Source organism: Kitasatospora sp. NPDC094015, assembly GCF_040304075.1.
Classification (GTDB): Bacteria; Actinomycetota; Actinomycetes; order Streptomycetales; family Streptomycetaceae; genus Kitasatospora.
This window is the reverse complement of the sequence record NZ_JBEOUL010000002.1, coordinates 287340-398581: the sequence shown is the minus strand read 5'-3', so window position 1 is coordinate 398581 and position 111242 is coordinate 287340. Positions and strand designations below refer to the sequence as shown.

Sequence of the window (111242 nt, the reverse complement as noted above, 5' to 3'; positions counted from 1 at the left end):
CTCCAGCACTGCCCGGACGTTCTCCAGGGTGCGCAGGGTCTGCGCCTTCACGTCCCCCGGGTACAGGTACGCGCCGGTGGCCGGATCCTGCGGGCCCTGCCCGGAGACCTGGAGCAGCGGCCCCTTGCGTACCCCCTGGGAGAACACCCAGGCGGGGGCGGGCGCGCCGTCGGTACGGACCTCGGTCTTCATCTGCACTCCTGTCGATCGGTCAGCCGGCCGCGGTGTGCCCGCAGTCGGCGGAGATGGCGGCGGCGGTCCCCAGCAGCTGCGGCAGCAGCGCCAGCACCCCCTCGTACGGCAGCACGACGTCCGGCACCGACACCGAGGTGGCGGCCACCACCCGGCCGGTGGCGTCCCGGACCGGTGCGGCCACGCAGTTGATGAACGGCTCGTGCTCGGCGTGGTCCTGCGCCCACCCCTGGGCGGCCACCCGCTCCAGCTCGGCGAGGAGCGCCGCGGGGGTGGTCAGCGTGCGGGCGGTGAACGGCGTGAAGTCGATCCCCGCCACCACCCGGCGGCGCTCGGCCGGCGGCAGGTCGGCCAGCAGCACCTTGGCGACGGCCGCGCTGTGCAGCGCGGCGCGCAGCCCGATCCGCGAGTACATCCGCACCGGGTGCCGGGAGTCGTACTTGTCGATGTAGACCACCTCGCCGCCCTCGTACGCGGCCAGGTGGACGGTCTGGCCGGTGGCCGCGTTCAGCTCGCGCAGGTGCGGCGCCGCCACCGTCCGCACCCCGCGCTGCTCCAGTGCCTGGCCGGCCAGCGCGAACAGCTGCGGGCCGAGCCGGTAGCGGTGCGCGGCGTCGCGCTGCACCACCCGGGCCTCCTCCATCGGCCGCAGCAGCCGCAGCGCGGTGCTCTTGTGCGCCTCCAGCACCGCCGCGAGCTGCTCCAGGGTCCGTTCCCCGCGGCCGAGTTCGGCCAGCAGCAGCATGGCCCGGGCGACCGTCGAGCTGCTCACCGGGCGGCGCCGGGCCGGACACCGTCGGGGTGGGGACCACCGGGGTGGAAGCCGTCCCGGTCGACCCGGACGGCGGCCCAGCCGGCCTCGTCCGCGGCCAGCAGCCGCTCCAGGACCGCGGCGGGCGGCAGCACGGCCAGGTCGCCGCGCGAGGTCAGCGCCGCGGCGGCCGACAGGTGGCCGAGCCGCAGCCGGCCGCGTTCGGGCAGGTCGCGCAGCACGCCGGCGAGGTAGCCGGCCGCGAAGGCGTCGCCGGCGCCGGTCGGTTCGACGACCTCGACCCGCAGCGCGGGCTCGGCCAGGGTGGAGCCGTCCCGGGCGATCGCGGTGGAGCGGTGCCCGTCGTCCTTGAGCACCAGCACCTCGGGGCGGGGCAGCAGCCGGCGCAGGCTCTCGGGGTCGTCGGTGCCGAGCACCTCGCGGGCCTCGTCCGCGCCGAGCAGCACCAGGTGCGAGCCGTTCATCAGGAACCGCAGCGCCTGCCGGTCCCGCCCGGCCCACAGCGCGGGGCGCCAGTTCAGGTCGAAGCTGATCCGCCGGCCGGGGACGGCGAGCAGGGTGCGCACCAGCCGGTGGCAGCCGTCCGACAGAGCCGGCGTTATCCCGGTCAGGTGGATCAGCTCGGCGGCCTCCAGCAGCGGTGCGGCGGCGGGGTCGGCGAGGATCTCGGGGCCCATCGCGGAGGCGGCCGAGCCGCGCCGGTAGTAGTGCAGCCGGCTGCGGCCGGCGCCGAGGTCGTACGGGTGCTCCCGGCCGGACCCCGTCTCCTTCAGGTACAGCCCGGTGGGGCGCTCCGGGTCGACCGCGACCGCGGAGGTGTCCACACCGTGCGCGGCGATCTGCGCGACCAGGCTGCGGCCGAGGCCGTCGGCGCCGACCCGGCTGATCCAGGCCGCGGGCACGCCCAGCGCCGCCAGCGTGCAGGCGACGTTGGACTCCGCGCCGCCGAAGCCGCGCCGGAAGGTCTCCGCCTCCTCCAGCGGCCCGGTCCGCTCCGGCATCAGCACGGCCATCGACTCGCCGATGCAGACGGCGGCAGGGGTGGTCACCGGATGGCTCCTGGCGGGTGCGGCGGGGGGCGGGTCGTTGACCGGTGGTCTGGACCTGAGGTTAGATCACCACCACAGCTGATGCAACGACCGTTGCGAATATCGCAACAGGAGGGTGGTCCCGGTGCCGCTCATCGACCGCGCCAGGGTGGCGGAACTCGCCGAGGAGCGGCTGGACTGGCGGTTCAAGGCCGCCCCGGCCGCCGCCTGGGGCGCCACCGCCGCCGAGTACCTGGCCACCGGCCCCACCCTGGACGACCTCGGCACCCCGCTGCTGACCCTGGACGCGGGCGCCCTGGACCACAACCTGCGCACCATGGCGGCCTGGTGCGAGCGGGCCGGGGTGGCGCTCGCCCCGCACGGCAAGACCTCGATGGCGCCCGCCCTGTGGCAGCGCCACCTGGACGCCGGAGCCGTCGCCATCACGCTGGCCAATCTGCCGCAGCTGCGGGTCGGACGGGCCTTCGGCCTGGGCCGGATCCACCTCGCCGGGGCGCTGCTCGACCCGGCCGGCCTGCGCTGGCTGTCCGGCGAGCTGGCCGCGGACCCGGACTTCCGGTTCGCCTCCTGGGTGGACTCCACCGCCTCCGTCGCCCTGATGGAACAGGCCCTGCGCGACGCCCCGGCCCCGGTCGACGTCTGCGTCGAACTCGGCGCCCCGGGCGGCCGCACCGGTGCCCGCACGGTCGCCGAGGCCGTCGAGGTGGCCCGCGCGGTGCGGGCCGCCCCGCACCTGCGGCTGGCCGGGATCAGCGGCTACGAGGGCCCGCTCGGCCCCGACGGCTCGGCCGGTTCGGTCGCCGCCGTCGCCGGCTACCTGGCCCGGGTGGTCGAACTGCACGGCTTGCTCGCGGAGTTGTACGAGACCGAGCAGGTCTGGCTGACGGCCGGCGGCAGCGCCTTCTTCGACACCGTCGCCGACCACCTGGCCCCGCTCGCCGACGCCCGGACCCGGGTGGTGGTCCGCTCCGGCGCCTACGCCGCCCACGACGACGGCTTCTACCGGGGCATCTCGCCGCTCGGCCGGACGGCGGGCGCGACCCCGTTCCGGGCGGCCCTGCACGGCTGGGCCCGGGTGGTCTCGCAGCCCGAGCCGGGCCTCGCGCTGCTGGACGGCGGCCGCCGCGACCTGCCGTACGACCTGGGCCTGCCGGTGCCCCAACTGGTGCGCGGCCGCGGCCCGGTGGCCGGCACCGTGAGCGCGCTCAACGACCAGCACGCCTTCCTGCGCGACGCGGACGTCCGGCTCGGGGAGGTCGTCCGGCTGGGCATCTCGCACCCCTGCACCGCCTTCGACAAATGGACCCTGATCCCGGTGCTGGACTCCGCGGACGCCGAACTCCCGCGCGTGGTCGACCTGGTGAGGACCTTCTTCTGATGCCCGACCTGTTGATCCGGGGCGCCCGGATCATCGACGGCACGGGCGCCGAACGCCGCCGGGCCGACCTGGCCGTCACCGCGGGCGTGATCACCGAACCGGACGGCGCCCCGGCCGCCCGGACCATCGACGCCGACGGCCTGGTGCTGGCCCCCGGCTTCGTGGACCTGCACGCCCACTCCGACCTCGCCGTGCTCACCGAACCGGCGCACCTCGCCAAGGTGAGCCAGGGGGTGACCTGCGAGGTGCTCGGGCAGGACGGCCTGTCCTACGCGCCGGTGGACGGACCCACCCTCGACCGGCTGCGCCGCCAACTCGCGGGCTGGAACGGCAATCCGGACGGCTTCGCCTGGGACTGGCGCACGGTCGGCGAGTACCTGGACCGGCTGGAGCGCTCGGGCACGGCGGTCAACGCCTGCTACCTGGTGCCGCACGGCACCCTGCGCGCCCTGGTGGTCGGCTGGCAGGACCGCCCGGCCACCGCCGCCGAACTCGACCGGATGCGCGGGCTGCTCGCCCAGGGCCTGCGGGAGGGCGCCGTCGGCCTGTCCAGCGGGCTCACCTACACCCCCGGCGGGTACGCCTCCACGGCCGAACTCACCGAACTGTGCCGGGTGGTGGCCGAACACGGCGGCTACCACTGCCCGCACACCCGCTCCTACGGGGCCGGCGCGCTGGCGGCCTACGCCGAGATGATCGAGGTCTCCCGGCGCAGCGGCGCCCCGCTCCACCTGACCCACGCCACCATGAACTTCGGCGTCAACCGCGGCCGCGCCGGCGAGTTCCTCGCCCTGGTGGACGCCGCGCTGGCCGACGGCCTCGACCTCACCCTGGACAGCTACCCCTACCTGCCCGGCTCCACCACGCTGGCCGCCCTGCTGCCCTCCTGGGCCACCGAGGGCGGCCCCGACCGCACCCTGGAACGGCTCGCCGAGCCGGCCGCCCGGGAGCGGATCAGGATCGCCATGGAGGAGCGGGGCAGCGACGGGTGCCACGGCGTGGTCGCCGACTGGGCCACCGTGCAGATCTCCGGGGTCCGCGACCCGGCGCTGGCCGACCGGGTCGGCCGGACCGTGGCCGAACTCGCCGGCGGGCGCGGCGCCACCGCCGCCTTCCTGGACCTGCTGCTGGCCGACCGGCTCGGCACCACGATCCTCCAGCACGTCGGCCACGAGGAGAACGTCCGGGCCATCATGCGCCACCCGGTGCACACCGCCGGCAGCGACGGGCTGCTCACCGGGGCCCGCCCGCACCCGCGGGCCTGGGGCACCTTCCCGCGCTACCTCGGCCACTACGCCCGGGAGCTGGGCGTGCTCACCCTGGAGGAGGCGGTGGCCCGGATGACCGGCCGCCCGGCCCGCCGGCTGGGTCTGCACCGGCGCGGACTGATCCGCCCCGGGTACGCCGCCGACCTGGTCCTGTTCGACCCGCTGACCGTCCGCGACACGGCCACCTTCGAGCACCCGAAGCAGGCCGCCACCGGTATCCCGTACGTCTTCGTCAACGGCGTCGCCGTGATCGACGACGGCCGACCCACCGGCGCCCGCGCGGGCCGCACCCTGCGCCGGCGCCCGACCGGAGAGACCCGATGACCCTGCTTGGACAGCTCGCCGCCGACCGCGTGATCGCGGTGGTCCGCGCCCCCGCGATACCCGACGCCGCCGCCCTGTGCGAGGCGCTCGCCGAGGGCGGGGTGCGGTGGGTGGAGTTCACCTTCACCACCCCCGACGTGGCCGCCCACCTGCGCCGGGCGACCGCCGCCGGCACCGGCTGCCGGATCGGCGTCGGCACCGTGCTGACGGCCGACCAGGCCGAGCAGGCGGTCGCGGCGGGCGCCGAGTACCTGGTCACCCCCGGGCTGCGGCCCGCCGTGGCGGCCGCCCCGGTGCCGGTGATCCTCGGCGCGCTCACCCCGACCGAGGTGGCCGGCGCGGTCGACCTGGGCGCCGCCGCCGTGAAGGTCTTCCCGGCCCGCGCGTTCGGCCCCGGCTACCTGCGCGACCTGCGCGGCCCCTACCCGGACACCCCGCTGATCGCCTCCGGCGGGGTGAACGCCGCCAACGCCGCCGACTTCCTGGCCGCCGGCGCGCTCGCGGTCTGCGCCGGCAGCGAGGTGGTGGCGCCCGCCCTGGTCGCCGCCGGCGACTGGCCCGAGATCACCCGCAGGGCCCGCGCCTTCACCGCCGACCTGGGCTGATCCCACCACCGAGCGCCCCCCGGCCGGTGCCGGGGGGCGCTTGTCGATCCCCACCATACCCGGTATACATACTCGGTATGCGCGCCGGTCGGGTCCTCCCGGCCGCGTGGCCGGCACCGAGGGGGCGGCCACGAGCGGCGCCGGTTCGAGGGAGCGGAAAACAGTGACCACACAGCACAGGGAGCCCGGGGGCGCGGTCCTGCACATGCAGGCGGTGTCCCGGGTGCACGGCCGGGGAGCGGCGGAGGTCCACGCCCTGCGCGGGGTCGACCTCGCGGTCGCGGCGGGCGAGTTCGTCGCCGTGATGGGCCCGAGCGGCTCCGGCAAGTCCACGCTGCTCACCCTCGCCGGCGGGCTCGACCGGGCGACCTCCGGCGAGGTGGTGATCGAGGGCCGGCCGCTCGGCGGCCTCGGGCGCAACGAGATCGCGGCCGTCCGCCGGCGCGCGATCGGCTACGTCTTCCAGGACTTCAACCTGATACCGGCGCTCACCGCCGCCGAGAACGTCGGCATCCCGCGCGAGCTGGACGGCGTCTCCGCCCGGGCCGCCCGCCGCGAGGCGCTCGCCGCGCTGGAGGAGCTGAGCATCGGCGAGCTGGCCGACCGCTTCCCCGACGAGATGTCCGGCGGGCAGCAGCAGCGGGTGGCGATCGCCCGCTCGCTGATCGGCGACCGCCGCCTGGTGCTGGCCGACGAGCCCACCGGCGCCCTCGACTCGACCACCGGCGAAGCGGTGCTCGGCCTGCTGCGGGCCCGCTGCGACGCGGGGGCCGCCGCCGTGATGGTCACCCACGAGGCCCGGCACGCCGCCTGGGTGGACCGGGTGGTCCACCTGCGCGACGGCGTGCTGGTGGAGGAGACGCGCGGCGGGGGTGCGGGCCGGTGAAGCTCTCCGCCTGGCGGGCCGCGCTGCGCATCGCCCGCCGTGACGCCCTGCGCGCCAAGGGCCGCAGCGCCCTGGTCGTCGCCATGATCGCGCTGCCGGTGCTCGGGGTGACGGCCGCCGACGTGACCGCGCGCAGCGGGCAGACCACCGCCCAGGAGCGCGCCACCCGGCTGATGGGCGCCTCGGACGCGTACCTGTCCGCGGAGCACCCCGGCTGGCGGGTCGAGCAGTCCCCGGACCTCACCTCCGGCTACACCGTGCTCTCCCAGAAGGGCGCCACGCCCGTCCCGACCGCGCAGGAGGCGGCCCGGGCCGCCGAGCCGCTGGCGCAGCTCGTCCGCGAGGCGCTGCCCGCCGGCGCCCGGCTGGTGCCGATCGAGCCCCCGTCGGACACCGTCGGCACCAGCACCGCCAGCGGCCTGCTGCCGGTGCAGACCAGCGGCGTCGACCTCACCGACCCGGCCACGGCCGGCCTGGTGACGCTCCGCGACGGCAGCTGGCCGCGCGCCCCGTACGAGGTCGCCGCCACCACCGCCTTCCTCACCGAATCCGGCCTCCGGGTCGGCCGCACCACCACGCTCGCCGGCACCGACCGCCCGCTGCGGATCACCGCCGCCGTCGAGTACCCGGGCGAGCTGGACGCCCGCCGGCTGATCGGCCGCCCCGGCGAGCTGGCCGCCCTGCAGGCCGGGACCACCGGGGCCGAGCAGACCGGTCCGACCGCCTCCCCCGGCTGGCTGGTCTCCCTGCCGGGAGGGGCCGGCTTCGACTGGAACGCCGTCCAGCGGGCCAACGAGTACGGCTTCACGGTGGCCTCCCGCGCGGTGCTCGCCGATCCGCCGCCGGACGGCGCCGTCCCGCTCTACCGGGACGAACCCGACCTGCTGAACCGGGACGAGGCCGCCGGCCTGGACCAGGCCACCATGCTGGGCACCGTGGTCGGCATGGCACTGCTGGAGATCGTCCTGCTGGCCGGCCCGGCCTTCGCGGTCGGCGCCCGCCGTTCCCGGCGCCAGCTCGGACTGATCGCCGCCGGCGGCGGCGACCGGTCCCACATCCGCTCGGTGGTGCTGGCCGGCGGCGTGGTGCTGGGCGGCGCCGGGGCGCTCGCCGGGATGGCGCTCGGCGCGGTCGCCGTCGCGGCCGGCCGGCCCTGGCTGGAGGCCCGGTCGGGCGCCCGGTTCGGGCACCTGGCGCTCGAACCGGTCGACCTGCTGGCGATCCTCGGGATCGGCGTGCTGACCGGGCTGCTCGCCGCGGTGGTCCCGGCCGTCCAGGCCTCCCGGCAGCCCGTGGTGGCCGCCCTCACCGGCCGCGGCACCGTCCGCCCGCCGGCCCGCTGGTTCACCCTGCTCGGCGCGGCCACCGTGCTCGCCGGCACCGCCCTCGCGCTGCTCGGCGCCACCAGCGGCGCGCGGACCCGGGTGGTGACGCTCGGCTCGATGCTCGCCGAACTCGGCCTGGTCGCCTGCGTCCCGTTCCTGGTGACGCAGTTCGGCCGGCTCGCCCGCTTCCTCCCGCTCGGGCCCCGGCTCGCCCTGCGCGACGCCGCCCGCCACCGCGGCCGGACCGCACCCGCGGTCGCGGCGGTGATGGCCGCGGTGGCCGGCGCGGTGGCGGTGCTGACCTTCCAGCAGAGCAGCGGCGTCCACGACCGCTCCGCGTACGTGCCGTCCGCGCCCACCGGCGCCGTCAGCCTGCAGGTCAACACCCTGGACAAGGCCGACCTGCGGGGCACCGTGGAGCGCGCGCTGCCCGGCCTCGGCCGGCGCGCCGACCTCAACCAGGTCGCCTACGGCACCTGCGACAACAAGCCCGGCAGCTTCTGCGGCCAGGTCACGGCCCGTACCTCCGCCGCCAACGCCTGCCCGGCGCTCACCGGGCACCCGGACGACGCCTGGGCCGTCCGGATCTCGCCCGCCGAGGCGCAGCGCCTGCTGGCGACCGACCCGCGCTGCCGCGAGGGCAAGGCGCCCTCGTACCCCTTCGGGGAGCTGATCGTCGGCGACGCGACCGTCCTGCACAACCTGCTGGACACCGATGCGCCCGAGGCGGCCAAGGCGCTCGCCGAGGGCAAGGCCGTGGTGTTCGACCCCGGGCTGGTCACCGACGGCACCCTCACGCTCGGCCTGCTGCGTTACGGCGCGACCGGACCGGAGGGGAACACCAGCACCACCGCGACCCTGCCGGCCGTGCTGGTCAAGGCCGGTACGCCGGTGGCCAGGGCGGTCCTGCCGCCGGCCGCGGTGACCCGGGCCGGCCTGGTCCTCGGCAGCGCCGGCTCGGTGTGGCGGCCGGAGCAGGCGCCGACCTCGGAGCAGATGCAGCGGGCCACCGCCGCGCTGGCCGGCGCCGGCACGCACAGCAGCCTGTCCGTCGAACGCGGCTTCCAGGCCGGGAACGACGACGTGATGGTCCTCGGGATGGCCGTCGCGGCCTCGGTGGTGGCGGTCGCCGCCGCCGCGATCGCCACCGGCCTGGCGGCCGCGGACTCGCAGCGCGACCTCTCCACCCTGGCCGCGGTCGGGGCCGGGCCGGGGATCCGGCGCCGGCTGTCCGGGTTCCAGTGCGCCGTGATCGCGGCGATCGGCGTCGTCCTGGGGGCGCTGGCCGGCATCGTGCCGGCCGCCGCGATCCAGCGGGTGCAGAACCTCGCCAGCGTGCCGTCGGTCGACCCGTCCGGCGTGATCGACCTCGGCACCCACGCGCTGGCGGTGCCGTGGACCTCCCTGGCGGCGCTGGTGATGGGCCTGCCGCTGCTCTCCTGGGCGCTCGCCGCCGGGTTCACCCGATCGCGGGTCGTGCTGGCCCGCCGGACGGACTGACCCGGGGCGGGGCCGCCGGGGGAGGACCGGGGGGAAGGGGGCGCCGGGGGAGGACCGGGGGCGGGTCGGTGTGGGCCGATCCGCCCCCGGTCGGCGTCGTTCGGCCCCCCGTCCGCGCCACCGGGCGCCGCAGTGTTAGCCCGGATGGCGTCCCCGGGTCGAGCCCGCGGGAGCACTGGGCTGGGATTGAGCTCGAACGCGGCGTCAGCCGCGCCACCGACCCCAGGGGCGTCACCATGACCAGTCTGAACCGCAAGGACCTCGGCCTGCTGGCCCTGCGCACCGCCGTCGGCGGGGTGCTGATCGCGCACGGAACGCAGAAGCTGTTCGGCTGGTTCGGCGGCGGCGGCCTCGAAGGCACCACCGCCGCGATGGAGCACATGGGGTTCGAACCCGGGCGCGAGAGCGCCATCGCCTCCGGCGTCGGCGAGGCGGGCGGCGGCGCTCTGCTGGTGCTCGGCCTGGCCACCCCGGTCGCCGGATCGGTCGTCGCGGGCACCATGGCCGGCGCGATCGCGGTGCACGCCCCCGCCGGCTTCTTCGCCGCCGGCGGCGGCTACGAGTACCCGGCCCTGCTGGGCGCCTGCGGCCTGTCGCTCGGCGTCGCCGGGGCCGGCCGCTACTCCCTGGACCACGCTTTCGGCCACATCGTGGACCGCCCGTGGCACGGACTGCTCGCTTTCACCGCGGCCGCACTCGGCGCGGTCGCCGTGGTGACGCGCCGCCAGGACGTGGTCCGGCGCCGCGCGGCCCGCGCCGCCGACGAGGCCGCCGACCAGGCGGGCGCCGGCCTGTCCTGAGCTTCCGGATTGGCCGCGGCCGCACTGGGCATGATCGCTCCAGCACGGCCGCAGGGCCTTGCGCGACGAGCGTGACGAGGAGAGCGACATGGCGAGGATCCAGGGCCAGGTCAAGTGGTTCAACGAGGCCAAGGGCTTCGGTTTCATCAGCCCCGCCGATGGCAGCAAGGACGTCTTCGTCCACTTCTCGGCGATCCAGGGCAACGGCTTCAAGACCCTCGCCGAAGGCCAGAACGTCGAGTTCGAGATCCAGGACGGCCAGAAGGGCCCCAGCGCGGCCAACGTCCAGGCCATCTGACCCCCCCCGACCCGCCGGGGGTGCGTCCCCCGGTCAGGCCAGGGCGGTCATCCGGTCGGCGTGGCGGTCGGCGACGTCGTGGGCGGCCCGGACGAACGCGGCGACGGCCGCGGATCGTGAGGTCTCCGGCCAGGCGACCATGACCGCGCTGGGGCTGAGGCCGGTGACCGGCCGGTAGACGATGTCCGGGCGCCGGTGGAGCTCGGTGGTGGAGAGCGACAGGAACGCCACCGCCTGGCCCAGCGCGACCACCTCCAGGAGTTGCTCGACGCTGGCCACCAGCGGCCCCTCAGGAGCGACGGCCGGCGCCGATCCTGAGGGGCCGTCGCCCGCGTCCGCTCCGTCGACCCCGGTGTAGTAGGCGGTGCTGGCGGGGGCGGCGCCCTTCCAGCGCGGGATCGGTTCGCCTTCGAGGTCGGCCGGCCGCAGCCGCCGGCGTCCGGCCAGGCGGTGCGCGGCGGGAAGCACGGCGAGCCGCGGCTCGACCACGAGCGTCTCGGCATCCAGCCCTCGACCGTCGAACGGGCTGCGCAGCAGCGCCACATCGGCCCGGCCGTCCCGCAGCATGGCGATCGGCTCACCGCTGCCGCCGACGACGACCTCGGGCGGCGGCAGCTGCGCACCCGCTTCCCGGTAGGCGGCGAGGATCTCCCGGAGCAGTCCGGCATCGCCTCCCGGCTTGACCGCCACGACGAGCTGGGGTGTCGGCCGACCGGCCCGGCGGGCCCGCCGGGCCGCGGCGTGCACCGCGTCGACCGCGATCCGGGCCTGATCGAGCAGCACCTGACCGGCGTCGGTCAGCCTCACCTGCCGGGTGGTGCGCTCCAGCAGGCGCACCCCGAGCCGGGACTCCACTTGAGCGATCGCCTTCGACAGCGGGGGCTGCGCCATCCCCAGGCGCTGCGCGGCCCGGCTGAAGTTCAACTCCTCGGCGACCGCGATGAAGTACCTCAGCTCCCGCACCTCCAGCTCATTCATACCTGTGGACTATAGATCCAGAGTCATCCGGTCTTTCCCCGATGCCCGTGGGTGCCGGGAGGCTGGGGGCCATGACGATTTCGCAGAAGACCGCTCTGATCACCGGCGCGAACAAGGGCATCGGCAAGGAAACGGCGCGCGGGCTCGCGGCCCTCGGCATCACCGTGCTGATCGGTGCCCGCGACGCCGAGCGCGGCGAGGCGGCGGCCGAGGAGCTCCGCACGGGCGGAGCCGACGTGCGGTTCGTTCCGCTGGACGTCACCGACGAGAGCTCGGTCCAGGCCGCCGCCCAGCACATCGACGCCACCTTCGGCCGCCTCGACATCCTCGTCAACAACGCCGCGATCGCGGCCGGCCCGCAGAAACCGAGCGAGACCCCGACCGCCGCCGTCCGGCAGGTCTACGAGACCAACGTGTTCGGCGTCGTCGCGGTGACCCACGCCATGCTCCCGCTGCTCCGGCGCTCCGCCGCCGCACGCATCGTCAACATGTCCAGCGAACTCGGCTCCCTCGCCCACCTGGCCGACCCGGGCAGCCCGTGGTCCGCCTACTCCTCGATCCTGCTCCCGTACTGCACCTCGAAGAGCGCGCTGAACGCGATCACCGTGCTCTACGCCGACGAGCTGCGCGCCGAAGGGATCCTGGTCAACGCGGTGAGCCCCGGCTACTGCGCGACCGACCTCAACCGCCGCACCGGGATGCGTACGGCGCAGGAGGGCGCGGCGGTCGCGGTCGACCTGGCCACCGTGGGAGCGGACGGCCCGACGGGCGCCTTCCTGACCGAGGACGGGCCGATTCCCTGGTGAGACCGGGGACCTGTGCTCCCCGCCCGGCGTCAGTAGCGGACGGCGCCGGCGTACGGCATCACGTCGACGCCGACGATCTCGACCGTCTTGCCGGTGCGCGGGGCGTGCAGGAGCCGGCCGTCGCCCAGGTAGATGCCGACGTGGTGCAGGTCGGAGTAGTAGAACACCAGGTCGCCGGGCTGGAGTTGGCTCCTGGCGATCTTCTGGCCGGCCGCGTACTGGGCCTGCGAGGTGCGCGGCAGCGCGACCCCGCCCGCCGCGAAGGCCTTCAGCGTCAGCCCCGAGCAGTCGTACGAGCCGGGGCCGGTCGCCCCGTAGACGTACGGCTTGCCGAGCTGGGCGTGCGCGAAGTCCAGGATGTCCTTGGTGCGGCCGGTGGCCGGTCCGGTGTACGGGGTGCGGGCCGCGCCGCGGGAGGCGGCCGGTTGGTCGCCCGCGAGCACCCGGGCCCGGTCGGCGGCCTTCAGGCCGTTCAGGATGCGCTGCACCTCGGCCAGTTTGGCCTGCACCTCGGCCTTCCGGTCGGCGGCGGCCCGGCGGGCGCCGTCGAGTTCGGCGAGCCGGCCGGCGGTCTCGGCGCGGAGCTGGTCGAGCCGCCGCTGCCGGCCCTGGAGCTGCTGGAGCGCGTCGACCTGGGTGGCGGCCGCGGTGTCCTGGAGAGCGGCGCCGGCGAGGTACCCGGCGGCGTCCGAGGTCAGCATCAGCCGGACCGTCGGATCGATCCCGCCGCTGCGGTACTCGGCGGCGGCGACCGCGCCCAGGGTCTCTCGCGCGGTGTTGAACTCCGCCTGCTGGGAGGCGAGTTCCTGCTGCAGGGAGCCGGTGCGGCGCTCCAGCTGCTGCTGGCGCTCCTGGAGCCCGTTGTACTGCTCGGTGGTGGCCTCGGCCTCCTCGTAGAGCCCGTCGACCTGCCGCTGGACCTGGTCGAGCGAGCGTCCCGGTTCGGCCTGGGCGGCGCCCGGCAGCAGCAGGGCGCCGCCCGCGCCGAGCGCCAGGGCGGTGAGCCGATAGCGGCCGGCGGGGGAGGGGAGGCGGTGCTGGCCCATGCTGGTGCGGCTCCTCGCGTCCGGGGGACGGCAGACGTGCACTACTAATGTCCTAAGGAACTTAGTAGAACAGGCTCGCGGTGGGCAAGTGGGGCCCTGCGCCCGGCCGGTGCCGGGGCGCCGTCAGAGCGGGAGGAGCAGGTGCGGGGCGCAGGCCAGCACCGGCGGGGCGATGGCCAGGGCGCCGGCGGCGGCGGCTCCCAGGGCACGCAGGACGCGCGGCGGGCGGGACCGGTGGGCGGCCAGCCGGGAGACCCGGGCGGCGGCGTGGTGGCCGGCCCCCAGAGCGGGGGAGGGCAGACGGGCGCCGGCCACCACGCCCATCGCCCCGGCCAGCGCCCGCGCCGGGTGGGTGCGCAGGGCGCGGTCGTCGGCCGCCATCTCCAGCAGCAGGCGGGTCTCCTCCCGGACCAGCCGGCCCAGCGGCAGCGCGCCGAACGCCCGGGCGCTCGCCTCGGCCGCACAGACCGCCAGGTGGTGACGCCCGCTCAGGTGGCCCTGCTCGTGGGCCAGCGCGGCGGCCAGCTGTTCCGGCGTCAGCGCGTCCAGGGCGCCGCGGCTGACCACCACCCGCCGGCCGCGCCCCGGCAGGCAGTAGACGGCCGGCGCCGGGTGTTCCAGCACCAGCACGCCGGGGAGCACGCCGCGGCGGGCGGCCAGGTCGAGCACGGACCGGTGCCGCCGGCGCCCGCGGGCGGCCGCCGCGAGCCGGGCGGCGAACAGCCCGGCCGGCACCAGCGCCACCCCCACGGCCGCCGCGAGCGCGAGCCGGGAGACGGTCGCGGTCGGGGCCGAGAGCCCGCACAGGTGCAGCAGCCGGTCGTGGTGGTGCGGGCTCGGGTCCAGCAGCTGGCGGACGGCGAGGGCGGCCGCGGCGACCGCCGAGACGCCGAGCGCCTGCCAGGCCAGCACGCCGACCGCGGGCGCCCGCCTGGTCCAGGCGGCGCCGGCCAGCAGCCGGGGCAGCGGGCCGGTCACCGCGGCCGCCCACAGCGCGAGCAGCAGCGCGGCGATCATGCCCGGCCGCCCGGGCCGCCACGCCGCCCGCCGTCCGCCCCACCGGCCCCGTCCGCCTCCAGCGCGCCGAGCGCGTGGCGCAGCGCGGCCAGCTCCTCGGGGGAGATCTGTTCGACGAAGCGGGCCAGCGCCGCCGGGGTGTCCGGGGTGCCGCCGAGGGCCTCCCGCATCAGCTCTGCGGTGTACGACTCGCGGCTGCGGGTCGGCGCGTACACCCAGGCGCGACCGGACTTCTCCCGGCCGAGCAGGCCCTTGGTGTGCAGGATGTCGGCCACGGTGAGCACGGTGGTGTAGGCGACCGGGCGGTGCCGGTTGAGGTCGTCGACCACCTCGCGGACGGTCGCCGGGCGGTCCCAGTCCCAGAGCCGGTCCATGATCTCCGCCTCCAGCTCGCCGAGCTTGCGCACCACCGCCGTACCCCTCCCGCCCAGCCGTCCGATCCGTCCGCGCCATGGTATGCGCCCCGGTCGGTGCCGCCGCTGCGCCCGGGGCGGTCCGGGGCGGTCCGGGCGCCCGGGGGTCGGGGGTCGGGGGTTGGCGGGCGGGGGTCCGGGGCGGTCACCCGATCCGCCCTGCCGGGTGGCCCCGGCCGCCCGGCGGCCCAACGGTGGTGGGTGGGGGCAGCCGAGCGAGGAGTGGTCATGCAGCGTCGGATCGTGCCGGGTGGTCGGATCGGTTCGCGGCCGGGTGCCGGCCCCGCGCGGCGGCGCGGCCCGGGCCCGCGGCTCGCGGCGGTGGCGCTGGTGGCGGCCGTGCTGGGCGGGGTGGCCCTGTCGGGCTGCTCCTCGGACAGTTCGCCGTCTCCGGCGGTCTCCTCGGCGCTGCAGTCCGGCCTGTCGGCCGCGGCCTCGGCGGCGCAGAGCCTGGCCTCCGGTGCCACCTCGGGCGCGGCCTCGGTGGCCGCCTCGGTGGCGGCCTCGGCCGTCTCCTCCGCGCAGGCGGCCGCCTCCTCGGCGCTGTCCAGCGTGAAGGGCGGGCTGGACGCGAAGAGCGACATCTCGCTCGGCGGGGTGACCCCGGCCTCCGACGGGCGCCTCCAGGTGCCGCTCACGGTGAAGAACGGCGGGTCCCAGGCGTACCAGTACACCGTCCAGGTCAACTTCAAGGACCAGAGCGGGAATCTGCTGGACGTGGTGGTGCTGACCGTCCCCGAGGTGGCCGCGGGCGGCACCGCGCAGTCCACCGCGACCAGCAACCGGACCCTGTCGGGCAACGTGACGGCGGAGGTCGCCTCGGCGCTCCGGTACTGACGGGGCGTCGCAGGTCGGGGCGGGTGGAACCTTAAGGGCGGCTCAAGGGGCAAGGCGGGCTCTTGACGGGGGAGTTGGTCTAGTCCATTTTTATGCCCAGGTGCAGGGAGCCCCTGGGCCGGCGCCGGAGGTCTGGGACCTCCGGCGCCGGTTCGGCTTATCCGGGCACCGGCTGGACCGGTGGACGCACGTCCACCGGAACCGTCGACGCAGTACCGAAGGCCCCGCTCGATTCCACTGTCATGCCCCTGACCATCCGGCCCCACCCCGGGTGCACCCCCCAGGGGCACGGCGGGATCCCCCACGACCAGGAGTCACGCAGCCATGCTTCGTTCCGTCCCCGCGCCCCGCACGGCGCACCGGCGGCGGCCCAAGAGCCTGACGGCTCTGGTGGCCGGCACCGCCGCCTCCGCACTGCTCGGCACGGCCCTCGCCCTGACCTCGGGCGCCACCGCCCAGGCCGCGCCCACCAACTCCACCGGCGCCCCCGCGACCAGCGGCGGCATCAAGGTCGCCTACTTCGACCAGTGGTCGATCTACGGCAACGCGTACTACCCGAAGACCATCCAGGACACCGGCGTGGCCGGGAAGCTGGACTACCTGATCTACGACTTCGCCAACATCAACCCCACCACGCTCTCCTGTTTCGAGGCCACCAAGGCCGCCTCGCAGGACGAGAGCAACCCGAACGCGGGTGACGGTGCGGCCGACGCCTTCGCCGACTACCAGAAGAGCTTCGGCGCGGACATCTCGGTGGACGGCGTCGCGGACGCCTGGGGCCAGCCGATCGCGGGCAACTTCAACCAGCTGAAGAAGCTGAAGGCGAAGAACCCCAACCTCAAGGTGCTGCTGTCGATCGGCGGTTGGACCTACTCGAAGTACTTCTCCGACGCGTCGGCCACCGACGCCTCGCGCAAGAAGCTGGTCTCCTCCTGCCTCGACATGTTCATCAAGGGCAACCTGCCGGTGGACGCGGGCTACGGCGGCGCCGGTTCGGCCGCGGGGGTCTTCGACGGCATCGACATCGACTGGGAGTACCCGGGCGGCGGCGGCCACACCGGCAACCACGAGAGCGCGAGCGACAAGCAGAACTTCACCAAGCTGCTCGCCGAGTTCCGCACCCAGCTGGACGCCCAGGGCGCCGCCGACCACAAGACCTACGCGCTCGCCGCGGCGGTCGGCGCCGGCCAGGACAAGATCAAGAACGTCGAGACCGACAAGGTGGGCCAGTACCTGACCTTCCTGGACGTCATGACCTACGACATGCACGGCGGTTGGGAGGCGCAGGGCCCGACCAACCACCAGGCCCCGCTCTACTCCGGCCCGAACGACCCGATGACCCCGATCCCCGGCGGCACCGGCAAGTACTCGATCGACGCGGCCATCAAGGCGTGGACGGTCGGCGACCCGCAGTACGGCATCCCGGGCGGCTTCCCCGCCAACAAGATCAACATGGGGGTGCCGTTCTACTACCGCGGCTGGACCGGCGTGCCGAACAACGGCAAGAACGGCCTGTTCCAGTCCGCCTCCGGCCCGGCCGCCGGTGCGCCGATGTCCGGCAGCGTGCCCGGCATCCAGATGTACAAGGAGCTCGCGGGCTTCGTCGACAACGCGTCCAAGACCTACTGGGACGACCAGGCGAAGGCCACCTACTTCTACGACGGCACCACCTTCTGGAGCGGTGAGGACGCCCGGTCGATCCAGGCCAAGGCGGACTACGTGCACTGCAACGGCCTCGGCGGCTCCTTCGCCTTCTCGCTGTACGACCTGGGCACCAAGACCGCGCTGTTCGACAAGATGGTGAGCGCGACCAACGGTTCCGCGGCCGACTGCCCGGCGGCTCCGTCCCCGTCGCCGTCGCCCTCCTCGGCCTCGCCGTCGCCGTCCTCCTCGCCCTCCTCCTCGGCCTCGCCCAGCACCTCGGCCTCGCCGTCCTCCTCGCCGTCCTCCTCGGCCTCGCCGAGCACGCCCGGCTGCACCGTGCCGAGCTGGAACGCCGCCACCGTGTACGCCACGGCCGGCACCAAGGTCAGCTGGAAGGGCCACACCTACACCAACAAGTGGTGGACCACCAACGAGGACCCGAGCCTCAGCGGCCAGTGGGGCGTCTGGACCGACAACGGCGCCTGCTGACCCCGCCCGACACCCGTGACGGCCGCACCACCGGCCGCCGCGCGCACCACACGCACCACATGCACCACCGAGGGCCCCGGACATCGCGTCCGGGGCCCTCGGCCGTGTCCGCGGCTGCGCGGTCGGGCGGCAGGGTCAGTCCAGGTCCTCGGTGCGGCCGAGCGCGTCCGGCTGGCTGACCTCGATCCGGCGGAGCATCCGGCCGAGCATGGCGGACAGCGCCGGGCGCTCCTCGGCGGTGATGTCCTGGAGCAGGTCGGCCTCGAAGACGGCGGCCATCCGCATCAGCTCCAGCCACTTGTCGCGGCCGGTCTCGGTGAGCTCGACGATCACCCGCACCCGGTTGGCCTCGTCCCGGTCGCGGGTGACCAGGCCGTCGCCGACCATCCGGTCGATCCGGTGGGTCATCGCGGCCGGCGTGAGCCCGAGCCGCTTGGCCAGCTCGCCCGGGCCGAGCCGGTAGGGGCTGCCGGAGATCACCAGTGCCTTGAGCACCTCCCACTCGGCGGACGTGATTCCCAGCACAGCGAGCTGCCTGCTGTAGGCCACGTTCATCCGGCGGGCGAGCCGGGACAGGGTGGACACGATGGTCTCCACCTGGGGGTCCACGGTGGGGAATTCCCGCTGGTAGACGGCCACCTGCTCGGCGATGCCCAGCTCGCCGTCGTCCGGCGGCGCGGGTCTGCGTGCGCTCATGCGGACCATTGTCCCACGCGAGCCTGCAGTCGTTAAGCCTTTGACGTCTCAAGCTTCGGGTGCTTAAAGTACAGACCTAAAGTTTAGCTCTTAAATCTTCCGACCTAAACATGACAGGCCTGAAGTCTCAAGCAAAGGGGTGTGCACGGTGACCGGCACGGTGAAGCAGCAGAGGCAGCAGCGTTTCGGGGCGGGCGGCCCGCTGCGCCGCGTCCAGATCGGCAACGCGCTCAGCGCGTTCGGCAGCGGTTTCACGATGCCGTACATGTTCGTCTACGTGGACCAGGTGCGGGGCCTGGGCTCGGTGGCCGCCGGGATGGTGTTCACCGTCTTCGCGCTGGCCGCGCTCGCCGTCCTGCCGTTCACCGGCCGCGGGATCGACCGGTACGGGCCGCGCCCGGTGCTGCTGGCCGGCGCCGCGCTGGCCGCCGTCGGTGCCTTCTCGTTCGGGCAGGTCACCGACACCCCGGCGCTGCTGGTCGCGTCGTTCCTGTTCGGCGCCGGCGTCACCACCTGCCAGCCCGCGCTGGCCACGATGATCGTCCGCAGCTCGCCCCGGGCCACCCGGCACCGCGCCTTCGCGCTCCAGTTCACCCTGATCAACCTGGGGATGGGCATCGGCGCGCTGGTCGGCGGGCAGATCGTGGACGTCGCCGACCCGGCCAGCCTGACCCGGCTGTTCACCATCGAGGCGCTCACCTTCCTCGGCCTGGCCGCCGTCACCGGCACCGCCCGGATCCCGGCCGCCACCGTCGAGGAGAGCGAGCCGGTCCGCCGGGACGCCCCCGTCGGGCTGCGCGCGCTGGTCGCCGACAAGGCGATGCTGCGGCTCTGCCTGCTCGCCGGGCTGATCTTCTTCACCTGCTACGGCCAGTTCGAGTCCGGGGTCGCGGCCTTCGCCACCGACACCGTGGGCACCGCGCCGTCCACCCTGGGCCTGGCCATCGGCGCCAACGCGCTGACCATCGTGGTGCTGCAGATGTTCGTGGTGCGGATCACCGAGCGTCGCCGGCGCACCACCGCGATGGCCGCCGCCGGCGTGGTCTGGCTGGCCGCCTGGTCGATGGCCCTGGTCGCCGGGCTGATCCGGACCGAGACGATGGCCGCCACGGTCGCGATCGTCGCCATCTACGCGCTGTTCGGCGTCGGGGAGTCGCTGCTGGCGCCCACCCTGGGCCCGATCGTCGCGGACCTGGCCCCGGCCCGGCTGCTCGGCACCTACAACGCCGGGTACGCGCTGGTGAAGCAGATCGCGATCGCGGTCGGCCCCGCCGTCGGCGTGCTGCTGGTCGGCTCCGGCACCTGGCCGCTGTACCTGGCCGCGATGGCCGCCTGCACCCTGATGATCATCGCGCTCTCGGTGCGCCTGCGCGGGCACCTCACCCCCGCCCAGGACAACGTCCACCACTTGACCGTCGTTCAGCACCCGGTCCGCGAGCTGGAGACCGCTGCCTGAGCCGCGCCCGTCCCGCGCCCGGCCCCGGCCCGAGCCCCGATCCCGGGCTCGGGCCGGGGCCGGACCGTTCCGGATGCGGGCGCCCTCCGCCCCGGACTACGCTCGGTGACGTCGGAGCGGTTTCGTCCCGGAGAGGGGCGCATCAGTATGACTTCCGACCTGCTCGATTCCGGAATGCTGGCGGGCCTGCGGTCCGGCCTGGTGGGAGAGGCGATCGGGCCCGGCGACGCCGGCTACGACGGGGCGCGCGCCGTCTTCAACGGGATGGTCGACCGAAGGCCACGGGTGATGGCCCAGTGCGTGACCCCCCGGGACGTGGCCACCGCGGTCTCGTTCGCCCGCAGCCACGGTCTGGAGCTGTCGGTCCGGGGCGGCGGCCACGGGGTGACCGGGGCCGCGGTCGTCGACGACGGCCTGGTGGTCGACCTGCGCCGGATGAACGCCGTCGACGTGGACCCGCAGGCGAAGATCGCCCGGGTCGGCGGCGGCGCCACCATGGCCGACCTGGACCGCGCCACCCAGCCGCACGCCCTGGCCACCACCGGCGGACGGGCCTCCACCACCGGGGTCGGCGGCCTCACCCTGGGCGGCGGCTCCGGCTGGCTGGAGCGCCGGTACGGCCTGATGTGCGACAACCTGCTGGCCGCCGAGCTGGTCACCGCGGACGGTCGCCGGGTGCGCGCCTCCGAGCAGGAGCACCCCGAGCTGTTCTGGGCGCTGCACGGCGGCGGCGGCAACTTCGGGGTGGTCACCGAGTTCACCTTGGGCCTGCACCCGCTGCCCGCCTTCTCGATCGCGCTGCTGCTCTGGCCGACCGAGGCCGGCCCGGAGGTGATCCGCCGCTACCGGGACTACATGGACGAGGCGCCGGACGAGGTCGGCGGCGCGGTGCTCTACCTGACCGCGCCGCCCGAGCCGTTCGTCCCGCCCGAGCTGGTCGGCCGGCAGGCCGTCGGGATGCTGCTCACCTACACCGGCGTGCTGGGCCAGGCCCGGCCGGTGTTCGAACCGATGCTGGGGCTCGGCCACGCGGGCGAGGTGGTCGCCGAACTGCCGTACGCGGACGTCCAGCGCATGCTCGACGACCCGCCGGGGTACCGGAACTACTGGTCGGCGGAGTACCTGGCAGGCTTCCCCGACCAGGCGGCCGACCTGTTCTGCGCGCGAGCGCGGGACATGGTCACGCCGTCGCCCTCGCAGCACGTGCTGTTCCCGCTCGGCGGGGCGGTGGCCGCCGGCCGGGACGACTACCCGCTGCCCTGGCGCACGGCGTCCTGGGCCGTCCACCCGTTCGGGCTCTGGGAGGACCGCGCCGACGACGAGCGCGGCCGGGCCTGGGCGCGCGCCGTCCGCGCCGACCTGGAGCCCTGGTCGGTCGGGGCGGTCTACCTCAACTTCATCGGGGACGAGGGCGCCGACCGCACCCGGGCCGGCCTGGGTGAGCGAAACACCCACCGGCTCGCGGCCGTCAAGGCCGCGTACGACCCCGACGACGTCTTCCGCGCGAGCCACCCCATCGCCCGGGCGTAGCCGCCACGCCCGGGCCCCCGTCGCGTCCAGGCTCCCGCCGTGCCCGGGCCCCCGCCGCGCCCGGGACGGCTACAGCGCCGTCGGCATCAGCAGCGAGAAGGTCTCCGCCCGCTCCGGGAAGCGGATCGCCAGCGGCGCGATCGGGCCGCCGAACTCCAGCACCAGCTGGCCGGAGCCGCCGGCCGCCACCGCCTCCAGCAGGAAGCCCCGGTTGACCTGCACCTGGAGCCCGCCCGGCACGGTCTCCCCGGAGGCGGTCAGCGCGCCCGCCGGGTCGACGGTGAGCACCGAGACCTCGTAGTCCACCCCGTCCTGGCCGCGCCGGGCCGCGCGGACCGGGCCGGTGGCGAGCGCCGCCCGCAGCGCGTCCGTGCCGAGCACGACCCGGTGGGTGGGGTCGAGCCGGATCAGCGGGCGGTAGTCCGGGTAGTCCGCGTCGACCCGGTGCCCGGTGACCGCGCGGCCGTCCACGGTCAGCGTCAGCCGGTCGCCCTCGACCAGCAGCTCCACGCCCGCGGCGCCGTCGAGCAGCGCCCGGACCTCGTCCAGCAGGGCGGTCGGCACCACCACGCTCACCTCCGGGCCGGCCGACCCGGTCAGCGGGGCCTGCGAGAGCGCCAGCCGGTACCGGTCGGTGGCGACCAGCCGCAGCACCCCGCCGGCGGCCTCGAACAGCACCCCGGCCACCGCCGGGTGCTCCGCGCCGGGGGCGGCGGCGAACCGTACGGCGTCCAGGGCGGCGGCCAGCTCGGCGGCGGCCAGGGTCAGTCGGGTCGACTCCATCGTGCTCTCCCTCAGGTCGATCAGCGTGCGGACCGTGGCGAGCTCGCGGCGGGCGTCGGCAAGACCGTCCTCCAGACGGCGCAGATGGGCGTCGACCGAGCGGCGGGCGGTGCCCGCGTCCCCGGCCAGCACCAGCCGGAGGTCGGCCAGCGGCATCCCGACCCGGCGCAGCCGGGCCAGCAGCCGGGCGGCGGCGACCTGCTCCGGCGCGTACCGGCGGTACCCGGTCCGCGGGTCGACCTCGGCCGGGCCGAACACCCCGGCCCCGTCGTAGAACCGCAGGGCGCTGACGCTCAGCCCGCTGTCCCTGGCGATCTCGCCGATGCTGCGCATGCTGCTCTCCACACCGAGGACTCTGGGGCCTCGACCAGGTCGAGGGTCAACCACCGGGCGTCCGTGGCCGCCGCGGCGCGGGAGGGACCTGGAACGGCGGAAGGCCCGGCGCACACTGTGCGCCGGGCCTTCGCTGCTACTGAGTAGCGGGGACAGGATTTGAACCTGCGACCTCTGGGTTATGAGCCCAGCGAGCTACCGAGCTGCTCCACCCCGCGTCGGTGAACCCGACCTTACGGCACGCGGCCGCCAATGCGAAATCGGTTCTGCCCGGGGCCGCCGTGCGGGAGCCGGTTCACCCGGCCGCCGGGGGCCGGCGGGCTAGGATTCCGGCAGAGGGCGACACAGTGTCAGGTCCGGCCGGCGACCCCGCCGGCGATCCACCGATCGAACCGGCGAGGTCATGGCGTACGCGGCAGTCACCGAGACCCCCGAGACCCCCGGGACGCCGGGGACCCCCGCGACGCCCGGGGCCGAGGCCCGGGCCGACCTCCCCGACCCGGCCCTGCGCCGGCTGACCCGCTGGTCGGTCGCGCACTCCGGCTGGCTCGGGCCGATCGCGGTCGCGCTCTTCGCGGGGCTGCTCAGGTTCTGGCGCCTCGGCCACCCCAACGCCTTCGTCTTCGACGAGACCTACTACCCCAAGGACGCCTGGTCGCTGCTGCGGCAGGGGTACGAGGGCACCTGGCCCGCGGAGGCCAACGGCCAGATCCTCGGCGTCCCGCAGCGCATCCCGCTCTCCGCCGACCCGGAGTTCGTGGCGCACCCGCCGCTCGGCAAGTGGGTCATCTCGCTCGGCGAGTGGGTGTTCGGCCTGCACCCGTTCGGCTGGCGGGTGATGGTCGCGCTGCTCGGCACGCTCACCGTGCTGATGCTGGCCCGGATCGGCCGCCGGCTGTTCGCCTCCACCCTGCTCGGCTGCACCGCGGCCCTGCTGATGTCGGTGGACGGCCTGCAGTTCGTGATGAGCCGGGTCGGGCTGCTCGACGGCGTGCAGATGTTCTTCGTGCTCGGCGCCTTCGGCTGCCTGCTGGTCGACCGCGACCGCACCCGGGACACCCTGCGCGCGGCCCGCGCCGAGGGCGGCCTCGCCGGTGACCGGGTCCGGCTCGGCGCGCGCCCCTGGCGGCTGGCCACCGGCGTGCTGCTCGGCTGCACCTGCGCGGTGAAGTGGAACGGCATCTACCTGGTGGCCGGGTTCACCGTGCTGGTCCTGCTCTGGGACCAGGCCGGCCGGCGCGGCGCCGGTGCGTACCGCCCGTGGCGCTCGATGCTGCGCCGCGACGCGCTGCCCGGCCTGCTCTCCACGGTCGGCGCCGCCTTCCTGGTGTACGCGCTCAGCTGGACCGGCTGGCTGGCCACCGGCGGCGGCTACGACCGGCACTGGGCGGACGGCCGGGGCGGGCTGTCGCCGGCCCGCACCCCGGTGGTCGACATCCCGCTGCCGCAGGTCCCGATGGGCTGGGTGCCGGCGCCGCTGCGCAGCCTGTGGCACTACCACGCGCAGATGTACGACTTCAACACCGGCCTGTCCGACCCGCACAGCTACCAGTCCAACCCGTGGAGCTGGCTGGTCCAGGGCCGTCCGGTCTCGATGTACTGGCAGCAGACCACGCAGGGCCAGGGCGGCTGCACCGCCCCCGAGGGCTGTGCCAGCCAGATCCTCGGGATCGGCACCCCGCTGCTGTGGTGGACGGCCTGCTTCGCGCTGGCGTACGCGCTCTGGCGCTGGTTCTTCCGCCGGGACTGGCGCTCCGGCGCGGTGCTGGCGGCGGTCGCCTCGATCTACCTGCCGTGGTTCCGGTACCAGGAGCGCACCACGTTCTCGTTCTACATGGTGCTGCTGGTCCCGTTCCTGTGCCTGGCCGTCGCGCAGCTGCTCGGGGCGCTGCTCGGCCCGGCCGGTTGCTCGCCGACCCGGCGCCGCTGGGGCGCGGCCGGGGCCGGGGCGATCGTCCTGGCGATCATGATCTGCTTCGCCTACTTCTACCCGCTGTACACGGCCGGGACGATCCCGATGAACGACTGGCGGGACCGGATGTGGTTCACCAGCTGGATCTGATCGGTGGCCGCCGCGAACCAGCTGCTCCCGGTCACCCCGCTGCTCGGGGTGGTCTGCGCGGTGCTGCTCGCCGGGGCGGTGGCGGTGGCCGGCCGCGGACGGCTCGGCCACGGGCGGGCGGTGCTGCGGGCCGGGCTGCGCGCGGTGGTCCAGCTCGGCGCGGTGGCCCTGGTGATCACCTGGGTGGTGGGGTCGGCGTGGACCTCGGCCGCCTTCGTGCTGCTGATGCTCACGGTGGCGGTCCGCACCGCCGGGCGGCGGATCACCGCGGGGCCCGGCTGGCCGCGGGCCGCCGTGCCGATCTGCGCCGGGGTGCTGCCGGTGCTCGCCCTGCTGCTGGCCACCGGGCTGCTGCCGCTGCGCGGGCTCGCGCTGATCCCGGTCGCCGGCATCCTGATCGGCGGCGCGCTGAGCGCCACCTCGCTGGCCGGCCGCCGCGCGCTGGACGAGCTGCGCACCCGCAACGGCGAGGTGGAGGCGGCGCTCGCGCTCGGCTTCGAGCCGCGCGACGCCCGGCTGGAGATCTGCCGGACCGCCGCCGCCACCTCGCTGGTGCCGGCCCTCGACCAGACCAGGACGGTGGGCCTGGTCACCCTCCCCGGCGCCTTCGTCGGGATGCTGCTCGGCGGGGCGACGCCCGTGCAGGCCGGCGCGGTGCAGCTGTTCGTGCTGGTCGCGCTGCTGCTGGTGGAGTCGGTCGCGGTGGTGGTCGTGCTGGAACTGGTCGGCCGGGGGCTGCTGGCCCCGGACCCGGTCGGCGGGGTGGGGTAGGCTGGATGCCTGTTGAAGGGGAGTAGCCCTCCACCGGAACGTCGACATACTGGCCCGCTCGCGGGCCCGGCGCCCGGGACACCCGCTCACCGGGGTGTTGGCGAGACCTTCGGCCGCAGTGCTGTGATCATTCCAGTGCTGTCGGGCCGAGGCGTCCCCTGGCGGAGCGTTCGGCCGGGCAGCCCGACCGAGAGACGACCAAGACTCCGATGAGCCTGACCATCGCCGCCCTGACCTTCGGCATCATCTTCCTCGCCGAACTCCCCGACAAGACCGCGCTGGCCAGCCTGGTGCTGGGCACCAAGTACCGCGCGAGCTACGTCTTCGCCGGCATCGCCGCCGCCTTCGCCCTCCAGGTCGGCCTTGCCCTCGCGGCGGGCAGCCTGCTCGCCCTGCTCCCGCAGCGCTGGGTGGAGGGCGTCACCGGACTGCTCTTCCTGGCCGGAGCGGCGATGCTGCTGTGGCACAAGGAGGAGGAGGACGACGGCAAGGCGGCCAAGGAGCCGTCCTCCGGCAGCTTCTGGAAGGTGGCCGGCGCCAGCTTCGTGGTGGTCGCGGTCGCCGAGTTCGGTGACCTGACCCAGATCATGACCGCCAACCTGGCCGCGAAGTACGCCGATCCGCTCTCGGTCGGCATCGGTGCCTGGCTGGCCCTGTGCGCGGTCAGCGGGGTGGCGATCCTCGGCGGGCAGAAGCTGCTCAAGCACGTGCCGATGCGGGTGATCATCCGGGTGGCGGCGAGCGTGATGCTGCTGCTGGGCGCCGTCAGCCTGGTCCGCGCGGTGATCGGCTGACCCGGGGCGCCGTCGCGGCCCGGTCAGCCCATCGCCTCCAGCTGGCCCCGGGTGACCGGGCCGTACTTGCCCCGCTCGTTCGACGGGATGTTGGTGCCGTACACCGACTGGAAGTAGCTGACCGCCTGCTTGGTCCGGCTGTCGAAGGTGCCGGTGACCAGCGAGTCGTCGTACGCCCAGTACAGGACGTCGGCCAGCCGCTGCTGCATGGCGCTGACGTCCGTGCCCTTGTCGCCCTGCTGCAGCATGGTGCGGGGGGCGCTCGGGCTCGGACTCGGCGAGGCGCTCGGCGACGGGGAACCCGCCGCGGACGGGCTCGGGCTGGGGCTGGGCGCGGCGCTGGAGGCCGGCGCCGAACTCGCCGCCTTGCTCGGGCTCTTCGAAGCGCTGGGCGAGGGCGACGGCTTGGTGCTGGCAGAGGCGCTCGGCGAGGCGCTCGGGCTGGGCGCCGGGGTGACCGGGTCGGGGGAGGCCGAGGTCGGCGCGGGCAGCGCCTGGTCCGGGGGCTTGCGCTGGTCCGACGGGGCGAGCGCGAGCGCCAGCCCGGCGCCGAGCGCCACGATGCCGAGCCCGGCACCGACCACGACGGCCCGGCGGCGGGTGGCGGCCGAGCGGCGCCGCTCCGGCACGGGCTGCTCGCGGACGCTGAACGAGCCGAGGTCGGGACGGTCCGCGGGCTGCTGCTGCGGATACGGCTGCTGGTGCGCCTCGGGGTAGGGCTCCGGCGACGGATCCGCGTACGCCGACGGGTTCGCGTACGGCTCCGGGTACGGGTTCGGGTACGACTCGGCGTACGGTTCCGCGCGCGGGGGCGGCGGGGGTGCGGCCGGGGCCTGCGGCATCAGCGCGGTGGCGAACGGGTCCGGGGTGGCGGACGGTTCGTAGCCGACCGCGGCCGGCACGTACGGGCGGACCAGGGGCGGCCCCTCGACCTGCGGCAGCACCTCGGTCTCGTCGAAGGACGCGGGCACGGAGGACGCGGGCATGGAGGACGGGCACCCGCAACCGCGCGCGGTCCGGGGCGCGCCGCACAGCGGGCAGTGCTGAGCCGGCATGGGCCGGTCCTCCTCGGGTCTGGAATCGAACGGCCCTGATTATGCAGGAGGTTACTGAGTGAGGACAGGGACCTGCGCCCGCTCCGCAGGGCATTGTCCTGTTTGATGACGATACGAACGTTGTGAACGGTCGGTGCCGATCAGGTGTCCGTACGCGAAAGCCCGCCGGGTGACCCGCTCGGCCGTCAGGCCCCGCGGAACTGCTGCGGGCTGACGCCGTTGACCCGCTTGAACGCCGCGCTCAGCGCGAACGCGCTGCCGTACCCGACCTGGCGGGCCACCGCGGCCAGCGTGGCGTCCGGCTCGCGCAGCAGGTCGGCGGCGAGCGCCAGCCGCAGACCGGTCAGGTACGCCATCGGTGGTTCGCCCACGCACCCGGTGAACCGGCGGGCCAGCGCGGCCCGGGACACCCCGACGGCGGCGGCCAGGCCGGCCACCGTCCAGGGCGCGGCCGGCTCGGTGTGCAGCAGTTCCAGCGCGCGGCCCAGCACCGGATCGCCCTGCGCGCGGTACCAGCCGGGCGCCCGCGCCTCGGGGCGGGCGAACCAGGCGCGCAGCGCGGAGCTCAGCAGCAGGTCGAGCAGCCGGTCCAGCACCACCTCCTGCCCCGGGCCCTGGCGGCCGATCTCCTCGTCCAGCAGCGGGATCAGCGGCGAGCTCCACTCCTCGCCCGGCAGCACCAGCAGCACCGGCAGTGCGCGCAGCAGCCGACCGCTCACCTCACCGCGCAGCTGGTACGTCCCGCTCAGCAGCACGGTCGAGCCGGCCGGGCCGTCACCCCAGGCTCGGACCCCGAGATCCATCTCCGCGCACAGCTCGGCGCCCTCCGGGGTGGTCGAGCGCTGTCCCGGATGGACCACCACCCGCGGCGGCCGCCCCGGACGGTCGGCGACGGTGTACGGCCGCGGGCCGCGGGTGATCGCCAGGTCCCCGGGGCGCAGCAGGACGGCGGCCGCCCGGCCGTTCTCGCCGTGGTCCTTCCCCTCGTGCTCACCGTCGGGGGTCACCCAGACCTCGCCGCGCACCGGGGCCAGCACGGTCAGCGGGGCCTCGTCCTGGATCCGGACCGACCACGGCGGGTCGAACACCGACCGGAGCAGGAAGGCGCCCTGGGCCCGTGGGCCGGCGAGCAGCCCGGCGAGTGCGTCCATGCGGCCAGCGTAGACGCCCGCGCATGCGGCCGAGCGGATCGGCCATGGCCGGTGGCCGGCGGGCGGCGGTTGACTGGCGGCATGACGGTATTTCGAACGGCGACGCTGGTCGCGGCCACGCTGGCGACCGGCCTGGGCGCCGGACTCTTCTACGGTTACGCGTGCTCGGTGATGCCGGGCCTGGCCCGATCCTCCGACCGGACCTTCGTGGAGGCGATGCAGCGGATCAACGTGGCGATCCTGAACGGCTGGTTCGCCCTCTCGTTCGGTGGCGCGATCGTGCTGATCGCGCTGGCCGCGGTGCTCCAGTACCGGTCGGGCGGCGGGGCGGCGTTCGGCTGGATCCTCGCCGCCGGGGTGCTCCAACTGGCGCTGCTGGTCGTCACCATGGCGGTCAACGTGCCGCTGAACAACAGGCTGGCGGCGGCCGGTGATGCGCCGGGAGCGCTCGATCTCGCCGCGGTGCGGGCCGAGTTCGAGCAGGTCTGGGTCCGCTGGAACGTGGTCCGCGCGCTGGCCGGCGCCGCCGCGCTGGGCTGCCTGGCCTGGGCGCTGGTCCTGGTCGGACGCTCCGGTCCGGCGTGACCGCGGGCCCTGCGACCGGTTCGCCGCTCAGCCGGCGGCGGACGGCTCCGCCCGCCGGTACCCGCTGCCGTCCCGCCGCCGGGTGAGCCGGCCGCCCTCCACCAGGTAGCGGCGCAACGCCGAGCAGTCCTCGTGCACCGTCCGCAGCGCGTCGTTGACCTCCGCCTCGGTGTACTCACGGCCGCCCTCGAACAGCGTCTCGGCGAGGTGCGTCAGCAACTGCTCCCGCCGGGCCGCCTTGCGCGGAATGGCGGTCAACCGCCCGTGCGAGAACAGCGCGGCCACCGGATGGGTGCTCGGCTCGGTCATCTGCTCCATCTCCTGCTTCTTCCCGGTACTCCCCGTCCCCGCGAGGCTGCCACGCCCGACCGCCGCCGAGCACCTGCTTTTTCACCCTTCGATGCGGTGGCGGAGCCACCTCGGTCGGGACCGGAACGGCACGCACGGACCCTGGAACCTTGGGCCGTGTTCGGGATCCGAACCGGGACAGGTCGGGCAGATTCTGTCCTTGGTGTCCAGGAAGCGCTGATCCCGCCGCGGGTTTGTGCCACGTGGTCGTATGACAGTTCGGCGGGCCGCCCCTATATCTGGACGCATGACTCGTCCAGCGGAGCAGATCCATGAACGTCCCCGATTCGAGCTGCGGTGCGGGGGTTTGCACCTCACGATCCAGCGGGTGCCGGGGTGGTTGATCACCGTGGCCACCGCGGGTGCGAGCGGCCTCGCCGCGTGGTGGACCCATCGATGACCGTGGCGTTCGCGGCGCGCCCTGGCGCTCCCGCAGCCGGCTCCGTGCGGCAGGATGGAGCCATGAGCGTAGTCAAGATCAACGTACTGACCGTCCCCGCCGAGCAGCGTGAGGTGTTGGAGAAGCGCTTCGCCTCGCGGGCCGGCGCGGTCGAGGGCTCGGACGGGTTCGAGTGGTTCGAGCTGCTCCGTCCGGTCGAGGGCACCGACACCTACCTCGTCTACACGCGCTGGCGCGACGAGGCGTCCTTCCAGGCCTGGATGGAGGGCTCGATGAAGACCGCCCACCAGGGCGGCGGCGAGGGTGAGGCCCCCAAGCGCCCGGCCGCCGCCGGCGCCACCCTCTGGTCGTTCGAGGTGGTGCAGTCGGCCGGGCCGAAGGGCTGAAGGCTGCCGTCAGCCGTCCCGGAAGGTGGCCGGGGCGGCGAAGGCGGCGCGGCGGGTGGCGCGGCGCAGGGCGCGCAGGACGGGGCCGCCGACGGTGAGGCAGAGGACGGCGGTGAGGGCCGCGCGGGGGAGGTCCCAGCCGAGCGAGGTGGTCAGGCAGTAGACGGCGAAGCGGACCAGGTTGTCGTCGAGCGGGTCGCCGGGGACGAAGGAGATGGAGCTGCCGAGGCCGGAGATGTAGGGCCAGCCCTGGAGGTTCATCACGGTGCCGTACGCGATCGCCGAGATGGCTCCGTAGCAGGCCAGCATGGTGAGTTCGGTGCGGCCGCGCAGGGTGGCGGCGCCGGGCAGCAGGCCCGCGCCGAGGCTGACCCAGCCCATGGCGAGCATCTGGAACGGCAGCCAGGGCCCCACCCCGCCGGTGAGCAGCGCCGAGGCGAACAGGGTGACCGCGCCGAGCACGAACCCGAAGCCCGGCCCGAGCGCCCGGCCGGCCAGCACCATCAGGAAGAACATCGGCTCCAGCCCGGCCGTGCCCGCGCCGAGCGGCCGCAGCGCGGCGCCCGCGGCGGCCAGCACCCCGAGCAGGGCGACCGACTTGGCCTCCAGGCCGGGCCCGCCGCCGGCCTCCCGCCCCTCGGCGATCTGGGCCAGCACCACCCCGAGCAGCAGCGGCATCAGCAGCGCGAACAGCCAGGGCGCGTCGGTGGAGTGGCCGACCAGCGTGGAGTCGGTGGCGGCCAGCAGCGGCCAGCCGAAGCCGGCGATGCCGACCGCGGAGACCAGCCCGAGCACGGCGAGCGACCGGCGTCCGAGCGGGACGGGCCGGTTCAGCGGGCCCGGGGTACGGCCGGGCGGCCCGCCGGTCACGAGGTCCGCTCCAGCGCCCGGGTCACCTGGTCGACCGTCAGCAGGCCGGGCAGGTTCAGGATCTTGGCGACCTGCGGGGCGAAGGCCGGGGAGGAGATCACCACCTCCGGGGTGGGGCCGTCCGCGACCACCTCGCCCTCGGCCAGCACCACCGTGCGGTGGGCCAGTTCGGCCGCGAGCTCGACGTCGTGGGTGGCGAGCAGCACCGCGTGGCCGGCCGCCGCGAGCTCGCGCACCACCTCCACCAGCCGGCCCTTGGCGGCGTAGTCCAGGCCGCGGGTCGGCTCGTCCAGCAGGATCACCGGCGGCCGGGCGGTGAGCACCACGGCGAGCGCCAGGGTGAGCCGCTGCCCTTCGGAGAGGTCGCGCGGGTGCAGGGTGTCGTCGACGTCCGGCAGCAGCCGGGCGACCAGGGCCCGGCAGCTGCCCGGATCGGCCTCGGCGTCCTGGTCGGCGGCGGCGCACTCGGCCCGGACGCTCTCGCCGAACAGCAGGTCGCGCGGGTCCTGCGGGACCAGTCCGACCCGCCGGATCAGCTCCTTGGGCCGGCTGCGGTGCGGCTCCAGGCCGCCGACCCGGACGGTGCCCGCACTCGGCCGGTGCAGCCCGATCAGGGCGCCCAGCAGGGTGGACTTGCCGGCCCCGTTGCGTCCCATCAGGGCGGTGATCCCGCCCGGCCGCAGCGCCAGGTCGACCCCGCGCAGCGCCGGCACCGGGCCGCGCCGCACGGCCAGCCGCCGCACCTCGGCCACCGGTTCGCCCGTCGCGGGCGGCGCGACGGCGGGCGCGTGACCGGCCAGCCGGTCACGCAGCGGGCCGGCCTTGCGGCGGGCGTCCCGGACCGACAGCGGCAGCGGCGACCAGCCCGCCGCCCGACCGAGCGCCACCACCGGCGGGTGGACGGGGGAGTGGGCCATCACCTCGGCGGGTTCGCCGAGCACCGGCGGTTCGCCCCGACCGGGCAGCAGCAGCACCCGGTCGGCGTACTGCACCACCCGTTCCAGCCGGTGCTCGGCCAGCAGCACGGTGGTGCCGAGGTCGTGCACCAGCCGTTGCAGCACGGCCAGCACCTCCTCGGCGGCGCCCGGGTCGAGCGCGGAGGTGGGTTCGTCCAGGACCAGCACCTTGGGGTGGACGGTGAGCACCGAGCCGATCGCCACCCGCTGCTGCTGCCCGCCGGAGAGCGAGCGCAGCGCGCGGCCGCGCAGTTCGGCCAGGCCCAGCAGGTCGAGGGTCTCCTCGACCCGGCGCCGCATCACCTCCGGCGCCAGCCCCAACGACTCCATGCCGTAGGCGAGTTCGTCCTCGACCGTGTCGGTGACGAAGTGCGCGACCGGATCCTGGCCCACCGTGCCGACCAGGTCGGCGAGTTCGCGCGGCCGGTGGTCGCGGGTGTCGCGGCCGTCGACGGTGACCCGGCCGGTCAGCTCGCCGCCGGTGAAGTGCGGGACGAGACCGCTGACGGTGCCCAGCAGGGTGGACTTGCCGGAGCCGGACGGGCCGACCAGCAGGCACAGTTCGCCCTCGGGGACGGTCAGGTCGACCCCGCGCAGGGTGGGTTCGGCGGCCTCGGCGTACCGGACGCCGACCTGGTCGAAGGTGATCACGGGGTGCTCCGGGGCGGTTCGGGGGCGACGACGGAGGGCAGCAGGCCGAGCAGGACGGCGGCGGCCGGCAGCAGCGGCAGGGTCGGGGCGGCGGGCGGCACCACGGACGGGGCGAACGCCTCCGGGTAGCGTCCGGAGAACCAGATCGTCAGCCCGGCCACCACCAGGCCCGAGCCGCTGACCAGCCACTCCGGCAGTGCCCACGGGTCCGGCCGGTAGCGGGTGCGCACCGCCCGCCGGCCGCCGAGCACCAGGCCGGCGCCGGTCACCGCGAGACCGACCAGCAGCACCGGGAACGCCCACGGCGCCCCGCCCGGGGCGAGCAGCCCGTAGCAGGCCGAGCAGACCCCGAGCAGTCCGAGCAGGGTGAGCACGGCGGTGGCCCGGGAGACCCGGCGCGGGACGGGCGCGGTGCGCCCGAAGCCCCGGGTGTCCATCGAGGCGGCCAGCGCGACGGAGCGTTCGAGCGCGCCCTCCAGCACCGGCAGGCCGACGCTGAGCACCGCCACCACGCCGCGGTCGCTGCGCCCGCGCAGGCGACGGGCGGAACGCAGCCGCTGCACGTCGGCGACCAGGTTCGGGGCGAAGGTCATCGCGACCACCACGGCCACCCCGGCCTCGTACAGGGCGCCCGGCAGCCCGCGCAGCAGCCGGGACGGGGAGGCGAGCGCGTTGGCGGCGCCGACGCAGATCAGCAGGGTGGCCAGCTTGAGGCCGTCGTAGAACGCGAAGAGCAGGCCCTCCAGGGTCACTGCGCCGCCGATCCGCACGCCCCGGGCCCAGTCGGGCAGCGGCAGTTCGGGCAGTGTGAAGAGCACCTGACTGCCGGGGACGGGCGAGCCGAGCAGCACCGCGAAGACCATCCGGACGGCCAGTACCAGCAGCCCGAGCTTGAGGAAGGCCCCGTACGAGCGCGACCAGGGCGCGTCGCCGCGGCGGGCGGCGACCACGTACCCGGCGACGCCGACGATCAGCAGGAGCAGCAGCGGGTTGGTGGTGCGGGACGCGGCGGCGGCCAGGCCGAGCGCCCAGAGCCACCAGGCGCCGGGGTGCAGCTGGCGCGGTCCGAAGGTGGAACGGGTTCCAGATTTCGCGGTACGGGGCACGGGGATGAGGTCCTGTGGGGTCAGTGGTGCCGGCGGCGCCGGGCCTGCCAGACGGCGCCGGTGCCGAGCAGCAGGACCGCCGCCGCGCCGGCGATCAGGCCGACCGACGGGCCGCTGTCGTGCGAGGCGGTGGCGCCGCCCACGACCGGCTCGCCGCAGCCGGCCCGCGGGTAGCCCGCGATGGCGCACAGCAGCCCGGCCGAGTCGTAGCGCAGCGGCGGGGCCGCGGCGGCCACCACCTCGGCCGAACTGGCGCCGGTGGGCACCGAGGCGCAGGCGGTGCGGGGGGCGGGCGGGTTCTCGCCGGCGGCGAGCGTGCCGGGCGGGGCGTCGGTGGCGGTACCGAAGTCCAGCACCACGCCGACCCGCTTGCGGCCGGCCGCGGCGGGGGTGTCCGCGCAGATCGCGGCGAAGTCGCCGGGCGCGCCGGGGCGGGCCGCCTCCCGGCCGCCGTCCGGGCTGTCGGCGAACCGCCAGCCGTCGACGGCGCCGTCCGGCGGGAGGTAGCCGACCGGGCCCTGCTGCTGGTAGGTCCAGGCGTCGCCGGACCACTTCCAGAACGACCAGTACCGGTAGCCGGCGGCCTCGGCCGGGGCGGCGGTGGCACCGGCCAGCGCGGTGAGCAGCAGGGCCAGGACGAGCGCGGGGAGGGCGCGGTGCGGCGCCCTCCCGTGGGGGGCCGGGGTCACTTGGGCCCGGCGCCCTTGCCCTCGCCGGTGTCCTTGCCCTCGGCCGGGGCCTTCGCGTCAGCAGCCTCGTCCGCGCCGGCGTCCTTGCTCTCGGCCGGGGACTTCGCGTCTGAAGCCTCGTCCGCAGCGTCGTCCGCGGCGTCGTCCGCAGCGGCGTCGGTGGCCTCGTCGGCCTCGCCGGGCTCGGTGATCACGGCGGGCCGGTGCGGCGGGGTCGCCGCCGGCTGCTCGGACTGCTCGGGCACGTGGTGCGGGCCGAGCTTGCGGGCGCCGCGCCGGCGGCTGAGGCTGATCAGCAGGCCCGCGCCGATGCCGATCAGCAGACCGACACCGATCAGCCAACCGGCGGAGATGCCGGTGTCGGCGTCCGGGACGACGGTCGCCGGTGCCTTGGTGGCCGCCGGGACGGAGGCCGGCGCCGGGCCGGCGTCGATCAGCAGCTGGACCAGGTTGTGCCCGGCGAAGTTGTACGGGTCGAGCGCGGCCGCACGGGCCATCAGCACCAGGGTCGCGGCGGCGGCCGCGTCGGTGCCGTCCTTGCCCTGGGCGGCCCAGGCGTACCCGTTGTCGCGCAGCCACTGGGCGGCCGGGGCGGCCTGCTCCGGGTGGCCGGCCTGGACCAGGCCGAGCACCGCCCAGGAGGTGGCGGTGAAGTCGGGGCCGGGGGTGGCGCCCGGGGTGGTCTGCACCAGGTGGTTGCCGCCGGCCGTCAGCTGCGCGGACAGGTACGCCGAGACGGCGCCGGCCGCGTCGGCGTGCGGCACGGTGGCCGCGGTGGAGCCGGCCGGGCAGTCCAGCGCCTTGGGCGACGGGCCGGTACCGATGCCCTGGGCCACCGGCAGCCGGCCGCCGGCCGCGGCCAGCGCGGCCTGCGCGGAGGCCAGCGTGTTGGGGGCCAGCGTCCCGTCCGGGCCGGGTTGGTAGGCGAACGCGCCGCGCTGGTCGGCCGCGGCGGCGCAGCCGAGCTGGAAGGCGGCCAGGCCGTCGTACGCGCTCTTGCCGGAGGCGGCCGTGCCGGCCGGGTCCGCACCGGTCGCGACCAGCGCGTTGACGGCCAGCGCGGTGGAGTTGGCATCGCCGGGCGCACCGGGGTTGTAGGCCCAGGACCCGTCGGCGTTCTGATGGGCCTTCAACCACTGGGCGCCCTTGTCGACGGCGTCCTGGTGGCCGCTCAGCTGCACCAGCGCCTGGACGGCGACGGCGGTGGCGTTGCTGTCCTCGGTCGCCGGGTCGCAGGGGGTGGCGGTGTCGGCCCGGTACGAGGGCCAGCCCCCGTCCGCGCACTGCTGGCCGGTCAGCCAGTCGACCGCGGAGCCGGCCGGGACGACCTCCTGGGCGGACAGCGCCAGCACGGCCAGCGACTGGCGCCAGACGCCGTCGTAGGTCGGGTCGCCCTTGCCGTACAGCCCGGCGGGCACGGCCACCGGGGCGGGCGAGGCGGACGGGGTGTCGGCCAGGGCCGGCGTCGCACAGACGCCGGCCAGCAGCAGTCCGGCCACGGCGGCGGCGACCGGGCGGGCAGCGGTCAGCATGAGGGGTGGTGCCTTTCGACGAGCGGTGGCAGCGGCCCGCACGGGGCCGCCCCGTTGGCCTCGACGGAGCCGGACCGGAACCGGGCGGGCCGCTCGCCTCGCCCCGGCGGTCCGACCTCCCGCCGCGGTGGCGGGACGCGGTTGCGGGTCGGTGCCGGAGCCCCGCCCACCTCCCCGGACGGAGCGGCAGGTGAAGCTGTCGGCCCCTGACTCTAACCGCCTGGCCAGCCGCTTCCCCGCCCGGTGGTCCGTGGCGCCGCGAAGGTGAGGCGACTCTCACCCGGCCGCCGTCCGGCCCCGACCCCGGCCCGACGGCGGATCAGCGGACGGTGCCTCAGCGTCGCCGGCCGGAACCGGCGGCCGGGCCGGGGCCCCCGGACCGGCCGGGCCCGCCCTCGGCGGTCACCGTCAGCAGCCGGGCCGCCGTGTGCAGGTCGGCCCGTACCTCGGTGAGCGAGGCGCGGCCGGACAGCCAGGCCAGCAGGGTGGCGTGCCAGGTGTGGCCGATCACCCGCAGCGCCGCCTGCTGCTCGGGCGTCGGCGGGTCCGGCAGGGCGGCCGAGGCCAGCACGATCGCCGAGGTCAGCCGGGACACCTCGTCCACCTCGTGGCCGACCGAGCGGTCGGCGAAGGACAGCGCCCGCACCATCGCCTCGGCCAGCCGAGGTTCGCGCTGGAGCGCGTGGAAGGCCGTGGTGAGCGCCTCCGCGACCCGGGCGGCCGGGTCCGCCCCGGCCGGCGGGCGGCGGCGGACCTGCTCGTGCAGGGCGCCCAGCTGCACCTGCATCACCGCCACCAGCAGGTGCACCTTGGACGGGAAGTAGCGGTACAGCGTGCCGAGCGCGACCTGCGCGCTCTCGGCAACCTCCCGCATCTGCACCGCCTCGTAGCCGCCCCGGGCGGCGAGCGCGGTGGCGGCCCGCAGGATCCCGCGGCGGCGCTCCGCCTGGCGCGGGGAGAGCAGCCCGCCGGCCGGCGTGGTGGTGGTCAAGGAAGCCCCCGGGCGACTGGTTCCGATGTGGGTCCGAGCGGTGGGCCCGGTAACGGGTCCCGGCGTGGCGTGAATCACCTGCCCTGGCTCAGATCGGGAAGCTACGGGCCGGTATCTTCGAGGTCTCTCGTTGTTCATCCGCCCAACAGCGAGCGCCACACCACTCTGAAACGTGATCTACTTTACCGGCCGTGCCCACCGCGGTGAGTAGGGATAAGGGGCCAGGATGACCGCGCTGCCGCGACCGCTGCGGATCGCCCTGCTGTCCTACCGCGGTGACCCGTTCTGCGGCGGCCAGGGCGTCTACGTCCGCCACCTCTCCCGCGAGCTGGCCCGCCTCGGCCACCACGTCGACGTGATCGGCGCGCAGCCGTACCCGGTGCTGGACGAGGTCGAGGGCCCCGGCACGGTCCGGCTGGTGGAGCTGCCCAGCCTCGACCTGTACCGCTCGGACGACCCGTTCCGCACCCCGGCGCTCGCCGAGTACCGCAGCGCGATCGACGTGCTGGAGGTGGCCGGGATGCGCACCGGCGGCTTCCCCGAGCCGCTCACCTTCTCGCTGCGCGCCCGGCAGTACCTGGCCCGGCACAAGGGCCGCTACGACGTGGTGCACGACAACCAGACCCTCGGCTACGGCCTGCTCGGCCTGGCCCGGCACGGCTTCCCGCTGGTCACCACGGTGCACCACCCGGTCACCGTGGACCGGCAGTTGGAGCTGGACGCCGCCGCCACCCGGCTGCGCCGGCTCTCGCTGCGCCGCTGGTACTCCTTCACCCGGATGCAGCGCCGGGTCGCCGCCCGGCTCGACCACATCATCACCGTCTCCGCCAGCTCCAAGGCCGAGATCGCCGAGCACCTCGGGGCCGCGCCCGGCGCGATCTCGGTGGTGCCGATCGGTGCCGACACCCGGCTCTGGTCGCCCTCCGAGGCCGTCGAGGTGGTGCCCGGACGGATCGTCACCACCTCCAGTGCCGACGTGCCGCTCAAGGGCCTGATCTTCCTGGTCGAGGCGCTCGCCAAGATCCGCACCGAGCGGGACGCCCACCTGGTGGTGGTCGGCAAGCGCCGCACCGAGGACGGCCCGGTCGCCGAGGCGGTGCGCCGGTTCGGCCTGGAGGCGCACATCGAGTTCCGCTCCGGCCTGACCGACCAGGAGCTGGTCGACCTGTACCGCTCCGCCGAGGTGGCCTGCGTGCCCTCGCTGTACGAGGGCTTCTCGCTGCCCGCCGCCGAGGCGATGGCCACCGCCACGCCGCTGGTGGCGACCACCGGCGGGGCCATCCCCGAGGTGGCCGGCCCGGACGGCGAGACCTGCCTGGCCGTGCCGCCCGGCGACCCTGGCGCGCTCGCCGACGCGCTCGGGCGGCTGCTGGACGATCCCGCGCTGCGCACCGCGCTGGGCGCGGCCGGCCGGGCCCGGGTGCTGGCCGGATTCAGCTGGGAGCGGGCCGCCGAGCTGACGGTCGAGCGCTACCGGGCGGCCGTCGCGACCGGGGTCGGCCGCCGGGCCCGCGCCGGGGCCGGCTGGCGCTACGTCTGAAACCCCGCCGTCCACGTCTGTTCCTCCGCGGTACCGCAGCAACGAATGGGAGCCCCGCAGTGCTGACCGTCGATTTCTCCCGCTTTCCGCTCGCCCCGGGCGACCGGGTGCTCGATCTGGGGTGCGGCGGCGGCCGGCACGCGTTCGAGGCCTACCGGCGCGGCGCCGACGTGGTGGCGCTGGACCGCAACAGCGAGGAGATCGCCGAGGTCCGCAAGTGGTTCGCCGCCATGGAGCTGGCCGGTGAGGCCCCGGCCGGGGCCTCCGCGGTGGCGATGGAGGGCGACGCGCTGGCGCTGCCGTTCGAGGACGACACCTTCGACCGCGTGATCATCTCCGAGGTGATGGAGCACATCCCGGACGACAAGGGCGTGCTGGCCGAGATGGTCCGGGTGCTCAAGCCCGGCGGCCTGCTGGCGGTGACGGTGCCGCGCTGGCTGCCGGAGAAGATCTGCTGGGCGCTCTCCGACGCGTACCACGAGGTCGAGGGCGGCCACATCCGGATCTACAAGGGCGACGAGCTGGTGGAGAAGGTCCGCGAGGCCGGCCTCACCCCGTACGGCAGCCACCACGCGCACGCGCTGCACTCGCCGTACTGGTGGATCAAGTGCGCGGTGGGCGTCGACAACGACAAGGCGCTGCCGGTCAAGGCCTACCACCAGCTGCTGGTCTGGGACATCGTCGGCACGCCGGTGATCAGCACCCTCACCAAGGCCGCCGAGAAGGCGCTCAACCCGGTGATCGGCAAGAGCTTCGTGGTGTACGCCTCCAAGCCGCACCGGGCGGGCAAGTGACCGCCGCCGTCCCCGAGGTGCTGCTGCTGGACGGCGTGCTGGACGCCGCCGGCGCCGCCGCCACCGTCCGGTCGATCCTGGCCGACCAGCGGCCCGACGGCGCCATCCCGTGGTTCACCGGCGGCCACCTCGACCCGTGGGACCACACCGAGGCCGCGATGGCGCTGGACACGGCGGGCGAGCACGCCGCCGCCGAGGCCGCCTACCGCTGGCTCGCCGCCCGGCAGAACGCCGACGGCTCCTGGTACGCGGGCTACACCGACGGCGAGGTGACCAACGCGTCGAAGGAGACCAACTTCTGCGCGTACGTGGCGGTCGGCGCCTGGCACCACCACCTGAGCAGCGGCGACGACGCCTTCCTGGAGTGGCTCTGGCCGACCGTGCGCCGGGCTCTCGACTTCACCGTGGGCCTGCGGCTGCCGGACGGCCCGATCGCCTGGCGCCTGGACGAGGACGGCACCGCCGTCCAGGAGGCGCTGCTCACCGGCTCCTCCAGCATCCTGCACGCCCTGCGGTGCGGCCTGGCCATCGCCGACTACCTCGAGGAGCCCCAGCCCGACTGGGAGTTGGCGGCCGGCCGGCTGCGGCACGCGATCGCCCACCACCCGGAGCGGTTCCTCGACAAGGACCGCTACTCGATGGACTGGTACTACCCGGTGCTCGGGACGGCGCTGCGCGGCGCCGCCGCCACCGAGCGGATCGCCCGGGACTGGGACCGGTTCGTGGTCCCGGGCCTCGGCGTGCGCTGCGTCAGCGACCGCCCGTGGGTGACCGGCGGCGAGAGCGCCGAGCTCGCGCTCGCGCTGTGGGCCTGCGGCCAGTCCGACCGGGCGGTGGAGATCCTGCGCTGGATCCAGCACCTGCGGCACACCGACGGCTCCTACTGGACCGGGTACGTGTTCGAGGACGACGCCATCTGGCCGGAGGAGCGCACCACCTGGACCGCCGGCGCCCTGCTGCTGGCCGTGGCCGCCCTCGGCGGCGACCACGCCACCGTGGCGGTGTTCGGCGGCGACCAGCTGCCGAGCGGCCTGGTGGTCAACGACTGCTGCTGACCCGCCGCGACGCCGAAGGGGCGGTACCCGGTCCGGGTACCGCCCCTTCGGCGTCGGCGGGGGCGCGGTCAGCCGCGCTGGATGCCGGTGGTGTCGGAGAGCAGGCCGTGCGTGCCGTCCTGGAGCTGCGCGACCAGCGCGCCACCGCGCTGCTCGACGGCCAGGTACCAGGTGCCCGGGACCAGCTCGCCGACCGACGGGCCGGCCGGGTTGTCCCGGGGGGCCAGCGGGCGGACCGCCGGGACGGCGAACCAGAACGGGGTGAACGGCGCCGCGGCGGCCTCCGGGGCCGGCGCGGGGGCCGGCACCTGGTCCTGCGGCTGGGCGGCGGCCGGGTAGCCGTAGCTGCCGGCCTGCGGCGCGGCCGCGTACCCGCCGGCCTGCACGGCCGCCTGCTCGCCCTGGCCCACCGGGGCGCCCGGGTAGCCGTACTGGCCCTGACCCGGCTGGCCGGGCTGCGGGGCGAACTGGCCGCCCTGACCGGGCTGACCCGGCTGGGCCGGGGTGTACGGCGCGTAGCCCTGCTGCTGCGGGACGGCCGGCTTGTCGGTCAGCAGCGGCGCCTGCAGCGCCGGCACCAGCGGGGAGGCGACCGCCGCGGCGGCCAGCACCAGCACGGCGAGCACCGACAGCCAGGCACCGAAGGAGTGGTCGACCAGGTCGGCCGGGTCCAGCCCGCGGGTCTTGTCCGCGGCCGACAGGTACCCGCCGCCGTTGGTGAACAGGGCCCACAGGCCGCTCCAGGCGGCGAAGACCGCGAGCGCGAGGCCCCACTGGCGGAGCTTCAGCCCGGCGACCAGCCGGGTCTCCGCGGCCTCACCCTGGAAGCGGGCCAGCACGATCAGCGCGGCCGAGGCCAGGCCGGTCAGGAAGACGGTCGCCAGGATCGACAGGAAACCGCTGTGCCAGACGTTGTACGAGCAGTTCGACTGGCACGGTCCGCCCACGGAGGTGTTGGCCTCGTAGAAGGGGAGGAAGGAGAAGACGAAGAGCAGGACGGCCGCACCTGCGACGGCGGCGTCTCCCCTGGTGAGAGCGCGCAGATTCACTAACGTTCCCCTCGTTGGTGTGTCGTGGACGGCGGGTGGAGCGGGGCCGACCGGACGGGCCGGACTGCCCGATCGGGGTAAAAGCCTAGGGCCAAGCCTCCGCGGCGCGCACAGCACCCTCCGGAATACGGCGCAGTCGTTGCAAAACGGGCCGCCGTCAGGAGGTGGTCAGGTACGCCGTCAGGGCGTCCGCGATGCCCTGGGCGGCCTGCTGGCGCCACTGCGGGTCGGTCATCCGGCCGGCGTCGCCCGAGTTTCGCATGTTGCCGCACTCGACGAACACCTTCGGGATCCGCGACAGGTTGAGTCCGCCCAGGTCGGTGCGGGTGTCCAGGCCCTGCTTGCCGATGTAGTCGGCGTACGGCTCGCCGGTGGCGGCCTTGAAGGAGTCCCGCAGCAGCAGCCCGAGCCGGTGCGAGGGGTCGACGATGGCCGAGGTGTCGGCCTTCCCGGCGGTGACCCGGCCGGGCATGATCACGTGGAAGCCGCTGACGCCGGCCGGCGCGCCGTCGCCGTGCACCGAGAGCGCCACGTCCGCCTTGGCGTCGTTGCCGATGCCGGCGCGCTCGTCGATGCAGGGGCCCCAGGCGCGGTCGCCGTCCTGGGTGAGCACCACCTTGGCGCCGCGGTCCTGGAGGATCTGCCGGGCCCGGCGGACCACGTCCAGGGTGTACTCGGCCTCGCTGTAGCCCTTGTTGGTCGAGGTGCCGGTGGTGTCGCACTCCTTGCGGGCGTTGCCGATGTCCACCTGGCGGTTGATCTCGGCGGTGTGCGAGCCGTTCCCGCTGTTGTGGCCCGGGTCGAGCAGCACCGTCCGGCCCGCCAGCGCGCCCGCGCCCGGCGTGGCACCCGGCGCGGCGGCGCTCGGGGCAGCAGCCGCGCTCGGGGCGCCGCCGGCCTCGGACGCGGACGGCGAGCCCGGTCCGGCGGCCTGCTCCGGCTGCTCCGGGACGGCGCTCGCGTCGCCCGCGAGGTGGCCGTCCCCGGCCGGGGCGGCGGCCGGCGACGAGGCCGCCGGGCTGTCCGCCAGCGCCTGCCAGCCCAGCCAGCCGCCCAGGCAGAGCGTCAGCGCCGTGCAGCAGATCAGGACCGTACGGCCGCGGCGCGGGCGGCGGACGGGCGGCCCGTCGCCGGGTTCGAGGGGCTCGGGAGGCTGGGGGGAGCTGGTGGGGCGGGTCACGGGTGGTTCAGATCCTGTCCGCTGTGCGAGGGGTCAGGCCGTAGGCGTCGGCGATCGGCTTCCACTTCCCGGCGAAGTCGTTCTTCGACCGGGTGGCCTGCGGGTTGAGGTCGTCGGCCCGCTTGTAGTCTGCCGTGCCCGGCGCGCTGCCGTTCACGCACCCCTGGGAGCTCACCGTCCGGCCCCAGGCCGCGTACGCCCGGTCGATGTCGCCGGACTGCTGCCAGGCGGTGCTGAGCGTCTTCGCCAGGTCGGCCCCGCCGGGCAGGTCGCCCAGCTCCAGCTTGGCCAGGGCGGCGATCAGCTGGTCGCGCTGCTGGGCCCCGCTGTCGAAGACCGCCACCGCGCTGTCGATGTCGGCCTTGGCGGGGCAGCTGCGCACCTTGGCCACCGAGCTGCCGATCCCCGCGCGGGCGGTCTCGGCCTGCGCCAGCAGCGCGTCCAGCGCTTTGGCCTGGGCCGCGGCGTTCGGCCCGGCACTGCCCGCCTCGGGCGAGCCCGACGGCGAGGCGGCGGCCGGGGCGGAGCCGCCCGGGGCCGGGGTGGCGCCGGCGGCCGGCGGCGGCTGCTGCCCTGCCGCGGGCGTCGCGCCCGCGGCCGAGCCGGTGCCGCTGTTGCGGACCGCCCAGGTCACGCCCACGCCGACCACCAGCAGCAGCACCGCTCCGACGGCGATCATCAACGGGGTGCGCCCGCGCCGCGGCGCCGCCTCCTCGGGTTCCGGGTAGTCGCCCGTCGCGCCGTACGGCGGGTGCGGCGGCCGGTCGAAGCCGGGGACCGGCGACTGCTCGTGGCCCGCGCCGGGGAAGCCGGTGGGCTGCGGCGGGAACGACTGCGGGGGGAAGGGCTGCGGCGGGAAGGGCTGGGCCGGGAACGGCTGGGCGGCGGGCGGCCGCCCGGGGAAGGGCTGCGGCGCTCCCGGCGGGAAGCCGGGCGGTGCGGCGGGCGGGAACGGCGACGGCCCCGGGCCCCCCGGCACCGGCGGCAGCACCGTGGTCGGCTGGTTGTCGTCGAAACCCCGGGCCCCGGCAGGCCCGGCCGGCCCCGCGGGCGCGCCGGGGAAGCCGGGCACGGCGCCGGCGGCACCGGGCGCGTCCGGGGCGGCCTCGGCCTTGCGGCGCACCCAGCCGCCCGCGCCGCCGCGCGCGGTCGGATCCCAGACCGCCGGCGGAGTGTTCTCCTGATCCGTCATGACCCTGCCCTCGCCCCCGCCGACCTGTCTCACCTGTCAGTCGGACCCGGCGCATCCGGCGGGTCCCGGCTCGTACGGCCCCCGGGCCGCCGGCCGCGGCCGTCACGCTACCGGCCGATGCTCCACCGAGCCACGGCGGCACCCCCGGAGGCGGCGGCCGTTCGGGACGACGTTAGAGCATCACTGATCGTCGCCGCAGGAACCCGGCGCAGTCCGCCGCCTTCAGGCGCCGGTTCGGCGCAGCACCCGCAGCGACCCGGTCACCGAGACCTCCTCGAAGCCCTCGGCCAGCGCCCGCAGGTACACCCGGTACGGGGCCTGGCCGCCGTCGGCCGGGTCGGGGAAGACGTCGTGGATCACCAGCAGGCCCTCGGGGGCCAGGTGCGGCGCCCAGCCCAGGTAGTCGCCGCTCGCGTGCTCGTCGGTGTGGCCGCCGTCGATGAAGACCAGCGCGAGCGGGCCGCGCCAGACGGCGGCCAGCTGCGGGGACCGGCCGACCAGGGCGATCACGTGCTCCTCCAGACCGGCCCGGTGCAGGGTCCGGCGGAACAGCGGGAGGGTGTCCATGAGGCCGACCTCGGGGTCGACCAGGCTCGGGTCGTGGTACTCCCAGCCGGGCTGCTGCTCCTCGGAGCCCCGGTGGTGGTCCACCGTCAGGGCCACCGTGCCGGTGCTCCGGGCGGCGTCCGCCAGCAGGATCGCCGAGCGGCCGCAGTAGGTGCCGATCTCCAGCAGCGGCAGGCCGGTGCGGCCGGCGGCCTCCAGCGCGGCGGCGTGCAGCGCGACGCCCTCGTCGACCGGCATGAACCCGGTGGCCGACTCGAAGGCCGCCAGCACCTCGGGTGCCAGGAGGTCGGTCATGGTGGTGCTCCCTGCTCGCGCTGCCGGTCGGTGGCCTGGACCTTACTCGATGGTGGACAGCGGTTCGCGGGCCGGGGCGGGCCCGCCCGCGACCCCGGACGGCCGCCCGGTGCCCGACCGCCGCAGGGCGCGGACCAGCGCGGCGGCCGCCGCCACCGCGGCCATCGCGAGCCCGGCGCCGACCAGGATCCGGCGCGCCCCCAGCGGGCCGGCCAGCGCCCCGCCGAGCGCCGAGCCGGCGGGCGCGGCGGTCAGCAGCACCGCGCCGCGCAGCGCCAGCACGGTGGTCAGCCAGGCGGCCGGGGTGCGTTCCTGGAACAGGTGCGAGGCCAGCGCGTTGTACGGCCCGTACGCGGCGCCCGCGACCGCGAAGCCGGCCAGCGACACGGCGACGGGCCCGGCGGGGGCGAAGGCGAGCAGGGCCAGGCCGTGCCCGGCGACGATCCCCAGCAGCACCGGCCAGCGGGGCAGCCGCCGAAGGGCCCCGGTGGCCAGCGAGCCTGCCACCGCGCCGAGTCCGAACACCGCCCAGTACCCGCCGAGCAGGCCCGCGCCGGTGGGGGAGCGCTCGGCGACGTACAGCGGCAGCGCCACCTCGGCCGGCCCCCAGCAGAGGTTGAACATCCAGCTCAGCGCCGTCAGCCCGAGCAGCTCGGGGCGGGCCAGCAGCACCCGCAGGCCGCCGCGGTCCGCGCCGCCGTCCGTCGCGCCGGCCGGCTCGGTCCGTCCGGCCGGCTCGGTCCGTCCGGCCGCGCGGGCGAGCACGGCGAAGGTGAGGGCGTCCAGCCCGATGATCCAGGCCGGTCCGAGCGGGCCGGCCAGCAGCCCGGCGAGGGCCGGGCCGGCCACGGTGGCGACCCACGCGCCGGTGCTCAGCAGGGCGTTGCCCGCCAGCCGGTCCGGGCCCGGCAGCAGCCCGGCCACCAGCGCGTACCGGGCCCCGCCGCCCCAGGCGTGCAGCAGCGAGGACCCGGCCAGCAGCGCCAGCAGCAGCGGCGGCCGCAGCACCCCCAGCAGCTGGCCGAGCGGGACGCACCCCAGCAGGGCCGCGCGCAGCAGCGCGTCCGCCCGGATCAGCCGCTGCGGGGGCAGCGGCCGCAGCAGGCGGCCCAGCAGCAGGCCGCCGACCGCCCCGGGCAGCACGTACGCGACCAGCGCGGCGGCCACCAGCGGACCGCCGCCGCCAGGCGGCGACAGCGCGACGGCCAGCCAGGCGACCGCGACCACGCTCATGCCGTCCCCGAGGTCGCACAGCGCGAGGGCGGGCAGCAGGCGCCGGAAGCGGCGGTGGGCGAGGGCGGAGCGGTACCCGGCGGGCAGCAGGACTGGGAGCATGGGGCCAGGCAAGCGGTTCAAGCGCGCGTGAAGTCAAACGCGCCGTGCCGCCCGGGGCATGGCACCGGGCGCGCGCCGGAACGGGACGAGCGGGAGGAGTGCGGTGCGCCACCTGGCGATCGGTGAGCTGGCCCGCCGGGTCGGCCTGCGCCCCTCGGCGCTGCGCTACTACGAGAGCCTCGGCCTGTTGCCGCAGGCCCGCCGGGAGGGCGGCCGCCGGGTCTGGCCGACCTCGGTGCTGCGCCGGGTGGCGCTGATCAGGATGGCGCAGCGGGCCGGCTTCACGCTGGCGGAGATCCGCGGCCTGCTGGCGGGAGACCCGGGCGGTGCGGCCACCCGGCAGTGGCGGGAGCTGGCCGGGCGCAAGCTGCCGGAGCTCGACCTGTTCATCCGTCAGACCCAGCAGCTGCGCGACGCGGTGGCCTCCTGTCTGGCCTGCGGCTGCATGAACTTCGAGGACTGCGAGCTGCTCGCCGCGCAGGCCTGACCGGCTCGGCCGGCACGGCCTGTTCTGGAACGTGTTGCAGAACGTACCCTCGTACCGCCAGAGACCCGCCCGTAGGCGAACCCCGGGGAGCACCCATGCGCGCAGCGATCCTGCACCAGACCGGCCAGGACGAGCTGGAGGTCCGTGCGGACGTCGAGACGGTCGGCTTCGGGCCGGGCAAGGTACGGGTGCGGCTGCGGGCCACCAGCCTGTGCCACTCCGATCTGTCGGCGATGGCCGGGATCCTTCCCCAGCCGGCGCCGTTCGTCCCCGGGCACGAAGGGGCCGGCGAGGTGGTCGAGGTCGGCGAGGGGGTCGGCGCGCTCGCCCCCGGCGACCGGGTGGTGCTCTGCTGGATGCCCCCGTGCGGCGACTGCCCGCACTGCCTGCGCGGCGAGGGGCACCTGTGCGTGGCCAGCCTGCGCCGGCTGTCCACCCCGACGTTCCGCTTCGGCGACACCGACGCCTTCGGCTTCTACAGCACCGGCACCTTCGCCGAGGAGGTGGTGGTCGCCGCCGACAGCGTGCTCAAGGTGCCCGCCGACCTGCCGTACGAGCTGGCCGCGCTGATCGGCTGCGGCGTGACCACCGGGCTCGGGGCGGCCATGAACACCGCCGCGGTCGAGCCGGGCTCCTCGGTGGCGGTGATCGGCGCCGGCGGGGTCGGGATCGCGGCGGTCCAGGGCGCCCGGGTCTGCGGGGCGGCCCGGATCACCGTGGTCGACCCGGTCGCCTCGCGCCGCGAGCGCGCGACGGCCTTCGGCGCCACCGAGGTGATCGCCCCCGAGGAGCTCAAGGCCGCCGCCAAGGGCCAGGAGGGCGGCGGCTACGACTACGTCTTCGAGGCGGTCGGCCGTTCCGCCACCGTCCGCGCGGCGTACGACGCCACCCGGCGCGGCGGCGCGGTCGTGGTGGTCGGCGCCGGGGCCAGGGCGGACCAGGTGTCGTTCAGCATGGGCGAGCTGTTCTTCAACGAGAAGCGGATCCTGCCGTCGATGTACGGCGGTGGCGAGGTGCGCCGGACCATGGCCCGCGCGGTCGACCTGTGGCGCGCCGGGCGCCTCGACCTGGCCGGCATGATCACCCACCGGCTCCCGCTGGAGGCCGTGAACGAGGCGATCGCGCAGATGCGCGGCGGGGAGGCGCTGCGTACGGTGCTGACGCTGGACTGAGTCCCGCCGGGGCGGCAGTGTCACCCGGTGGGGTGGACCCGGGGTCCGGTGGGGCGGGCGGGGCCCACCCCACCGGGTGAACCGTTTCAGCGGCGGTGACGCCCGTGCGGGTCGACCTCCGGGCTGTCGTCGGGTGCGGTCGTCCCGCGGTGCCGGCCGTGCGCGCTGCCCTCGGCAGCCTGCTCGGCGCCGTGGGCGCCGCGGTCGTGCTCGGTGGTGTCGTTGAGGGTGTCGGACATGAACCTGTCTTCTCCGTGCGGGATCTGCGGGTGCTGCTGGCGCAGCGTCGGATGGGGCGGTGGTGGCACGCCCCGGACCGGATCACCATAACGGCCCCGGCGGACGGCGGCGTACCGAACCCTCCGGCGCCCGGACGGCCGGGCTACCGACCGGCCCGCGGCCCGGCGCGGTCCGGGCCGGCCCGCGCCACCGGCGGCCGGGCCGCGGGCGGGGCCGTGCCGAGCCAGTGGCCGACCAGTTCGCGGTAGAGCGGGGAGAGCACCTGGAGGTCGCCGTGCCGGGCCGTCAGAGCGCGGCCGGAGTCGAGCAGCAGCACCCGGTCGGCCCGGATCGCGGAGGCGATCCGGTGCGCCACCACGACCAGCGCGCCCGGCCGCGCGGCGAACGCCCGTTCCACCACCGCCTCGGCCGCCGCGTCCAGGTGGCAGGTCGCCTCGTCCAGCACCACCACGGCGGCGGGGGAGAGGTACGTCCGTACCAGGGCCAGGAGTTGGCGCTCGCCGGCGGAGAGCGCGGCCGGGTCGGCGAGTTCGGCGTCCGGGCCGCCGAGGCGGGCCACCAGTGGCCCGGCGCCCAGCAGCCGGACGGCCCGATCGAGCGCCGCCGGCCCGGCCTCCGGGTCCAGCCAGGTCAGATTGGCCCGGACGGTGCCCGGGAAGAGGTAGGCCTGCTGCGGGACGAGGGCCAGCAGCCGGGCGCGGTCGGGGGCGGCCGGCTCGTGCGGGCGGAGGCCGCCGATCCGTACCTCGCCCGCGTCCGGCACCAGCAGGCCGGCCAGCAGCGCCGCCAGGGTGGACTTGCCGGCGCCGCTCGGGCCGACCACGGCGAGGTGCTCGTCCGGGCCGAGGTCGAGGTCGAGTCCGTCCAGCACCGGCTGTGCGGTGCTGCCGTGGGCGTGCCGCAGCCCGGTGATCCGGATGCCGCCGCCCGCGACGGCACCCGGGACGGGCCCGGGGCCGGGGGCCGGGGCGGGCCGCGGCGCTCCGGTGGCGGCCAGCCGGTCCATCACCACCGAGAGCTCCAGCAGCCAGCCGCCGACCAGCCCGGCCAGGGTCCGCGCCGCGGGCTCCAGCTGCTGCACCAGGTACGCGGCCACGCCGAGCAGTTGGCCGACGCTCAGCCAGTGCTCCCGGAGCAGCCAGGGCGCCGCCAGCAGCACCGCCGGCACCGGCGCCCGGCCGCCCAGCGCGACCGCCAGCGAGCGCAGCGCGGCCGCCCGGCCGAGCGACCGGACGGCGGCGGCCTGCGCCCCGAACGCCTCGTCCAGCTCGGCCCCGACCCGGGGCTGCGCGCCGCCGGCCGTGATGTCCCGCAGCGCGGCGAACGCCCGGCCGCTCTCCGCCGCGACCCGCTCGTCCGCCAGCAGCAGGGCCCGTCGGCGCTGCGCCAGCGGGCCGAGCAGCCGGCCGAACAGCGCGCCGCCGGCCAGCAGCGGGAGCAGCACCAGCGGGAGCACGGGCGGCGCCAGCAGCGCCAGACCCAGCAGCGCGGCCAGCAGCCCGGTGCCCACCCCGTGCAGGGTGCGCAGCAGGGTGCCGGTCAACTGCCGTGCGGACTCGACCTGTTCGGTCAGCCGGGCGACCTCCGCCGGACCGTCGGGGTCGGGGTCGGCGAGCGCGCCGCGCACCACCCGCTCCACCAGGGCGTCGCGCAGCGGCTCGACCACCTCGGCCAGCTGCGGGAAGACCGCCCGGGCGGCGTACGCCCGGGCGGCCAGCGCCACCCCCAGGCCGCCCAGCCACGCGCAGCCGACCAGCGGCCGGCCGGCCAGGAAGCCCCGGTCGGCGGCGGCCGCGATCAGCAGGCCGGACAGCAGCGCGGGCAGCGCCTCCACCACCGACCAGCCGAGTACCCGCAGCAGGGCGGGCCGGTTGCGGTCGAGTTCGGCGAGGAGCAGCGCGCGGCCGGTCGGCGGCGCCTGGTGGCGGCTCACCGGGCGGCCGCCGCGAGCGGGGCGCCGGCGAGCACGGCGCGGTACTCCGGGTCGGCCAGCAGTTCGCCGTGCGGGGCGAGGGCGCGCAGCCGTCCGCCGTCCAGCCAGGCCACCAGGTCGGAGCGGGCGGCGGCCTGGGCCCGGTGTGCCACGACCAGCCTGGTCCGGCCCCGGGTGGACTCGGCCAGCGCCCGGGTCACCTGGTACTCCGTCACGGTGTCCAGGCTGGAGGTGGCGTCGTCCAGCACCACCACCCGGGGCCGCTGGCCGAGCAGCCGGGCCAGCCCGAGGCGTTGCAGCTCGCCGCCGGAGAGCCGGAGCCGGCCGAGCGGGGTGTCCGCGCCGAGCGGCAGCCGGCCGATGAACCCGGCGGCCAGGGCGGCGGCGGTGTCCTCGGGGCCCGCGCCGTCCAGCGCCTCCCGCAGGGTTCGGCCGGCCAGCAGCGGACGCTCGAAGGCGTAGCCGACCGCCCGCCGTCGCTCGGCCGGGCGCAGCGCGCCGACCGGGGCGCCGTCCAGCAGCACCCGTCCGCCGTCGGGGCGGCGCAGTCCGCCGGCCAGCGCCGCCAGCAGCGACTTGCCGGAGCCGGAGCGGCCGACCAGGGCGAGGGTGCTGCCGGGGGCGACGGTGAGGTCGAGCGGGCCGAGCAGCAGCCGCTCGCCGTCCCGGACGCTGACCTGCTCGAAGACCAGCGCGCCCGGCCCGTCCGGCAGGTCGAGGGCGCCGTGGTCCGGCTCGCCCTCGGCCAGCACCTCCTGCACCCGGGCCAGCCCGGCCCGGGCGTGCGCCACTCCGACCAGTGCCTCGACCTGCTCGAAGAAGCCGACCCCGAGCGCGGCCCAGCCGGCCGCCGCCGCCAGCGCGCCGGGCGCCAGCGCACCGGCGGCCACCAGCCGGCCCGCCGTCCCCAGCACCGCCAGCTCGACCGCCGCCACCAGCAGCGTCGCCTGCCACACCGTACGGCGCTGCGCCGTCCACAACGCCCTTCCGGCAGCGCCGAGTTCGGGCAACGCACCGAGCACCCGGGCGGCCTCCCGGTCCTCGGCGCCGGCCGCGTGGATGCTCCGCACGCCGTCCAGCGCCCCGGTCAGCCGGGCCGCCAGCTCGCCCTGCGCCTCCTGGTAGCGCAGGAACGCCCCGCCCGCGGTGCGCAGGAACAGCCGCACCAGCAGCACCCCGGGCACCACCCCGGCGAAGAACGCCAGGGCCAGCCAGGGGGAGAGCAGCCCGAGTCCGGCGACCGCGCCGGCCGAGGTCAGCAGCGCGGTGAAGGCGCCGAGCCGGGCGGGCAGCGCGCCGCCCGCGTCGGCGGCCGAGCCGACCAGCCGGGCCGTCAGGTCGCCTGCCGTCCGGCGCTGCCCGGCCGGGCCGACGGCCAGGACGTGCCGCAGCAGCGCCCTGCGCAGGTCCAGGGTGGTGGCGGCGGCGCAGGCCGGCCCGGCCGCGGCCGCCAGTGCGGCGAACCCGGCCCCGGCGGCCAGCACCACCAGCAGCAGCACGGCGCCCGGCCACAGTTGCCGGCCGGCCGTCACGTCGTCGAGCGCCGCGCCCAGCACACCGGGCAGCGCAAGGGTGGCCGCCGCCTCGGCGGGTACGGCGAGCGCGAGCGAGAGGGTCCGGGCGCGCATCGGTCCTCCTGGGCCTGGCCTGGTCGACGGGGGAAGCGTTCGGGTGGGGTACTGCGGTGGGCGCGGGTACGGCGGTGGGCGCGGGTACGGCGGGGCCGCGTCGTCCCCTTCCCGGGTGGGGACGACGCGGCCCGGTGCCGTGCTGCCTGCTGCTACTAGCTGACGGTGAAGATCAGGCAGGTCAGGATCAGGCAGGTGAACTGGCAGCCGCCGCCGTGGCCGCCCAGCTCGACCGCCTCGGCCTCGGGCAGCTCCTGCAGGGCCGCGAGGTCGGTCTCGAACGCGGTGGTGTACTCCATGATTGGGTCCTCCCCTGGTGATGTGACGCCGGCCGCGGTGGGCGGTCGGCACTGCGGCGGACGGTGTCCACCGCAGGTCGGGCTCCCGGTACCGGCGTGGGCCGGCCCGGGAAGTTCAGGTGCGGGCGGGGCGGGTTCAGCCCGGCCGGCCGGTCCGCAGGAAGCCGGCCAGCAGCTCGTGCAGCACCGCCGCGCCCTCCTCGACCAGCAGCTCGTGCCCGGCCCCGGCCGCCTCGACGTACCGGAAGTCGGCGCCCTCCGCCCGGCCGAGCCGCAGCAGCTCGTGCCGCAGGGTCCGGGACTGGCCGACCGGCACGATCTCGTCCCGGTCGCCGTGCAGGACGAGCAGCGGCGTGGTCAGCCGGTCGGCCAGCCGCAGCACGTCCCGCGGGCCGCGCCCGTCCTGCACCGGCACGTCGCCGCCGAGCCGGGCGGCCAGCGCCCGCACCGGGGCCGACCCCTCGGCGAGCAGCCGGGCACCGGACAGGAACGGGGCGACCACCGCGCAGCGGGCCACCTGGCCCGGCGGGCAGTGCGCCGCGGCCAGCAGCGCCAGGAACGCGCCGTAGCTGACGCCGAACAGCGACGGCGGCTCCAGCCCGAGGGCCGAGCGCTGCCCCGCCACCGCGTCGACCAGGTGCAGGACGTCGTCCAGGTCGGGGCCGCCCCAGGCACCCCGGATGGCGTCGGCGTGCTCGGAGCCGTAGCCGGTCGAGCCGCGCTGGTTGGGCGCGAGCACCGCGAGGCCGTCGGCCGCCATCCGCTGCAGCACCGGGTCGAACTCCAGCCGCCAGGCGTCGGCGGGGCCGCCGTGCAGCGCGATCACCAGCTGAGGGGTGCTCAGCCAGGCGTCGCCGCCGTAGACCACGGCCTCCAGCGGGCCGGTCGGGCCGGCCAGCTCCAGGCTCTGCGCCCGGTGCCAGTGGCCGCCGTCCCCCGGGGTGGCGCTCGCGTCCAGCCGCCAGCCCGCCGGGGTGCCCCGGCTGTGGCGGACCGGGCCGTTCCACGGCTGCCCGGCCGGCGCCCCCGGGCCGGCTCCGGCCAGCGGCGCCAGCTGGAGCGGCAGCGGCACCGCGCTCGGCACGCTGCCGTCCTGGCCCAGCAGCAGGTCCACCTCGACGGTGGCCAGCGCGGCCGGGTGGTCGGGCGCCGAGTACGGCATCCGCAGGCCGGCCGCCGACCAGTCGCCGACCGCGCCGAGCCGCCCGGGTGGCACCGGTACCGGGTCAAGCCGGCCGCTGCCGGGCTGCCAGAGCGCCAGCGCGGAGCCGGCACCGCGGTCGATCTGCAGCGCCACCCGCAACCCGTCCGGCTGCTCGGCCCGCCGGGGCGCGAGGGCGATCGGGCGCAGGAACATCCCTGGGACGTGCAGGCAGTCCGGGAAGCGGACCGGTTCGGCGCCGCCGATCACACCCCAGCCGAGCCGGTCGGCGCCCGGTGCGTCGCTGCGCACCATGCCGAAGCGGGTGTCCGGGTCGAACAGCACCAGCCGGTCGTTGCTGGTCTCGCTTATCTCCAGCAGCGGTGTGGTGCAGCCGAGTTCGAGGTCGAGCACGACGGACTTGACGGTGCCGGCGGCCACCCGGTCCAGGGCCAGCAGCCGGCCGGCCCGGTCCAGCCAGACGCCGCCGCCGTGCAGGCCGGGAAGTTCGGCGATCTGGGCCGGCGCCGACCCGTCCGCGGCGATCAGCCAGACCGTGGTGACCGGCCGGGTGTCGGTGCCGAGCGCGACCGCGACCGGCAGGTCGGGCCGGGCGCCGGCCGGCACCCCCGGCAGCGGCAGCAGGCGCAGCCCCGGCAGCCGCAGGTGGGCGAGTTCCCGCTCCTCGGCCGTGCCGCCGCCGGGTGCCTGCCCGAGCAGCACCAGGGCGTGCCGGTCGCCGTCGTGCCGGCAGGCCAGCACCCGGCCGTCCGGCAGCGCGACCAGCTGGGAGCGCAGGTCCTCCGAGCGTTTGCCGGGGAGCGTCAGCGCGGTCGGCTCGGCGGGCCCGTGGGCCGGCAGCCGCCAGCTCTCCGGGTACCAGCCGCCGTCGGCGCCGGCCGCCAGGCAGGCGGCGTGCGAGCCGTCGGCCGCGAAGGTGAAGCTGAGGCGGCGCAGGGCCCGCTGGGCGCCGGTCCGGGTGGTGGTGCCGCTCATCGGTGGTTCACCTCCTGCTCGGGGTGGCCCTGGTGGGGGCCGGTCCGTCGGGTTGTCGGGTCTGTCGAAGGACGGGGCGAGGTGGGGTGCGTCAGGTCCGGCCGGTGGTCCAGGGCCGCGGGTCGACCCAGCTGCGCGGCCCGCCGTGCCGCAGCCGCAGCAGGAAGGCCAGCGCCCCCGCGGTGCCGGTGCCGTACCCGGCGGCGCAGCCCGTTCCGGTCTCGTCCGGGAGCACCAGCAGGCCGTCGACCAGGGCGGACCGGGCCGCGATCAGCTCGGCGAGCTGCTCGGCGCCGGCGCGGAAGCGCTCCTCGCCGGTGGCCTCGGCCAGGTCGAGCAGGTACTCGCCGTTCCCGGCCAGGCCGTGGCAGGCGCAGACGCCGCTGTGCCAGCGGTCGGCGAGCACCGCCTCGCCGGCGGCCAGCGCCAGGCGGTGCGCGGCCGGGTCGCCGGTGGCCCGCCAGTACCGGACCAGGAAGCTGCCGACCCCCGAGGCGCCGCTGCACCAGTGCGCCAGCCGGACCCGGTCCGGGTCGCCGGCGCTCTGCGGCCACCAGGCCCCGTCGCGCTCCGGCCGGGCGGTCGCACCGAGCGTCGCGGCGGCCCGCCGGGCGCCGTCCAGGAAGGTGTCGTCGCCGGTGGCCCCGGCGGCGGCGAGCAGGAAGGCCCCCACACCGGCCACCCCGTGGGCGTAGCCGAGGTGCACGGCGCCGGCCAGCGAGGAGTCGAAGTCGGCGGGCACCGGCCAGACCGTGCCGTACGGCTCCGGGCGGGCGGCGGCCAGCAGGGCCCGGGCGCACTGTCCGGCCCGCTCCAGGAACTCCGGTGCCCCGGTGGCGTGGTGGGCGCGCAGCTGGAGGAAGCCGGCACCGGCGGCGCCGTGGCAGACGTCGGGGTTGGGCCACTCGACCGGCACCCGGCGGGCGAGTGCGGCGGCCCGGTCGGCGAGCGCCGGGTCGGCGAGCACCTCGGCGGCGTCCAGCAGTGCCCAGGCGGCGCCGGAGCGGCCGAAGTGCAGGCCGGGCAGGACCACCGGTTCGGCGGCGCAGCGCCGTTCGATCCAGCCGGCGGCGACCCGGACGCTGTCCAGGGCGGCCGTGCGGGCGCCGGCGGACAGCGGGGCGGCGGCCGCCCGGGCCAGCAGGGCGAGCACGCCGGCGGCGCCGTGCTGGACGTTGCACGGGTCGGTCAGCTGGCCGGCCGGGACGGCGGGCCACAGCCGGTCGCGGCGCTGCGGGGTGGCGGTCCGGGCGAGGTGGTGCAGCCCGTCGTCGAGCAGCCGCGCCAGGTCGTGGCCGCCGGGCCCGGGGGCGGGCAGCGGTTCGACACCGAGCGCCGCGCGGACCTCGGCGAGCGACGGGCGCTCCGACGGCTGCTCCGCCCGCAGGGCCTCCACCACGGGGGCCAGCCGGCGGGCGGTCACGCCCTCGCGGCCGGCCAGCGCCAGCCAGCGGCCGAGCCGCTCCCGCACCGGGCGGGCCTGCGGCAGGTCCTCCGGCAGCAGCGGGTCGTGGCCGGTGGCGAGCAGGAAGAACAGGCCGCCGAGCGCGTACAGGTCGGCGCTGGGCTCGGTGCGGACGATCCGCCGCAGGTGGTGGTGCTCGGGGGCGCGGTAGCCGGGGGTGCCGGCCGAGCCGGCGACGGTGCCGGCCTCGGTGGCCAGCTCCAGGTCGACCAGCCGCAGTTCGCCGTCCGGCCGGACCATCACGTTGCCGGGGGAGAGGTCGCGCAGCACCAGCCGCTGCTCGTGCACCCGCGCCAGCAGGTCGGTCAGGGCCAGCGCCATCGGGCCGGCCTCGGCCCAGGGCACGTCCGGGGTGCCGTCCCGGCGCAGCCGCGCCGCCACCCAGCTGCCGAGCGGCTGGCCGGGGACGCGTTCCTGCACCAGGTAGAGCGAGTCGTCCTGCTCGATCAGCTCCAGCGGGCGCGGGGTGAGCCGCTGCCCGTCGAGCCGCTCCAGCAGGCGCGCCTCGTGCCGCAGCGCCGTCCTGGCGTCGGTGCCCGAGCGGTCGACCTCGATGTACCCGCGGGCCTGCTTGACCACCACCTCTTCCTCGGTGACGGTGTCCCGCCCGAGGAACACCCCGCCCTTGGCGCCGTGCCGGACGGCGGCGGTCAGCGCGTACCGGCCGCCCAGCAGCACCCCGCCCGCCCGGCGCGCGGCGGGCCTGGCCGACCCCCTCCCCTCGACGGGGTCGACCGCCCACGGCGGGGAGCGGAAGCCCGCGGTGCGCACGTCCTCGGCGGCGGCCCCGCCGGGGCCGCGCAGCATCGAGCGGTAGGCGCCGTCGTTGCCCAGCTCGGCGCGGCCGGCGAAGGCGCCGTACCGGTAGTGCACCCGGCTGCCCGGTGCGTACGGCCGGTCGGAGAGCACCACCGGGCCGGGCAGTCCGAGCGTGGCGGCGTGGAGTTCCCCGGCGAGTCGGCGGAATTGTTCGTCGCCCTGCGGATAGACCGTGATGAATTTCCCGGACGAGCCGCGGTCGCTGTTCCGGGAATTGACCTGCCGGAGCTTTTCCAGGTCGGCCGCGAATTTGAACGCGCAGGGATCTGCGGCGATCGCGGCGGTGACCGCGGCGAGCACCTCGGCCGCCGCCTCGGTGGCCGCGCTGACGTGCAGCTTCCAGCCCTGCTCCGGTATCTCCAGGCCGGGCGGCCGGACCGTGCACCACAGGCCGTCGACGGCGGTAAGCCAGCCGCCGTCGCCTCCCCGGCCCCCGGTGCCGGCCACGGCCGCCCGAACCAGCTCCACCAACGCGCCCTGCGGCCCGTCGTCGACCGACCCCGGCCCCCCGGCCGTACGCAGCGGTGTGCCCGCCCCCATCTGCTTCACACCCCTTCGTCGTCCCCGAGCCGGTGCCGCGGTGCGCGGCCCGGCCCGGCCGGCCCTCGCCGGTCGGTCTGTGGAGGACGGGAGCCGCCCCGGCCGCTCCGCCGGCCCGCCGCATTCACCGGTGCCGATTTCCGGCGGCCGGTCAGGGATTCGGGCAATTCGGCGGGGCGTCCTTTTCCCGACCCCCCGGGTCGGGACAGCTCCCGTTCGCATCGCCGAAGTTACTTTCGGAAACACCGGTGACTCAACGCCCACCGGGTCACTTCACTCGTAAGGGTGATCTAGATCGGTTTTCGAATACCTGCGGCCCCCGGTCTGTGGGCCGGTACCGCCCGGCCCACCCGCCCCCCGGCGACCGCCCCCGGCCCCGCCGGTCCCGCGCGCGCCGGTTGACGAGCAGCTGTACGGGTTGCCGGGCCTGGGCCGCCCGCGCTTCGCGGTAGTCTCGACAGGTGCCGAAACTGTCCGACGTCATCACCGTGCTCGAAGAGGTCTACCCGCCCGAGTGGGCGGAGTCCTGGGACGCCGTCGGGCTGGTCTGCGGCGACCCCGACGCCGAGGTCGAGCGCGTGCTGTTCGCCGTCGACCCGGTGCAGGCCGTGCTGGACGAAGCGGTCGACTGGGGCGCCGACCTGGTCGTCACCCACCACCCCCTCTACCTGCGCGGCACCACCAGCGTCGCCGCGACCGGGTTCAAGGGCCGGGTGGTGCACGGGCTGATCCGGGCCGGGATCGCGCTGCACGTCGCGCACACCAACGCCGACCACGCCGACCCCGGGGTCTCCGACGCGCTCGCCGACGCCGTCGGCCTGCGGGTCACCGGCCCGCTGGTGCCGGACCCGACCGACCCCGAGGGCCGCCGCGGCAGCGGCCGGATCGGCCTGCTGGAGCCCCCGCTGCCGCTGTCCGCGTTCGCGGCGCAGGTCGCCGACGGGCTGCCGGCCACCGCCGCGGGCGTCCGGGTGGCGGGCGACCCGGACCGGTTGATCTCCCGGGTCGCGGTCTGCGGCGGCTCCGGCGACAGCTTCCTGGCCGAGGCCCGGGCGGCCGGGGTGGACGCCTACCTCACCGCCGACCTGCGCCACCACCCCGCCTCGGAGGCCACCGAGGCCGCCCCGGTCGCCCTGCTCGACGCCGCGCACTGGGCCACCGAGTGGCCCTGGCTCACCCTGGCCGCCGGCGAGCTGCTCACCGCGGCCGACCGCTACGGCTGGGCGCTGGAGGCCAGGGTCTCCACCCTGGTCACCGACCCGTGGACGGCGCACGCGCCGATGCCGTTCACCCCCTGACACCCCATGACGCGGCCCGGCCGCCGTCACCACCCGACCGCGTCACCAGCTGACCGAACGACACAGGAGTCCCCCGCTTGAACGCCGCGCCCGCCGACCAGATCCGCCTGCTCGACCTGCAGGCCATCGACTCCCGCCTGGACCAGCTGGCCCACCGTCGCCGCACCCTGCCCGAGCACGCCGAGATCGACAAGGCCGGGGCCGACCACACCGCGCTCAAGGACCTGGTGGTCGCCGCCCAGGCCCAGCTCGGCGACACCACCCGCGAGCAGGTGAAGGCCGAGCAGGACGTGGAGCAGGTCCGCTCCCGCGCCGCCCGCAACCAGCAGCGGATGGACTCCGGCAGCGTCACCTCCCCCCGCGACCTGGAGAACCTCCAGCACGAGACCACCTCGCTGGCCAAGCGCCAGGGCGACCTGGAGGACGTCGTCCTGGAGGTCATGGAGCGGCTGGAGTCCGCCGAGACCCGGGTGACCGAGCTGACGGCCCGCCTGGAGCACGCCTCCGTGGTCCTCAAGGAGGCCGAGGGCCGCCGGGACGCCGCGTTCACCGAGATCGACGCGGACGTGGCCAAGGTGCAGCGCGACCGCGAGGTGGTCGCCGCCGCCGTCCCCGCCGACCTGCTGAAGCTCTACGTCCGGCTGCGCGAGCAGCAGGGCGGCGTCGGCGCGGCCCGGCTCTACCAGCGCCGCTGCGAGGGCTGCCGGGTCGAGTTCGCGGTCTCCGACCTGAACGCGATCAAGGCCGAGCCGGCCGACGCGGTGCTGCGCTGCGACAACTGCGGCCGGATCCTGGTCCGCACCGCCGAGTCGGGCGTCTGACCGGGTGGCCCCCCGCAAGCTCATCGTGGAGGCCGACGGCGGCTCCCGGGGCAACCCGGGCCCGGCCGGCTACGGCGCGGTGGTCCGCGACGGCGACACCGGCCTGATCGTCGCCGAGGCCGCCGAGTTCATCGGGCGGGCCACCAACAACGTCGCCGAGTACCGGGGCCTGATCGCCGGCCTGCGGGCCGCCCGCGAGCTGGACCCGGACGCCGAGGTCGACGTCCGGATGGACTCCAAGCTGGTGGTCGAGCAGATGTCCGGCCGCTGGAAGATCAAGCACCCGGACATGCAGCCGCTGGCCGCCGAGGCCCGCACGGTGCTGCCGCGCTCCCGGGTCAGCTACCGCTGGATCCCGCGCGAGCAGAACAAGGACGCCGACCGGCTGGCCAACGAGGCGATGGACGCGGGCCAGGCCGGCCGCGCCTGGGAGCCCCGGGCCCGACCGGCCGCGGCGCAGGTCACGGAGGTGGCCGCGGAGCCGCTCGCCGCGCCGGCCGCGCCCAAGGCCGGCTGGGCCGCGCCCGCCGACCTCGGCACCCCGACCACCTTCGTGCTGCTCCGGCACGGCGAGACCCCGCTCACCCCGGAGAAGCGGTTCTCCGGCAGCGGCGGCAGCGACCCGGCGCTCTCCGAGAAGGGCCGCTGGCAGGCCGAGCGGGCCGCCGAGGCGTTCGCCGCCCGCGGCACCGTCGAGGCCGTGGTCAGCTCCCCGATGCGGCGCACCCGGGAGACCGCCGGGGCGGTCGCGGCCCGGCTCGGCCTGGAGGTCCGGATCGAGGAGGGCCTGCGCGAGCTCGACTTCGGCGCCTGGGAGGGGCTGAGCTTCGCCGAGGTCCAGCAGAAGTACCCGCAGGACCTGGACGCCTGGCTCGGCTCGGCGAAGGCCAGGCCGACCGGCGGCAGCGAGAGCTTCACCAACCTCACCCACCGGGTCGGGGTGGCCCGGGACAAGATCCTGGCCCGCTACCCCGGCCGGACGGTGCTGGTGGTCTCGCACGTCAGCCCGATCAAGACCCTGGTCCGGCTGGCGCTCGGCGCCCCGCCCGACTCGGTCTACCGGATGGAACTGTCGGCCGCCTCGCTGTGCGCCGTGCAGTACTACCGCGACGGCAACGCCTCGGTGCGGCTCCTCAACGACACCTCCCACCTGCGCTGACGGCACCCGCGCCGCCCCGGCGTCGCCGACGCCGGCCTGCGGCGCGGGTGGCCCGCGCCCCGGTGTCAGTGGATCTCGGCGACCACCACGTCGAGCTGCCACGGCTTGCGCACGGTGCCCCGCGCGGCCACCTCCACCCGGTGGCCGAGCCCGGTCAGCGCCTCCACCAGCTCGCCCGGCGAACCGGGCTCCAGCCCCGCCGTGAGCAGGTCGCGCACCAGCCGCCCCTTGGTCGCCTTGTTGAAGTGGCTCACCACCGAGCGCTTCACCGCACCGTCCACCACGCGCTCGTGCAGCACCCGCACGGTCGCCGTCCGGGCCGCCACCTCACCGGCCGGCTTCCAGGCTGCCGCGTACGCCGAACTGCGCAGGTCCAGCACCAGCCCGTCCGCGACCGCGGGGAGCACGTCGGCCGTCGCACCCCGCCAGTACGCCCCGAGCGCCCCCAGCGGCGGCAGCTTCACGCCCATCGAGCACCGGTACGGCGGGATCCGGTCACCGATCCGCACCGCGCCCCACAGGCCCGAGAACACCAGCAGCGAGCGCTCGGCCAGCGCGTACGCCGCCTCGTCCAGCTTGGCCAGCCCCAGGCTGTCGAAGAGCACGCCGGTGTAGACCTCGCCGGCGGGCAGCGCCCCGGCGGTGCGCAGCCCGGCGTCCCGCTCCACCTCGCCGGCCAGCCCCGGGCTCAGCCCGAGCACCTCGCGGGCCCGCTCCCGGTCGCCCGAGCAGAGCTCCACCAGCGCGTCCAGCACGGCCGCCCGCGCGCCGGTCAACTCCGGCAGCGAGAGCGAACCCAGCTCGACCGGCGCCCCGACCACGGAAGCGGCCTTCCCCTCCGACGGCGGCAGCAGGACCAGCACGTGACACCCCTCAACAGTTTGTGGCAGACAACCCCGCCACTCTACGCGGCCGGCCACCGCCACCGGCCCGGCGTCGTCCGGCGCCGGCACCGGCCACCCGGCCAATCCCCTTTCGCCACACCCGCCTTACCGGTCGATCCAGCGCGCCGGGCGGCCGTCCCCGCCGTACGCTGCGACCATGCCGCGTCGACACCTGAGGGTCCGGGCCGCAGAGACCGCCCGGATCAACACCGAGCTGGCCGAGCTGCGCAGCCGGCTGGAGATCCGCACCGAGTGGCCCGCCGCCGTGCTGGCCGAGGCCGAGCGGACGGCCTCGCTGCCCCGGCTGCCCGAGCTGGACGCGACCGACCTGGAGCTGTTCACCCTCGACCCGCCCGGCTCGCTCGACCTCGACCAGGCCATGCACCTGGCCCGGCGCGGCAGCGGCTACCGGGTCCACTACGCCATCGCCGACGTGGCCGCCTTCGTCACCCCCGGCGGCGCCGTCGACGCCGAGGCGCACCGCCGGGTCCAGACCCTGTACTTCCCCGACCGCAACGTCCCGCTGCACCCCGCCCGGCTCTCCGAGGGCGCCGCCAGCCTGCTGCCCGGCGAGCGCCGGCCCGCGCTGCTGTGGCAGCTCGACCTCGACGCCGACGGCGCGGTGCTGCTCGCCGACGTCCGCCGGGCCCAGGTCCGCTCGCACCGCCGGCTGGAGTACGCCGGGGTCCAGCGGGCCGTCGACGCCGGCACCGCCGACCCGCAGCTCGCCCTGCTCGCCGAGGTCGGCCGGCTGCGCGAGGCCCAGGAGCAGGCCCGGGGCGGGATCAGCCTGCCGCTGCCCGAGCAGGAGGTCGAGACCGCCGACGGCGGCTACCGGCTCGCCTACCGCGCGCCGCTGCCCGCCGACGGCTGGAACGCCCAGATCTCCCTGCTCACCGGCATGGCCGCGGCCGAACTCATGCTGGACGCCGGGGTCGGCCTGCTGCGCACCCTGCCGGCCGCCCCCGAGTCCGCGTACGCCCGGCTGCGCCGGGTCGCCCGGGCGCTGCACGTCGACTGGCCGGACACCATGCCCTACCCGGAGATGATCCGCTCGCTCGACCCGGCCAGGACCGCCGACGCCGCCTTCCTCAACGAGTGCACCGGCCTGCTGCGCGGCGCCGGCTACCGGGCCTTCGACGTGGCCCGCGGCGTCCGGCCGCCCGCCGACCCGGGCCACGCCGCGCTCGCCGCCCCGTACGCGCACTGCACGGCGCCGCTGCGGCGGCTCGGCGACCGGTACGCGCAGGAGATCTGCGCGGCGGTCGCGGGCGGCGCGGACGTCCCGGGCTGGGTGCAGGAGGCGCTGGCCGCGGTGCCCGCGCTGATGGAGGGCGGGGACCGGCGGGCGCACGAGGTGGAGCGGGCCTGCGTCGACCTGGTCGAGGCGGAGCTGCTGCGCGGACGGGTGGGGGAGGACTTCGAGGCGGTGGTGATCGACGTGGACGAGCGCCGGCCGCACCTGGGCACCGTGCAGCTGCGCGAGCCGGCGGTGGTGGCCAAGTGTGACGGCGGGGGGCGGTTGCCGCTCGGCGAGCGGATCCGGGTCCGGTTGACGGTGGCCGATCCGACGACCCGGACGGTACGGTTCGCGCCGGTCTGAGCCGTCCGGGCGGTCCTCGCCGCCGGCCCGCGGCCGGTGCGATGATCGTCCCGTGAGTACACGGAGTGTGGTGCCGGACCGCGGGCGCCGGGTGCTGATCCTGGCGATCTGCTGCCTGAGCCTGTTCATCGTCGGGCTGGACAACACGGTGGTGAACATCGCGCTGCCGTCCATCCAGCAGGACCTGGACGCGCCGACCTCGGGCCTGCAGTGGATCATCGACGCCTACACCCTGGTGCTCGCCTCGCTGCTGATGCTCTCCGGCTCGGTGGCCGACCGGGTCGGCCGGCGCCGGATCTTCCTGACCGGGCTGCTGGTGTTCGTGCTCGGGTCGCTGCTGTGCAGCCTGGCGCCCGGTCTGGGCTGGCTGATCGGCTTCCGGGCGCTGCAGGCGGTCGGCGGCTCGATGCTCAACCCGGTCGCGATGAGCATCATCACCAACACCTTCACCGATCGGCGCGAGCGGGCCCAGGCGATCGGGATCTGGGGCGGGGTGGTCGGGATCAGCATGGCGCTCGGGCCGCTGATCGGCGGCGCGCTGGTGCAGAGCGCCGGCTGGCCGTCGATCTTCCTGATCAACATTCCGGTCGGGCTCGTCGCCGCCGTGCTGACCTGGCGCTACGTCCCGGAGTCGCGGGCCCCGAAGCCGCGCCGGCCGGACCCGGTCGGCCAGGTGCTGATGCTGGTCATGCTCGGCGCCGGCACCGCAGCGATCATCGAGGGGCCGGGGCACGGCTGGACCTCGCCCGGGATCCTGCTGCTGGGCTCGCTGGCGCTGGTCGCGCTGGTGCTCTTCCCGCTCTGGGAGCGCCGGGTGGCGGAGCCGCTGATCGACCCCCGGTTCTTCCGCAGCGTCCCGTTCACCGGCGCCACCGTCACCGCGGTCTGCGCGTTCGCCTCGCTCGGCGGCTTCCTCTTCCTCAACACCCTGTACCTGCAACAGGTCCGGGGCTACTCGCCGGTCCAGGCCGGGCTGTGGACGCTGCCGATGGCGGGCCTCACCCTGGTCGCGGCACCCGTCTCCGGGCGGATCGTGGGGCGGCGCGGACCGCGGCTGCCGCTGCTCGTCGCGGGGGTGGCGATGGCCGCCAGCGGCGTCCTGCTCACCGGGCTGGCCGCGGACTCGTCGGGGGGCCTGCTGATCACCGCGTACGCGCTGTTCGGGCTCGGCTTCGGGCTGGTCAACGCGCCCATCACCAACGCGGCGGTGTCCGGCATGCCGCTGGCCCAGGCCGGGGTGGCGGCCGCCGTCGCCTCCACCAGCCGCCAGATCGGGCAGTCGCTGGGCGTCGCGGTGATCGGCACCGTGGTCACCTCGGTGGCCGCGGCGGGGACGGCGGGGTACACCGAGGCCACCCACCGGGGCTGGTGGATCATCGTCGTGCTCGGGGTGGTGATCACCCTGCTCGGCCTGCTGACCAGCACCGCCTGGGCGACCGGCACCGCGGCCCGGGTGGCCGCGCGGCTCGATCCGCCCCGGGTGCCCGTCCAGGGGAGCGCCGGCGAACCGCTACGATGACCACTACGGCGGACGAGCCGGCCGGGCGGCCGCGTCGGGCACCTTCGGGGGCCCGCCGAGGAACGTCCGGGCTCCACAGAGCAGGGTGGTGGGTAACGCCCACCCGGGGTGACCCGCGGGACAGTGCCACAGAAAACAGACCGCCTGCGGCTCCGGCCGCAGGTAAGGGTGAAACGGTGGTGTAAGAGACCACCAGCGACCGAGGTGACTCGGCCGGCTAGGTAAACCCCACCCGGAGCAAGGTCAAGATCGGTGCCCTCGGGCGCCGTGCGCGGATGTTCGAGGGCTGCTCGCCCGAGTCCGCGGGTAGACCGCACGAGGCTGCCGGCAACGGCAGCCCTAGATGGATGGCCGCCTCCCCGGGCCGCGCGAGCAGCCAGGGAGACAGAACCCGGCGTACAGGCCGACTCGTCCGCCGCCCACTTCGCCGACCAGCGGGTGGGCGGCATCGTGCCTGTGACCCGTTCCGATGCAGTGGGACTGCTGGAGAAGGACCGTCACCGCTACGAAGCGGGTGGATTTCTATGTCGCCGCTTCGGACCGCCGCTCCCTACGGATTCCCGACTTCTCCGGCGGCCTCGGCGGGCTCGTATCTCGCGTGTCGTACCCGGAGTCCTTCGGCTGTGGCTCAGGCACCGAGCACCGCCGTCTCGCCCAGGTACCGCAACCGCGCTGCATGGCCCTGCGCGGTCTCCCGGATCCCGAAGGTCAGCACCTCGCCCTCCTCGCTCTCCGCCCACAGCCCGGTCACCCGGTCGAGGACCACCCACAGCTCGCGACCCATGCCGTCCGCCGGCAACTGCATCACCTCGTAGCGACCGGCCTCCCTCACCGCTCCAGCTCCACGTGTTCCGTGCAGGCCACGATGTCCCACCGGCGGACAACGCCCTCGCCGACCCGGGTCTCCACCGTTCCGGCCGGGTGCAGCGGAGGTTCGGCCGAGCCGCAGACGAAGCACACTTCGCCGTGCAGGCGGGTCGGGTCGACACCCTCGACGATACGCAGGTCAGGCCTGCTGTTCTCTGCCATGCCGTCATCGTCCCTGTCGCGAACCTCCGGAAGTGCCCCAGCCAGGGGCACTTCCTCAGACAGCCTTGACCCACCGCGCGTACGCGAGCAGTTGGTGGTCCCGGCCTCGGTCGAGCCGGACCAACGCGGCGAGTTCGGCCCGGACCTGTCCGTGCTCCCGAACGTGCTGCGGCGCGATGGTCCGGGCCGTCCGAAGAGAGTCGAGGGCGTCCCGGCGGCGGCCGAGCTGCATCTGCGCGCGGCCCAGATCGATGTAGTAGTGCGAGCGGCGCTCGGCCGGCAGGCTCAGGGGAGGTGACCAGGTGCTGGCCGCGCCAACCGCCGCCCCGAGGTCCCGAGGGTCGCCGAGCTCGACCGCCACGGACAGCCTGTGGATCTGAAGAGAGTCCGGGCCGACCGCTGTTCCGTCGTAGAGCCGCTCCGGCAGTGCGGCGGCGAGGCGGCCGGCCTCGGCAAGGTGGTCACGGGCGGCGGTCCGGTCCCCCATGCGGCCGGCCACGACGGCGGCCCGCATGTGCAGGGCGGCGGATGCTGCGGCCAGTCGTGGGGTGCGTGGCGGCGGGACCCGATCGGCAGCTTGGCGGAGGGCCCGGAGTCCGGTGGCGAGCTGTCCACTCGCGAAGTAGATCTCGGTCCGGACATAAGCCGCGGCAGCGGCCAGCGCCGGGTCGCCGGCGGTCCTGCTGGCCCAGCGCATCAGCTCCACCAGCCGGCCGGAGAGGTCGACGTGGCCGTACTTGTAGGCCACCGCGTCCGCGCTCCGGACCGCGAGGGCCAACAGGTGGGCGGCCCGCTGCCGCTCGGCGCCGGCGGCCTGGTCGACCGCCCGGAAAAGCTCGCCGAGCAGCGCCGGGGTGCCCTCCGCCAGGTGCACGTACTCGCTGTCGACCCGGTCCTGCACCGTGGCGTGCACAGCGGCGGCGAGCGCCCGGTACGGGCGGACCGGGCCGTCGTCGGGCAGGTCGTACGAGGCGATGGCATCCCGGATGGCGGGGATGGCGCGGTGCACCCTGCTGTTGGTGCGGCCGGGCCCGCCGAGCAGCTCCTCCGGGGGCGTGCGGAGCACCCGCGCGAGCGCCTCCAGGACGGCGTCGCCGGGGGTGCGTTCGCCGGCTTCCACCTTGCGGAGCATGCCGAGGCTGACGCCGGACGCCTCGACGACCTCGCGGCGCGTCAAGCCGGCTGCTGCTCGGGCAGTTTGGATGCGGATCCCGAGATGTGCAGCGCTGTTCCGGGGCACCATGGACTCTCCGTTCCGTGCGACCACTCGGAACGCTAGCGCCTCGCAACTACGCCGCGGGACGGCTTGCTGTTCCCTAGCGGGTGATCAGATCAGCCAGTTCCAGCAGGGAGTTGACGGTCCAGTCGGCGTTCGGGGCCGCTGTGGTGAGCCCGATCGGGCCGCGGCGCAGGTGCGCGGTCCGCAGGCCGGCTGCCGCAGCCGGTGTGATGTCGTTCTGCGGGTGGTCGCCGACGTACAGGATCTCGGCCGGGGCTCCTGGCGCCCAGCTGATGACGCGCTCGAAGAAGGACGAGGCCGGTTTCGCCACCTCCCACTCGGCACTCGTCGCGATCCCGTCCGCAGGCAGGTGCAGGCTCCGCAGCAGGTCTCCGACCCTGTGGTTCTGGTTTCCGGCGATGCCGACCCATACTCCGGCGGCGCTCAAGCGAGCGAGCGCAGGCCGTACGTCCGGGTAGAGGTCGGACTCGTCGAGGTGCTCGTCCTGGCCCGCGGCCCGACGGGCCGCCCATTCGGCGGGCACGTCGCAGCCGGGCCGAATGATCTTGATTGCCTCGGCATTGTCGAGGCCTCGGGCGAGGGCGCCGCCGACCAACGCGGACATCGTGTGCTGCGGGACGCCCAGCCAGCGGGCCCAGTCCGCCCAGTACCGGGTGTCGCTCGTCAGGGTCTCACCGATGTCGAACACCACAGATCTGATCACGCGGCGAGCCTAGCGGGCACCGTGCATGTCAAGAGCGAGCGCGTGTTCGTTGCGGGGCCATGGAGCACTCGCCCGGTGGGGTGCAAAAGGGCCTATCCGGAGCGGTTCGATCCGCCTTTTTGGATGTTGACCATCGATCAAGAACCCTCTTAGTATGGGCACGTCCTTGCAGGGGAGCGAGGACGCACGGGGAAGGTTCAAGAGTAGGCAAAGCTTTGGGGTCATTGCCCCCATGTCCACATTGTGGACGTGCACCGCTGCCGCTCTTGAACGGTTTGTCGGAATCTCTTCGGGGATTCCGGTGATCGGTCGGGGGACACATGCTGCACGGGAGATTCCTCCTGTCGTTTTTCGGTTTTCTTTGTTTCAACGATTCGACTCCGCAGAGATAGCGCTGTCTCTCCCCATCACGGGGCTCCCCACTCTGCGCGGGCGGACTCTCCGTCGTCTCCCGGGAACGGCCGATGCCGTTGCTGCGGGCCGGCCTGTCGCCCGCCGGTGTCCACCGCTCGCCGGACGTTCCATTCCGTGTCCGGGAGCATCAACGCACTGGAACAGTGAGGGTTTTTCGCATGCGTATCAAGACGTACACGGTCGCCGGCGCGACGCTGGCCGCCACCCTGATGGCCGGCGTCGCGGGGACGGCCTCGGCCGCCGACGCGGGCACCGCCGGTGCCGCTCCCGCCCGGAGCGTCGCCCAGGCGTCCTACTCGGACCGCGACGTGGTCGACTTCCTGGTCTTCGGCCAGGGGCAGGCCGCCACCGCCCACCCGGAGCTGGCCCGGCAGATCCGCGACCGCCGCGGCGACACGTCGGTCACCGACGCGCAGCTGTCGTCGCTGGTCCAGGGCATGCAGCAGGCCGACCCCGAGTACCACGCCCGGGTCACCGAGGCCGTGCAGTCCAAGGACCCGTTCGTGGTCCAGCAGGGCATGGTGTCGCTCAACGAGGACCTCAAGGGCTACATCGCCACCAACAGTGGCGCCAACACCCTCGACAGTGCCTCGATCGCCCGCCCGAACGGCTGGGTGTGGACCAAGTCCAACATCGTCACGGTCGCCAACGTGGCGGCCGCGATCAACGTCGCCGGTGCCACGAACGTGGCCGGCTTCGCCGAGGTCGCGGTCGTCGTCGTGATCGTCCCGGCCGCCGCCAGCTACGGCTTCGACCTGCAGCAGCCGGACCAGCTGGACGAGAACAACCTGGTCGCAGCGGTCGCCTCGGCCCTGTGACCGGGCGCCGGCCCCCACGCCGGCAGTCGTGAACACGCCGGCGGCCGAACGCCGGTGACGGGCCGTCCCGCCGCGACCGCGGCGCGGCGGGACGGCCCTTCCCCGCGCCGACGGCCGTCGGCCCCACCGCCCCCAGGGGATGAGGACCCTCCACATGTCGATCGATTCCGCCCCCGGCCGCTCCGCGACGAGCCCGTCGGGGCAGTCCGCCAGGCGGCAGCTGTACGTATTCTCCGCCGCCTGCGCGGTGCTCTTCGGATATCTCCTGGTCGCGCTCTTCTACACGCTGCCGAGCAATGCCCTCAGCAGTCGCCATTCCAAGGGGGCGCGGCCGTACTTCAACACCGTGACCCCGCAGGTGTGGGCCTTCTTCACCAAGAATCCGGAAGAGGTCCAGCTGGGCCTCTACGCTTCCCGTGACGGGTCCGTGGTGGATCTCCTGCACACCCCGCAGGGAAATCCGTCCAATCTCTTCGGGCTGTCCCGGAGCCAGCGGGCGCAAGGGCCGGAAATGGCCTATCTGAACGTCTCCGTCCCGGGCTGGCAGGACTGCGCCGGCCCGCTCGATCCGTGCCTCGTGCGGTCCGCCGCCACACCCGCGGTGAAGGTGGAGAACCGGAGTCCGGTGCGGACGGTGTGCGGGGATTCGTTCATCACGCAGGAATTCACCGTGCCGTGGTCCTATCGGAACATCGTGCCCTATTCGCACCGGGTCACGAAAATCGCTCACCTGGATGTCGCATGCCCATGATGTCGCCGGCCGTGCTCCTCGACGAGCAGGCCGCTCTGCTGCAGCGCCACCTCCGCCGGTTCGACGTCCGCTCCCGCTGGTTCGGCCTCGGGCGCTCGCTGATCTGCTTCGCCGAGCTGACGGTGGTCCTGCTGACGCCGGCGAAGGCTCTGCTCATCCCGGTCCTGACGATCACGGACGGAGCGCGCTGCGACGGCGTCCGGGCCGGCTCCGCGTTCTGCCTGGTGGGCGAGGACCACGGCGAGTGGGCCCGGTGGCTGCTGGTGGCGGTGCTGCTGGTGGCCGCGAGCGGGTACCGGCCCCGGTGGACGGCCGTCCCCCAACTGTGGGCGGTGTACTCGATCGCAGTGAGCATCTCGGTACCGGACGGCGGGGAGTCCGTCAGCCTGATCATGTCGATGCTGATGGTGCCGATCTCGCTGGCCGACGGCCGGACCTGGCACTGGACCCGGGACGCGGGCGCCGGCCCCGACGGGCCCGCGGCGGACCCGGTCGGACCGACCGCGCGGGCGGTCGCCTTCGCCGCGTTCTGCGCCATCCGGATCCAGCTCGCCTACATCTACCTCGACACCGCGATCAGCAAGTTCGGGGTCGCCGACTGGGCCAACGGCACCGCCGAGTACTACTTCCTGCGCGACAAGATGTTCGGCGTGGGCACCCCGTGGGACGGGCTGCTGCTGGCGGTCTCCAAGAACTCGCTGATCGTGGTCGCCATGACCTGGGGCGCGTTGGTCGTGGAACTGGTGATCGCCGGGTGCATCCTGGGCTCGCACCGCTGGCGCAAGGTCGGCCTGGTGCTCGACGTCCTCCTGCACGGGACGATCATCCTGACCATGGGGCTGTGGAGCTTCGGCCTGGTGATGATCGGCTGCGCGGTGCTGATCTCCATGCCGCCGCTGGCCGTGCCCGCCGAGGACGCCCCCGGGCCGGCGCCGCTCGCGGACCTGCCCGCCGCCGGCGCCCGGCGCCCGGCCGGGGTGGGCGCGGTCTGATGGCCGTACCGGGGGCCGGCGCCCGGGCGGGGCGGCGCGCCGGACGCGGGCCGGACGTGGCCGTGGTCGGCTCGGGGCCGAACGGCCTGGCCGCCGCGGTCACGATGGCCCGCGCCGGCCTGCGGGTCGAGCTGTACGAGGCGGCGCCGCAGGTGGGCGGCGGCCTGAGGTCCGCGCCGATCTTCCGCGACGACGTCCTGCACGACATCTGCGCGAGCGTGCACCCGATGGCCCTCGCCTCGCCGTTCCTGCGGCAGTTCGACCTCCCGGCGCACGGGGTCGAGCTGCTGGTGCCGGAGGTCGGTTACGCCCACCCGCTCGACGGGACGAGGGCCGCCGTCGCGTACCGCAGCCTGGAGCGGACCTGCGCCGGCCTCGGCGCGGACGGCCCGCGCTGGCGCGCCCTGATGGAGCCGCTGGTGCGGCACAGCGGCGCCGTGGTGGACCTGATGCTGCTCGGCCGCAGCCGTCTCCCGGCCGGCGCCGCGGCCCCCGCGCTCCTCGGCCGCCGGGTCCTCGCGCACGGCACCCGGGCGGCCGGTCACCGGTTCGCCGGACCCGAGGCCGCCGCCCTGCTGGCCGGCGTCGCCGCCCACGTGGTCGGACCGCTGCCCTCGCTCACCGGCGCGGCCGTCGCGATGATGCTGGGCCACCTGGCGCACACCGAGGGCGGATGGCCCCTGGTCCGCGGCGGCAGCGGCCGCCTCGCCGACGCGCTGGCCGCCGAACTGGTCCGGCTCGGCGGCCGGATCGTCACCGGCACCCGGATCGACGACCTGCGGGAGGTGGCGGACGCCCGGGTGGTCCTGCTCGACCTGGCGCCCAAGGAGTTCCTGCGCCTGGCCGGCCCGCTGCTGCCCGCCGGCTACCGCAGGAGCCTGCGCTCGTACCGCTACGGCCCGGGCGCGGCCAAGGTGGACTACCTGGTCTCGGAGCCGGTGCCGTGGGCCGCCCCGGAGGCCCGCCGGGCCGGCACGGTCCACCTCGGCGGCAGCGAGCAGGAGATCTTCCGCGCGGAGCGCCTGGTGGCGGACGGCGTCCGCCCGCCGGACCCGTTCGTGCTGGTGGTCGACCCCGCGGTGACCGACCCGGGCCGGGCCGCCGGCCGGCTGCGGCCGGTGTGGGCCTACGCCCACGTGCCGCACGGCGACCCCGCCGACCCGGTGGAGCTGGTCACCCGCCGGATCGAACGGTGGGCGCCCGGCTTCCGCGACACCGTGGTGGCCTCCCGCGGCCTGAGCGCCGCGCAGTTGGAGCTGTACAACCCGAACTACGTCGGCGGCGACATCGCGGCCGGGGCGCTGACCCTGCGGCAGTCCGTGTTGCGCCCGGCCCCCCGCTGGAACCCCTACCGGACGCCGCTGCCGGGGACGTACCTGTGCTCGGCCTCCACCCCGCCGGGACCGGGGGTGCACGGCATGTGCGGGTTCCTGGCGGCGAGATCCGCGTTGGCACGGGAGTTCGGGATCCGGATCCCGGCGGACGCGGCCTGGATATGACAAGAGCTTTGCCTTGGACGGAACATGACAGCGCATCAGGGATGTTAGGTTGAATCGGTGGCAGAACTGATGGTGGACGATGTCTCCGCGGGATACCGGGGAAAGCCGGTGGTGCGCGACATCGCACTCCGGTACGGGCCGGGGGTCCACATCCTGCTCGGGCCGAACGGCGCGGGAAAGACCACGACTTTCCGCGTACTGGCGGGAATTCTGACCCCGATGAGCGGACGGGTGCTGATCGACGGCGTCGATCCGCGGGTGTCCCCGGAGGCCAAGGCGGCGATCGGCCTGGCGACCCACCGCTCCGCCCTGGCGCCCCGGTTGAGCGTGCTCGACAACCTGCGCTACTGGGCCCGGGTGCTCGGCCTGCCGGGGCCGCGGATCGAGAGCGCGATCGCCGAGGTCCTGGAACTGCTGGCGCTCGAACCGCTGGCCGACGAGCGCATCGGCGCCCTCAGTCGCGGCCAGAACCAGCGGGTCGGACTGGCCAAGGCGTTCCTCGCCGGGCCACCCATCCTGCTGCTGGACGAGCCGATGGCCGGCCTCGACCCGGCCGGCTCCGCGCGGCTGTCCGACCACCTGCGCCGGCTCGCCGACAACGGTTCCACCATCGTCGTCTCCACCCACGCCCTGGCCGAGGCGCACCGCCTCGCCGACGACGTCACCGTGCTGCACGGCGGTCGGATCGTGGGCCGCGGCGAGCCCGCCGCCCTGCGGGCCGAACTGCTGGGCACCGCCTACCGCCTGCAGTTGCGCGGGACCGCCGGCCTGACCGCCGGCCTGGACGGTCTCGGGCACCGCTGGGAGCGGTCGCCGTCGGGGCCGGTCACCGTCGAGGTGGCGGACGAGAGCGCGGCGCAGGCGCTGGTGGCGGGCCTGGTGGCCGCGGGGGTGGGGCTCCACGAGGTGGTCCCGGTCCGCAACCCGCTCGAAGACGTGTACCAGGAACTCCAGGCCCAGGGGGCGGCTCATGACGGACGGTAGGTTGCGGGCGGACCTGGCGCGGGCGCGCATCCTCACCACCGCCCTGCTGTGGCGGATGCGGCAGGAGCGCCTGCGCAACACCCTGACGGTCCTGCTCCCGTTCGTCCTCACCACCGCGTCGGTCGTGGTGCTGCCGCTGCTCGGCGACGACAGTGCCATGAACGGCGCCGCGGGCAGCGCGGAACTCGGCCTCCGGTACGGCGCGCAGGGTGACACGGTCGCCGCGGGCATGCTGCTGATCCTGCTGCCCGGCGTGGTCGCCCTGCACTGCACCGTCGGCGCGGCCCTCGCGGTGCGCAACGTGGTCGGGGCCGAGGCCGGCGTCGGGGCACTGGAGTCCATGCTCGCGGCGCCGTACACCCCGGCCGCCATCGCGGGCGGGCTGCTGGGCCTGGCGCTGGTGGTCACCACCGTCCAGTGGGCGGTGATGAGCGGGCTGGCCGTGCTCGCCCTGGGGATCGCCACCTGGGCGCACCACGACAGCCTCGCGCTGGGCGCCGGCTACCCGCTCCTGGCCTTCGGCCTGCCGCTGCTCTCCGCCTGGGCCGCGGCCGCGCTCGCCCTGCTGTGCAACCTGCTGATGCCGAAGCTCTCCCAGCCCGCGCAGAGCGGTCTGGCCGGGAACGCCGGCGGCCTGGTCAACATCATCGCCATGCTCCCCGGCCTCGGCGCCATGATCGCCCTGGCCACCGGCCTCGGCGGCCTCGGGCCGATCCGGCTGCTGATCGTCACCGGCGGCGCCACCGCGGCCGTCATCGCGGGCTGCCTGCTGGGCATCGTCCGCGGATTCCGGCCGGAATCCGTGCTGGGCTCCTGATCGGCCGCGTCCCGTCCGTACCCGTCGAATCCGTCCGCACAACTCCCGAGGGGAATACCGAAGATGACCGTGTTGACCGTGACCGTGAGCCCGTCCCTGGTGGCCAAACCGTTCCATCTCGCCTTCACCAGGCCGGTCGTCGAAATCGACGGAATCGAGACGGAAACCGCCTGGGGCACGACGGAGTTCACGCTCGGCAGTGGTCAGCACGAGATTGCCGTCGCATTCCGCTACCGCGGGACGCACAAGGCGAAGCTCGCCCGCGCCCGGCACGAGCTCGCCGTCGCCGACGGCACCGAGCGGGTCCGCCTGACCGCCCGGCTGGGCGCCCGCAATGGGAGCAGCTTCACCATCACCGAGGAGTGACACCCGCCGGTCCGCACTTGCCGGGGCTATCGAAATTCGATAGATTCCCATCGCAAGTCGATGGAGGGATGGTCAACGGTCATGGGAAGACTGACAGTGCGCGCCCTGCGCGCCGTGCTCGCGGTGGTGTTCGCGGGCACCGTGGTCCTGCAGGTGGGGCTGGTGTGGGCGCTGGTCGGCGGGGGCGATCCGGAGGACGGCTCGATCCCGCTGACCGCGTTCCGGGTGGCCACCGTGCTGGGGATGGTGGCGATCCAGGTCGCGCTGGTCTGCGTGTGGCGGCTGGTGGCGATGGTGCGCCGCGGGACGGTCTTCTCGCACGCCGCCTTCCGGTACGTGAACGGGGTGATCGGCGCGATCGTGGCGCTCGCCCTGGTGTGGTTCGCGGTCACGGCCATCAATGCGCCGGGCCAGCGGGAGGACCCGGGCGTCTCGGTGATCATGGCCGGGATCGGCCTGGCCATCCTCGGCGTCGCACTCATCGTGCTGGTGCTGCGGATGCTGCTCACCCAGGCCCTGGCGCGCGACGTCGAGGCGGCCCAGCTGCAGGCCGAGCTGGACGAGGTGATCTGATGGCCATCCTCGTCGACATCGACGTGATGCTGGCCAGGCGCAAGATGTCGGTCGGCGAACTCGCGGAGCGGGTCGGGATCACGCCCGCCAACCTGGCGGTCCTCAAGAACGGCCGCGCCAAGGCGGTCCGGTTCGCCACCCTCGCCGCGCTCTGCGAGGTGCTCAAGTGCCAGCCGGGCGACCTGCTGCGCTGGGAGGCGGACGACTCCGCGAGCGGCTGACCGGCATCGGAGCCGTGATCCGGGGCGGTCATCCGGTGGTGCGCACCGGGGCGGTGATCCGGGCGCCGTTGCCCACCCCCGTGGGGCAGCGGCGCCCGGCGGCGTTGCGGCGGGGAAGCCGGGGGAGGGCAGGGGTGCGCGCGTGCCCGCCCAGGGTGTTGATCCTCCCGCTGCGCAGGAAAGGTGTCAACTATCGTTGATCGGCCGACCGGGGAAGCCGTGCCAATTCGCCCGGTACGACCCTTTGGTCCGCAACGATCGTGCAGATCGATACACATGTCGGATTCTGGCGACACGTCAGACCGTTCTATGATCCGCCATATGTCCACGGATACTCCACCATCGGAAACGCCAGGATCGCCGGACTTCGCGGCCCGGTTCCGGAGGCTGATCAGCGTGATCTACCCCAAGGATCTCGGCCGCCCCTGGCGCGACTCGGAGATAGCCGAGGGCACCGGCCTCAGCGGCACCTACATCGGCAACCTCCGCAAGGGCACCCAGAAGCCGAGCCTGGAGAACGCCGTGAAGATCGCGAAGTTCTTCGGCGTCCCGCTGGACTACTTCAGCGACTCCGCCACCGCCCAGGCCGTCGAGCGGGACCTGCGGAAGATCGAGGCGCTGCGCGACACCCGGGTCGAGCGGATCGCGATGCGGGCCGCCGGACTGCCGCCCGCCATGCAGGACGCCGCCCTCACTATTGTGGAACAACTGCGCAGGGCGGTCGGCCTTCCCGACGACGGCAACCCCGTGGCGTGAGTGACTACCAGCAGCTGCCGCTGGGGCGGTGGCGGCGGCCCGAGGGGGACCACGTGCAAGGTGTAGGACGTACCCGACGCCGGATGCGCTCCGTGGCAAGGCAGTTGGGGCTCCCCCCGCTGAGCACGGTGGAGGAGCTGTGTGCCGCGGTGGCCGACCGTTCCGGGCGCCCGGTTCGGCTGGCGCCCCGGCGGATGCGGGTGGGGGAGCCGTCCGGCTTCGTCGAACGCCGGGCGGACGCCGACGTGATCCACTACGAGCAGGAGACCTCCGGCCTGCACCAGGCGCACATCATTTGCCACGAACTGGCCCACCTGCTCTGCGGCCACCTGGCCGAGGTGCGGCCCGGCGCCGGCCCGGACGGCGATCCGGCCCGGGCCGTGGAACTCCCCACCATCGACCCGGAGATGCTCCGCCTCGTCCTCGGCCGCTCGCACTACGACGACGCCGCCGAGCAGGAGGCCGAGGTGCTCGGCGCCGAGCTGATGCGGATCCTGGTGCTCGCCCCCGGCGCCGGCACCACCTCCCAGCTGGCGCCCGCCCTGGAGCACCGCAAGGGCCAGCATGTCTGAACGTCCCGCCGAACTCCCCTTCGATCTCGGCTACTTCACCATCGGATCGGCCGCCTGGCTGGTCGCCGCGCTCAAGATCCGGGCCTGGCGCCGGGAACCCTCCCGCGGCCTGCTGGTGGTCGCGCTCGCGATCGCCTCGCCCGCCACCGCCTTCCTGCTGGCCGCCCCCGTGCTCTACCGGGCGGTCGACCGGCTCACCCGGGTCGGCAACCTGGCGACCCTGCTGGTCTACCTCGCCATCACCGGCTTCTCCGCCGCCGCCGTGGTGCTCGCGCTGATCTGGACCCCGCCCGGCCGCCGGGCCGGCAGCGTGGTCTGGGACGCGGCGACCGCCGACACCTGGCTCCGGGCGCGCCGCCGGCTGCTGCTGTTCGCACTGCTCGCCCCGGCCATGGTCGTCCTGTTCCTGCTCGGCGGCCCGTACCGCCCCGAGACACCGCTGACCTTCGACACCGCCTTCGCCCGGACCCCCGCGACCGCGCTCTTCCTCGCCCTCTACCAGGGCCTGTTCGCCTTCGCGCTGCTCGACATCAGCCGGGTCTGCCTCGGCCACGCCGCCCGGCTCCCGGCCGGGCCGCTGCGCCGCGGCATCCGCCGGATCGCCTTCGGCGGCCTCACCGCCTGCGGCTACGTGCTGTGCAAGATCCTGGCGATCGGTGCGGCCGGCGCCGGACGCACCGGCCTGGACTGGCTGAGCACCGGCCTCGGCCCGGTCTTCGCCGCCGCCGGCGCCGTCCTGATCACCACGGGATTCGCCGGCCCGGCGGCCGCCGCCTGGCTGCGCCGCCGCCGCGACTACCACGCGCTGCGCCCGCTCTGGGACCTGGTCTACCGGGCCGACCGCCGGCTGGCCCTGGAGACGCCGCCGTCGGCCCGCATTGAACGCCTGGCCGTCCGCGACCTGGAGTGGCGTACGGCCCGGCGCGGGCTGGAGATCCGCGACGGCCAGCTGACGCTGCGGCCCTGGGTGGACCCGGCGGTGGTGGCCGCCGCCGCCGCGGTCGCCGAACGGGCCGGCCTGGACGAGGCCGAGCGCTCGGCCCTGGTGGTCGCCGCCGCCCTGCGCTCGGCCGTGCTGGCGCTGAACGCCGGTGCGCTGCCCCGCCCGCGCGAGGAGCAGGCCTCGCTGCCCGGCCTGGACGCGGAGCCCGCCGGGGAGCGGGCGCACCTGGTCCGGGTCGCCCGCCGACTGGAGGGCCCGCTCACCGCGCAGGCCCTGACCGCCGGAGCCGCCGGAGCCGCCGGGTGAGCGCGGCTGCGGCGGGGGCGCCCCGCGACCCGTACGCGCGGCTGGTGCTGGAGCGCTCGCCCGAGGAGGCCCGGATCGGGCTGACCCTGGGGTTCGTCCGGACCTTCGCCGTGCCGGAGATCGCCGCGGTGCTGCACGCCACCGGCCGGATGACCGGCCTCCCGAAGGCCCGGGCCAAGGCCACCGGCGCGGCCATGTTCGCGCTGATCGAGCACGGCCCGCAGAGCGCGCCGGGCGCCCGGATCGTCGCCGAACTCCGCCGGGTCCACGAACGTCCGGGCATCACGCCGGAGTTGATGCACTACGTGCTGGCCTGCTTCACGGTGAGCCCGCTGCGCTTCCTCGCCGCGTACGGGCCCCGGCCGCCGGCCGCCGAGGAGCGGGCGGCGGCGTACGCCTTCCACCAGGGCCTCGCCCGCGCGCTCGGCCTGCCCCCGGCGACCGGCCACGGGCTGCCCGAACTGGAGCGCTGGACGGGGGAGTTCGAGCGTGAACGGTTCGGCCCCAGCGCGGCCGGCCGGGAGCTGTGGGCGGCCACCAGCGGGCTGCTGGCCTCCCGACTGCCGGGCCCCGCAGCGCGGTTGGCGCCCACGGTGGCCGCGGTGCTGCTGGACGACCCGGTCCGGGCGGCCCTCGGGGTGCGCCGCCCCGCCGCCCCGGTCCGGGCCCTGGTGGCGGGGGCGCTACGGCTGCGCGCCCGCCGGCACGCGGCCTGAACAGCTATTCGACGTACGGAAGTTCAGCGCAGCAGCCGGCGCTCGGTGGCGGCGGCGACGGCGCCGGCGCGGGTGTCGACGCCCAGCTTGGTGTAGATCCGGCCGAGGTGGGTCTTGACGGTGGCCTCGCTGATGAACAGCGCCCGGGCGATCTCCCGGTTGCCGTGCCCCTGGGCGAGCTGCGCCAGGATGTCCAGCTCGCGGTCGGTGAGTTGGGGGGCCGGTGCCCGCATCTGCGCCATCACCCGGGTCGCTACCGGCGCCGACAGCGCGGTCCGGCCGTCGGCGGCGGCCCGGATGGCGGCGAACAACTCCTCCGGACGTTCGGCCTTGAGCAGATAACCGGTGGCGCCGGCGGCGATCGCCCGGGTGATGTCGGCGTCGGTGTCGTAGGTGGTGAGCACCAGCACCCGGGCGCCCGAGGCACCCGAGGCGCCCGAGGCACCCGAGGCGGCCGCGGTGATCCGGCGGGTGGCCTCGATGCCGTCGATGCCCGCGCCGAGCTGGAGGTCCATCAGCACCACGTCCGGCCGCAGCCGGGCGGCCAGCGCGATCGCCTCCTCGCCGCTGCCCGCCTCGCCGGCCACCTCGATGCCCGGGGCGCTGGCGAGCAGCGCCAGCAGCCCGGCCCGGACCACCGCGTGGTCGTCGCAGACCAGCACCCGCACGGTCGCGCTCACACCGCCCCCACCGGGACGGCGAGCGGGACGCAGGCGGAGACCACGGTGCCCTCGCCGGGGGCGCTCTCCACGGTGAGGACACCGCCGAGCTGCCGCAGCCTGGCCCGCATCGCCGGGAGCCCGTGGCCGCGCCCGGCACCCCCGTCCGGCCCGGCGCCGCCCTCGGGGGCGAAGCCGCGCCCGTCGTCCGCGATGTCCAGCACGGCCTGGTCGCCCAGGTACGAGAGGGTCAGCGCGGCCGTCCGGGCGCCGGCGTGCTCGCGGACGTTGGCCAGCGCGCCCTGCGCGATCCGCAGCAGCGCGGCCTGCGCGGCGGCGGGCAGCGGCACCGGCGTGCCGTCGACGTGGCAGCGCACCGGCCGCCCGCCCTCGGCGCTCTCCCGCTCGGCCAGCGCGTGCAGGGCGGCGTCCAGGGTGCCGCCGTCCGCGAGCTCGGCGGGGGCGAGGTCGTGGACGAAGCGGCGGGCCTCGGCGAGGTTGCGGGCGGTGATCGCGGTGGCGGTCCGGACGTGGCCGCGCGCGGTCGCCTGGTCCCCGTCCCAGGTGCGCTCGGCGGCCTGGAGCAGCATCTGCTGGCTGGACAGCCCCTGCGCCAGGGTGTCGTGGATCTCCATCGCCAGCCGCTCCCGCTCCGCGAGCGCGCCCTCGCGCCGGCCGGTGGCGGCCAGTTCCCGGCGGGTGCTGATCAGGTCGTCGATCAGGGCGCGCTGCCGGGCGCCCTGGCGCTCCATGTACAGGAAGACGGCCGCGGCCAGCGCCGCCACGGTCGGTGGCAGCAGCGGCAGGGTCGGGTCGAACCCGTCGGCCAGCCGGAGTTCGGCGGCCACCACCAGTGCCGTCATCGCGGCCACCACGGGGAGCGCGCCGCGGGCCGGCAGCGCCCGCAGCACGGTGTAGATCAGCGGGACGGCGCACCAGGCGAAGCTGGGCGCGGTCAGCACCAGCACGGCCCAGCTGCCGAGCACCGCGAGCAGGCCGGCCAGCTCGGCCGGACGCCGGCCGTCGCCGGCCAGCCGCCCGGGCCGGCGGGTCGGCAGCAGCAGGTGGCCGGCCGCCAGCGCCAGGCCGAGGCCGACCACCCACGGGGTGCGCCCGGCGGACCAGTGGTGGGACAGGTAGCGGGTGAGCGAGGCGGTGAGCAGCAGCAGGAAGGCGATCCGCATCACCATGGCCAGCCACCCCGCGTCGGGGTCGCCGGCCGGGGGCCGATGGTCGTCCACGTGCTCTCCTCGCCTGCCGGTACCGGGCCGCTGACCGGCGCTTCCTCTCGCATGGTGGCCCGTTCCGGGCCCGTACGCATCAGCCGATCGGTCGACCCGCACGTCATCCATGATGCCTGCGCTCTGCGGCCGGTACGCCGACCCGCAGGCGGTGCCGGCGGCCGGAGGATCGAAGCAGAGCGGGAGCCGACCGGGCTCCCGGCGCCGATGTCGATGGAGCCGAACCATGAAGAAGATGAGCCTGCGGGCCCGGGTACTCACCGGTGCGGTCGCGGTCGCCGCCCTGGGCGCGGGCACCCTGGGCGCCGTGTCGGCCAGCGCCGACACGGGCGCCGGCCAGCCCGGCCAGGCCCCGGCGGCCGTCCGTGCGGACGCCTCCGACCGCAACCTGACCCAGTCCACCGGCCTGACCGCCGAGGCGGCCACCAAGGCGGCGCAGGCGGCCCTGGACGCGGCCCGCAAGGCCGGGCAGCACGTCTCGGTGGCCGTGGTGGACCGGGACGGCATCACCCGGGTGCTGCTGAAGGGTGACGGCGCCGGTCCGCAGTCGGCCGAGTCCGCCGAGCGCAAGGCGTTCACGGCCGTGTCCTGGAACGCGCCCACCTCCGAGCTGGTGAAGCGGCTGGCGACCACCCCGAACCTGAAGGACATCCCGGGCACCCTGTTCCTGGGCGGCGGCGCCCCGGTGCAGGCCAAGGGCGCCCCGATCGCGGCCGTCGGCGTGGCGGGCGCGCCCAGCGGCGACCTGGACGAGCAGTTCGCCCAGGCCGGCGTGGCGGCGCTCGGCAAGTAGCCGCCACCGGGCCGCGGCCCGGGCACGACGCGGGGCCGGCTCCTTCGAGCGGGCCCCGCGTCCGGTACGCCGCGCGGTGGCGTGCGGGTCAGTAGTAGCTCGGCCGGTCCGACCGGTAGACGCACAGTGCCCAGATCACGAACACGTCCAGCGCGATCAGCACCAGCGACCAGAGCGGGTAGTACGGCAGCGACAGGAAGCTGCCGAGCATCGCCAGCGAGGCGAAGAAGATGCCCGCGATCCGCGCCCAGGTCGACGCCCGCAGCAGGGCGAAGCCGGTGAGCGCCACCAGCAGGCCGAGGATCAGGTGGATCCAGCCCCAGCTGGTCAGGTCGAGCCGGAACACGTACCGGGGGGTGGAGACGAAGACGTCGTCGTCGGCAATGGCCATGATCCCCTGGAAGATCTCCAGGATCCCGTTGACGATCAGCACCACGGCGGCGAACAGCACCAGCCCGCTGACCCAGGCGCTGTTGTCGGATCCGGGGGGCCGGCTCGCGGGGGAGGGCGCGGCGGGTCCGGGGACAGTACTCATGGATCCTCCTCGACGTGAGGCACTTGTCACCCGACCTTCGGCCCGGCCCGCCCGGCCCCGCAATCGGAAGCCGCCATCGGGGTGACCCCGGGCCCGGTCGGGCCCGCGCCGCGGCTCAGGAGGTGCCGGCCGCCAGCTCGCGCAGGGCGTCGACCGCCCGGTCGGCCTGATCGGCGCCGACGAAGAGGTGGTCGTGGTGGTAGCCGGCCACCACGTTGCAGCTGATGCCCCGCTCGGCGAGGTGTCCGGCGACGGCCGCGGTGAGCCCGACGGCGTCCAGCGCGGAGTGGATCTGCAGGGTGATCCAGGCGGCCACGTACTCGTACCGCAGCCCCAGCGCGTCCGCCTCCTCCTGCGCCACCACGACGGTCGGCCCTTCGGCCTCGACCACCGTCACCACCGGCCGCAGCCCCGCGGGGACCCGGCCGGGAAGGGTGCAGTACACGTACCGGCCCGGATTGAGCACCGGTCGCATCCCGCCGAGCAGCTTCTGGAGATCGCGTTCGCCTGCCATGCGGCCACGGTAGTGCGTACCCCGCCGCCCCGGGCGGTTTCCGCCGCACCACCCCCACGTGTCGCCGACCGCGGCGGTCGGCGGTTCGCAACCTGTCTCGGCGAAGACCGGTCACCGGCCCGTGGTGTGGCTCAGAGCTCGCCCGTGGTCCGCGCGAAGAAGTGACAGCGCACCTGGACCGGTTGCCAACGGAGTTGGCCGGACGCAGTTCGCTCCTGGTGGCGGGCTTGGCAATGGCGTCGAGAGATGGACCGACGGCGTTTCATGTCGATGAAGCTGAACCGAGAGCGGCAGGTCAGCACTCCTACCGCGTGGTGGATCCCCGCGTCCGCGGCTGCGGATCCACCACGCAGGTGGGGGGTCAGGTCTCCGGACCGCTACTGCGGCCGCAGGTTCAGGACGAGGTCGCGCGGCAGACCGTGGGTGTCGTGGAGGTAGCAGAGGTCCTCCTCACTCAGCGGGCCGCTCCGGAACCGGGGGCGGGCCAGGATCTGGCGGCCGCGCTCCAGGAGCCGGCCGAACCGGCGTTCCTCCTCCAGCAGGACCCGGCGGACGACGTCCAGCTCTTCGTTCTGCCGGAAGTGGTCCAGGGTGTGCCGGATCAGCTCGTCCGGCAGGTCACCGAGACTGCGCGAGGGGTCGTCCTGCCACAACACGGTGAGCACCCGACGGACCAGGCGGCGCAGCACGTAACCCCGCCCGGTGTTGCCCGGGCGGACCCCGTCGCCGATCACCACGACGGCCGAACGCAGGTGGTCCCAGACCACCCGCAGCGACGGGCCGTCCACGTGCCACAGCGGCGGTACGGTCCGGCGCCAGGGGTCGAACACGTCGCACTCGAAGACCGACCGCTTCCCCTGCAGCAGCATGGCCAGCCGTTCCAGGCCGAGCCCGGTGTCGACGTTGCGCTGGGGGAGCGGCTGAAGCGAACCGTCGTCGAGGCGTCGGTGACGCATCATCACCTGGTTCCACACCTCGACCCAGCGGTCGTCACCGGTCGGCGTCGACTCCGGCGGGGTGTCGCCCGTCCACAGGAAGATCTCCGAGTCGGGTCCGCACGGGCCGGTCGGCCCGTTGGACCACCAGTTGTCCTCGACGGTGAGTTCGACCGGAAGCCCGCGCTCCTGCCACAGGTCGAGCGAGGCGGTGTCCGGGCCGGTCTGCTCGTCGCCGCCGAAGACCGTGACGTGGAGCAGCCCCGGGTCGATGCCGAACCCCTCGGTGAGCAGCCCGTAGCCCCAGTCGAGACTCTGCGGGCCCTCGTAGTCGCCGAGCGACCAGGTGCCGAGCATCTCGAAGACGGTCAGGTGGGTGGGGTCGCCGACCTCCTCGAGATCGGTGGTGCGCAGACAGCGCTGCACGTTGACCAGCCGCCGGCCGAGCGGGTGCGGGCGGCCCTCCAGGTACGGGGTGAGCGGGTGCATGCCGGAGGTGGTGAACAGCACCGGGTCGCCCTCGGGCGGCAGCAGGGTCGAGCCGTCGATGCGGTGGTGGCCGCGCTCCTCGAAGTACTCGACGAACGTGCGGACGATTCTGTCGGTGTTCATGGTGTGGCTCCTTGCCTGGCTGGCGGGGAGGCACCGGACGACGGGTCCGCAAGATCATCGGCAAACGGGGGCGAGAACGCCACGACGGCACCGGCGGACCGTTTCCGGTGGCCGATGGGACGTGGGAGGTACGTCAGGCGGCGGCGACCGGCGAGCTTGTCGCTCGCGCGGCGGCGGTGATGGTTCGGCCGGTGACGTTCATGGCGCCGAGGGTAACGCGGCCGCCGCCCCCGGGGCACACGACTTTTCGCTTGAAGCGTTGCGTTCCGACAGTCAGCGATATATCGTCGAGTTATCGAGATGCTTCGTTGGGAGGTATCCGGACAGGAAGGCGGTGCGCTCATGCGCCCGGGAATGCGGAATCGTGGGATGGGTCGTCGGGGACGGCGGCCGGAGTTCGAGGAGACCTTCGGGGGTGGCTTCGAGGGTCGGGAGGCGTTCGGGCCGTTCGGTGGTCCGGGTGGGCCCGGGAGGTTCGGGCCGGGGCCGTTCGGCCCGGGGCCGGGGTTCGGCGGGCACGGCCGGGGTGGCCACGGTCGCGGTGGTGGCCGGCGGGGCGGCCGGGCGCGGCGCGGGGACGTGCGCGCTTCGCTGCTCGCGCTGCTGAAGGAGCGGCCGATGCACGGCTACGAGATGATCACCGAGATCGGTGAGCGGACGGGCGGCGCCTGGCGCCCCAGTCCGGGGTCGGTCTACCCCACCCTCCAGCTGCTGGAGGAGGAGGGCAAGGTCACGGCCCAGGAGGTCGCCGGCAAGCGGCTGTTCGAGCTGACCGGGACCGGCCGGGAGGAGGCCGACGCGGGCGCCGAGTCCCCGTGGGCCGAGGCCGGCCGGGGGATCGACTGGGAGGCCGTGCAGGAGGTCGGCGAGGCGATGGCGGCCGTCAACAACGCCATCCGCCAGGTGATGACCACCGGCACGGAGACCCAGCGCGCCCAGGGCCTCGCGGTCCTCGCCGAGGCCAAGAAGAAGCTCTACCTGATCCTCGCCGAGGAGGCGTGAGGACGGCCCGGGCCGCCGACGGCGCCCGGGTGATCAGGACGGCGCGGGCTCAGGAGTCCTCGGAGCCCGCGCCCGCCGCGGCGCCGGCCGGCCGCCGGGACCACGGCAGCCGGTCGGTCCAGTCGCCGCGGGGTCCGGTGCCGCCCTCCGGGTCGTACTCGTAGCGCCAGCGCCAGCGCCCCTTGGGGTCGTACTCCTTGGCCCGCCGGTAGACCAGCGTGGTGGCCGGCAGGCCGCTGTGGGCGGGCACCGGCACCCGATAGAAGCGGCCGACGTTGTGGAACGGGTTCAGCAGGATCGGCAGTACCCGGCCGTCCAGCGGCCCGCCGACGAATGCGGTGTCCTTGCTCTTCACGCCGTCCAGGGTACGTGCGCCCCGGGCAGCTCTCGTGCGGGTCAGGAGCAGGCGGTGTGCAGCAGATGTGACCGGCGCAGCACCTCCCCCGGTCATCCGGACCGCTCCCGCACCCTTATCCTGCTCTGTACGCCTCCGGGGAAGACCCGGGTCCGCGGGCCCCGTACGGGCCGGGCCGGGTGCCTGTGCGCCTGCCCGCCGAGCCGCAACTCTCGTCACTCCGTACCGTGTCCCGGCGTCGGCCGCCCGGTGATCCCGGCATCCGGCCGGTGGTGGACGTGCCGTCCGGCGGCGCCCGGGAAGCCTGGGGCGCGTTCCGGTGTTGCGTCGAGTGTTGCGTCGGTCGCTGTGTCACACCAGGCACGGCAGGTCACGGCAGTTCGGAAGGGGCCCGATGGAAGCCAGCAGCAGGTGGACCACCTGGTGGCGGCGTGACCGGCAGCAGGATCGCCAGGTCACGGGTGGGGACGCGGCGACCCGGCTGGATCTGCTGCTGGGTGCGGTCCGGGCGGGCTTCCCGCTGGCGCCGGCCGCGCACCCGGCCGGTCACCGGTGTTCGTGCGACCGGATCGGCTGTCCGGCTCCGGCCCAGCACCCGGTCTCCTTCGCCTGGCAGTCCCAGGCGACCACCGACCCCGAGCAGCTCGCCCGCTGGCTCTCGCGCGACCCGCAGGCGAACTTCATCACCGCCACCGGCCGCGCCCACGACGTCCTGGACGTCCCCGCGACCGCCGGCGAGCTCGCCCTGGAGCGTCTGGACGAGCTGGGCATCGGCGGCCCGGTCGCCGTGGTCGGCGACGACCGCTACCTGTTCTTCACCGCCACCCGCGGGACCCCGGTGGACGAGGACGAGTGGTGGACCAGCGCGCTGGACTCCACCCCCGACACCATGTCCGAGCACCCCGGCCTGCGGTGGCACTGCCGCGGCTCGTACACCCTGCTCCCGCCGGCCGCCCTCGCGGACGGCACCGAGGTGCGCTGGCTGCGCGGCCCGGAGCAGGCGCTGCCGGACCCGCTGCGGGTGCTCGACGTGCTCACCGACGCCTGTACCGAGGTCGGTGCGGTGGCCGAGGAGCAGTGGCTGATCGGCTGACGGCCGACCCCTGGACACCGGTGCGGCCGGGAAGCGCGGGCCTCCGCGCTTCCCGGCCGCACCGGTGTCCGGTCCCGTCGGCCCCGAGGCGCTACGGCAGGGTGAGGATCTCCGCGCCGTCGGCGGTGACCACCAGCGTGTGCTCGAACTGGGCGGTGCGCTTGCGGTCCTTGGTGACGACCGTCCAGCCGTCCGCCCACACCTCGTAGTCGTAGGTGCCCAGGGTGAGCATCGGCTCGATGGTGAAGGTCATCCCGGGCTTGATCACCTCGGTCGCCCGCTCGCTGTCGTAGTGCGGGATGATCAGGCCGGAGTGGAACGAGGTGTTGATCCCGTGGCCGGTGAAGTCGCGGACCACGCCGTAGTCGAAGCGCTTGGCGTAGGACTCGATCACCCGGCCGATGACGTTCACCTGGCGGCCCGGCTTGACCGCTTTGATCGCCCGGGCGAGTGACTCGCGGGTCCGCTCCACCAGCAGCCGGGACTCCTCGTCCACGTCGCCGCACAGGTAGGTCGCGTTGAGGTCGCCGTGCACCCCGTGGATGTACGCGGTGGCGTCGATGTTGACGATGTCGCCGTCCTGAAGCACCGTCGTGTCCGGGATCCCGTGGCAGATCACCTCGTTGACGGAGGTGCAGATCGACTTGGGGAAGCCCCGGTAGCCCAGGTCCGAGGGGTAGGCGCCGTGGTCGCACATGTACTCGTGGGCGACCACGTCCAGCGCGTCGGTGGTGACACCGGGCTCGATCAGCTTGGCGGCCTCCGCCATCGCCCGGGCCGCGATCCGGCCGGCGATCCGCATCTTCTCGATGGTCTCCGCGTCCTGGACCTCGGGCCCGGTGTACGGCGTCGGGGCCGGCCGTCCGACGTACTCGGGGCGCGCGATGTGCGCGGGGACCTTGCGGACGGGGGACACGGTGCCGGGTACCAGAGACATGTCCGCGAGTCTATCGGCCGCGCCCTCGCGGCCCCCGGCCGTGTGTGCGGGACTAGGTTGCGGGAATGATCGATCCGGCGCCGCGAGGCGACCGCACGACGAACGGGAGAGACCAGATGGCGCTGGGATTCGGCAACAAGCCCACCGGGAAGCCGGGGGAGTGGTTCTACTGCATCAAGCACAACAAGGTCGAGGAGGGCCCCGACTGCCCGGCCAAGGACCGGCTCGGCCCGTACGCCAGCCGGGAGGAGGCCGGCCACGCGCTGGAGACCGCCGCCGAGCGCAACCGCGAGTGGCGGGACGACCCGCGCTGGCGCGACGACGCCCCCGGCGACCGCGAGGGCTGAGCCCGGCGACCGCGAGGGCTGAGCCCGGCGACCGCGAGGGCCCGCAGGCCCGGCCCCCGGGCCCGGTGCGCGGCCGCCCGTCAGGCCGCCGGCACCGCGTCCTCGCGCCGGGCCGCCAGCTCCTCGTGCTCGGCGCGCACCGCGGCCGCGTGCTCGTCGGTGCGGTCGTCGTAGGCCAGCAGCCGCGGCAGCGCGGCCGCCAGCGCGACCACCCCGAGCACGCAGGCCGCGCCGCCCATCCAGATCGAGCCGCGCACCCCGACCAGCCCGGCCATCCCGCCGGCCCGGACCTGGCCGAGCTGCGGGCCGACCGAGTAGCTGAGCAGCTCCACCCCGGCCATCCGGCCGCGCACGGCGTCCGGGATGGACTGGTTCCACATGGTCGAGCGGGCGGTGCCGGAGATCTGGTCCGCGCCGCCGGCCACGGCCAGGCAGAGCAGCACCAGCCAGATGTTCGGGGCCAGCCCGGCCAGCACCATCGCCGCGCCCCAGCCGAGGGCGGCCAGCACCAGGATCCGGCCGTGCCGGTGGATGTGCGAGGTCCACCCGCTGGTCGCCGAGACGACCAGCGCGCCGACCGCGGTCGCTCCGTACATCAGGCCGAGCGCCCGGTCCGCGTGCAGCTCGGAGGCGAAGAACGGGTAGATCGCCACCGGGAAGGCGAACAGCATCGCGCAGGTGTCGATCACGTACGTGCCCAGCAGGTCCTTGCGGCTCCAGGCGTACCGCACGCCGGTGATCACGGCCCGCACGGAGGGCTTCTCGGCGCCGGTGGGCGGCGGCACCGCCCGCATCCGGGCCAGCAGGAGCAGCGAGACCACGAAGGTCAGCACGTCCAGCAGGAACGCGGTCTGCACCCCGGCGGTCGCGACCACGATGCCCGCCAGCGCCGGGCCGGCCACCGAACCGACGTTGCGGTACAGCGAGTTGAGTGCGAAGGCGGCGGTCAGCTGGTCGTGCGCGACGATCCGCGGGGTGAGCGAGTCGAGGGCCGGCCGCTGCAGGCCGTCCACGGCGGCGACCAGCGCGGCCACCAGGTAGATCGGCCACAGCAGCGGGTGCGGCAGCAGTGCGTTCAGCAGCAGCAGGCCGGTCAGCACCGCCAGCCCGGCCTCCGAGCAGAGCACCAGCTTGCGCCGGTCCAGCGCGTCCGCCAGCGCGCCGCCCCACAGGCCGAAGACGATCAGCGGCACCAGCTCGAAGGCGCCGACCAGGCCGACGGCGAACGAGGAACCGGTCAGCTCCTTGATCTGGAGCGGCACCGCGACGTAGGTGAGGAAGCTGCCGAACGAGGTGACGCACCCCGAGGTCCACAGCAGCCGGAAGTCCCGCGAGGAGCGCCACGGAGCGAGGTCGGGCAGCAGCTTCCGGGGCTTGCGGCCGGGCGGAGGAGCGGGCGGATGTGCGGGCGTGGAAGGGGCGGGGGAGGTCACAACCGGACATCATCGGCGCGCACCGGTACGGGGGCAAACGAATTACCGCGGGCCTCACCAGCGCGGCGCCGGACCGGCCGCGAGCAGCCCGGCCAGCCGCTCCAGGCGGCCGCGCCGGGGCCGTTCGCCGGCGGCCGCGCTGACCAGGTGCTGGACCAGCTCGAACGGCTCCGGGCCGGCGTCCGGCACGGCCAGGCTCCGGTGCGCCGTGGAGTCCCAGGCCGAAGCGCCGCCCGCCGGCGACGAGCCCCACGCCGTGCCGCCGTCCACCGCCAGCACCGCCGCGCCGCCGCGCCGGGCGTCCCGCACCCGCTCCAGCAACACCTCGTCCGCCGCCCCTTGCGTCACCACCAGCACGGTGGCCCCGCGCGCGCCCTGCGCCAGCCGTTCCAGCCCGTGCGACAGGTGCGCCGGCGCACCCGGCGCCGCGCCGCCGCGCCGCAGCAGCACCGGGGCCAGCCCGGCCGTCCCGGAGCGCTCGGCCTCCTCCGTCAGGTGCGCCGCCAGGTGCCACGGCTCGTACGCGGGGGTGCCCACCAGCAGCAGCCCGCGGGCGGAGCGCCTGGTCACCGCCCGGTGCAGCTCCGCGCCGAACTCCCGGGTGCACTCCAGCCACCCGGAGCCCGCCAGACTCGCGCGGAGTGCTGAAACTCTCAGTGCGTCCATGGCGCACAGCGTGGAGCAGGGCCCCCGGCTTTGGCAGGATCTTCGGCATGACGCACCCCGATTCAGTGAACGCACCGGCTGCCGCCGACCCGCCCGCGCAGCCCGAGGTATCCCAGCTGGTGGTCGGTGTCCTGGGCGGCACCGGGGACCAGGGCCGCGGCCTGGCCTACCGGCTGGCGCTGGCCGGCCAGCAGGTGGTGATCGGTTCCCGGACGGCCGAGCGGGCCGAGGCAGCCGCCGCCGACCTGGGCCCCGGCGTCCGCGGCGCGGACAACGCGACCTGCGCGCGCGAGAGCGACATCGTGATCGTCGCGGTGCCGTGGGAGGGGCACGCGGAGACCCTCACGGCGCTGCGCGCCGAGCTGGCCGGCAAGATCGTCGTCGACTGCGTCAACCCGCTGGGCTTCGACAAGCAGGGCGCCTACGCGCTCAAGCCGCAGGAGGGCAGCGCCGCCCAGCAGGCCGCCGCCCTGCTGCCGGAGTCCCGGGTCACCGCCGCCTTCCACCACCTGTCGGCGGTGCTGCTGCAGGACCGCGAGGTCGAGCGGATCGACACCGACGTGCTGGTGCTCGGCGACGAGCGCGCCGCCACCGATCTGGTGCAGGCCCTGGCCGAGCGGATCCCCGGGATGCGCGGGGTGTTCGCCGGCCGGCTGCGCAACGCCCACCAGGTGGAGGCGCTGGTGGCCAACCTGATCTCGGTCAACCGCCGCTACAAGGCGCACGCCGGCCTGCGGGTCACCGACATCTGACCCGGGCCGCCACGTGCCGCCACGTCACCCGGAGGGGCCCCTCGACCGGTCGAGGGGCCCCTTCGGGTGACAATGGATGGCGACCGTATCCGCCGCCGGCCCTTCCCAGGAGCTCACGCCATGCCCCGCAACGCCCTGCTCGCCTCGCTCGTCCTCGTGCTCGCCGTGACGGCGGCGGTGGTGTCCTTCGTGGAGGGCAACTGGTTCGGCGTGGTCTGGGTCCTGATGGCCGGCGTGGCCAGCAACATGGCCTGGTTCTACGTCCGCAAGGACCGGATCGAGCGCGCCCGGGCCGCCGAGCAGCAGGCCTGAGCGCCCGCGCCGCCCCGGCGCGACAAGACCCGCGACGGGATTCGGGACCGCACCCGGCTCACCGCCAGAAGCGGAACAGCCCGTCGCCCACCGCCGTGTACAGGTTGTCGACGCCGAACAGTCCCATCACCCACAGCGTCAGCTCGCTCAGCCACTGGCCGGCCTGGGTCTGCCAGATCACCACGAACAGCGCCAGCATCCCGTACGGCGCGAACGGCGCCACCGCGCTCCGGGTGCGGTACGAGAGCCACGGCTCGACGATCCCGTAGCCGTCCAGGCCCGGGATCGGCAGCAGGTTCAGGATCGCGGCGGTGATCTGCAGGTAGGCCAGGAACGCCAGCGCCGCCGGGAACGGCGAGACCGGCACCTCGAAGCCCTGCACCGAGCTGGTGAGCGCCGGGTCGTCGAACCAGCCGCCGCCGACCATCACCAGCAGCAGCACGCCCAGCACCAGGTTGACCAGCGGCCCGGCGGCCGAGATGAGGCTGTGCTTGAGCCGGCCCTGGATCCGGTGGCGCTCGATGAAGACCGCCCCGCCGGGCAGGCCGATCCCACCCATGATCACGAAGATCACCGGCAGCACGAAGCTGAGCAGCGCGTGCGCGTACTTGAACGGGTTGAGGGTGAGGTACCCCTTGGCCCCGATGGTGATGTCACCGCCGTGCAGCGCGGTGCGGGCGTGCGCGTACTCGTGCAGGCACAGCGAGACCATCCAGCCCGCGACCACGAACAGGAAGACCCCGAACCGGGAGTTGCCGTGACCGGTGGCCACCGCCCATCCGGACGTGCCCAGGATCGCGAGCAGCACCCAGAACACCGGGCTGATCCGGCTCTCCCCGCTGCGGCGGGCGGCGGTGGCGAAGGTCATGGCTACGGGCTCCGAGGGTCTGGCCGGGTACGGGCAGGGACGATCATGTCAGGCGCCCGCGGCCGGTGCCGCGGGTTCCCAGGTGAACGTACGGCACGGGCGGCCCGTTCCGGGAGATCGGGGCGGAGATCCCGAACGGCGTGCACCGCCGCGGTCGTCCACCACAATGGTGCCCGTGCACTACGGCATCCTCGGCACCACCACGGTCCACCACGACGACGGCAACCCGGTCCAGCTCGGCGGGGCGCGGCTGCGCGCACTGCTGGCCGCGCTGGTGCTGCGCCAGGGCCGGCCGGTCCCGGCCGAGCTGCTGGTGGACGAGGTCTGGGGCGCCGATCCGCCGCAGGACTCCGCCGCCGCCCTGCAGACCCTGGTCGGCCGGCTGCGCCGCACGGTCGGCCGGGCCGAGGTCGGCTCCGGCCCGGCGGGCTACTGGCTGACCGGCCCCAGCAGCGACCTCGGGGACTTCCAGCGGCTCGCCGACCACGGCCGGCGCGCGCTCGCCGAGGGCGACCACACCCGGGCCGCCGAGGACCTGCACGCCGCGCTCGCGCTGTGGCGCGGCCCCGCGCTCGCCGACCTGCCCGACCGCAGCGGCCCGGCCGCCCGGCTGGAGGCCCAGCACGACGAGGCCCGCCGGCACCGGATCACCGCCGACCTCGCGCTCGGCCGGGCCGCCCGGGTCGCCGCCGAGCTGGCCGAACTCTGCGGTCAGCGGCCGCTGGACGAGCAGCTCCAGGCGTTGCTGATCCGCGCCCTGCACGAGGACGGCCGCACCGCCGAGGCGCTCCAGCAGTACGAGGGCACCCGCCGCGCGCTCGCCGACCGGCTGGGCGCCGACCCGGGGCCGGTGCTCCGGGCGCTGCACCGGCAGCTGCTCGCCCCCGCGCCGCTGCCCGCGCCCGCGACCGTTCCCACCCCGGCCCCGCCGCCCGCCGAGGCCCCCGAGCGGGCCGGTGCGCCGCAGGACGGACCGGCCGGCCGCCGCCAGCGCCCCGGCGGGAACCTGCGTCCCCGGCTCACCAGCTTCGTCGGCCGCGACGGCGACCTGGCCGCGCTCGGCCGGGCCCTGGCCGCCGGCCGGCTGACCACCCTCACCGGCCCCGGCGGCTCCGGCAAGACCAGGCTCTCGGTCGAGGCGGGCCGGGCCGCGCAGGCCGAGGGCGGCTGGCCGGACGGCGTCTGGGTGGCCGAGCTGGCCCCGCTGGAGGACCCGGCGGCCGTGCCCGGCGCGGTGGTCTCCGCACTCGGCCTGCGCGAGACGGTGGTGCACACCGCCGGCGCCGTCACCGAGGTGATCGAGGGGCGCGAGGCCGATCCGGTGCGCCGGATCGTCGACCACTGCGGGCGCCGCCGGATGCTGCTGGTGCTGGACAACTGCGAGCACGTGATCCAGGCCGCCGCCGACCTCGCCGACCGGCTGCTCGCCGAGTGCCCGGGGCTGACCGTGTTGGCCACCAGTCGGGAGCCGCTCGGCGTCCCCGGCGAGCAGGTGCTGCCGGTCGAGCCGCTGCCGGCCGACGCCGCCCTGCGGCTGCTGGCCGAGCGCGGCGCCGCCGCCCGCCCCGGCTTCGACCCGGCCGAGGACGAGCGGGCCTGCGCCGAGATCTGCCGTCGCCTGGACGGCCTGCCGCTCGCCATCGAGCTGGCCGCCGCCCGGCTGCGCGGGCTCACGCCCCGGCAGATAGCCGACCGGCTGGACGGCCGGTTCGCCCTGCTCACGGCCGGCTCCCGGACCTTGCTGCCCCGCCAGCAGACCCTGCGCGCGGTGGTGGACTGGAGCTGGGACCTGCTCGGCAAGCGGGAGCGGGCCGTGCTGCGCCGGCTCGCGGTCTTCGCCGGCGGCTGCACCCTGGAGAGCGCCGAGCAGGTCCTCGCCGACGGCGCCGAGGTGCCCGCCGAGGAGGTCGCGGACCTGCTGCTCTCGCTGGTCGACAAGTCGCTGCTGGTGGCCGGCCTCGGCGAGCGCCCGCGGTACTGGCTGCTGGAGACCATCCACGAGTACGCCGTCGAGCGGCTGGCCGAGTCCGGCGAGGGCGCCGCGGTGGCCGCCCGGCACACCGCCTGCTACCGCGAGCTGGTGCGCACCGCCGACCTGCGCCTGCACGGCCCCGAGCAGCTGCACTGGCTGGCCGTGCTGGAGCGCGAGCAGGACAACGTCCGGGCCGCGCTGCGGCGGGCGGTGGACGCCGGCGACGAGCCGCAGGCGCTGGTGATCGCGCTCGGCATGAGCTGGTTCTGGTCGATGCGCGACTTCCACAAGGAGGCGAACGCCTGGTACGAGCTGATCTGCGAGCTCGGGCCGGACCCGTTCGCCCCGGACGCCCCGCCGCCGGTCCCGCTGGAGCTGGACCCGGTGGCCGCCGGGCTGCCGCTGGGGCCGGGCCACCTGGCCGAGGCCCGCCGCCAGGCCCACCTGTACCGGCTGGTCACCCGGTTCAGCGGGAACCTGGCGGAGTTCGGCGACCCGGAGGTGGTCGCCCTCGCGGAGCGGATCTTCGAGGTCTACACCCCCGACCTGCCGCAGTCCTTCCGGTTCCCGGCGCTGCTGCGGGTGTTCGCGGCCTTCGTGACCGGCGAGATGGACGGCGTGCGGCGGCAGCTGGACGACGCGGTGGCGGGGGTCCGCGAGCACGGCCGGCCGGCCGACCTGGCGATGGTCCTGCAGATCCGGGCCCGGCTGCTCAACGACTGGGTGGGCGGGCTGGACCAGGCCGTCCGGGACAGCGAGGAGTCGCTGGCGATCTCCCTCGAGCAGCAGGACGCCTGGGCGATGTCCGAGGCGTACTCCTCGAAGGCGGAGAACCTGGCCAAGCGCGGCGACTCGGCGGGTTCGGCCGAGGCCTACCGGCGGGCGATCGAGCTGGTGCTGGAGATCGGCGCCCCGCAGGAGGTGCCGCTGCTGCAGGCCCGGCTCGGCGAGGCGGTCTACGAGCTCGACCAGGTGGAGGGCGAGCGGCTGATCCGCGAGGCCCTCCGGGGGATCGACGCCGGCGACGAGCCGCGCGACGGCGCGGTGCTCTACGGCCGGCTGCTGCTGTGCAACATCCTGGTGCAGCGCGGCGAGTACCAGGAGGCGATCGACCAGCTGGACCGGCTCGGCGAGCAGGTCCGGGACCAGGCCAGTTTCGGCCCGCTGGTGCCGGACGCCTTCGAGTCCATCGTGTCCTGCGTCCGCGGCTGGGTGACCGCGCGCGCCGGCGACGCGGCGGCCGGCCTCGCCCTGCTGACGGAGGGCCGGCGCGGCTTCACCGGGCTCGCCGGGCCCGGCACGGTCTTCGTCGAGCACATGACGGTGATGCTGCTGCTGCCGGCGGCCGGGATCCTGCACGCCTACGCCCGGCAGTTCGGGGACCTCGGGGTGGCCCACCGCGGCGCCGTGATGCTCGGTGCGCACCTGACGCTGCACGGCTCCCAGGGCTCGTACACCGAGCGGCTGGAGCGGGCCAGGGACGGCGAGGGCCTGGCGGAGCTGCTCGGCGCCGAGGCGTACCGGCGGGCACTGGAGGAGGGCGGCCGCCTCTCCCTCTCGGAGGCGACCGCCCTGCTCAACGATCCGGTGGCGGGCTGACGGCCCGGCCAGCGGCGGGCCGGTCGGGCCGTCGGTCCGTCACCGCCCGCCCGCTCAGGTGCGCTTGCGGAACCGGGCGACCGCCAGCGGCGCGGTCACGGCGGTGATCACCAGCGACCAGACCACCACGATGGTCACCGAGTGGGCCAGCGCGCCGCCGTTGATCAGGCCGCGGCAGGCGTCGGCCAGCGCCGACAGCGGGTTGTACTTGGTGAAGGTCTGGAGCCAGCCCGGCATGGTGGTGGTCGGCGCGAAGATCGAGCTGCCGAACTGCAGCGGCATGATCACCAGCATGCCCACGCCCTGGACGGCCTGCGCGCTGCGCAGCGACATGCCCAGCAGCATCGAGATCCACACGATCGACATCCCGAACAGCAGGGACAGGCCGATCGCCGCCAGCACCTCCAGGAAGCCGGTCCGGATCTCCAGCCCGAGCATCATCGAGAAGGCGATCAGGATGGTGAAGGAGAGCAGCGCCCGGCAGGTCTCCGCCGCGATCTTCGACATCAGCACCGCGGAGCGGCCGATCGGCAGGGTGCGGAAGCGGTCCATCACCCCGGTCTGGAAGTCGCTGTTGAGGCCGGTGCCCACCGACATCGCCAGGTTGAGGCCGGTGCTGCCGAGCAGGCCGGGGACCATGTACTGGATGTAGTCCTGCTGGCTGCCGGAGACTGCGCCGCCGAAGACGTAGACGAACAGCAGGGTGAAGATGATCGGGATCAGCAGGGCGTCCAGCATGGACTCCGGGTCGGCCTTGATCCGCATCAGGTTGCGCCGGGTCAGCGCGCCGACGTGGCGCAGGTTGGCCCGCAGGCCGATCCGGGAGTCGTCGAGGTGGCCGGGGGCCAGGGTCGCGGCGCTCATGCCACGGGCTCCTTCGTACGGGTCGGGACGGTGCCGGTGGCCGGCTTGCCGGTGATGGTCAGGAACACCTCGTCCAGGCTGGGGAGTTCGGTGTGGATGCCGGCGATGCCGAAGCCGCGGGTGCCGAGCACGCCGACCACGGCGGTGAGTTGCTCGTCGCCGGTGAGCGGCACCGAGAGCAGGCCGTTGTCGGCGGAGAAGGTGGCGGCGATGCCGGTCTCGTTCAGGCAGCGGGCCATCTCCGGCAGCTCGGCCGGGCGGACCGGGCGCACCTGCAGGGTCCGGCCGCCGACCTGGGTCTTCAGCTCCTCGATCCCGCCGTTGGCGATCACCCGGCCGCGGTCGATGACGGTCAGCTCGTGGGCGAGCTGCTCGGCCTCCTCCATGTACTGGGTGGTGAGCAGCACGGTCGAGCCCTCGCCGACCATCCGCTGCACCTCGTCCCAGACCTCGTTGCGGGTGCGCGGGTCGAGGCCGGTGGTGGGCTCGTCCAGGTAGAGCACCTTGGGCCGGCCGATCATGCTGGCGGCCAGGTCGAGCCGGCGGCGCATGCCGCCGGAGTAGGTCTTGGCGGGGCGCTTGGCGGCCTCGGTGAGCGAGAAGCGCTCCAGCAGCTCGGCGGCGCGGGCCTTGGCCTCCTTGCCGGAGAGGTCGAGCAGCCGGCCGATCAGGTAGAGGTTCTCGTAGCCGGAGAGCAGCTCGTCGACCGAGGCGTACTGCCCGGTGAGGCCGATGGTCCGGCGCAGCTGCTTGGGCTGGCTCAGCACGTCGTAGCCGCCGACGAAGGCGGTGCCGGCATCCGGCTTGATCAGCGTGGAGAGCACCCGCACCAGGGTGGTCTTGCCGGCGCCGTTCGGGCCGAGCAGCCCGAGCACGGTGCCTTCGCGGACGGTGAGGTCGACGCCGTCGAGCGCCTTGGTCTCACCGTAGTGCTTGACGATGCCGCGGACCTCGACGGCGTTTGCGGCGGAGCCCCGGTCGTTCGGGGCGGTGGCGATTCCTGTCATGCCATCAGGCTGCCCGGTCGTCCTGTCAGCCCGCTGTCACCTCGCTGTCGCGGCTGTCGGGCGGCTGACGGGCCCCTGTCGGGCGTTCCTGCGGCCGCCGCCGGCCGGGGCGTGGCACCCCGGCCGGCGGCGGGAGGGCGGCTCAGCTGAAGCTGTGCTCCGCCGCCGGGAAGCTGCCGTCGGCCACGTCGGCGGCGAAGGCGCGGGCGGCCCCGCCGAGGACGGACCGCAGGTCGGCGTACTGCTTGACGAACTTCGGCACCCGCCCGGCGGTCATGCCGGCCATGTCGGTCCAGACCAGCACCTGGGCGTCCGTCCCGGCGCCGGCGCCGATGCCGACGGTCGGGACGGAGAGCTGCTCGGTGACCTGGGCGGCGAGCTCGGCCGGGACGGCCTCCAGCACCACCGAGAAGGCGCCGGCCTGCTGGACGGCCTTGGCGTCGCGCAGCAGCTGGTGCGCCGCCTCGTCGCCGCGGCCCTGGACGGGGTAGCCGCCGAGGGCGTGCACCGACTGCGGGGTGAGGCCGATGTGGGCCATCACCGGGATGCCGGCCTCGACCAGCAGCTCGATCGAGCGGGCGCTGCGCTCGCCGCCCTCCAGCTTCACCGCGCCGACCCCGGCCTCCTTCATCAGCCGGGCGGCGTTGTGCATGGCCTGCGCGGGGGACTCCTGGTACGAGCCGAACGGCATGTCGCCGACGACCATCGCCCGCTTGGTGCCGCGCACCACGGCGGCGGACAGCATCACCATCTGGTCCATGGTGACCGGGACGGTGGTCTCGTAGCCGAGGTGGCAGTTGCCGGCCGAGTCGCCGACCAGCAGCACCGGGATGCCGGCCTCGTCGAAGACCCCGGCGGTGAGCGCGTCGTACGCGGTCAGCATCGACCAGCGCTCGCCGCGCTGCTTGGCGGCGGCGAGGTCGCGGACGGTCACCCGGCGGTTGGTGACACCGCCGTAGAGGGTGGCGCCCTGGGCGGCGGCGGCCTGCTGGGCGGGGGCCTGCGGCTGGGCAGGCGAGAGCGGAGAAGCGTTCATGGAACAGGCTCCTGAAGGGTTGTCGTCTCGTGGCGCCGTGCGGCGTCCCCGGATCTGCTCCCATGCTTGCACGCCGCGGGCCGGGCGCAAAGACCGTGCGCGCAACCGCGGCGGGCGGCCGTGGCGGAGGTCTTTGCCCGAAGTTTACGATACGGGCCCGTCTCGTATCGAAAAAAGGGCTACCCTGGCGCTGAGGGGTTACGAGACGAACCCGGCTCGTAAGTCCGGACATCCTCGGACGGACAGGGAAGACGCACCATGACCACCACCGCCACGGCACCACGGGTGCCCGAAGCCATCCACCGCCGCCGATGGGCGATCCTGGGCACGCTGGTGCTCGCCCTGCTCGTCGTCGTGCTCGACACCTCGATCCTCAACGTCGCGATGAAGACCATCGCCACCCCCGCCCCGACCGGCCTGGGCGCCACCCAGAGCGACCTGGAGTGGGCGATCAACTCCTACACTCTGGTCTTCGCCGGTCTGCTGTTCACCGCGGGCCTGCTCGGCGACCGGCTCGGCCGCAAGTGGACGCTGCTCGGCGGCATGCTGGTCTTCGGCCTCGGCTCGCTGCTCTCCGCCTTCGCCGACTCGCCCGGCCAGCTGATCGCCTTCCGGGCCGTGATGGGTCTCGGCGGCGCCTTCGTGATGCCCGCCACGCTGGCCATCATCATGAACGTCTTCGAGCGGCACGAGCAGCCCAAGGCGATCGGCATCTGGGCCGGCGCGGTCGGCCTTGCCATCGCCATCGGCCCGATCACCGGCGGCCTGCTGATCGAGCACTTCTGGTGGGGCTCGGTCTTCCTGGTCAACGTCCCGATCGTGGCCCTCGCCCTGCTCGCGATGGGCCTGCTGGTCCCCAACTCCAAGGACCCGAACCCGGGCCGGCTCGACCCGGTCGGCGTGCTGCTCTCGATCATCGGCCTGGTCGCGCTGATCTACGGCATCATCAAGGGCGGCGAGCTGGCCGACTTCACCGACCCCGGCGCCTGGGGCCCGATCCTGGTCGGCCTGGTCGCGCTGGCCGCCTTCGTCCTGTTCGAGAAGCGCACCAGCCACCCCGCGCTGGACATCACCTGGTTCCGCAACAAGGTGTTCTCCGCCTCGGTCGTGGTGATCGGCGTGATCTTCTTCGCGCTGATGGGCGTCTCCTTCTTCGGCGTCTTCTACACCCAGAGCGTGCGCGGCTACAGCGCGCTCCAGGCCGGCCTGCTGATGCTCCCGCTGGCCGGCGCCCAGATGATCTTCGCGCCGCGGGCCCGGCTGATGGTCGACCGCTTCGGCGTGCGCGCCACCTGCGCGGCCGGCATGGCGCTGGTCTCGGTCGGCCTGTTCGGCTACGTCGGCCTCGGCGTCACCACCCCGATCTGGGTGCTGATCGTGCTCGGCTTCGTGATGGGCACCGGCATGGCCCACGTGATGCCCCCGGTCACCGTCGCGATCATGGGTTCGCTGCCGCGCGAGAAGGCCGGCGCCGGCTCCGCGCTCAACAACACCTTCCGCCAGGTCGGCGGCTCGCTCGGGGTCGCCATCCTCGGCGCGGTGCTCTCCACCGTCTACCGGGACGGCATGAGCGACCGCCTGGCCGCACTGCCGCCGGCGCTGCGGGACAAGGCCGGCGAGTCGCTGGAGGCCACCGTCGCCATCGCCGACGGCACCCACAACCCCGGCCTGATCGCCCCGGCCCAGGACGCCTTCGTGCACGCCATGCACGTGGTCGCCGGACTCTCCGGCGGCATCACCGCGGTCGGCGTGCTGATCGCGCTCCTGCTGCTGCCCGGCCGGCTGCCCGCCGCCCCGGCCGGCCCGGGCGCACCCGCCGGCCCCGCCGGCGCCGAGCGCACCGGTACCGAGCAGCGTCCCGCCAAGGTGTGATCACCGGCCATGGACAATAGCGGCATGCAGACCGACACCCCGCCCGCCCGCCGCGCCGCCGCGCCCGGCCCCGCCCCGGAGCCCTGCGCCCCGCGGCGGGGCCGGCCCCGCAGCGAGGCCGCCGAGCTGGCCATCTACACCGCCGTCGAGGCGCTGATGGAGGACGGCGTCGGCCTCACCGACCTGTCCATCGAGCGGATCGCGGCCGCCGCCGGCGTCGGCAAGGCCACCATCTACCGGCGCTGGCCCAACCTGGAGGCCCTGCTGGTCGACGTGGTCGCCCGGCTGGAGGCCCCGCCGCCGCAGCTGTGCGGCGGGACGGTCCAGGACGAGCTGATCGGCATGGTCGAGTACATGCGCCAGCGCGGGCTGGCCAAGCGCTCCCGCTGGGTGCTCAAGTCCGCCCTCGGCCAGCTGCACGACTGGCCCGAACTGCGCGCCGTCTACCAGGAGCGGGTGGTCAAGCCCCGCCGCGAGCTGATGCGCACCATCGTCCGGCGCGGCATCGCCGAGGGGGTCCTGCGCGCCGACCTCGACCTCGAACTGGTCTGCGAGGTGCTGATGGGGCCGGTCCTGCTGCGTACGATCCTGTGGGACGACGCCCCGCTGGACGACCCCGACCTGGGCCGCAAGATGGTCGACGCGATCCTGAACGGGGTCGGCGCCACCCCGCCCGGTGGGCAATCTCACTGATCGGGGCGTGCCGCAACCCCGCCGCCGGGAGCCGGCGTCTGTCCCGTCATAGGCTGACCCGAGAATGCGACGAAAGCGGGTCGGCCGGACGGATCGGACCAGCGCGGAGGAGTGGGGCATGGTGCAGGCGGACAGTCCGGCGGCGGCCGAGGGGAGCGGGCAGCCGGAGTCCGAGGGCACCGGCACCGCGACCGGCCGCCCGGAGCCGGACGGCGCCGGGCGCCCCCGCACCCTGCGCGACCGCCTGGAGCCGTGGCTGGACCGGCGGCGCGGCTGGGTCACCGCCGCCCTCGCCGTGCTGACCGCGCTGCTGCTCGGCTTCCACGCCGAGATCCCCAACGCCGTCGGCAACCTGGGCAGCCTGCTGGAGACCTTCCTGCCCTGGCTCGGCCTGGCCGTCCCGGTCCTGCTGGCGCTCGCCCTGTGGCGCCGCTCGGCCGTCGCGCTGGTCGCGGTGCTGCTCCCCGCGGTGGTCTGGCTGAACCTCTTCGGCGGCCTGCTCACCGACAAGAGCACCGGCAAGGGCGACTTCACCGTGCTCACCCACAACGTGGCCGCCGCCAACGACGACCCGGCCGGCACCCTGCGGCTGCTGAACTCCTCCGGGGCGCAGATCGTCGCCCTGGAGGAGCTGGCCTCCGGCGCGGTGCCGACCTACACCAAGGGCCTGGCTGCCACGTACCCGTACCACGTGGTCGAGGGCACGGTCGGACTGTGGTCCAGCTACCCGATCGACGGGGTCTCGGTGGTGGACATCCGGATCGGCTGGACCAGGGCGTTCCGGGCCGAGGTGACCACCCCCAAGGGCCCGCTCGCGGTGTACGTGGCCCACCTGCCGTCCGTCCGGGTGAAGTTCGACGGCGGCTTCACGGCCGAGCAGCGGGACGTCAGCGCGCAGGCGCTCGGCAACGCGATCCAGGCCGAGCCGCTGCGCAGGGTGCTGCTGATGGGCGACCTCAACGGCACCATGAACGACCGCAGCCTGGCGCCGATCAGCTCGCAGATGCGCTCCGCGCACGGCGCGGCCGGCGACGGCTTCGGCTTCTCCTGGCCGGCGTCCTTCCCGATGGCCCGGATCGACCAGATCCTCAGCAAGGGCGGCCTCGTGCCCACCGACTCCCGGGTGCTGGGCGCCGACGGCAGCGACCACCGCGCGGTGGCGGCCGACTTCCGCTACTGAGGCGCGTGCCGGGTGCCCCCGCGCAGGGGGCACCCGGAGGTGCTCAGCCCGCGCTGAGGTTGATCGTCGCGCCGTCCGGCAGGTTGTGGACCTGCTGCGCGAGCGGGCCGCGGATCCGCATCGCGGTCACCGCGTCCCGGACGGCGAAGTTGTCGAACTCGTACCCGCCGCCGGCCACGAAGAACTGCAGCGGGACCAGCCGCTGGCCCGGCTCCAGCGGCCCGTTCTGCTGCTGGTAGGCGTACGCGAAGTTGGCGGCGGCGTTCACCGCCGGGTCCGCCAGCAGCCAGCGCGCCCAGTCCTCCAGGCTGGTGCCCAGCACGACGGTCTCGGCGGTCTCCGGGTCGAACGCCACGACCTCCTCGCCGCCCACCACGGCGAACTGGGTGCCGAAGATGTCCTGGCCGAAGCAGAACAGGTCGTCGGCCAGGCCGTCGTAGGTGTCCTTCCAGGCGTTCTCCTCGTTCCAGCTCAGCAGGTCGGGGCCGAGCCCCTCCTCGCCCACCCGGAACACCTGGACACCGGCGTCGAAGAGGAAGAACCCGTTCATCCGGGAGACCAGGGTGCCCAGCTCGGCCAGCGGGCCGCTGCCGATGCCGAAGTCCAGCTCGGCGGAGGGCCCCATCGGGCCGCGGGCCCGGCCGAGCAGCTGCTCCAGCGCGCTCTGGGTCATTTCCGGTCACTCCTCGCTTCGGGGCCGATCGGCCGGGTCAGGTAGTGCTCGCGCACCCGGTCGGTGACGACCAGCCGCAGCGCGGGCTGCAGGACCGGAGGGTCCGGAACCGCATCCCATTTCGCCGACGGCCACCACCGCTCGTGCGCGGCCAGCAGCATCCTCTCACCGCTCGCGATCTCGCCGCGGGTCGCGTACCAGCCCGCCAGCCAGGTGCACACGGCGACCTGTTGCGGGGCTTCGTCCGACTCGCGGGCCAGCCGGTCGGCTCTCGCGAAGTCGTTGCTCCACGCCAGTGCCTCCCAGAGCAGCCTCTTCTCGCGCGCGGTCAGACCGTGGTGGTCCCGATCGACGAACTGCGTGCCGGAGTGGCCGTCGAGCGGCTTCACCGGGCCGCCCCAGTCGCCCGGGTTGGGCAGCAGTTCCTCGACGCGGTGGTCGGCCAGCTGGTCGGCGACCCAGCGCAGCTCCGCGCCGAGGCGGCGGCCGTCCGGGACGGCGGCGGCCGCAGCGAGCAGCCGCGGCCGCGCGGGCACGCCGGCGTGGAGTTCGGCCGCCAGGAAGGCGGAACGGAACGGGACGCTCTGGTCGCACAGCTCGCCCCCGCGCGGGCCGTCCCGTTCGATGAGCATCGCCGTCAGGTCGGCCGCCTCCTCGAAGCGGTCCTGCCAGAACAGGATCTGGATCGCGGCCGCGGCCGCCTCCCAGACCGGGTTGCGGTTGCCGCCAGGGCGTTCGGCCAGTCCCAGCAGTTCGGGCAGCACCTCCAGGAAACGCCCCTGGCGCGCCTGCGAGACGAGCCGCTCGGCGACGTTCACGCGGAAACACTCCTCGTGGTCAACGTACTCGGATCCTTACCCTGGTCCCCGGATCGAGCCCGCTGAGCGCACTGCCCATGACCGACCCCGAGCCGCCGTTGTCCGGCCCGTCAATATATTTCACACTCGCCCCGGCGCCGCCCTCCTTGAACATCGCCGGCGGGTACTCGTCGCGTTCCTCGGGGGGCCGCGTCGGTATGCCGCGCAGTGAGTCCCTGCGGTTCTGCCTGGACCTCGTCCGCTCGATGGTGAGGACCGAAGGCTTGGGGGGTCCCTGGACCCAGTTGGCGCCGTTCCAGATCTGGCCGCGCTGGGCCTGCTCGATGTGGTCCGCCGACTCCGGGTACCTCGCCCGGTCGACGACGAGTTCGACGTCGTAGTCGCCCTGGACGCCGACGGCCGAGGCGAGCTTGGTCCGCGCGTCGTGCTGCGCCATCAAGCGGGCCTTCGCCCCCTCGCCGGTCTCGCCGCCGTTCTTGGCGATCTTCTCGGCGAGTTCGAGGATGTCCTTGGCGTGCTTCTCGTCCGCGTCCTTGAGGTTCTTCACCACCTGCTGGGCGCCGTTCCCGGCCTGTTCGTACATCTCGGAGACGGCCTTGGCCGCGTCCTTGCTGATGGTCCGGCCGACCCGCTGGGCGGCGTCCTCCAGTGCCTTGGCGATGGGGTGGCTCAACCGAACGACACCCCCGCCGTGGCGCCGGCGAAGGTGCTCGCGTGGCCGACCACGTCCTGGGCGTGCCGCTGGAGCTCGGCGGCGTGCGCGAGCATCCGGTCGGGGTCGACGCGGAAGCCCTCGCCGACGCCGCCGCCACCGGCGGACGCGCCGACCGCGGCCTGCACGCCCTTGAAGACCAGCCCGGTCAGCGCCCGGGTGACGGCCTCCTCCAGCGGGGCCACCGCCTGTTCCACCAGCATGCCGACCACCTGGTCCTCGGCCTGCTGGATGATCTCCTTGACGATCCGCCGCTGGACCTCCGCGAGCGCGGCCTCGGCCGCGGCGGAGGCGCCCAGGGTCACCACGGCGGTCGCTGCGGCGGCGGCCAACTCGGCGGCCATGATGCCGAGTTGGGTGATGACGGCGAGCTTCGCCGCCACGATCACGTCCGCCGCGATGTCCAGCGCGACGGCACTGGCGGTGCAGACCCGCACCAGGTCGTCCATGTGGTCGGTGGACATCCGGGCCCAGGTCTCGGCCAACTGCTGGTAGGAGGAGGCCTGGTAGGCGTCGGCCATGGCCCGGATGGTGCCGGTGGCCGCCTCGTGGGTGGTGTCGATGTTGGTGGCGAACCGCCGTACGTGCTCCGCGTACTCGCGCACGCTGTCCTCGTTCACCTGCGGCCAGTTGAGACCCAGCAGGTCCATCACCCAGACCAGTTCACCTGGTAGCTCGATCGCCAAGACGACCCCCCGTCGGCACACCCCGTGATACTCCATCACTGATGGAGTGATGGTAGTACGAATGCCGCGACCCCGACCCGGCCCGTGGTGGGCATCGGGGTCGGGGCCGGTGGTGACCTGGTGAAGAGCGGGCGGACGGGCGGTCAGCCGCGGCGCCAGCGGTTGGTGATGGGCAGCCGGCGGTCGCGTCCGAAGCCCTTGGCCGAGATCTTCGGGCCCGGCGGGTACTGCCGGCGCTTGTACTCGGCGGTGTCGACCAGGCGGACGATCCGGTCGACCACGGCCGCCTCGAAGCCGGCCGCCACGATCGCGTCCCGGCCCTGGTCGCCCTCGACGTACAGGTCGAGCACGGTGTCCAGCAGGTCGTACGCCGGGAGCGAGTCGGTGTCCTGCTGGCCCGGCCGCAGCTCGGCGGAGGGCGGCTTGGTGATCGTGTGCTCCGGGATCGGCGGCACCTCGCCGCGCCGCTCGGCCTCCTCGTTGCGCCAGCGGGCCAGCCGGGGGACCAGCGACTTGTAGACGTCCTTGATCGGCCCGTAGGCGCCGACCGAGTCGCCGTACAGCGTGGAGTAGCCCACCGCCAGCTCGCTCTTGTTGCCGGGCGCGAGCACCAGGTGCCCCTCCTGGTTGGAGATCGCCATCAGCAGGGTGCCGCGCAGCCGGGACTGCAGGTTCTCCTCGGCCAGGCCGGTCAGCGGGACCGACTCCAGGTAGGCGTCGAACATCGGCGCGATCGAGACCGTGCGGAACCGCAGTCCGGTGCGGTGCGCCAGCTCGGCGGCGTCGTCCCGGGAGTGCTGCGAGGAGTAGCGGCTGGGCATCGACACGCAGTGCACCTGCTCGGCGCCCACCGCGTCCACCGCGATCGCCGCGACCAGGGCGGAGTCGATCCCGCCGGAGAGGCCGATCAGCACCGAGCGGAAGCCGTTCTTGCGGACGTACGCCCGGGTGCCGGTGACCAGTGCCGCGTAGATCTCGGCCTCGTCGGACAGTCGGGGCGCGACCTCGGCGGCCACCGGGGTCCAGGGTGTCCGGGGCGGGCCGTCGGGGAGCTCGGTGCGGACCAGGCGCAGGCCGTCGGGGAGCGCCACCGGGGGGCCGTCACCGCCGGTGGCCGCCGCGGGCAGCTCCAGGTCGACCAGCAGCAGCCGCTCCTCGAACTGCGGGGCGCGCGCGAGCACCTCGCCCCGGGCGTCGACCACCAGCGAGTCACCGTCGAAGACCAGCTCGTCCTGGCCGCCGACCATGTTGAGGTACGCCACCGGGCAGCCGGCCTCGACGGCCCGGCGCCGCACCAGGGCGAGCCGGGCGTCGTCCTTGTTCCGCTCGTACGGGGAGCCGTTGAGCACCAGCAGCAGGCCGGCCCCGGCCTCGCGGGCGGCGGTGACCCGGCCGCCGTCCTGCCAGATGTCCTCGCAGATGGCCAGCGCGATGTCCACGCCGTTCAGCCGCAGCACCGAGAGCTGGTCGCCGGGTACGAAGTAGCGGTACTCGTCGAAGACGCCGTAGTTGGGCAGGTGGTGCTTGGCGAAACGGTTTACCACCGTGCCGCGGTGCAGGACCGCCGCGCAGTTCTGCGGCTCACCGGCCGGGCGGCCGAGCCGGGGGGTGGGGTGTTCCGAGCGGCCGAGGTAGCCGATCACCACCGGGAGCTCGCCGAGCCCCTCTGCGGCCAGCCGGGCGGCCAGCTCGACCAGGGCGGCCCGGGAGGCCTCCACGAACGAGTTGCGCAGGGCGAGGTCCTCGACGGGGTAACCCGTCAGGGCCATCTCGGGGAAGGCGGCGAGCTGGGCGCCGGCCTCGGCGGCCTGCCTGGTCCAGCGCACCACCTCCTCGCCGTTGTGGGCGAGGTCGCCGACCCAGGGGTCGGTCTGGCACAGGGCGAGACGGAGTTCGGGCATGCCTCGCAGCTTATCGTCTAACTGACGCTATGTCGCGGGTGGGGCCACCGCCGGCCGGTTGTGGCGGCGCTGCGCGGGGACGGTCGGCGGAACTCGGTGTCGGCATCCGGCCGGGGATCCGACATGATGGGACCAGTCGCCACGCTGGCCGGGTTCCGGGCGTAACACGGGCGTAAAGAGCAGAGGTGAGACTGTCCCCATGGGCAAGCAGCAGGAGTTCGTGCTCCGTACGCTCGAAGAGCGTGACATCCGTTTCGTCCGGCTGTGGTTCACCGACGTGCTCGGGTTCCTGAAGTCGGTCGCGGTCGCTCCGGCCGAGCTGGAGCAGGCCTTCGAGGAGGGCATCGGCTTCGACGGCTCGGCGATCGAGGGCTTCGCCCGGGTCTACGAGTCCGACATGATCGCCAAGCCGGATCCGACCACCTTCCAGATACTGCCGTGGCGCTCGGAGACCCCGGGCACCGCCCGGATGTTCTGCGACATCATGATGCCGGACGGCTCGCCGTCGTACGCCGACCCCCGGTTCGTGCTCAAGCGCACCCTGGAGAAGGCCTCGGCGCAGGGCTTCACCTTCTACACCCACCCGGAGATCGAGTTCTTCCTGCTGAAGAACCTCCCGGGCGACGGCACCGCGCCGATCCCGGCCGACCAGTCCGGCTACTTCGACCACACCCCGCGCGGCGTCGGCCACGACTTCCGCCGGCAGGCGATCACCATGCTGGAGTCGATGGGCATCTCGGTGGAGTTCTCCCACCACGAGGGCGCCCCCGGCCAGCAGGAGATCGACCTGCGGTACGCGGACGCGCTGTCCACGGCCGACAACATCATGACCTTCCGCCTGGTCATGAAGGAGGTGGCGCTGGAGCAGGGCGTGTACGCCAGCTTCATGCCCAAGCCGTTCTCCGACTTCCCCGGCTCCGGCATGCACACCCACCTCTCGCTGTTCGAGGGTGACCGCAACGCCTTCCACGAGTCCGGCGCGGAGTACCAGCTTTCCAAGGTCGGCCGCTCCTTCATCGCCGGCCTGCTGAAGTACGCCGCCGAGACGGCCGCCGTCACCAACCAGTGGGTCAACTCCTACAAGCGGATCTGGGGCGGCTCGCAGCGCACCGCGGGCGCCGGCGGCGAGGCCCCCTCGTACGTCTGCTGGGGCCACAACAACCGCTCGGCGCTGATCCGGGTCCCGATGTACAAGCCCGGCAAGCAGGGCTCCACCCGGGTCGAGGTCCGCTCGCTGGACACCGGCTGCAACCCCTACCTCGCCTACGCCGTCGTCCTCGCCTCCGGCCTCAAGGGCATCGAGGACGGCCTCGAACTCCCGCCGGGCGCCGACGACGACGTCTGGGCCCTCAGCGACGCCGAACGCCGGGCCCTCGGCATCCAGCCGATGCCGCAGAACCTGGGCGAGGCCATCGACCTGATGCAGCGCAGCGAACTGGTCGCCGAGACCCTGGGCGAGCACGTCTTCGACTTCTTCCTGCGCAACAAGCGCCAGGAGTGGGAGGAGTACCGCTCCGAGGTCACGCCGTTCGAGCTGCGGAAGAACCTCCAGGTGCTGTAACCGCCGGCCCTGACGCGACTGCGCCCCACCGGATTCGTCCGGTGGGGCGCAGTCGTGTTGCGGGGAGGGGCGTCCCCACCGGGCGGCCTTCGGCGGCGGGTGTCCCAACAGGGTCCGGCGGCCGGGAGAGGGGTCGACGCCTGGGTGGCGCCCGGTGGGGTGGTGGTGCCGGTCAGGACCGGCGGCTGCGGCGGATCCCGATCAGCGCGCCGCCGAGCACGAGCAGCCCGGCCGCGCCGAGCACCAGCGGGGTCTGGTCGGAGCCGGTGTGCGCCAGCTCGCCGCCCTTGCCGCCGTGCGAGGGGGCGTGCGGCGCGGCCATCGGGTGGTGGGTGGACGGCTGGTAGCTGTACGAGCTCTTCGCGGGCTTGGCCGGGTGGCTGGTGCTCGCGGACTTGGAGTCGCTGGAGGAGTGGACGTTGTTGATGTTGTTGACGTACTGCTTGTTCTCCTGCACCACGTTGACCACGACGTTCTGGTACTGGCCCTGCGCCTGACCCTGGGTCTGGTCCTGCTGCTGTTGCTGCTGCTGGTCCTGGTCCTGCGACTGGTCCTTGCCCGGCTTGGTCCCGTGGTCGTCGTGGGACGGCGGCTGGTGCTGCGGGGGCTGGTGGTGCGGCGGCTGGTCCATCGGGGGCTGGTGGGACGGGGGCTTGGTCCCGTGGTCGTGGTCGTGGGACGGGGGCTTGCTGCCGTGGTCCCCGTGGTCGCCGTGGTCACCATGGTCCCCGTGATCGCCATGGTCGCCGTGGCCCCCGTGCGTCGGCGGCTTGTCCCCGTGATCGCCGTGGTCCCCGTGATCCCCGTGGTCCCCGTGATCGCCGTGGCCCCCGTGCGTCGGCGGCTTGTCCCCGTGGTCCCCGTGGTCCCCGTGGTCCCCGTGGTCCCCGTGCGGGGGCTTCCCGCCGTGGTCGTCGTCCATGCAGTCCGGGTCCCACGCGTCGGCCGACTTCTGCGCGGCCTCCTCGGCGGCCTGCGGGGCGAGCTGGTCGCCGGTCGGCTCCTGTGACCAGGCCCCCCGGTCCTCGGCCTCCGTCGGGCCCATCGAGTCCATCGACTCCGCCGACTCGGGCGTGACGGCGGCCTCGGGCGCTTCCTCGGACCCGGTGGACCAGAGGGTGCCGGCCTCGACCGGACCGGCGCCGTCCATGGCGATCCGCAGGAGGTCGTCCAACCACGGGCCGCCCTGGTTCTCCATGGTGTCGACGGCCGCGGTGCGGTCGAAGCCGTCGGCGGCGAATGCGGTGCTGCTGCCCCCCAGGACGAGGGCGAATGAGGTCAGTCCGGAGAGGACCAGACCGGTGACGCGGGTGTGCATGACTCTCCCAGATGATCGGTTAACCGGATCCTCTGTTTATGGCGTGGGTTACCTTCGGTGCGCGAACGACGCCGGTGAGTCACCGGTACGGGCGACCTCCGGTACCTCCCGATGGCCGAACGGGCCCGCCCGCCGCCGTTGGGCCGTCCGGCCGTGCGGGTGCGGGGCCTTCGGGCGCCCTGCGGCGCGCCGCCGCGTGTCGCATTGCGGACGAATCGGACCCGGGGTGGAGTGAGGGGCTTCGCGGAGGTGCGGCTGCGGTGGAGAGGACGCCCGTGGTGACGGAGGGTCGGCGACGGGGTGGGGCTGCGATGGCGGCGGTCCAGGCTACGGGGGAACTGCTGGTCACGCTCGGCGTGCTGCTCGCGCTGTTCGCGGCCTACTCGCTCTGGTGGACGGACGTGATCGCCGACGGCCGGGCGGACCGGGCCGGCGGCCAGCTGCGCAGGTCCTGGTCGGCCGGCCCGGTACCGCCGCCCGCCGAGGGCGCCCCGGCCGCCCCCCGGACGTACCAGGCGGGCGACGGGATCGGTTTCCTGCACGTGCCGGCGATGGGCGCCGGCTACCAGGTGCTGATCCGGATGGGAACCGACGACGACACCCTCGCCGAGGGCGTCGCCGGGGTGTACACGGATCCGTACGAGGCCGCGATGCCCTGGGACGAGGAGGGGAACTTCGCCCTGGCCGCGCACCGCGACGGGCACGGCGCGAAGTTCCACGACCTCGACCTGCTCGGGCCGGGCGACCCGGTGGTGGTGGAGACCAGGGACTCCTGGTACGTCTACCGGGTGGACGGCGTACTGCCGGAGACCTCCCGCTACGACACCGGGGTGATCGCCCCCGTGCCGACCGGCTCCCCGTACCACGCCCCGGGCCGCTACATCACGCTGACGACCTGTACGCCGGTGTACACCTCGCGCTACCGGATGGCGGTCTGGGGCAGCCTGGTGCGGGTGGACCCGGTCGACGCGGGCCGCACGCCGCCGCCCGAGCTGCGCTGAGCGCCCCGGCCGGAACTGTGCTCCATTGGGATGAACCGGTGCTCCCCTCGGGCGGCACCGGACACCCGGCGCGCGCCCGCCCGAGGCGGCGCCCCCGGGTGCTGGGATCGTAGGCTCATGGCTCCCGCGGCGCGCGGGGCCGACCGGCGCAGCGGAGGGGCGATGGCACTGGAGGAACGGGCCGGCAGTCGGATCAGCCGGCCGGAGATCCGCCTGGTCAGGCGCGGTTTCACCGACCCGGAACAGGCGGTGCGGCTGCTCGCCGAACCGGCCCTGCACGGCCTGGCCGCCGATCCGGTGCTGATCGACGCGCTCGGCGCCACCGCGGACCCGGACCTCGCGCTGCTCGGTCTCGCGCGGCTGCTGGAGGCCCTGGAGGAGGGCGAGCGCGCGACCCTGCGGGACACCCTCACCACCTCCAAGCCGCTGCGCGACCGGCTGCTCGGCGTGCTCGGCGCCTCCGCCGCGCTCGGCGACCACCTGGCCCGGCATCCCCGGGACTGGCACGCCCTGGAGACCTTCGAGCAGCGCGACATGCACCCGGGCCAGGCGGAGTTCCGGCGCCAGCTGGCCGACCGGGTCCGGGCGGTGGCGCCGGCCACCCGGCCGGACGCCCTGCGCGCGGCCTACCGCCGGTGCCTGCTGGCGATCGCCGCCCGCGACCTGAGCGGCACCACCGACCTGCCGCAGACCTCGGCCGAGCTGGCCGACCTGGCCGGGGCGACCCTGCAGACCGCGCTGGACATCGCCGCCGACGAGGACCAGGAGGCCGCCGCCGACTGCCGGCTGGCGGTGATCGGCCTGGGCAAGTGCGGCGGCCGGGAGCTCAACTACGTCTCGGACGTCGACGTGATCTTCGTGGCCGAGCCGCGCGAGGGCGTGGAGGAGCAGCGGGCCACCCGGGCCGCGACCCGGCTGGCGGCGCGCACCATGCGGCTGTGCTCGGACACCACCGGCGAGGGCACCATCTGGCCGGTCGACGCCAACCTGCGCCCCGAGGGCCGCAACGGCCCGCTGGTGCGGACGCTGGCCAGCCACCTCGCGTACTACCAGCGCTGGGCCAAGACCTGGGAGTTCCAGGCGTTGCTGAAGGCCCGCCCGGTGGCCGGCGACGCCGAGCTCGGGGCGGCGTACGTCGAGGCGACGGCGCCGCTGGTCTGGCAGGCGGCGGCGCGGGAGAACTTCGTCGCCGACGTCCAGCAGATGCGCCGCCGGGTGGTCGAGGCGATCCCCGCGACCGAGGTCGGCCGCCAGCTCAAGCTCGGCCCCGGCGGCCTGCGCGACGTGGAGTTCGCGGTCCAGCTGCTCCAGCTGGTGCACGGCCGCACCGATCCGGCCCTGCGCAGCGGCAACACGCTGGAGGCGCTGGCCGCGCTGAGCGCCGGCGGCTACGTCGGCCGCGCCGACGCCGCCTCGCTGGACGTCGCCTACCGCTTCCTGCGCTCGCTGGAGCACCGGATCCAGCTGCACCGGCTGCGCCGCACCCACCTGGTGCCGACCGACCCCGACGACCTGCGCCGGCTGGCCCGCTCGCTGTCGCCGCTGATCAACGGCGACACCCGGGCCGACCCGGTGACCGCGCTGGACCGGGAGTGGAAGCGGCACGCGGTCGAGGTGCGGCGGCTGCACGAGCGGCTGTTCTACCGCCCGTTGCTGGACGCGGTCGCGGAGCTGCCGGCCGGGGCGGCCGGGCTCGGCCACGCCGCGCTCACCGCCGAGGGCGCCAAGGCCCGGCTGGAGGCACTCGGCTACGCGGATCCGGCCGCGGCGCTGCGGCACCTGACCGCGCTCGCCTCGGGCGTCAGCCGCAAGG

Annotated in this window: 106 protein-coding genes, 1 tRNA gene and 1 other RNA gene (2 of these 108 cut by a window edge); 54 read left to right on the top strand and 54 right to left on the bottom strand. The window is 75.0% G+C overall.

From position 1 onward, the window contains the following. The 3 genes in view from ABT014_RS04110 to ABT014_RS04100 are tightly spaced (at most 19 nt apart) and all read right to left on the bottom strand, a layout consistent with a single transcriptional unit that may run on beyond the window. Positions 1–192 carry the 5' end (the start) of a RidA family protein gene (locus tag ABT014_RS04110; RefSeq protein WP_350636804.1) on the bottom strand. Its footprint begins 210 nt before the window's first position, so only the first 192 of its 402 coding nucleotides appear in the window; it begins with the start codon at positions 190–192; the stop codon falls past the left edge of the window. 19 nt (positions 193–211) lie between these two features. After that, entirely contained in the window at positions 212–964 is a 753-nt protein-coding gene (locus tag ABT014_RS04105) for an IclR family transcriptional regulator (protein ID WP_350636802.1), read from the bottom strand. After that, on the bottom strand, positions 961–2013 hold the full coding sequence (locus ABT014_RS04100) for a sugar kinase (RefSeq protein WP_350636800.1): 1053 nt from the start codon (positions 2011–2013) through the stop codon (positions 961–963). The genes ABT014_RS04105 and ABT014_RS04100 overlap by 4 nt, the downstream gene beginning before the upstream one ends. Positions 2014–2137: 124 nt before the next feature. Between ABT014_RS04100 and ABT014_RS04095 the strand changes: the two genes are divergently transcribed. The 7 genes from ABT014_RS04095 (at position 2138) to cspE (ending at position 10397) form a co-directional block, all read left to right on the top strand. Then, positions 2138–3391, top strand: a complete 1254-nt coding sequence (locus ABT014_RS04095; protein WP_350636798.1) for an alanine racemase — start codon at positions 2138–2140, stop codon at positions 3389–3391. After that, complete coding sequence (locus ABT014_RS04090; RefSeq protein WP_350636796.1) at positions 3391–4983, top strand: N-acyl-D-amino-acid deacylase family protein; 1593 nt, start codon at positions 3391–3393, stop codon at positions 4981–4983. Before ABT014_RS04095 ends, ABT014_RS04090 begins: the two co-directional genes overlap by 1 nt. Continuing rightward, the gene (locus ABT014_RS04085) at positions 4980–5588 is read left to right on the top strand and encodes a bifunctional 4-hydroxy-2-oxoglutarate aldolase/2-dehydro-3-deoxy-phosphogluconate aldolase (protein ID WP_350636794.1); all 609 of its coding nucleotides are present in this window, start codon (positions 4980–4982) and stop codon (positions 5586–5588) included. Before ABT014_RS04090 ends, ABT014_RS04085 begins: the two co-directional genes overlap by 4 nt. Before the next feature lie 205 nt (positions 5589–5793). Further along, positions 5794–6474 (top strand): ABC transporter ATP-binding protein, encoded by a 681-nt coding sequence (locus tag ABT014_RS04080; RefSeq protein WP_350636935.1) that lies wholly within the window; start codon positions 5794–5796, stop codon positions 6472–6474. Continuing rightward, a complete protein-coding gene (locus ABT014_RS04075) occupies positions 6471–9299 on the top strand; it encodes an ABC transporter permease family protein (RefSeq protein WP_350636792.1) in 2829 nt (942 codons plus the stop codon). The genes ABT014_RS04080 and ABT014_RS04075 overlap by 4 nt, the downstream gene beginning before the upstream one ends. Positions 9300–9535: 236 nt before the next feature. Then, on the top strand, positions 9536–10099 hold the full coding sequence (locus tag ABT014_RS04070; protein ID WP_350636789.1) for a DoxX family protein: 564 nt from the start codon (positions 9536–9538) through the stop codon (positions 10097–10099). 88 nt (positions 10100–10187) lie between these two features. After that, positions 10188–10397 carry a transcription antiterminator/RNA stability regulator CspE gene (cspE, locus tag ABT014_RS04065; protein WP_350636787.1) on the top strand — a complete coding sequence of 70 codons (210 nt, stop codon included), beginning with the start codon at positions 10188–10190 and terminating at the stop codon, positions 10395–10397. Positions 10398–10430: 33 nt separating this feature from the next. Here the strand turns inward: cspE and ABT014_RS04060 are convergent, their stop codons facing one another. Continuing rightward, positions 10431–11375 (bottom strand): LysR family transcriptional regulator, encoded by a 945-nt coding sequence (locus ABT014_RS04060; RefSeq protein WP_350636785.1) that lies wholly within the window; start codon positions 11373–11375, stop codon positions 10431–10433. 71 nt (positions 11376–11446) lie between these two features. On the opposite strand from ABT014_RS04060, the gene ABT014_RS04055 reads away from it, so the two are divergent. Continuing rightward, complete coding sequence (locus tag ABT014_RS04055) at positions 11447–12181, top strand: SDR family oxidoreductase (RefSeq protein WP_350636783.1); 735 nt, start codon at positions 11447–11449, stop codon at positions 12179–12181. Between the two features lie 29 nt (positions 12182–12210). Here the strand turns inward: ABT014_RS04055 and ABT014_RS04050 are convergent, their stop codons facing one another. The 3 genes from ABT014_RS04050 to ABT014_RS04040 form a co-directional block, all read right to left on the bottom strand. Beyond that, positions 12211–13227, bottom strand: coding sequence for a C40 family peptidase (locus tag ABT014_RS04050; RefSeq protein ID WP_350636781.1), 1017 nt, complete (start codon positions 13225–13227; stop codon positions 12211–12213). 123 nt (positions 13228–13350) lie between these two features. After that, on the bottom strand, positions 13351–14244 hold the full coding sequence (locus ABT014_RS04045; protein WP_350636779.1) for a M56 family metallopeptidase: 894 nt from the start codon (positions 14242–14244) through the stop codon (positions 13351–13353). Continuing rightward, entirely contained in the window at positions 14241–14651 is a 411-nt protein-coding gene (locus ABT014_RS04040) for a BlaI/MecI/CopY family transcriptional regulator (RefSeq protein ID WP_350636933.1), read from the bottom strand. Before ABT014_RS04040 ends, ABT014_RS04045 begins: the two co-directional genes overlap by 4 nt. A gap of 234 nt (positions 14652–14885) precedes the next feature. Between ABT014_RS04040 and ABT014_RS04035 the strand changes: the two genes are divergently transcribed. Both ABT014_RS04035 and ABT014_RS04030 read left to right on the top strand, forming a co-directional pair. Then, positions 14886–15494 (top strand): hypothetical protein, encoded by a 609-nt coding sequence (locus tag ABT014_RS04035; protein ID WP_350636777.1) that lies wholly within the window; start codon positions 14886–14888, stop codon positions 15492–15494. Positions 15495–15818: 324 nt separating this feature from the next. Continuing rightward, complete coding sequence (locus ABT014_RS04030) at positions 15819–17627, top strand: glycosyl hydrolase family 18 protein (protein ID WP_350636775.1); 1809 nt, start codon at positions 15819–15821, stop codon at positions 17625–17627. A gap of 135 nt (positions 17628–17762) precedes the next feature. Here ABT014_RS04030 and ABT014_RS04025 read toward each other — a convergent pair whose 3' ends face one another. Beyond that, positions 17763–18323 (bottom strand): MarR family winged helix-turn-helix transcriptional regulator, encoded by a 561-nt coding sequence (locus ABT014_RS04025; RefSeq protein ID WP_350636773.1) that lies wholly within the window; start codon positions 18321–18323, stop codon positions 17763–17765. A 160-nt stretch (positions 18324–18483) separates the two neighbouring features. On the opposite strand from ABT014_RS04025, the gene ABT014_RS04020 reads away from it, so the two are divergent. Beyond that, positions 18484–19779 (top strand): MFS transporter, encoded by a 1296-nt coding sequence (locus ABT014_RS04020; RefSeq protein ID WP_350636771.1) that lies wholly within the window; start codon positions 18484–18486, stop codon positions 19777–19779. Between the two features lie 147 nt (positions 19780–19926). Then, the gene (locus tag ABT014_RS04015) at positions 19927–21309 is read left to right on the top strand and encodes an FAD-binding oxidoreductase (protein ID WP_350636769.1); all 1383 of its coding nucleotides are present in this window, start codon (positions 19927–19929) and stop codon (positions 21307–21309) included. A 69-nt stretch (positions 21310–21378) separates the two neighbouring features. Here the strand turns inward: ABT014_RS04015 and ABT014_RS04010 are convergent, their stop codons facing one another. Together ABT014_RS04010 and ABT014_RS04005 are read right to left on the bottom strand one after the other, a co-directional pair. Next, positions 21379–22437: a DNA polymerase III subunit beta family protein gene (locus ABT014_RS04010; RefSeq protein WP_350636767.1), complete on the bottom strand. Its 1059-nt coding sequence runs from the start codon at positions 22435–22437 to the stop codon at positions 21379–21381. Between the two features lie 132 nt (positions 22438–22569). Then, positions 22570–22643, bottom strand: a tRNA-Met gene (locus ABT014_RS04005). 185 nt (positions 22644–22828) lie between these two features. Here ABT014_RS04005 and ABT014_RS04000 point away from each other — a divergent pair. The 3 genes from ABT014_RS04000 (at position 22829) to ABT014_RS03990 (ending at position 26052) form a co-directional block, all read left to right on the top strand. After that, positions 22829–24487, top strand: a complete 1659-nt coding sequence (locus ABT014_RS04000) for a dolichyl-phosphate-mannose--protein mannosyltransferase (RefSeq protein WP_350636765.1) — start codon at positions 22829–22831, stop codon at positions 24485–24487. 3 nt (positions 24488–24490) lie between these two features. Then, complete coding sequence (locus ABT014_RS03995; RefSeq protein ID WP_350636763.1) at positions 24491–25258, top strand: ABC transporter permease; 768 nt, start codon at positions 24491–24493, stop codon at positions 25256–25258. A gap of 209 nt (positions 25259–25467) precedes the next feature. Next, positions 25468–26052, top strand: coding sequence for a TMEM165/GDT1 family protein (locus ABT014_RS03990; RefSeq protein ID WP_350636761.1), 585 nt, complete (start codon positions 25468–25470; stop codon positions 26050–26052). 23 nt (positions 26053–26075) lie between these two features. Here the strand turns inward: ABT014_RS03990 and ABT014_RS03985 are convergent, their stop codons facing one another. Together ABT014_RS03985 and ABT014_RS03980 are read right to left on the bottom strand one after the other, a co-directional pair. Next, positions 26076–27038, bottom strand: coding sequence for a peptidoglycan-binding domain-containing protein (locus ABT014_RS03985; protein ID WP_350636759.1), 963 nt, complete (start codon positions 27036–27038; stop codon positions 26076–26078). 254 nt (positions 27039–27292) lie between these two features. Beyond that, complete coding sequence (locus ABT014_RS03980) at positions 27293–28258, bottom strand: AraC family transcriptional regulator (protein ID WP_350636757.1); 966 nt, start codon at positions 28256–28258, stop codon at positions 27293–27295. Between the two features lie 81 nt (positions 28259–28339). Between ABT014_RS03980 and ABT014_RS03975 the strand changes: the two genes are divergently transcribed. Then, positions 28340–28843, top strand: coding sequence for an anthrone oxygenase family protein (locus ABT014_RS03975; RefSeq protein WP_350636755.1), 504 nt, complete (start codon positions 28340–28342; stop codon positions 28841–28843). A 27-nt stretch (positions 28844–28870) separates the two neighbouring features. Here the strand turns inward: ABT014_RS03975 and ABT014_RS03970 are convergent, their stop codons facing one another. Next, positions 28871–29161, bottom strand: a complete 291-nt coding sequence (locus ABT014_RS03970) for a DUF2087 domain-containing protein (RefSeq protein WP_502894837.1) — start codon at positions 29159–29161, stop codon at positions 28871–28873. Between the two features lie 492 nt (positions 29162–29653). Between ABT014_RS03970 and ABT014_RS03965 the strand changes: the two genes are divergently transcribed. Further along, positions 29654–29977, top strand: a complete 324-nt coding sequence (locus ABT014_RS03965) for an antibiotic biosynthesis monooxygenase family protein (RefSeq protein WP_350636753.1) — start codon at positions 29654–29656, stop codon at positions 29975–29977. A gap of 9 nt (positions 29978–29986) precedes the next feature. Here ABT014_RS03965 and ABT014_RS03960 read toward each other — a convergent pair whose 3' ends face one another. The 6 genes from ABT014_RS03960 to ABT014_RS03935 form a co-directional block, all read right to left on the bottom strand. Continuing rightward, positions 29987–30847, bottom strand: a complete 861-nt coding sequence (locus tag ABT014_RS03960; protein ID WP_350636751.1) for an ECF transporter S component — start codon at positions 30845–30847, stop codon at positions 29987–29989. Next, a complete protein-coding gene (locus ABT014_RS03955; protein ID WP_350636749.1) occupies positions 30844–32454 on the bottom strand; it encodes an ABC transporter ATP-binding protein in 1611 nt (536 codons plus the stop codon). Before ABT014_RS03955 ends, ABT014_RS03960 begins: the two co-directional genes overlap by 4 nt. Continuing rightward, on the bottom strand, positions 32451–33566 hold the full coding sequence (locus ABT014_RS03950) for an energy-coupling factor transporter transmembrane component T (protein ID WP_502894844.1): 1116 nt from the start codon (positions 33564–33566) through the stop codon (positions 32451–32453). Before ABT014_RS03950 ends, ABT014_RS03955 begins: the two co-directional genes overlap by 4 nt. A gap of 14 nt (positions 33567–33580) precedes the next feature. Then, entirely contained in the window at positions 33581–34249 is a 669-nt protein-coding gene (locus ABT014_RS03945) for an SCO2322 family protein (RefSeq protein ID WP_350636745.1), read from the bottom strand. After that, positions 34246–35781, bottom strand: coding sequence for an SCO2321 family membrane protein (locus ABT014_RS03940; protein WP_350636743.1), 1536 nt, complete (start codon positions 35779–35781; stop codon positions 34246–34248). Before ABT014_RS03940 ends, ABT014_RS03945 begins: the two co-directional genes overlap by 4 nt. A 334-nt stretch (positions 35782–36115) precedes the next feature. Continuing rightward, positions 36116–36772 carry a TetR family transcriptional regulator gene (locus ABT014_RS03935; protein ID WP_350636741.1) on the bottom strand — a complete coding sequence of 219 codons (657 nt, stop codon included), beginning with the start codon at positions 36770–36772 and terminating at the stop codon, positions 36116–36118. Positions 36773–36998: 226 nt separating this feature from the next. Between ABT014_RS03935 and ABT014_RS03930 the strand changes: the two genes are divergently transcribed. The 3 genes from ABT014_RS03930 to ABT014_RS03920 are packed head-to-tail and all read left to right on the top strand — an operon-like array spanning position 36999 to position 40161. Beyond that, complete coding sequence (locus tag ABT014_RS03930) at positions 36999–38312, top strand: glycosyltransferase family 4 protein (RefSeq protein WP_350636739.1); 1314 nt, start codon at positions 36999–37001, stop codon at positions 38310–38312. A 59-nt stretch (positions 38313–38371) separates the two neighbouring features. Next, positions 38372–39106, top strand: a complete 735-nt coding sequence (locus ABT014_RS03925; protein ID WP_350636737.1) for a class I SAM-dependent methyltransferase — start codon at positions 38372–38374, stop codon at positions 39104–39106. Next, entirely contained in the window at positions 39103–40161 is a 1059-nt protein-coding gene (locus tag ABT014_RS03920) for a prenyltransferase (RefSeq protein ID WP_350636735.1), read from the top strand. Before ABT014_RS03925 ends, ABT014_RS03920 begins: the two co-directional genes overlap by 4 nt. A gap of 68 nt (positions 40162–40229) precedes the next feature. On the opposite strand, the gene ABT014_RS03915 is transcribed toward ABT014_RS03920, so the two are convergent. The 5 genes from ABT014_RS03915 to ABT014_RS03895 form a co-directional block, all read right to left on the bottom strand. Then, complete coding sequence (locus ABT014_RS03915; protein WP_350636733.1) at positions 40230–41210, bottom strand: hypothetical protein; 981 nt, start codon at positions 41208–41210, stop codon at positions 40230–40232. 157 nt (positions 41211–41367) lie between these two features. Then, positions 41368–42390 carry an N-acetylmuramoyl-L-alanine amidase gene (locus ABT014_RS03910; RefSeq protein ID WP_350636730.1) on the bottom strand — a complete coding sequence of 341 codons (1023 nt, stop codon included), beginning with the start codon at positions 42388–42390 and terminating at the stop codon, positions 41368–41370. A gap of 7 nt (positions 42391–42397) precedes the next feature. Then, on the bottom strand, positions 42398–43582 hold the full coding sequence (locus ABT014_RS03905; protein ID WP_350636728.1) for a hypothetical protein: 1185 nt from the start codon (positions 43580–43582) through the stop codon (positions 42398–42400). A gap of 222 nt (positions 43583–43804) precedes the next feature. Next, positions 43805–44443: a class I SAM-dependent methyltransferase gene (locus ABT014_RS03900; protein WP_350636726.1), complete on the bottom strand. Its 639-nt coding sequence runs from the start codon at positions 44441–44443 to the stop codon at positions 43805–43807. Positions 44444–44485: 42 nt separating this feature from the next. Continuing rightward, positions 44486–45778: an MFS transporter gene (locus ABT014_RS03895; protein WP_350636723.1), complete on the bottom strand. Its 1293-nt coding sequence runs from the start codon at positions 45776–45778 to the stop codon at positions 44486–44488. Positions 45779–45881: 103 nt separating this feature from the next. Between ABT014_RS03895 and ABT014_RS03890 the strand changes: the two genes are divergently transcribed. After that, the gene (locus ABT014_RS03890; RefSeq protein WP_350636720.1) at positions 45882–46265 is read left to right on the top strand and encodes a MerR family transcriptional regulator; all 384 of its coding nucleotides are present in this window, start codon (positions 45882–45884) and stop codon (positions 46263–46265) included. A gap of 95 nt (positions 46266–46360) precedes the next feature. Then, complete coding sequence (locus ABT014_RS03885) at positions 46361–47437, top strand: zinc-binding dehydrogenase (protein ID WP_350636718.1); 1077 nt, start codon at positions 46361–46363, stop codon at positions 47435–47437. Between the two features lie 86 nt (positions 47438–47523). On the opposite strand, the gene ABT014_RS03880 is transcribed toward ABT014_RS03885, so the two are convergent. The 6 genes from ABT014_RS03880 to lanL all read right to left on the bottom strand — a co-directional run bounded on the left by ABT014_RS03880 (position 47524) and on the right by lanL (position 56498). Beyond that, positions 47524–47676 carry a hypothetical protein gene (locus ABT014_RS03880; protein WP_350636716.1) on the bottom strand — a complete coding sequence of 51 codons (153 nt, stop codon included), beginning with the start codon at positions 47674–47676 and terminating at the stop codon, positions 47524–47526. A 143-nt stretch (positions 47677–47819) separates the two neighbouring features. After that, on the bottom strand, positions 47820–49610 hold the full coding sequence (locus ABT014_RS03875) for an ATP-binding cassette domain-containing protein (protein ID WP_350636714.1): 1791 nt from the start codon (positions 49608–49610) through the stop codon (positions 47820–47822). Continuing rightward, positions 49607–51238, bottom strand: a complete 1632-nt coding sequence (locus ABT014_RS03870; protein ID WP_350636712.1) for an ATP-binding cassette domain-containing protein — start codon at positions 51236–51238, stop codon at positions 49607–49609. The genes ABT014_RS03875 and ABT014_RS03870 overlap by 4 nt, the downstream gene beginning before the upstream one ends. 155 nt (positions 51239–51393) lie before the next feature. Beyond that, positions 51394–51537: a VenA family class IV lanthipeptide gene (locus tag ABT014_RS03865; protein ID WP_350636710.1), complete on the bottom strand. Its 144-nt coding sequence runs from the start codon at positions 51535–51537 to the stop codon at positions 51394–51396. Positions 51538–51673: 136 nt separating this feature from the next. Then, on the bottom strand, positions 51674–53674 hold the full coding sequence (locus tag ABT014_RS03860; RefSeq protein WP_350636708.1) for an alpha/beta hydrolase family protein: 2001 nt from the start codon (positions 53672–53674) through the stop codon (positions 51674–51676). 91 nt (positions 53675–53765) lie between these two features. Continuing rightward, a complete protein-coding gene (gene lanL, locus ABT014_RS03855; protein ID WP_350636706.1) occupies positions 53766–56498 on the bottom strand; it encodes a class IV lanthionine synthetase LanL in 2733 nt (910 codons plus the stop codon). A gap of 461 nt (positions 56499–56959) precedes the next feature. On the opposite strand from lanL, the gene ABT014_RS03850 reads away from it, so the two are divergent. From ABT014_RS03850 to ABT014_RS03840, 3 genes are all read left to right on the top strand, one after another. Then, positions 56960–57796 carry a Nif3-like dinuclear metal center hexameric protein gene (locus ABT014_RS03850; protein ID WP_350636703.1) on the top strand — a complete coding sequence of 279 codons (837 nt, stop codon included), beginning with the start codon at positions 56960–56962 and terminating at the stop codon, positions 57794–57796. Positions 57797–57873: 77 nt separating this feature from the next. Then, on the top strand, positions 57874–58617 hold the full coding sequence (locus ABT014_RS03845) for a zinc ribbon domain-containing protein (RefSeq protein WP_350636701.1): 744 nt from the start codon (positions 57874–57876) through the stop codon (positions 58615–58617). Positions 58618–58621: 4 nt separating this feature from the next. Further along, positions 58622–59776, top strand: a complete 1155-nt coding sequence (locus ABT014_RS03840; RefSeq protein ID WP_350636699.1) for a bifunctional RNase H/acid phosphatase — start codon at positions 58622–58624, stop codon at positions 59774–59776. A 65-nt stretch (positions 59777–59841) separates the two neighbouring features. On the opposite strand, the gene yaaA is transcribed toward ABT014_RS03840, so the two are convergent. After that, positions 59842–60639, bottom strand: coding sequence for a peroxide stress protein YaaA (yaaA, locus tag ABT014_RS03835; RefSeq protein ID WP_350636697.1), 798 nt, complete (start codon positions 60637–60639; stop codon positions 59842–59844). Positions 60640–60817: 178 nt separating this feature from the next. On the opposite strand from yaaA, the gene ABT014_RS03830 reads away from it, so the two are divergent. The 3 genes from ABT014_RS03830 (at position 60818) to rnpB (ending at position 64197) form a co-directional block, all read left to right on the top strand. Next, positions 60818–62263 (top strand): RNB domain-containing ribonuclease, encoded by a 1446-nt coding sequence (locus tag ABT014_RS03830; RefSeq protein ID WP_350636695.1) that lies wholly within the window; start codon positions 60818–60820, stop codon positions 62261–62263. 52 nt (positions 62264–62315) lie between these two features. Next, positions 62316–63782, top strand: a complete 1467-nt coding sequence (locus tag ABT014_RS03825; protein WP_350636693.1) for an MFS transporter — start codon at positions 62316–62318, stop codon at positions 63780–63782. Between the two features lie 13 nt (positions 63783–63795). Next, positions 63796–64197: RNase P RNA component class A (gene rnpB, locus ABT014_RS03820), an RNA gene on the top strand. 213 nt (positions 64198–64410) lie between these two features. On the opposite strand, the gene ABT014_RS03815 is transcribed toward rnpB, so the two are convergent. The 4 genes from ABT014_RS03815 to ABT014_RS03800 all read right to left on the bottom strand — a co-directional run bounded on the left by ABT014_RS03815 (position 64411) and on the right by ABT014_RS03800 (position 66751). Further along, the gene (locus ABT014_RS03815) at positions 64411–64614 is read right to left on the bottom strand and encodes a hypothetical protein (RefSeq protein ID WP_350636691.1); all 204 of its coding nucleotides are present in this window, start codon (positions 64612–64614) and stop codon (positions 64411–64413) included. Then, on the bottom strand, positions 64611–64811 hold the full coding sequence (locus ABT014_RS03810; RefSeq protein ID WP_350636689.1) for a hypothetical protein: 201 nt from the start codon (positions 64809–64811) through the stop codon (positions 64611–64613). Before ABT014_RS03810 ends, ABT014_RS03815 begins: the two co-directional genes overlap by 4 nt. 55 nt (positions 64812–64866) lie before the next feature. Then, a complete protein-coding gene (locus ABT014_RS03805) occupies positions 64867–66054 on the bottom strand; it encodes a helix-turn-helix domain-containing protein (RefSeq protein ID WP_350636687.1) in 1188 nt (395 codons plus the stop codon). Between the two features lie 73 nt (positions 66055–66127). Beyond that, positions 66128–66751 (bottom strand): HAD family hydrolase, encoded by a 624-nt coding sequence (locus ABT014_RS03800; protein WP_350636929.1) that lies wholly within the window; start codon positions 66749–66751, stop codon positions 66128–66130. Between the two features lie 575 nt (positions 66752–67326). Here ABT014_RS03800 and ABT014_RS03795 point away from each other — a divergent pair. From ABT014_RS03795 to ABT014_RS03735, 13 genes are all read left to right on the top strand, one after another. Beyond that, positions 67327–67986, top strand: coding sequence for a sporulation delaying protein family toxin (locus ABT014_RS03795; protein WP_350636685.1), 660 nt, complete (start codon positions 67327–67329; stop codon positions 67984–67986). Between the two features lie 154 nt (positions 67987–68140). Beyond that, entirely contained in the window at positions 68141–68737 is a 597-nt protein-coding gene (locus ABT014_RS03790) for an SdpA family antimicrobial peptide system protein (RefSeq protein ID WP_350636682.1), read from the top strand. Next, a complete protein-coding gene (locus tag ABT014_RS03785) occupies positions 68728–69729 on the top strand; it encodes a sporulation-delaying protein SdpB family protein (RefSeq protein WP_350636680.1) in 1002 nt (333 codons plus the stop codon). The genes ABT014_RS03790 and ABT014_RS03785 overlap by 10 nt, the downstream gene beginning before the upstream one ends. Continuing rightward, positions 69729–71228: a phytoene desaturase family protein gene (locus ABT014_RS03780; protein WP_350636678.1), complete on the top strand. Its 1500-nt coding sequence runs from the start codon at positions 69729–69731 to the stop codon at positions 71226–71228. Before ABT014_RS03785 ends, ABT014_RS03780 begins: the two co-directional genes overlap by 1 nt. Before the next feature lie 57 nt (positions 71229–71285). Continuing rightward, entirely contained in the window at positions 71286–72212 is a 927-nt protein-coding gene (locus ABT014_RS03775; protein ID WP_350636676.1) for an ABC transporter ATP-binding protein, read from the top strand. Then, a complete protein-coding gene (locus tag ABT014_RS03770) occupies positions 72199–73029 on the top strand; it encodes a hypothetical protein (protein ID WP_350636674.1) in 831 nt (276 codons plus the stop codon). The genes ABT014_RS03775 and ABT014_RS03770 overlap by 14 nt, the downstream gene beginning before the upstream one ends. Positions 73030–73092: 63 nt before the next feature. Further along, positions 73093–73395 carry a hypothetical protein gene (locus tag ABT014_RS03765; RefSeq protein ID WP_350636672.1) on the top strand — a complete coding sequence of 101 codons (303 nt, stop codon included), beginning with the start codon at positions 73093–73095 and terminating at the stop codon, positions 73393–73395. A gap of 81 nt (positions 73396–73476) precedes the next feature. Further along, positions 73477–73968 carry a DUF2975 domain-containing protein gene (locus ABT014_RS03760; protein ID WP_350636670.1) on the top strand — a complete coding sequence of 164 codons (492 nt, stop codon included), beginning with the start codon at positions 73477–73479 and terminating at the stop codon, positions 73966–73968. Continuing rightward, entirely contained in the window at positions 73968–74189 is a 222-nt protein-coding gene (locus ABT014_RS03755) for a helix-turn-helix domain-containing protein (RefSeq protein WP_350636668.1), read from the top strand. Before ABT014_RS03760 ends, ABT014_RS03755 begins: the two co-directional genes overlap by 1 nt. Positions 74190–74585: 396 nt before the next feature. Next, positions 74586–74945, top strand: a complete 360-nt coding sequence (locus ABT014_RS03750; RefSeq protein WP_350636666.1) for a helix-turn-helix domain-containing protein — start codon at positions 74586–74588, stop codon at positions 74943–74945. A gap of 92 nt (positions 74946–75037) precedes the next feature. Continuing rightward, positions 75038–75517 (top strand): hypothetical protein, encoded by a 480-nt coding sequence (locus tag ABT014_RS03745; protein WP_350636664.1) that lies wholly within the window; start codon positions 75038–75040, stop codon positions 75515–75517. Beyond that, the gene (locus tag ABT014_RS03740) at positions 75510–76766 is read left to right on the top strand and encodes an MAB_1171c family putative transporter (RefSeq protein WP_350636662.1); all 1257 of its coding nucleotides are present in this window, start codon (positions 75510–75512) and stop codon (positions 76764–76766) included. Before ABT014_RS03745 ends, ABT014_RS03740 begins: the two co-directional genes overlap by 8 nt. Next, positions 76763–77482 (top strand): oxygenase MpaB family protein, encoded by a 720-nt coding sequence (locus ABT014_RS03735; RefSeq protein ID WP_350636660.1) that lies wholly within the window; start codon positions 76763–76765, stop codon positions 77480–77482. The genes ABT014_RS03740 and ABT014_RS03735 overlap by 4 nt, the downstream gene beginning before the upstream one ends. Positions 77483–77505: 23 nt before the next feature. Here the strand turns inward: ABT014_RS03735 and ABT014_RS03730 are convergent, their stop codons facing one another. Both ABT014_RS03730 and ABT014_RS03725 read right to left on the bottom strand, forming a co-directional pair. After that, positions 77506–78162 carry a response regulator gene (locus ABT014_RS03730; protein WP_350636658.1) on the bottom strand — a complete coding sequence of 219 codons (657 nt, stop codon included), beginning with the start codon at positions 78160–78162 and terminating at the stop codon, positions 77506–77508. Then, entirely contained in the window at positions 78159–79382 is a 1224-nt protein-coding gene (locus ABT014_RS03725; RefSeq protein WP_502894834.1) for a sensor histidine kinase, read from the bottom strand. The genes ABT014_RS03730 and ABT014_RS03725 overlap by 4 nt, the downstream gene beginning before the upstream one ends. Before the next feature lie 226 nt (positions 79383–79608). On the opposite strand from ABT014_RS03725, the gene ABT014_RS03720 reads away from it, so the two are divergent. Then, positions 79609–80175 (top strand): GlcG/HbpS family heme-binding protein, encoded by a 567-nt coding sequence (locus tag ABT014_RS03720; RefSeq protein WP_350636656.1) that lies wholly within the window; start codon positions 79609–79611, stop codon positions 80173–80175. 88 nt (positions 80176–80263) lie between these two features. Here ABT014_RS03720 and ABT014_RS03715 read toward each other — a convergent pair whose 3' ends face one another. The 3 genes from ABT014_RS03715 to ABT014_RS03705 all read right to left on the bottom strand — a co-directional run bounded on the left by ABT014_RS03715 (position 80264) and on the right by ABT014_RS03705 (position 82771). Beyond that, positions 80264–80710 carry a DUF7144 family membrane protein gene (locus ABT014_RS03715; RefSeq protein ID WP_350636654.1) on the bottom strand — a complete coding sequence of 149 codons (447 nt, stop codon included), beginning with the start codon at positions 80708–80710 and terminating at the stop codon, positions 80264–80266. Positions 80711–80825: 115 nt separating this feature from the next. Further along, positions 80826–81224, bottom strand: coding sequence for an ACT domain-containing protein (locus ABT014_RS03710; protein WP_350636652.1), 399 nt, complete (start codon positions 81222–81224; stop codon positions 80826–80828). A 377-nt stretch (positions 81225–81601) separates the two neighbouring features. Beyond that, on the bottom strand, positions 81602–82771 hold the full coding sequence (locus tag ABT014_RS03705; protein WP_350636650.1) for an alanine--tRNA ligase-related protein: 1170 nt from the start codon (positions 82769–82771) through the stop codon (positions 81602–81604). Between the two features lie 342 nt (positions 82772–83113). Here ABT014_RS03705 and ABT014_RS03700 point away from each other — a divergent pair, with 342 nt between their 5' ends. After that, positions 83114–83773, top strand: a complete 660-nt coding sequence (locus ABT014_RS03700; RefSeq protein ID WP_502894833.1) for a PadR family transcriptional regulator — start codon at positions 83114–83116, stop codon at positions 83771–83773. A gap of 49 nt (positions 83774–83822) precedes the next feature. Here the strand turns inward: ABT014_RS03700 and ABT014_RS03695 are convergent, their stop codons facing one another. Further along, positions 83823–84128: a DUF8847 domain-containing protein gene (locus tag ABT014_RS03695; protein WP_350636646.1), complete on the bottom strand. Its 306-nt coding sequence runs from the start codon at positions 84126–84128 to the stop codon at positions 83823–83825. Between the two features lie 394 nt (positions 84129–84522). Between ABT014_RS03695 and ABT014_RS03690 the strand changes: the two genes are divergently transcribed. Beyond that, positions 84523–85221 carry a bifunctional DNA primase/polymerase gene (locus ABT014_RS03690; RefSeq protein ID WP_350636644.1) on the top strand — a complete coding sequence of 233 codons (699 nt, stop codon included), beginning with the start codon at positions 84523–84525 and terminating at the stop codon, positions 85219–85221. A gap of 91 nt (positions 85222–85312) precedes the next feature. Here the strand turns inward: ABT014_RS03690 and map are convergent, their stop codons facing one another. Next, positions 85313–86158 (bottom strand): type I methionyl aminopeptidase, encoded by an 846-nt coding sequence (gene map, locus ABT014_RS03685; protein ID WP_350636642.1) that lies wholly within the window; start codon positions 86156–86158, stop codon positions 85313–85315. A gap of 116 nt (positions 86159–86274) precedes the next feature. On the opposite strand from map, the gene ABT014_RS03680 reads away from it, so the two are divergent. Beyond that, positions 86275–86505, top strand: a complete 231-nt coding sequence (locus tag ABT014_RS03680; RefSeq protein ID WP_350636640.1) for a hypothetical protein — start codon at positions 86275–86277, stop codon at positions 86503–86505. Positions 86506–86585: 80 nt separating this feature from the next. Here the strand turns inward: ABT014_RS03680 and ABT014_RS03675 are convergent, their stop codons facing one another. Together ABT014_RS03675 and ABT014_RS03670 are read right to left on the bottom strand one after the other, a co-directional pair. Beyond that, the gene (locus ABT014_RS03675; protein ID WP_350636638.1) at positions 86586–87938 is read right to left on the bottom strand and encodes an MFS transporter; all 1353 of its coding nucleotides are present in this window, start codon (positions 87936–87938) and stop codon (positions 86586–86588) included. 54 nt (positions 87939–87992) lie between these two features. Further along, entirely contained in the window at positions 87993–88604 is a 612-nt protein-coding gene (locus tag ABT014_RS03670) for a hypothetical protein (protein ID WP_350636636.1), read from the bottom strand. A 47-nt stretch (positions 88605–88651) separates the two neighbouring features. Between ABT014_RS03670 and npdG the strand changes: the two genes are divergently transcribed. Both npdG and ABT014_RS03660 read left to right on the top strand, forming a co-directional pair. Further along, complete coding sequence (gene npdG, locus ABT014_RS03665; RefSeq protein WP_350636634.1) at positions 88652–89356, top strand: NADPH-dependent F420 reductase; 705 nt, start codon at positions 88652–88654, stop codon at positions 89354–89356. A gap of 120 nt (positions 89357–89476) precedes the next feature. Next, a complete protein-coding gene (locus ABT014_RS03660) occupies positions 89477–89668 on the top strand; it encodes a hypothetical protein (protein ID WP_350636632.1) in 192 nt (63 codons plus the stop codon). Between the two features lie 58 nt (positions 89669–89726). Here ABT014_RS03660 and ABT014_RS03655 read toward each other — a convergent pair whose 3' ends face one another. Next, entirely contained in the window at positions 89727–90536 is an 810-nt protein-coding gene (locus ABT014_RS03655) for a site-2 protease family protein (RefSeq protein WP_350636630.1), read from the bottom strand. Between the two features lie 175 nt (positions 90537–90711). On the opposite strand from ABT014_RS03655, the gene ABT014_RS03650 reads away from it, so the two are divergent. Beyond that, on the top strand, positions 90712–94107 hold the full coding sequence (locus ABT014_RS03650) for an ATP-binding protein (protein WP_502894832.1): 3396 nt from the start codon (positions 90712–90714) through the stop codon (positions 94105–94107). Positions 94108–94161: 54 nt separating this feature from the next. Here the strand turns inward: ABT014_RS03650 and ABT014_RS03645 are convergent, their stop codons facing one another. The 3 genes from ABT014_RS03645 to panB form a co-directional block, all read right to left on the bottom strand. Continuing rightward, entirely contained in the window at positions 94162–94971 is an 810-nt protein-coding gene (locus tag ABT014_RS03645) for an ABC transporter permease (RefSeq protein WP_350636626.1), read from the bottom strand. Beyond that, positions 94968–95978, bottom strand: a complete 1011-nt coding sequence (locus ABT014_RS03640) for an ATP-binding cassette domain-containing protein (protein WP_350636624.1) — start codon at positions 95976–95978, stop codon at positions 94968–94970. The genes ABT014_RS03645 and ABT014_RS03640 overlap by 4 nt, the downstream gene beginning before the upstream one ends. 142 nt (positions 95979–96120) lie before the next feature. Continuing rightward, positions 96121–97014: a 3-methyl-2-oxobutanoate hydroxymethyltransferase gene (gene panB, locus ABT014_RS03635; RefSeq protein ID WP_350636622.1), complete on the bottom strand. Its 894-nt coding sequence runs from the start codon at positions 97012–97014 to the stop codon at positions 96121–96123. 258 nt (positions 97015–97272) lie between these two features. On the opposite strand from panB, the gene ABT014_RS03630 reads away from it, so the two are divergent. The 3 genes from ABT014_RS03630 to ABT014_RS03620 all read left to right on the top strand — a co-directional run bounded on the left by ABT014_RS03630 (position 97273) and on the right by ABT014_RS03620 (position 100759). Further along, a complete protein-coding gene (locus tag ABT014_RS03630) occupies positions 97273–98886 on the top strand; it encodes an MFS transporter (RefSeq protein WP_350636620.1) in 1614 nt (537 codons plus the stop codon). A 24-nt stretch (positions 98887–98910) separates the two neighbouring features. Next, a complete protein-coding gene (locus ABT014_RS03625) occupies positions 98911–99579 on the top strand; it encodes a TetR/AcrR family transcriptional regulator (RefSeq protein WP_350636618.1) in 669 nt (222 codons plus the stop codon). 118 nt (positions 99580–99697) lie between these two features. After that, positions 99698–100759: an endonuclease/exonuclease/phosphatase family protein gene (locus tag ABT014_RS03620; protein ID WP_350636925.1), complete on the top strand. Its 1062-nt coding sequence runs from the start codon at positions 99698–99700 to the stop codon at positions 100757–100759. 43 nt (positions 100760–100802) lie between these two features. Here ABT014_RS03620 and ABT014_RS03615 read toward each other — a convergent pair whose 3' ends face one another. The 5 genes from ABT014_RS03615 to ABT014_RS03595 form a co-directional block, all read right to left on the bottom strand. Further along, positions 100803–101432, bottom strand: coding sequence for an SMI1/KNR4 family protein (locus tag ABT014_RS03615; protein WP_350636616.1), 630 nt, complete (start codon positions 101430–101432; stop codon positions 100803–100805). Beyond that, positions 101429–102250 carry a hypothetical protein gene (locus ABT014_RS03610; protein ID WP_350636614.1) on the bottom strand — a complete coding sequence of 274 codons (822 nt, stop codon included), beginning with the start codon at positions 102248–102250 and terminating at the stop codon, positions 101429–101431. Before ABT014_RS03610 ends, ABT014_RS03615 begins: the two co-directional genes overlap by 4 nt. 19 nt (positions 102251–102269) lie before the next feature. Next, positions 102270–102923, bottom strand: coding sequence for a NucA/NucB deoxyribonuclease domain-containing protein (locus ABT014_RS03605; protein WP_350636612.1), 654 nt, complete (start codon positions 102921–102923; stop codon positions 102270–102272). After that, complete coding sequence (locus tag ABT014_RS03600; protein WP_350636610.1) at positions 102920–103648, bottom strand: WXG100-like domain-containing protein; 729 nt, start codon at positions 103646–103648, stop codon at positions 102920–102922. Before ABT014_RS03600 ends, ABT014_RS03605 begins: the two co-directional genes overlap by 4 nt. A gap of 143 nt (positions 103649–103791) precedes the next feature. Further along, positions 103792–105549 carry an NAD+ synthase gene (locus ABT014_RS03595; RefSeq protein ID WP_350636608.1) on the bottom strand — a complete coding sequence of 586 codons (1758 nt, stop codon included), beginning with the start codon at positions 105547–105549 and terminating at the stop codon, positions 103792–103794. A 199-nt stretch (positions 105550–105748) separates the two neighbouring features. Between ABT014_RS03595 and glnA2 the strand changes: the two genes are divergently transcribed. After that, on the top strand, positions 105749–107110 hold the full coding sequence (glnA2, locus tag ABT014_RS03590; protein WP_350636606.1) for a gamma-glutamylpolyamine synthetase GlnA2: 1362 nt from the start codon (positions 105749–105751) through the stop codon (positions 107108–107110). Between the two features lie 172 nt (positions 107111–107282). Here the strand turns inward: glnA2 and ABT014_RS03585 are convergent, their stop codons facing one another. Further along, the gene (locus ABT014_RS03585; RefSeq protein ID WP_350636604.1) at positions 107283–108428 is read right to left on the bottom strand and encodes an LPXTG cell wall anchor domain-containing protein; all 1146 of its coding nucleotides are present in this window, start codon (positions 108426–108428) and stop codon (positions 107283–107285) included. A gap of 311 nt (positions 108429–108739) precedes the next feature. Between ABT014_RS03585 and ABT014_RS03580 the strand changes: the two genes are divergently transcribed. Both ABT014_RS03580 and ABT014_RS03575 read left to right on the top strand, forming a co-directional pair. Further along, entirely contained in the window at positions 108740–109429 is a 690-nt protein-coding gene (locus ABT014_RS03580; protein ID WP_350636602.1) for a class E sortase, read from the top strand. Positions 109430–109591: 162 nt separating this feature from the next. Then, positions 109592–111242: the 5' portion of a bifunctional [glutamine synthetase] adenylyltransferase/[glutamine synthetase]-adenylyl-L-tyrosine phosphorylase gene (locus ABT014_RS03575; protein ID WP_350636600.1), read on the top strand. The gene runs 1388 nt beyond the window's last position; the window shows 1651 of its 3039 coding nt (coding positions 1–1651); it begins with the start codon at positions 109592–109594; the stop codon falls past the right edge of the window.

Bases quoted from the DNA above. Each gene is read 5' to 3' on its own strand.
- ABT014_RS03705 (WP_350636650.1), bottom strand. From the start codon at position 82,771: ATGAACACCGACAGAATCGTCCGCACGTTCGTCGAGTACTTCGAGGAG.
- ABT014_RS03690 (WP_350636644.1), top strand. From the start codon at position 84,523: ATGGAAGCCAGCAGCAGGTGGACCACCTGGTGGCGGCGTGACCGGCAG.
- ABT014_RS03770 (WP_350636674.1), top strand. From the start codon at position 72,199: ATGACGGACGGTAGGTTGCGGGCGGACCTGGCGCGGGCGCGCATCCTC.
- ABT014_RS04085 (WP_350636794.1), top strand. From the start codon at position 4,980: ATGACCCTGCTTGGACAGCTCGCCGCCGACCGCGTGATCGCGGTGGTC.
- ABT014_RS03780 (WP_350636678.1), top strand. From the start codon at position 69,729: ATGGCCGTACCGGGGGCCGGCGCCCGGGCGGGGCGGCGCGCCGGACGC.
- ABT014_RS03870 (WP_350636712.1), bottom strand. From the start codon at position 51,238: ATGCGCGCCCGGACCCTCTCGCTCGCGCTCGCCGTACCCGCCGAGGCG.
- ABT014_RS03715 (WP_350636654.1), bottom strand. From the start codon at position 80,710: ATGAGTACTGTCCCCGGACCCGCCGCGCCCTCCCCCGCGAGCCGGCCC.
- ABT014_RS03790 (WP_350636682.1), top strand. From the start codon at position 68,141: ATGTCGATCGATTCCGCCCCCGGCCGCTCCGCGACGAGCCCGTCGGGG.
- ABT014_RS03765 (WP_350636672.1), top strand. From the start codon at position 73,093: ATGACCGTGTTGACCGTGACCGTGAGCCCGTCCCTGGTGGCCAAACCG.
- ABT014_RS03700 (WP_502894833.1), top strand. From the start codon at position 83,114: ATGCGCCCGGGAATGCGGAATCGTGGGATGGGTCGTCGGGGACGGCGG.
- ABT014_RS03980 (WP_350636757.1), bottom strand. From the start codon at position 28,258: ATGGACGCACTCGCCGGGCTGCTCGCCGGCCCACGGGCCCAGGGCGCC.
- ABT014_RS03720 (WP_350636656.1), top strand. From the start codon at position 79,609: ATGAAGAAGATGAGCCTGCGGGCCCGGGTACTCACCGGTGCGGTCGCG.
- ABT014_RS03930 (WP_350636739.1), top strand. From the start codon at position 36,999: ATGACCGCGCTGCCGCGACCGCTGCGGATCGCCCTGCTGTCCTACCGC.
- ABT014_RS03810 (WP_350636689.1), bottom strand. From the start codon at position 64,811: ATGGCAGAGAACAGCAGGCCTGACCTGCGTATCGTCGAGGGTGTCGAC.
- ABT014_RS03755 (WP_350636668.1), top strand. From the start codon at position 73,968: ATGGCCATCCTCGTCGACATCGACGTGATGCTGGCCAGGCGCAAGATG.
- ABT014_RS04030 (WP_350636775.1), top strand. From the start codon at position 15,819: ATGCTTCGTTCCGTCCCCGCGCCCCGCACGGCGCACCGGCGGCGGCCC.
- ABT014_RS03580 (WP_350636602.1), top strand. From the start codon at position 108,740: ATGGCGGCGGTCCAGGCTACGGGGGAACTGCTGGTCACGCTCGGCGTG.
- ABT014_RS03965 (WP_350636753.1), top strand. From the start codon at position 29,654: ATGAGCGTAGTCAAGATCAACGTACTGACCGTCCCCGCCGAGCAGCGT.
- ABT014_RS03880 (WP_350636716.1), bottom strand. From the start codon at position 47,676: ATGTCCGACACCCTCAACGACACCACCGAGCACGACCGCGGCGCCCAC.
- ABT014_RS03785 (WP_350636680.1), top strand. From the start codon at position 68,728: ATGCCCATGATGTCGCCGGCCGTGCTCCTCGACGAGCAGGCCGCTCTG.
- ABT014_RS04000 (WP_350636765.1), top strand. From the start codon at position 22,829: ATGGCGTACGCGGCAGTCACCGAGACCCCCGAGACCCCCGGGACGCCG.
- ABT014_RS03885 (WP_350636718.1), top strand. From the start codon at position 46,361: ATGCGCGCAGCGATCCTGCACCAGACCGGCCAGGACGAGCTGGAGGTC.
- panB (WP_350636622.1), bottom strand. From the start codon at position 97,014: ATGAACGCTTCTCCGCTCTCGCCTGCCCAGCCGCAGGCCCCCGCCCAG.
- ABT014_RS03895 (WP_350636723.1), bottom strand. From the start codon at position 45,778: ATGCTCCCAGTCCTGCTGCCCGCCGGGTACCGCTCCGCCCTCGCCCAC.
- ABT014_RS03795 (WP_350636685.1), top strand. From the start codon at position 67,327: ATGCGTATCAAGACGTACACGGTCGCCGGCGCGACGCTGGCCGCCACC.
- ABT014_RS03585 (WP_350636604.1), bottom strand. From the start codon at position 108,428: ATGCACACCCGCGTCACCGGTCTGGTCCTCTCCGGACTGACCTCATTC.
- cspE (WP_350636787.1), top strand. From the start codon at position 10,188: ATGGCGAGGATCCAGGGCCAGGTCAAGTGGTTCAACGAGGCCAAGGGC.
- ABT014_RS03630 (WP_350636620.1), top strand. From the start codon at position 97,273: ATGACCACCACCGCCACGGCACCACGGGTGCCCGAAGCCATCCACCGC.
- ABT014_RS03710 (WP_350636652.1), bottom strand. From the start codon at position 81,224: ATGGCAGGCGAACGCGATCTCCAGAAGCTGCTCGGCGGGATGCGACCG.
- ABT014_RS03595 (WP_350636608.1), bottom strand. From the start codon at position 105,549: ATGCCCGAACTCCGTCTCGCCCTGTGCCAGACCGACCCCTGGGTCGGC.
- ABT014_RS04045 (WP_350636779.1), bottom strand. From the start codon at position 14,244: ATGATCGCCGCGCTGCTGCTCGCGCTGTGGGCGGCCGCGGTGACCGGC.
- ABT014_RS03940 (WP_350636743.1), bottom strand. From the start codon at position 35,781: ATGCTGACCGCTGCCCGCCCGGTCGCCGCCGCCGTGGCCGGACTGCTG.
- ABT014_RS03985 (WP_350636759.1), bottom strand. From the start codon at position 27,038: ATGCCCGCGTCCTCCGTGCCCGCGTCCTTCGACGAGACCGAGGTGCTG.
- ABT014_RS03615 (WP_350636616.1), bottom strand. From the start codon at position 101,432: ATGACCCAGAGCGCGCTGGAGCAGCTGCTCGGCCGGGCCCGCGGCCCG.
- ABT014_RS03640 (WP_350636624.1), bottom strand. From the start codon at position 95,978: ATGACAGGAATCGCCACCGCCCCGAACGACCGGGGCTCCGCCGCAAAC.
- ABT014_RS03970 (WP_502894837.1), bottom strand. From the start codon at position 29,161: ATGGAGCAGATGACCGAGCCGAGCACCCATCCGGTGGCCGCGCTGTTC.
- ABT014_RS04060 (WP_350636785.1), bottom strand. From the start codon at position 11,375: ATGAATGAGCTGGAGGTGCGGGAGCTGAGGTACTTCATCGCGGTCGCC.
- ABT014_RS04055 (WP_350636783.1), top strand. From the start codon at position 11,447: ATGACGATTTCGCAGAAGACCGCTCTGATCACCGGCGCGAACAAGGGC.
- npdG (WP_350636634.1), top strand. From the start codon at position 88,652: ATGACGCACCCCGATTCAGTGAACGCACCGGCTGCCGCCGACCCGCCC.
- ABT014_RS03805 (WP_350636687.1), bottom strand. From the start codon at position 66,054: ATGGTGCCCCGGAACAGCGCTGCACATCTCGGGATCCGCATCCAAACT.
- ABT014_RS03670 (WP_350636636.1), bottom strand. From the start codon at position 88,604: ATGGACGCACTGAGAGTTTCAGCACTCCGCGCGAGTCTGGCGGGCTCC.
- ABT014_RS03860 (WP_350636708.1), bottom strand. From the start codon at position 53,674: ATGAGCGGCACCACCACCCGGACCGGCGCCCAGCGGGCCCTGCGCCGC.
- ABT014_RS03865 (WP_350636710.1), bottom strand. From the start codon at position 51,537: ATGGAGTACACCACCGCGTTCGAGACCGACCTCGCGGCCCTGCAGGAG.
- ABT014_RS03740 (WP_350636662.1), top strand. From the start codon at position 75,510: ATGTCTGAACGTCCCGCCGAACTCCCCTTCGATCTCGGCTACTTCACC.
- ABT014_RS03975 (WP_350636755.1), top strand. From the start codon at position 28,340: ATGACGGTATTTCGAACGGCGACGCTGGTCGCGGCCACGCTGGCGACC.
- ABT014_RS03620 (WP_350636925.1), top strand. From the start codon at position 99,698: ATGGTGCAGGCGGACAGTCCGGCGGCGGCCGAGGGGAGCGGGCAGCCG.
- ABT014_RS04050 (WP_350636781.1), bottom strand. From the start codon at position 13,227: ATGGGCCAGCACCGCCTCCCCTCCCCCGCCGGCCGCTATCGGCTCACC.
- ABT014_RS03905 (WP_350636728.1), bottom strand. From the start codon at position 43,582: ATGACGGATCAGGAGAACACTCCGCCGGCGGTCTGGGATCCGACCGCG.
- map (WP_350636642.1), bottom strand. From the start codon at position 86,158: ATGTCTCTGGTACCCGGCACCGTGTCCCCCGTCCGCAAGGTCCCCGCG.
- ABT014_RS03625 (WP_350636618.1), top strand. From the start codon at position 98,911: ATGCAGACCGACACCCCGCCCGCCCGCCGCGCCGCCGCGCCCGGCCCC.
- ABT014_RS03990 (WP_350636761.1), top strand. From the start codon at position 25,468: ATGAGCCTGACCATCGCCGCCCTGACCTTCGGCATCATCTTCCTCGCC.
- ABT014_RS04070 (WP_350636789.1), top strand. From the start codon at position 9,536: ATGACCAGTCTGAACCGCAAGGACCTCGGCCTGCTGGCCCTGCGCACC.
- ABT014_RS03660 (WP_350636632.1), top strand. From the start codon at position 89,477: ATGCCCCGCAACGCCCTGCTCGCCTCGCTCGTCCTCGTGCTCGCCGTG.
- glnA2 (WP_350636606.1), top strand. From the start codon at position 105,749: ATGGGCAAGCAGCAGGAGTTCGTGCTCCGTACGCTCGAAGAGCGTGAC.
- ABT014_RS03645 (WP_350636626.1), bottom strand. From the start codon at position 94,971: ATGAGCGCCGCGACCCTGGCCCCCGGCCACCTCGACGACTCCCGGATC.
- ABT014_RS03680 (WP_350636640.1), top strand. From the start codon at position 86,275: ATGGCGCTGGGATTCGGCAACAAGCCCACCGGGAAGCCGGGGGAGTGG.
- ABT014_RS04080 (WP_350636935.1), top strand. From the start codon at position 5,794: ATGCAGGCGGTGTCCCGGGTGCACGGCCGGGGAGCGGCGGAGGTCCAC.
- ABT014_RS03655 (WP_350636630.1), bottom strand. From the start codon at position 90,536: ATGACCTTCGCCACCGCCGCCCGCCGCAGCGGGGAGAGCCGGATCAGC.
- ABT014_RS04035 (WP_350636777.1), top strand. From the start codon at position 14,886: ATGCAGCGTCGGATCGTGCCGGGTGGTCGGATCGGTTCGCGGCCGGGT.
- ABT014_RS04025 (WP_350636773.1), bottom strand. From the start codon at position 18,323: ATGAGCGCACGCAGACCCGCGCCGCCGGACGACGGCGAGCTGGGCATC.
- ABT014_RS04090 (WP_350636796.1), top strand. From the start codon at position 3,391: ATGCCCGACCTGTTGATCCGGGGCGCCCGGATCATCGACGGCACGGGC.
- ABT014_RS03760 (WP_350636670.1), top strand. From the start codon at position 73,477: ATGGGAAGACTGACAGTGCGCGCCCTGCGCGCCGTGCTCGCGGTGGTG.
- lanL (WP_350636706.1), bottom strand. From the start codon at position 56,498: ATGGGGGCGGGCACACCGCTGCGTACGGCCGGGGGGCCGGGGTCGGTC.
- ABT014_RS04015 (WP_350636769.1), top strand. From the start codon at position 19,927: ATGACTTCCGACCTGCTCGATTCCGGAATGCTGGCGGGCCTGCGGTCC.
- ABT014_RS03830 (WP_350636695.1), top strand. From the start codon at position 60,818: ATGCCGCGTCGACACCTGAGGGTCCGGGCCGCAGAGACCGCCCGGATC.
- ABT014_RS03900 (WP_350636726.1), bottom strand. From the start codon at position 44,443: ATGACCGACCTCCTGGCACCCGAGGTGCTGGCGGCCTTCGAGTCGGCC.